The 115,343-nt window shown below is 35.4% G+C and carries 103 protein-coding genes and 2 tRNA genes (1 of these 105 cut by a window edge); 56 read left to right on the top strand and 49 right to left on the bottom strand.

Translation table 11 applies throughout. The features are described from left to right. The first annotated feature begins 148 nt into the window (after positions 1-148). The 4 genes from DR980_RS05165 to DR980_RS05150 all read left to right on the top strand — a co-directional run bounded on the left by DR980_RS05165 (position 149) and on the right by DR980_RS05150 (position 4,173). Entirely contained in the window at positions 149-961 is an 813-nt protein-coding gene (locus tag DR980_RS05165) for a LytR/AlgR family response regulator transcription factor (RefSeq protein ID WP_113634177.1), read from the top strand. A gap of 176 nt (positions 962-1,137) precedes the next feature. Then, positions 1,138-1,317, top strand: coding sequence for a hypothetical protein (locus tag DR980_RS05160; protein WP_113634176.1), 180 nt, complete (start codon positions 1,138-1,140; stop codon positions 1,315-1,317). Positions 1,318-1,541: 224 nt separating this feature from the next. Continuing rightward, positions 1,542-3,452 carry a tetratricopeptide repeat-containing sensor histidine kinase gene (locus DR980_RS05155; RefSeq protein WP_244199259.1) on the top strand — a complete coding sequence of 637 codons (1,911 nt, stop codon included), beginning with the start codon at positions 1,542-1,544 and terminating at the stop codon, positions 3,450-3,452. Between the two features lie 25 nt (positions 3,453-3,477). Next, positions 3,478-4,173, top strand: coding sequence for a response regulator (locus DR980_RS05150; protein ID WP_113634175.1), 696 nt, complete (start codon positions 3,478-3,480; stop codon positions 4,171-4,173). Positions 4,174-4,231: 58 nt separating this feature from the next. Here DR980_RS05150 and thiL read toward each other — a convergent pair whose 3' ends face one another. Continuing rightward, positions 4,232-5,278, bottom strand: coding sequence for a thiamine-phosphate kinase (gene thiL / locus DR980_RS05145; RefSeq protein ID WP_113634174.1), 1,047 nt, complete (start codon positions 5,276-5,278; stop codon positions 4,232-4,234). 105 nt (positions 5,279-5,383) lie between these two features. Here thiL and DR980_RS05140 point away from each other — a divergent pair, with 105 nt between their 5' ends. Next, complete coding sequence (locus DR980_RS05140; protein WP_113634173.1) at positions 5,384-6,316, top strand: 1-phosphofructokinase family hexose kinase; 933 nt, start codon at positions 5,384-5,386, stop codon at positions 6,314-6,316. Between the two features lie 78 nt (positions 6,317-6,394). Here DR980_RS05140 and lepA read toward each other — a convergent pair whose 3' ends face one another. Next, positions 6,395-8,191 (bottom strand): translation elongation factor 4, encoded by a 1,797-nt coding sequence (gene lepA / locus DR980_RS05135; RefSeq protein ID WP_113634172.1) that lies wholly within the window; start codon positions 8,189-8,191, stop codon positions 6,395-6,397. Between the two features lie 274 nt (positions 8,192-8,465). Between lepA and dusB the strand changes: the two genes are divergently transcribed. Further along, positions 8,466-9,458: a tRNA dihydrouridine synthase DusB gene (dusB, locus tag DR980_RS05130; protein ID WP_113634171.1), complete on the top strand. Its 993-nt coding sequence runs from the start codon at positions 8,466-8,468 to the stop codon at positions 9,456-9,458. 122 nt (positions 9,459-9,580) lie between these two features. Here the strand turns inward: dusB and DR980_RS05125 are convergent, their stop codons facing one another. Together DR980_RS05125 and rbfA are read right to left on the bottom strand one after the other, a co-directional pair. Then, positions 9,581-10,780, bottom strand: a complete 1,200-nt coding sequence (locus DR980_RS05125; RefSeq protein WP_113634170.1) for an ABC transporter permease — start codon at positions 10,778-10,780, stop codon at positions 9,581-9,583. 3 nt (positions 10,781-10,783) lie between these two features. Continuing rightward, the gene (gene rbfA, locus DR980_RS05120) at positions 10,784-11,176 is read right to left on the bottom strand and encodes a 30S ribosome-binding factor RbfA (protein ID WP_091166278.1); all 393 of its coding nucleotides are present in this window, start codon (positions 11,174-11,176) and stop codon (positions 10,784-10,786) included. Positions 11,177-11,459: 283 nt separating this feature from the next. On the opposite strand from rbfA, the gene DR980_RS05115 reads away from it, so the two are divergent. The 6 genes from DR980_RS05115 (at position 11,460) to DR980_RS05090 (ending at position 21,773) form a co-directional block, all read left to right on the top strand. Next, positions 11,460-15,155 carry a UvrD-helicase domain-containing protein gene (locus DR980_RS05115; RefSeq protein WP_113634228.1) on the top strand — a complete coding sequence of 1,232 codons (3,696 nt, stop codon included), beginning with the start codon at positions 11,460-11,462 and terminating at the stop codon, positions 15,153-15,155. Positions 15,156-15,203: 48 nt separating this feature from the next. After that, a complete protein-coding gene (kbl, locus tag DR980_RS05110) occupies positions 15,204-16,397 on the top strand; it encodes a glycine C-acetyltransferase (RefSeq protein ID WP_113634169.1) in 1,194 nt (397 codons plus the stop codon). A gap of 112 nt (positions 16,398-16,509) precedes the next feature. Next, positions 16,510-17,958 carry an OmpA family protein gene (locus DR980_RS05105; protein ID WP_113634168.1) on the top strand — a complete coding sequence of 483 codons (1,449 nt, stop codon included), beginning with the start codon at positions 16,510-16,512 and terminating at the stop codon, positions 17,956-17,958. A gap of 63 nt (positions 17,959-18,021) precedes the next feature. Next, a complete protein-coding gene (locus DR980_RS05100) occupies positions 18,022-20,799 on the top strand; it encodes a PD-(D/E)XK nuclease family protein (protein ID WP_113634167.1) in 2,778 nt (925 codons plus the stop codon). Positions 20,800-20,865: 66 nt separating this feature from the next. Further along, complete coding sequence (locus tag DR980_RS05095) at positions 20,866-21,105, top strand: hypothetical protein (RefSeq protein WP_113634166.1); 240 nt, start codon at positions 20,866-20,868, stop codon at positions 21,103-21,105. Beyond that, positions 21,102-21,773, top strand: a complete 672-nt coding sequence (locus tag DR980_RS05090) for an ATP-binding cassette domain-containing protein (protein ID WP_113634165.1) — start codon at positions 21,102-21,104, stop codon at positions 21,771-21,773. Before DR980_RS05095 ends, DR980_RS05090 begins: the two co-directional genes overlap by 4 nt. Here DR980_RS05090 and DR980_RS05085 read toward each other — a convergent pair. The 3 genes from DR980_RS05085 to DR980_RS05075 form a co-directional block, all read right to left on the bottom strand. Continuing rightward, positions 21,770-22,552 (bottom strand): alpha/beta fold hydrolase, encoded by a 783-nt coding sequence (locus DR980_RS05085; RefSeq protein ID WP_113634164.1) that lies wholly within the window; start codon positions 22,550-22,552, stop codon positions 21,770-21,772. The two genes, DR980_RS05090 and DR980_RS05085, sit on opposite strands and share 4 nt — an antisense overlap. 135 nt (positions 22,553-22,687) lie before the next feature. After that, positions 22,688-23,488, bottom strand: coding sequence for a TIGR00266 family protein (locus tag DR980_RS05080; protein WP_113634163.1), 801 nt, complete (start codon positions 23,486-23,488; stop codon positions 22,688-22,690). A gap of 397 nt (positions 23,489-23,885) precedes the next feature. Beyond that, positions 23,886-25,178 carry an aminopeptidase P family protein gene (locus DR980_RS05075; RefSeq protein WP_113634162.1) on the bottom strand — a complete coding sequence of 431 codons (1,293 nt, stop codon included), beginning with the start codon at positions 25,176-25,178 and terminating at the stop codon, positions 23,886-23,888. 125 nt (positions 25,179-25,303) lie between these two features. On the opposite strand from DR980_RS05075, the gene DR980_RS05070 reads away from it, so the two are divergent. After that, positions 25,304-28,141 (top strand): beta propeller repeat protein, encoded by a 2,838-nt coding sequence (locus DR980_RS05070; RefSeq protein ID WP_113634161.1) that lies wholly within the window; start codon positions 25,304-25,306, stop codon positions 28,139-28,141. Between the two features lie 72 nt (positions 28,142-28,213). Here DR980_RS05070 and aceA read toward each other — a convergent pair whose 3' ends face one another. Then, complete coding sequence (gene aceA / locus DR980_RS05065; protein WP_113634160.1) at positions 28,214-29,494, bottom strand: isocitrate lyase; 1,281 nt, start codon at positions 29,492-29,494, stop codon at positions 28,214-28,216. Between the two features lie 47 nt (positions 29,495-29,541). After that, the gene (gene aceB / locus DR980_RS05060) at positions 29,542-31,143 is read right to left on the bottom strand and encodes a malate synthase A (RefSeq protein ID WP_113634159.1); all 1,602 of its coding nucleotides are present in this window, start codon (positions 31,141-31,143) and stop codon (positions 29,542-29,544) included. A 117-nt stretch (positions 31,144-31,260) separates the two neighbouring features. Between aceB and DR980_RS05055 the strand changes: the two genes are divergently transcribed. From DR980_RS05055 to DR980_RS05040, 4 genes are all read left to right on the top strand, one after another. Beyond that, positions 31,261-32,742, top strand: a complete 1,482-nt coding sequence (locus DR980_RS05055) for a helix-turn-helix domain-containing protein (protein WP_113634158.1) — start codon at positions 31,261-31,263, stop codon at positions 32,740-32,742. Between the two features lie 451 nt (positions 32,743-33,193). Beyond that, positions 33,194-33,859, top strand: a complete 666-nt coding sequence (locus DR980_RS05050; RefSeq protein WP_113634157.1) for a succinate dehydrogenase cytochrome b subunit — start codon at positions 33,194-33,196, stop codon at positions 33,857-33,859. A 13-nt stretch (positions 33,860-33,872) separates the two neighbouring features. Further along, positions 33,873-35,873 (top strand): fumarate reductase/succinate dehydrogenase flavoprotein subunit, encoded by a 2,001-nt coding sequence (locus tag DR980_RS05045; protein ID WP_113634156.1) that lies wholly within the window; start codon positions 33,873-33,875, stop codon positions 35,871-35,873. A 53-nt stretch (positions 35,874-35,926) separates the two neighbouring features. Continuing rightward, on the top strand, positions 35,927-36,673 hold the full coding sequence (locus DR980_RS05040; RefSeq protein ID WP_113634155.1) for a succinate dehydrogenase/fumarate reductase iron-sulfur subunit: 747 nt from the start codon (positions 35,927-35,929) through the stop codon (positions 36,671-36,673). A gap of 79 nt (positions 36,674-36,752) precedes the next feature. On the opposite strand, the gene DR980_RS05035 is transcribed toward DR980_RS05040, so the two are convergent. Beyond that, a complete protein-coding gene (locus DR980_RS05035) occupies positions 36,753-37,316 on the bottom strand; it encodes a hypothetical protein (protein WP_113634154.1) in 564 nt (187 codons plus the stop codon). A gap of 74 nt (positions 37,317-37,390) precedes the next feature. On the opposite strand from DR980_RS05035, the gene DR980_RS05030 reads away from it, so the two are divergent. Beyond that, positions 37,391-38,161, top strand: coding sequence for an amidohydrolase (locus tag DR980_RS05030; RefSeq protein ID WP_113634153.1), 771 nt, complete (start codon positions 37,391-37,393; stop codon positions 38,159-38,161). Here the strand turns inward: DR980_RS05030 and DR980_RS05025 are convergent. Next, positions 38,158-39,816, bottom strand: coding sequence for an Ig-like domain-containing protein (locus DR980_RS05025; RefSeq protein ID WP_113634152.1), 1,659 nt, complete (start codon positions 39,814-39,816; stop codon positions 38,158-38,160). The genes DR980_RS05030 and DR980_RS05025 overlap by 4 nt on opposite strands. A 219-nt stretch (positions 39,817-40,035) precedes the next feature. Between DR980_RS05025 and mce the strand changes: the two genes are divergently transcribed. The 3 genes from mce to DR980_RS05010 all read left to right on the top strand — a co-directional run bounded on the left by mce (position 40,036) and on the right by DR980_RS05010 (position 41,066). Next, entirely contained in the window at positions 40,036-40,437 is a 402-nt protein-coding gene (gene mce, locus DR980_RS05020; protein ID WP_113634151.1) for a methylmalonyl-CoA epimerase, read from the top strand. Positions 40,438-40,579: 142 nt separating this feature from the next. Beyond that, positions 40,580-40,653, top strand: a tRNA-Ile gene (locus DR980_RS05015). Between the two features lie 203 nt (positions 40,654-40,856). Beyond that, complete coding sequence (locus DR980_RS05010) at positions 40,857-41,066, top strand: hypothetical protein (RefSeq protein ID WP_146779217.1); 210 nt, start codon at positions 40,857-40,859, stop codon at positions 41,064-41,066. Positions 41,067-41,098: 32 nt separating this feature from the next. Here DR980_RS05010 and DR980_RS05005 read toward each other — a convergent pair whose 3' ends face one another. Continuing rightward, entirely contained in the window at positions 41,099-41,686 is a 588-nt protein-coding gene (locus DR980_RS05005) for a riboflavin synthase (RefSeq protein WP_113634227.1), read from the bottom strand. Positions 41,687-41,744: 58 nt separating this feature from the next. On the opposite strand from DR980_RS05005, the gene pdxA reads away from it, so the two are divergent. The 9 genes from pdxA to DR980_RS04960 all read left to right on the top strand — a co-directional run bounded on the left by pdxA (position 41,745) and on the right by DR980_RS04960 (position 49,095). Further along, positions 41,745-42,794, top strand: coding sequence for a 4-hydroxythreonine-4-phosphate dehydrogenase PdxA (pdxA, locus tag DR980_RS05000; protein WP_113634149.1), 1,050 nt, complete (start codon positions 41,745-41,747; stop codon positions 42,792-42,794). 85 nt (positions 42,795-42,879) lie between these two features. Further along, positions 42,880-43,422: a YceD family protein gene (locus tag DR980_RS04995; protein ID WP_113634148.1), complete on the top strand. Its 543-nt coding sequence runs from the start codon at positions 42,880-42,882 to the stop codon at positions 43,420-43,422. A 9-nt stretch (positions 43,423-43,431) separates the two neighbouring features. Beyond that, a complete protein-coding gene (rpmF, locus tag DR980_RS04990) occupies positions 43,432-43,626 on the top strand; it encodes a 50S ribosomal protein L32 (RefSeq protein ID WP_007137315.1) in 195 nt (64 codons plus the stop codon). A 172-nt stretch (positions 43,627-43,798) separates the two neighbouring features. Continuing rightward, a complete protein-coding gene (locus DR980_RS04985; RefSeq protein WP_113634147.1) occupies positions 43,799-44,797 on the top strand; it encodes a beta-ketoacyl-ACP synthase III in 999 nt (332 codons plus the stop codon). Positions 44,798-44,820: 23 nt separating this feature from the next. Next, positions 44,821-45,300, top strand: a complete 480-nt coding sequence (accB, locus tag DR980_RS04980) for an acetyl-CoA carboxylase biotin carboxyl carrier protein (RefSeq protein ID WP_113634146.1) — start codon at positions 44,821-44,823, stop codon at positions 45,298-45,300. 98 nt (positions 45,301-45,398) lie between these two features. Further along, entirely contained in the window at positions 45,399-46,745 is a 1,347-nt protein-coding gene (gene accC / locus DR980_RS04975; RefSeq protein ID WP_113634145.1) for an acetyl-CoA carboxylase biotin carboxylase subunit, read from the top strand. A 267-nt stretch (positions 46,746-47,012) separates the two neighbouring features. Continuing rightward, the gene (locus DR980_RS04970) at positions 47,013-47,309 is read left to right on the top strand and encodes a hypothetical protein (RefSeq protein WP_113634144.1); all 297 of its coding nucleotides are present in this window, start codon (positions 47,013-47,015) and stop codon (positions 47,307-47,309) included. 33 nt (positions 47,310-47,342) lie between these two features. Next, positions 47,343-47,633 (top strand): hypothetical protein, encoded by a 291-nt coding sequence (locus tag DR980_RS04965; protein ID WP_113634143.1) that lies wholly within the window; start codon positions 47,343-47,345, stop codon positions 47,631-47,633. Between the two features lie 118 nt (positions 47,634-47,751). Further along, the gene (locus DR980_RS04960; RefSeq protein WP_113634142.1) at positions 47,752-49,095 is read left to right on the top strand and encodes a sigma-54-dependent transcriptional regulator; all 1,344 of its coding nucleotides are present in this window, start codon (positions 47,752-47,754) and stop codon (positions 49,093-49,095) included. Here DR980_RS04960 and DR980_RS04955 read toward each other — a convergent pair. Both DR980_RS04955 and DR980_RS04950 read right to left on the bottom strand, forming a co-directional pair. Beyond that, entirely contained in the window at positions 49,088-51,523 is a 2,436-nt protein-coding gene (locus tag DR980_RS04955) for a hybrid sensor histidine kinase/response regulator (RefSeq protein ID WP_113634141.1), read from the bottom strand. The genes DR980_RS04960 and DR980_RS04955 overlap by 8 nt on opposite strands. Positions 51,524-51,636: 113 nt before the next feature. Next, on the bottom strand, positions 51,637-53,538 hold the full coding sequence (locus DR980_RS04950) for a S9 family peptidase (protein ID WP_113634140.1): 1,902 nt from the start codon (positions 53,536-53,538) through the stop codon (positions 51,637-51,639). A gap of 237 nt (positions 53,539-53,775) precedes the next feature. On the opposite strand from DR980_RS04950, the gene DR980_RS04945 reads away from it, so the two are divergent. Together DR980_RS04945 and mtgA are read left to right on the top strand one after the other, a co-directional pair. Continuing rightward, positions 53,776-54,888 (top strand): NAD(P)/FAD-dependent oxidoreductase, encoded by a 1,113-nt coding sequence (locus DR980_RS04945; protein ID WP_113634139.1) that lies wholly within the window; start codon positions 53,776-53,778, stop codon positions 54,886-54,888. Next, positions 54,888-55,634, top strand: a complete 747-nt coding sequence (gene mtgA, locus DR980_RS04940; protein ID WP_113634138.1) for a monofunctional biosynthetic peptidoglycan transglycosylase — start codon at positions 54,888-54,890, stop codon at positions 55,632-55,634. The genes DR980_RS04945 and mtgA overlap by 1 nt, the downstream gene beginning before the upstream one ends. 67 nt (positions 55,635-55,701) lie before the next feature. Here the strand turns inward: mtgA and DR980_RS04935 are convergent. Beyond that, a tRNA-Ala gene (locus DR980_RS04935) sits at positions 55,702-55,775 on the bottom strand. A gap of 125 nt (positions 55,776-55,900) precedes the next feature. Between DR980_RS04935 and DR980_RS04930 the strand changes: the two genes are divergently transcribed. The 4 genes from DR980_RS04930 (at position 55,901) to DR980_RS04915 (ending at position 59,071) form a co-directional block, all read left to right on the top strand. Then, positions 55,901-56,668: an enoyl-CoA hydratase/isomerase family protein gene (locus tag DR980_RS04930; RefSeq protein ID WP_113634137.1), complete on the top strand. Its 768-nt coding sequence runs from the start codon at positions 55,901-55,903 to the stop codon at positions 56,666-56,668. Positions 56,669-56,968: 300 nt separating this feature from the next. Then, entirely contained in the window at positions 56,969-57,433 is a 465-nt protein-coding gene (locus tag DR980_RS04925) for a 6-pyruvoyl trahydropterin synthase family protein (protein ID WP_113634136.1), read from the top strand. Between the two features lie 4 nt (positions 57,434-57,437). After that, positions 57,438-58,190, top strand: coding sequence for a UDP-2,3-diacylglucosamine diphosphatase (locus DR980_RS04920; protein WP_113634135.1), 753 nt, complete (start codon positions 57,438-57,440; stop codon positions 58,188-58,190). Between the two features lie 179 nt (positions 58,191-58,369). Then, positions 58,370-59,071 carry a GIY-YIG nuclease family protein gene (locus DR980_RS04915; RefSeq protein ID WP_113634134.1) on the top strand — a complete coding sequence of 234 codons (702 nt, stop codon included), beginning with the start codon at positions 58,370-58,372 and terminating at the stop codon, positions 59,069-59,071. Positions 59,072-59,087: 16 nt separating this feature from the next. On the opposite strand, the gene DR980_RS04910 is transcribed toward DR980_RS04915, so the two are convergent. The 6 genes from DR980_RS04910 to DR980_RS04885 form a co-directional block, all read right to left on the bottom strand. Then, the gene (locus DR980_RS04910; protein ID WP_113634133.1) at positions 59,088-60,356 is read right to left on the bottom strand and encodes an MFS transporter; all 1,269 of its coding nucleotides are present in this window, start codon (positions 60,354-60,356) and stop codon (positions 59,088-59,090) included. Between the two features lie 10 nt (positions 60,357-60,366). Then, positions 60,367-62,067, bottom strand: coding sequence for a single-stranded-DNA-specific exonuclease RecJ (gene recJ / locus DR980_RS04905; protein WP_113634132.1), 1,701 nt, complete (start codon positions 62,065-62,067; stop codon positions 60,367-60,369). Positions 62,068-62,174: 107 nt separating this feature from the next. Then, positions 62,175-62,519 carry a HopJ type III effector protein gene (locus DR980_RS04900; RefSeq protein WP_113634226.1) on the bottom strand — a complete coding sequence of 115 codons (345 nt, stop codon included), beginning with the start codon at positions 62,517-62,519 and terminating at the stop codon, positions 62,175-62,177. Positions 62,520-62,534: 15 nt separating this feature from the next. Further along, positions 62,535-63,587, bottom strand: coding sequence for a flavin monoamine oxidase family protein (locus DR980_RS04895; protein ID WP_113634131.1), 1,053 nt, complete (start codon positions 63,585-63,587; stop codon positions 62,535-62,537). Positions 63,588-63,589: 2 nt separating this feature from the next. Next, positions 63,590-64,303, bottom strand: coding sequence for a 16S rRNA (cytidine(1402)-2'-O)-methyltransferase (gene rsmI / locus DR980_RS04890; protein WP_113634130.1), 714 nt, complete (start codon positions 64,301-64,303; stop codon positions 63,590-63,592). Positions 64,304-64,380: 77 nt separating this feature from the next. Continuing rightward, positions 64,381-65,460: a hypothetical protein gene (locus DR980_RS04885; protein ID WP_113634129.1), complete on the bottom strand. Its 1,080-nt coding sequence runs from the start codon at positions 65,458-65,460 to the stop codon at positions 64,381-64,383. A 248-nt stretch (positions 65,461-65,708) separates the two neighbouring features. Between DR980_RS04885 and DR980_RS04880 the strand changes: the two genes are divergently transcribed. After that, complete coding sequence (locus DR980_RS04880; RefSeq protein ID WP_113634128.1) at positions 65,709-66,299, top strand: thymidine kinase; 591 nt, start codon at positions 65,709-65,711, stop codon at positions 66,297-66,299. 145 nt (positions 66,300-66,444) lie between these two features. Here DR980_RS04880 and DR980_RS04875 read toward each other — a convergent pair whose 3' ends face one another. The 4 genes from DR980_RS04875 to asnS all read right to left on the bottom strand — a co-directional run bounded on the left by DR980_RS04875 (position 66,445) and on the right by asnS (position 70,301). Next, positions 66,445-66,735 (bottom strand): helix-turn-helix domain-containing protein, encoded by a 291-nt coding sequence (locus tag DR980_RS04875; protein ID WP_113634225.1) that lies wholly within the window; start codon positions 66,733-66,735, stop codon positions 66,445-66,447. Then, positions 66,725-67,078, bottom strand: a complete 354-nt coding sequence (locus DR980_RS04870; RefSeq protein WP_113634127.1) for a type II toxin-antitoxin system RelE/ParE family toxin — start codon at positions 67,076-67,078, stop codon at positions 66,725-66,727. Before DR980_RS04870 ends, DR980_RS04875 begins: the two co-directional genes overlap by 11 nt. Positions 67,079-67,314: 236 nt before the next feature. Then, positions 67,315-68,781, bottom strand: coding sequence for an RNA polymerase factor sigma-54 (gene rpoN, locus DR980_RS04865; protein ID WP_113634126.1), 1,467 nt, complete (start codon positions 68,779-68,781; stop codon positions 67,315-67,317). An 83-nt stretch (positions 68,782-68,864) separates the two neighbouring features. Continuing rightward, positions 68,865-70,301, bottom strand: a complete 1,437-nt coding sequence (gene asnS / locus DR980_RS04860; protein ID WP_113634125.1) for an asparagine--tRNA ligase — start codon at positions 70,299-70,301, stop codon at positions 68,865-68,867. A gap of 309 nt (positions 70,302-70,610) precedes the next feature. On the opposite strand from asnS, the gene DR980_RS04855 reads away from it, so the two are divergent. Then, positions 70,611-71,069 carry an RNA methyltransferase gene (locus DR980_RS04855; protein WP_113634124.1) on the top strand — a complete coding sequence of 153 codons (459 nt, stop codon included), beginning with the start codon at positions 70,611-70,613 and terminating at the stop codon, positions 71,067-71,069. Between the two features lie 88 nt (positions 71,070-71,157). On the opposite strand, the gene DR980_RS04850 is transcribed toward DR980_RS04855, so the two are convergent. Next, positions 71,158-73,584 carry an efflux RND transporter permease subunit gene (locus DR980_RS04850; RefSeq protein WP_113634123.1) on the bottom strand — a complete coding sequence of 809 codons (2,427 nt, stop codon included), beginning with the start codon at positions 73,582-73,584 and terminating at the stop codon, positions 71,158-71,160. 197 nt (positions 73,585-73,781) lie between these two features. On the opposite strand from DR980_RS04850, the gene DR980_RS04845 reads away from it, so the two are divergent. From DR980_RS04845 to DR980_RS04835, 3 genes are all read left to right on the top strand, one after another. Continuing rightward, on the top strand, positions 73,782-76,052 hold the full coding sequence (locus DR980_RS04845) for a cation:proton antiporter (RefSeq protein ID WP_113634122.1): 2,271 nt from the start codon (positions 73,782-73,784) through the stop codon (positions 76,050-76,052). Between the two features lies 1 nt (position 76,053). Continuing rightward, complete coding sequence (locus DR980_RS04840) at positions 76,054-76,383, top strand: DMT family transporter (RefSeq protein WP_113634121.1); 330 nt, start codon at positions 76,054-76,056, stop codon at positions 76,381-76,383. A 118-nt stretch (positions 76,384-76,501) separates the two neighbouring features. Beyond that, a complete protein-coding gene (locus DR980_RS04835; RefSeq protein ID WP_113634120.1) occupies positions 76,502-76,807 on the top strand; it encodes a heavy metal-binding domain-containing protein in 306 nt (101 codons plus the stop codon). A 140-nt stretch (positions 76,808-76,947) separates the two neighbouring features. Here DR980_RS04835 and frr read toward each other — a convergent pair whose 3' ends face one another. The 3 genes from frr to DR980_RS04820 form a co-directional block, all read right to left on the bottom strand. Then, positions 76,948-77,511, bottom strand: a complete 564-nt coding sequence (gene frr / locus DR980_RS04830; protein WP_113634119.1) for a ribosome recycling factor — start codon at positions 77,509-77,511, stop codon at positions 76,948-76,950. 120 nt (positions 77,512-77,631) lie between these two features. Next, on the bottom strand, positions 77,632-78,339 hold the full coding sequence (gene pyrH / locus DR980_RS04825; RefSeq protein WP_113634118.1) for a UMP kinase: 708 nt from the start codon (positions 78,337-78,339) through the stop codon (positions 77,632-77,634). A gap of 68 nt (positions 78,340-78,407) precedes the next feature. Further along, positions 78,408-79,187 (bottom strand): patatin-like phospholipase family protein, encoded by a 780-nt coding sequence (locus tag DR980_RS04820; RefSeq protein ID WP_113634117.1) that lies wholly within the window; start codon positions 79,185-79,187, stop codon positions 78,408-78,410. A gap of 105 nt (positions 79,188-79,292) precedes the next feature. On the opposite strand from DR980_RS04820, the gene DR980_RS04815 reads away from it, so the two are divergent. Beyond that, on the top strand, positions 79,293-79,898 hold the full coding sequence (locus tag DR980_RS04815) for a thioredoxin family protein (protein ID WP_113634116.1): 606 nt from the start codon (positions 79,293-79,295) through the stop codon (positions 79,896-79,898). Here the strand turns inward: DR980_RS04815 and truB are convergent. Genes truB through DR980_RS04795 form a run of 4 tightly spaced genes read right to left on the bottom strand, consistent with a single transcriptional unit; the run spans position 79,895 to position 82,580 of the window. Next, complete coding sequence (truB, locus tag DR980_RS04810) at positions 79,895-80,599, bottom strand: tRNA pseudouridine(55) synthase TruB (protein WP_113634115.1); 705 nt, start codon at positions 80,597-80,599, stop codon at positions 79,895-79,897. The genes DR980_RS04815 and truB overlap by 4 nt on opposite strands. A 6-nt stretch (positions 80,600-80,605) precedes the next feature. Continuing rightward, the gene (locus DR980_RS04805) at positions 80,606-81,415 is read right to left on the bottom strand and encodes an undecaprenyl-diphosphate phosphatase (protein WP_113634114.1); all 810 of its coding nucleotides are present in this window, start codon (positions 81,413-81,415) and stop codon (positions 80,606-80,608) included. Beyond that, positions 81,416-81,658 (bottom strand): DUF3098 domain-containing protein, encoded by a 243-nt coding sequence (locus DR980_RS04800; RefSeq protein WP_091166136.1) that lies wholly within the window; start codon positions 81,656-81,658, stop codon positions 81,416-81,418. Between the two features lie 46 nt (positions 81,659-81,704). Next, the gene (locus DR980_RS04795; protein ID WP_113634113.1) at positions 81,705-82,580 is read right to left on the bottom strand and encodes a cell division protein FtsX; all 876 of its coding nucleotides are present in this window, start codon (positions 82,578-82,580) and stop codon (positions 81,705-81,707) included. A gap of 169 nt (positions 82,581-82,749) precedes the next feature. Here DR980_RS04795 and DR980_RS04790 point away from each other — a divergent pair, with 169 nt between their 5' ends. Then, the gene (locus DR980_RS04790; RefSeq protein ID WP_113634224.1) at positions 82,750-85,899 is read left to right on the top strand and encodes a leucine--tRNA ligase; all 3,150 of its coding nucleotides are present in this window, start codon (positions 82,750-82,752) and stop codon (positions 85,897-85,899) included. Positions 85,900-86,142: 243 nt separating this feature from the next. Next, complete coding sequence (locus DR980_RS04785; protein ID WP_113634112.1) at positions 86,143-86,832, top strand: zinc metallopeptidase; 690 nt, start codon at positions 86,143-86,145, stop codon at positions 86,830-86,832. Between the two features lie 100 nt (positions 86,833-86,932). Here DR980_RS04785 and DR980_RS04780 read toward each other — a convergent pair whose 3' ends face one another. The 3 genes from DR980_RS04780 to DR980_RS04770 form a co-directional block, all read right to left on the bottom strand. Next, on the bottom strand, positions 86,933-87,403 hold the full coding sequence (locus tag DR980_RS04780; RefSeq protein ID WP_113634111.1) for an Lrp/AsnC ligand binding domain-containing protein: 471 nt from the start codon (positions 87,401-87,403) through the stop codon (positions 86,933-86,935). Between the two features lie 291 nt (positions 87,404-87,694). Continuing rightward, the gene (locus DR980_RS04775; RefSeq protein ID WP_113634110.1) at positions 87,695-88,444 is read right to left on the bottom strand and encodes a uroporphyrinogen-III synthase; all 750 of its coding nucleotides are present in this window, start codon (positions 88,442-88,444) and stop codon (positions 87,695-87,697) included. A 12-nt stretch (positions 88,445-88,456) separates the two neighbouring features. Continuing rightward, positions 88,457-89,128, bottom strand: coding sequence for a DUF4271 domain-containing protein (locus DR980_RS04770; RefSeq protein WP_113634109.1), 672 nt, complete (start codon positions 89,126-89,128; stop codon positions 88,457-88,459). 103 nt (positions 89,129-89,231) lie between these two features. Between DR980_RS04770 and DR980_RS04765 the strand changes: the two genes are divergently transcribed. The 3 genes from DR980_RS04765 to DR980_RS04755 are packed head-to-tail and all read left to right on the top strand — an operon-like array spanning position 89,232 to position 91,746. Further along, positions 89,232-89,957 (top strand): polyprenol monophosphomannose synthase, encoded by a 726-nt coding sequence (locus DR980_RS04765; protein WP_113634108.1) that lies wholly within the window; start codon positions 89,232-89,234, stop codon positions 89,955-89,957. Between the two features lie 12 nt (positions 89,958-89,969). Continuing rightward, positions 89,970-91,310 (top strand): dihydroorotase, encoded by a 1,341-nt coding sequence (locus tag DR980_RS04760; protein ID WP_113634107.1) that lies wholly within the window; start codon positions 89,970-89,972, stop codon positions 91,308-91,310. Between the two features lie 10 nt (positions 91,311-91,320). Continuing rightward, a complete protein-coding gene (locus DR980_RS04755) occupies positions 91,321-91,746 on the top strand; it encodes a DUF4296 domain-containing protein (protein ID WP_113634223.1) in 426 nt (141 codons plus the stop codon). Positions 91,747-91,761: 15 nt separating this feature from the next. Here the strand turns inward: DR980_RS04755 and DR980_RS04750 are convergent, their stop codons facing one another. After that, positions 91,762-92,751 carry an NAD-dependent epimerase/dehydratase family protein gene (locus DR980_RS04750; protein ID WP_113634106.1) on the bottom strand — a complete coding sequence of 330 codons (990 nt, stop codon included), beginning with the start codon at positions 92,749-92,751 and terminating at the stop codon, positions 91,762-91,764. Between the two features lie 127 nt (positions 92,752-92,878). On the opposite strand from DR980_RS04750, the gene tyrS reads away from it, so the two are divergent. After that, positions 92,879-94,171, top strand: coding sequence for a tyrosine--tRNA ligase (gene tyrS / locus DR980_RS04745; RefSeq protein WP_113634105.1), 1,293 nt, complete (start codon positions 92,879-92,881; stop codon positions 94,169-94,171). Here tyrS and DR980_RS04740 read toward each other — a convergent pair. From DR980_RS04740 to DR980_RS04725, 4 genes are all read right to left on the bottom strand, one after another. After that, positions 94,168-95,148 carry a LuxE/PaaK family acyltransferase gene (locus DR980_RS04740; RefSeq protein ID WP_167400538.1) on the bottom strand — a complete coding sequence of 327 codons (981 nt, stop codon included), beginning with the start codon at positions 95,146-95,148 and terminating at the stop codon, positions 94,168-94,170. The genes tyrS and DR980_RS04740 overlap by 4 nt on opposite strands. A 145-nt stretch (positions 95,149-95,293) precedes the next feature. Continuing rightward, positions 95,294-95,632, bottom strand: a complete 339-nt coding sequence (locus DR980_RS04735; RefSeq protein WP_113634104.1) for a T9SS type A sorting domain-containing protein — start codon at positions 95,630-95,632, stop codon at positions 95,294-95,296. A 105-nt stretch (positions 95,633-95,737) separates the two neighbouring features. Beyond that, positions 95,738-96,928, bottom strand: a complete 1,191-nt coding sequence (locus DR980_RS04730) for a hypothetical protein (RefSeq protein WP_113634103.1) — start codon at positions 96,926-96,928, stop codon at positions 95,738-95,740. 191 nt (positions 96,929-97,119) lie between these two features. Next, positions 97,120-99,900 carry a TonB-dependent receptor gene (locus DR980_RS04725; RefSeq protein WP_113634102.1) on the bottom strand — a complete coding sequence of 927 codons (2,781 nt, stop codon included), beginning with the start codon at positions 99,898-99,900 and terminating at the stop codon, positions 97,120-97,122. A 176-nt stretch (positions 99,901-100,076) separates the two neighbouring features. Here DR980_RS04725 and DR980_RS04720 point away from each other — a divergent pair, with 176 nt between their 5' ends. Then, positions 100,077-100,760 (top strand): response regulator transcription factor, encoded by a 684-nt coding sequence (locus DR980_RS04720; RefSeq protein ID WP_113634101.1) that lies wholly within the window; start codon positions 100,077-100,079, stop codon positions 100,758-100,760. Then, positions 100,761-101,816, top strand: coding sequence for a sensor histidine kinase (locus tag DR980_RS04715; RefSeq protein WP_113634100.1), 1,056 nt, complete (start codon positions 100,761-100,763; stop codon positions 101,814-101,816). 70 nt (positions 101,817-101,886) lie between these two features. Here DR980_RS04715 and DR980_RS04710 read toward each other — a convergent pair whose 3' ends face one another. The 4 genes from DR980_RS04710 to DR980_RS04695 all read right to left on the bottom strand — a co-directional run bounded on the left by DR980_RS04710 (position 101,887) and on the right by DR980_RS04695 (position 108,478). Beyond that, positions 101,887-102,942, bottom strand: a complete 1,056-nt coding sequence (locus tag DR980_RS04710) for a glycosyltransferase (protein WP_244199258.1) — start codon at positions 102,940-102,942, stop codon at positions 101,887-101,889. A 108-nt stretch (positions 102,943-103,050) separates the two neighbouring features. Continuing rightward, on the bottom strand, positions 103,051-106,494 hold the full coding sequence (locus DR980_RS04705; protein ID WP_113634098.1) for a hypothetical protein: 3,444 nt from the start codon (positions 106,492-106,494) through the stop codon (positions 103,051-103,053). A 192-nt stretch (positions 106,495-106,686) separates the two neighbouring features. Further along, positions 106,687-107,943, bottom strand: a complete 1,257-nt coding sequence (locus DR980_RS04700) for an aspartate kinase (protein WP_113634097.1) — start codon at positions 107,941-107,943, stop codon at positions 106,687-106,689. 28 nt (positions 107,944-107,971) lie between these two features. Next, a complete protein-coding gene (locus DR980_RS04695; protein WP_113634096.1) occupies positions 107,972-108,478 on the bottom strand; it encodes a GNAT family N-acetyltransferase in 507 nt (168 codons plus the stop codon). Between the two features lie 170 nt (positions 108,479-108,648). Here DR980_RS04695 and fbp point away from each other — a divergent pair, with 170 nt between their 5' ends. Beyond that, a complete protein-coding gene (fbp, locus tag DR980_RS04690; protein WP_113634095.1) occupies positions 108,649-109,668 on the top strand; it encodes a class 1 fructose-bisphosphatase in 1,020 nt (339 codons plus the stop codon). 51 nt (positions 109,669-109,719) lie between these two features. On the opposite strand, the gene DR980_RS04685 is transcribed toward fbp, so the two are convergent. Further along, the gene (locus DR980_RS04685; protein WP_113634094.1) at positions 109,720-110,151 is read right to left on the bottom strand and encodes a tellurite resistance TerB family protein; all 432 of its coding nucleotides are present in this window, start codon (positions 110,149-110,151) and stop codon (positions 109,720-109,722) included. A 179-nt stretch (positions 110,152-110,330) separates the two neighbouring features. On the opposite strand from DR980_RS04685, the gene DR980_RS04680 reads away from it, so the two are divergent. Genes DR980_RS04680 through DR980_RS04665 form a run of 4 tightly spaced genes read left to right on the top strand, consistent with a single transcriptional unit; the run spans position 110,331 to position 113,133 of the window. Then, a complete protein-coding gene (locus DR980_RS04680; protein ID WP_113634093.1) occupies positions 110,331-110,924 on the top strand; it encodes a HupE/UreJ family protein in 594 nt (197 codons plus the stop codon). A gap of 1 nt (position 110,925) precedes the next feature. Continuing rightward, positions 110,926-111,357 carry a deoxycytidylate deaminase gene (locus DR980_RS04675; RefSeq protein ID WP_113634092.1) on the top strand — a complete coding sequence of 144 codons (432 nt, stop codon included), beginning with the start codon at positions 110,926-110,928 and terminating at the stop codon, positions 111,355-111,357. Next, positions 111,358-112,932, top strand: coding sequence for a S41 family peptidase (locus tag DR980_RS04670; RefSeq protein WP_113634091.1), 1,575 nt, complete (start codon positions 111,358-111,360; stop codon positions 112,930-112,932). Positions 112,933-112,950: 18 nt separating this feature from the next. After that, entirely contained in the window at positions 112,951-113,133 is a 183-nt protein-coding gene (locus tag DR980_RS04665) for a hypothetical protein (RefSeq protein ID WP_113634090.1), read from the top strand. 16 nt (positions 113,134-113,149) lie between these two features. Here DR980_RS04665 and DR980_RS04660 read toward each other — a convergent pair whose 3' ends face one another. The 3 genes from DR980_RS04660 to DR980_RS04650 all read right to left on the bottom strand — a co-directional run bounded on the left by DR980_RS04660 (position 113,150) and on the right by DR980_RS04650 (position 114,666). Then, on the bottom strand, positions 113,150-113,755 hold the full coding sequence (locus DR980_RS04660) for an FAD-dependent oxidoreductase (RefSeq protein ID WP_113634089.1): 606 nt from the start codon (positions 113,753-113,755) through the stop codon (positions 113,150-113,152). A 5-nt stretch (positions 113,756-113,760) separates the two neighbouring features. After that, complete coding sequence (locus DR980_RS04655) at positions 113,761-113,961, bottom strand: hypothetical protein (RefSeq protein ID WP_113634088.1); 201 nt, start codon at positions 113,959-113,961, stop codon at positions 113,761-113,763. 129 nt (positions 113,962-114,090) lie between these two features. After that, on the bottom strand, positions 114,091-114,666 hold the full coding sequence (locus DR980_RS04650) for a MarC family protein (protein ID WP_394335933.1): 576 nt from the start codon (positions 114,664-114,666) through the stop codon (positions 114,091-114,093). 185 nt (positions 114,667-114,851) lie between these two features. On the opposite strand from DR980_RS04650, the gene DR980_RS04645 reads away from it, so the two are divergent. Continuing rightward, positions 114,852-115,343, top strand: the 5' portion of a protein-coding gene (locus tag DR980_RS04645; protein ID WP_146779216.1) for a hypothetical protein. It continues 327 nt past the right edge of the window; the window shows 492 of its 819 coding nt (coding positions 1-492); its start codon is at positions 114,852-114,854; its stop codon lies off the right edge, out of view.

Here is a 115,343-nt window from a genome sequence, read left to right as displayed (position 1 = left end):
ATTGTTAAATGCTTATTTTTAGAATGTTAAATAATAGTTTTTTGTTTAATTAGTTTCCCAAAATCACCAATATTACTTAATAGTTTAAAGTGAATTTATACTTTAGATGTATTGCGTAATGCCTTAAAATTCCAGGAAAAAACCATTGATGAAGTATTCGTACATTATTATTGACGACAATCAAGAAAGTGTTTTGAAAACTAAAGCAGTAGCTGATTGTTTTTCAGAACTTGATTTCGTAGCATCGGCAAATAATTACGAGGAAGGTATAAATCTTATATTAGAACAGAATCCGCAATTAATTTTTCTCGAAATCGATCCTTTAGATACAGCCAGTAATTTGTCTTTGTCTTTGATCAATGAACTACACAGGTATTTAAAGGTCATCCCTAAAATTATCATTACAACGAGGAAAAAAGATTTAGCTTTTGAAGCTATAAAATATGAAGTAACGGATTATTTGATAAAACCATTGGTTAGAATCGATTTGGTAAAACTGATTTTGAAATTAAATAAATCACAAACCGAAAATGTTGTCGATTCGGAGGAATCTGTAATTCAGGAAGAGAAACCAATTTTTATCGCCCAACCCGAAAGCATAAATCAAGGCCAATCGTTGACATTGTGTATTAAGTCCTATGGAGATCATCGTTATATTGCGGCAAAAGACATTTGTTATCTTCGAGCAGATAATAATTCAACGGATATTTATTTAAATAATGGCGAAATGATTACCGCATTCAAAACATTAAAGCATTTTGAAGGCGTTTTGTCCTATCCTTTCATCAGAATTCATAACAGTTATATTGTCAATAGGAGTTATATCTCCAGAATTCACAGTGGGAACTCTGTGTGTTATATTAAAAACAGTCCTGTCAAACTTCCTTTTTCTAAGTCTTATAAGAAAAATATAGACCTAATTATCTCCGAATTTGCCAACGGAAATTATTTAGAAATCTAAAATAATCCATTCACCCAGATTTGACATTCATTCACTCTCATTCGGGAGTATTCTACCATATCTGCTGTTTTTTGTAAGAAAAAGTGAAGTTGTCTGTGTAGTTTTACAAAAGAATTCAACGCTAATGCGATTCTAAAACAAACAAAATCAAACAACAACATAAAAATCCCCAAATTATGAAAAAAGCAATTTTAACAATCGGATTATTCTCTTTAGTAATGGTATTAACTTCATTTACTTCAAATGAAGAAGTTACTTCAACAAACGACAATAAATCAGAAGTTTTCAAAATCGAAAATGTGAAACTAGATCTTGCTGGAAATGGTGGAACAGGTGGAAATAAGAAAATGGACTAATTAATTTAGAATAATCCTATTAGCAAAAAAAAGCTGTCAAAATATTTTGACAGCTTTTTTTATGTCAAGAAGTTTATTTTCTTATTTTTGATGGTAAAACATTTCTACTATTGAAACATCCATTATATATAATACTTTTTTTTATTTCTTTATTTTTTGGGTGTACTAAAAAAAGTACTCAATCCGAAACATCAATAGATTCTAGAGACAGTCTCTCTAAGTATTTGTCATTAGCGAACAATTTTGATTTACCATCTGAACAACGAGAAAAATACATACAAAAGGCCTTTAAAATTATTAGACCTCAAGAAAATGATTCTTTACATCGTGTAAACCTCTTCAAGGTAGCAAATCGATATTATAACTTAGAAAACTGGAAGGAGTATAAAAGAATGGTGCGATTAGTGCTAGAAAAATCTGCAATGAAGCAAGATGCTTTTAGTATGGCAAAAGGTAATAATTATTTAGGAGATTATTATGATTCTCAGGGGATACCGGATAGTTCATTTTTATACTATGACAAAGCAGAGAAAATGTATGTTGAGTTAAATGATGATTATAATTTGGCAAAAACAATTATAAAAAAGGCAAACATACAATTTAATCAAAGCGACTTTTTAGGATCTGAAAAAGCTGCTTCAAAAGCATTAAAAATTATAAAAAATACCAACCAAAGTGACGTATTGTATGATGCATATAATTTATTAGGATTAATTTATAATGAACTGGAAGATTATGACAATGCAATGGTTTATCACAAAAGAGCTTTAGCAAGTATAGATGATGAGTTAATGGCCTCTTTTTATCAGCCAAAAGCAACTTCTTACAATAATATAGGTTATCTATACCTTAAAAGAGAAAAATACCAACAAGCCAAAAGCTACTTCCAAAAAGGATTAGTCCAAAAAAACATATCGAGAGATAAGCCATATATTTATGCCATGTTGTTAAATAATTTAGCGTATTCTAAATTCAAGCTTCACGAAAAGGAAAAGTTACCAGACTTGTTTTTTAAATCATTGAAAATCAGGGATAGTTTACAACTTACTGCCGGTATCATAGCAAGTAAAATAAATTTATCTGAGTATTTTATTTCAAAGAAAGATACTGCACAAGCAAGTCAATATGCAAAACAAGCGCTTGAATTGTCTCAAAAGACAGACAATTACCGAAACGTTTTAAATTCTTTAAAACAATTATCGGTTATTGAACCACAAAATGCTGCGGTTTATGCAAATGATTATATTAAGGTCAGCGAGAAACTCCAAAAATCAGAACGTAAGATGGGTAATAAATTCACCCGAATAGAATACGAAACGGAGGAAATCAAAAGTGAAAATACCGACTTAGTGCAACAAAATAGAAACTTACTATATTTTTTCACTGGTTTAGCGATGCTCGGTTTGTTTTCGTTTGTCATTAAAACACAAAAAGCAAAAAATAGAGAACTGTTATTCAAGCAACAGCAGCAAATGGCAAATGAAGAAATCTATAATTTGATGATTTCACAACAAAATTCAATTGAAATAAATAGAATTAAGGAGAAAAAAAGGGTAGCTCGCGAGCTGCATGATGGAGTATTGGGTAGGATGTTTGGTGTGCGAATTAATTTAGATAGTTTGAATAAAATTCTAGATGAGACCGCCGTTGAGAAAAGAAACAACTATTTAACAGAATTAAAGAATATTGAACAGGATATCCGTGAGATTTCTCATGATCTGAATAGAGAAAAATCAGAATTAATTAATAACTTCGTCGCCATAGTTGATAATTTATTCGAAGAACAGAAAAAGACACATAAATCTAAATTTGTTTCCAGTATTGATCCAGCTATAAAATGGGAATTGGTGAGTAACTCCTTGAAAATTAATTTTTATCGTATTCTGCAGGAGGCACTTCAAAATATTAATAAATATGCTAATGCGAATATCATCAAAATTGAACTAAAAAAAGTAGAGGATCACTTGATTTTGAAGATCACCGATGACGGTATTGGTTTCAATGTTAAAACAGCTAGAAAAGGGATTGGCCTCCAAAATATACTTTTTAGAGCTAAAGAATGTGATGGCGTTTTTGACATAAAATCATCAAAAGGCGAAGGTACAATCATTACAGTTACAGCTCCAATAGAATAAAAAATAAACCTACAATTTATAAAAAATGACGATTGATTCAGTTGATACATTAACAACAAAGAACAAAATAATAATAGTTGACGATCATCCTTTTATCATAGAAGGATATAAAAATGCAATTACGAGATATAATCCTGATGAGTTTGAGTTTTCTATAACAAAGGCTAAAGATTGTGAATCAGCATATAATATTATTACAAATCCGGATGTAGAAGCATTTGACATCGCTTTCTTGGATATTAGTATGCCTCCTTACGAAGAAAAAGGAATTTACAACGGAGAGGATTTGGCTAAATTGATTTCTGAATACATGCCAAACTGCAAAATTATTTTGCTGACGATGTATACCGAATTGTTAAAGATTAAAACCATTATCAAAACAATTAACCCTAGCGGTCTGGTGATAAAAAATGATTTAACTTTTGATGAATTACTTTTTGCCTTTGATAAAGTTATAAAAGATGAAACGTATTATAGTGAATCAGTTGTGAAAATGCTGAATTTATCTGAGGAAAATACGATAGAAATTGACCAAATAGACAAACAGATTTTGTTTCATATATCCAAAGGAACTAAACTTAATGATATACCACAATATATTCCAATTTCGTTGGGTGCCATCGAAAGAAGAAAAATAAATTTGAAAGAGCTTTTGAAAGTCGAGGAAGGCAGCGATATTGACTTGGTCCGAGAAGCTAAAAATAAAGGGCTACTTTTTTAGATAATCATAAACAAAAAACGACACTTAATAGGTGTCGTTTTTTGTTTAGGAAGAAAATTTATTGGGTCAAAGCATCCCAACCACGTGCTTTTAAAGCAATTTTTGTATTGGCACGAGTAACTAAATGTATGCCTTCACTTTCTTGTGTCATGTGTCCAATAATAGTGAAATTTGGATTTCCTTTTATTTTTTCAAAATCTTCCATAGCAATGGTGAAAAGCAATTCGTAATCTTCACCGCCATTTATGGCAACTGTTGTACTGTCAATATTGAATTCTTCGCATACATTAATAAATGTTGGATCTATAGGTAATTTGTCCTCATATAAATTACAACCCACTTTGGATTGTTTGCACAAATGCATAATCTCCGATGATAATCCATCAGAAATATCAATCATTGAAGTTGGTTTTATTTCTAAAGCATGCAATAAAGTGCGAACATCTTTACGTGCTTCCGGTTTCAATTGACGTTCTATAAGATATGTATATGCATCTAAATCAGGCTGTGAATTTGGATTCACCTGAAAAACTTGCTTTTCTCTTTCTAAAACTTGCAATCCCATGTAAGCAGCACCAATATCACCAGTAACTACTAATAAATCAGTTTGCTTTGCGCCATTTCTATAAACAATCTCCTCTGCATCAGCTTCGCCAATGGCAGTAATGCTGATAATTAATCCTTTTTGTGATGAGGTTGTATCTCCACCTATAACATCAACATTATATTCACGTGCTGCATGCGTAATTCCTGCAAATAATTCATCTAATGCTTCCAAAGGAAAACGATTGGAAACCGCAACAGAAACCGTGATTTGTGTTGGCTTAGCATTCATCGCGCAAATGTCAGAAACATTGACAACAACAGCTTTGTAGCCTAAATGTTTTAAGGGCATGTAAGTCAAATCAAAATGCACACCTTCAATCAGTAAATCTGTAGAGATAACGACCTTTTTATCTTTGAAGTCCAAAACGGCAGCATCATCGCCAATACCTTTTAGAGTAGTAGGCTGGTTGATTTCAAAGTTTTTTGTCAAATGGTCTATCAATCCAAATTCTCCTAATTGGGCAATACTTGTACGTTGTGGGCTTTTATCTTCGATCATTATTTTTATTGTTTTGAAGTTGCAAATATACAAAGAAATATTCGCCTTGAATTGCATCAATTTTCGCCATTTTTTCGCATCTTTAAGTAATTAAAATCATCAACAATGGAATCATTTGATATCATTACTATAACAGTTAACTCGGCTTTGGATAAAAGCACCCATTTTAAAGGCTTGGTTCCAGAACAGAAAATTAGATGTGAGGAACCGAGGTTTGATGCTGGTGGAGGCGGAATCAACGTATCTAAAGCAATTTCCCGTTTGGGCGGAGCTTCATTGGCAGTTTTTACTTCTGGTGGACCTACAGGTAAAATGCTGGAAGAATTGGTTACTAAAGAAGGAATTGCCTATGAAGGAATTGCCGTTGAAAGTTGGACCAGAGAAAGTTTTGTTGCCGTGGATGACAATACGAATTCTCAATACCGTTTTGGATTTACCGGTGGAAAAATTTCCGAAGAAGAAAGCGAAAGAATTTTAGAAGCCATAGCAGCTTTAAAACCAAAATTCCTAGTAGCCAGCGGCAGTTTGAATGAAGGTTTGTCTGATGATTTTTATCGAAAAATTGCAGAAATCGCAAAAAAATCAAATGCTAAATTAATTGTGGATACCTCGGGCGAAGCATTGAAAAAAGCGTTAGAAGTGGGTGTTTATATGATCAAACCTAATGTTGGTGAACTTGCAAAACTGATTGGCGTAGAGCGATTGGAACTGGAGGAAGTAAATGAAGCCGCAAAACAAATCATAGCTAAAGGTGGCGCCGAAATCGTAGTTGTTTCTCTCGGTCCCCAAGGTGCGGTGTTGGTTACAAAAGATGTTTACGAGTTTGTTCCAGCTCCCAACGTGGCCAAAAAAAGTACAGTAGGTGCCGGAGACAGTATGGTGGGTGGAATGGTTTGGGCGCTTTCGCAAAATAAAAGCCTGAAAGAAGTCATCCGTTGGGGGGTTGCTTGCGGTTCAGCAACAACTATGAATGAAGGAACCCAATTGTTCAAAGGTGAAGATGCAAAACGATTGTTTGAATGGTTGAAGAATAAATAAAAACAAAAAAACCTGACAATTTTCACATCGTCAGGTTTCTATATATCCTATTCTCTTTCTTCTTTACTCTAAAATAAATTAGTCATTCAACTTCAAAACAGCCATAAACGCTTCTTGAGGAATTTCAACATTCCCTACCAATCTCATACGTTTTTTACCTTTTTTCTGTTTTTCCAATAATTTACGTTTACGAGAAATATCTCCACCATAACATTTGGCGGTAACGTCTTTACGCAATGCTTTAATGGTTTCACGTGAAATTACTTTTACTCCAATTGCAGCTTGAACAGGAATATCAAATTGTTGACGTGGAATTAATTCTTTCAATTTTTCACACATTTTTTTTCCAATAGAATACGCATTATCGGCATGCATCAAAGAGGATAAAGCATCAACAATAGTAGCATTCAATAAGATATCCACTTTAACCAAATTAGAAGTTCTCATCCCAATTGGCGTGTAATCAAAAGAAGCATATCCTTTAGAAACGGTTTTCAAACGGTCGTAAAAGTCAAATACAATCTCTGCCAATGGCATGTCAAAAGTTAATTCCACACGCTCCGTAGTCAAATACGTTTGGTTAGTAATCAAGCCTCGTTTTTCGATACACAAACTCATTACATTTCCAACATAATCGGATTTGGTGATGATGGTTGCTTTTATAAAAGGCTCTTCTACATGATCCAAACGAGAAGGCTCCGGTAAGTCCGAAGGATTATTTACTATAAGTGGCGTTTCTGGATGTTTCTTGGTATATGCTAAATACGAAACGTTGGGAACTGTAGTAATCACGGTCATGTTAAACTCACGCTCCAAACGTTCTTGGATAATTTCCATGTGCAACATTCCCAAGAATCCACAACGGAAACCAAAACCTAATGCTGCCGAACTTTCTGGTAAAAACACCAACGAAGCATCGTTCAACTGCAATTTTTCCATCGAGTTTCTCAACTCTTCGTAATCTTCGGTGTCTACAGGATAAATTCCCGCAAAAACCATTGGTTTTACATCTTCAAAACCGTGTATGATGTTTGTTGTTGGATTTTTAGCATCCGTCAACGTATCTCCCACTTTTACTTCTTTGGCTTCCTTAATTCCGGAAATCAAATACCCAACATCACCTGCAGAAATCACTTGTTTCGGAACTTGGTTCAATTTCAAAGTGCCAATTTCATCAGCAAAATATTCATTGCCAGTTGCCATGAACTTAATCTTTTGCCCTTTCTTGATCTGACCATTTTTCACACGGAAAATCACCTCGATTCCACGAAACGGATTGTAATGCGAATCGAAAATCAATGCTTGTAAAGGTTCGTCAACGTTCCCTTTTGGTGGTGGAATTTTTTCGATAATGGCCGCCAAAATATTTTCTACACCAAAACCCGTTTTTCCGGAAGCGTGAATAATATCTTCCAATTTACAACCCAATAAGTCAACAATATCGTCGCTCACTTCTTCTGGGTTAGCGCTAGGCAAATCAACTTTATTCAAAACCGGGATAATTTCCAAGTCATTTTCTAAAGCCAAATACAAATTTGAAATCGTTTGTGCCTGAATACTTTGTGCCGCATCTACAATCAAAAGCGCGCCTTCGCAAGCCGCAATCGAACGGGAAACTTCATACGAAAAATCTACGTGACCCGGTGTGTCAATCAAATTCAGGATATATTCTTCCCCTTTATAGGTGTATTCCATCTGGATGGCGTGACTTTTTATGGTAATGCCACGTTCGCGCTCCAAGTCCATATTGTCCAGCAATTGCGCCTTTTCTTCCCGAGCGGTAACGGTTTGCGTAGCACCAAGTAATCGGTCAGCAAGCGTACTTTTTCCGTGATCAATATGTGCAATAATGCAAAAATTCCTAATATGTTTCATGTTCTAAATAATATCAAATTTATTTCAGGGCGTGACCACAAGGGTCGGGCTATCCGCTACAATCTTTTCCTTTTTAAAGAAAAAAGGAAAAGGATTTTCACTACTATCCCTCACGCAAGCGCCAAACAGCGACAATTAATCTGCAAATATAAGCTAAAATCAATAGCTTCAAAGCCTAGAATTAGTAAACTAATGGGTTAAGTAAGAACTCTTTTCGGCAACTGCTTTCTGCTATTCATCTAAATGTTGTAATTTTGCACCAAATTAAATGAAGATGATTAAGATTGGCAACATAGAATTACCTGATTTCCCTTTACTTCTTGCACCCATGGAAGACGTGAGTGATCCGCCGTTTCGTAGATTGTGCAAAATGCATGGTGCCGATATGATGTATTCTGAATTTATTTCATCCGAAGGTTTAATTCGTGACGCCATCAAAAGCCGAATGAAATTAGATATTTTCGATTACGAACGACCTGTAGGAATCCAGATTTTTGGCGGCGACGAAGAAGCTATGGCATTGTCCTCCAAAATTGTTTCAACTGTAAATCCGGATTTAATAGACATCAATTTTGGTTGCCCTGTCAAAAAAGTGGTTTGCAAAGGTGCCGGAGCCGGAGTTCTTAAGGATGTAGATTTGATGATTCGCTTAACACAAGCCGTTATTGATAGTACGCATTTACCTGTAACCGTAAAAACCCGTTTGGGTTGGGATGATAATTCGATTAATATTGATGAGGTTGCGGAACGTTTGCAAGATATTGGGGTAGCCGCTTTGAGCATACATGCTAGAACACGCGCCCAAATGTATAAAGGTCATTCTGACTGGTCGCACATTGCCCGCGTCAAAAACAATCCTAGAATCACAATGCCTATTTTCGGTAACGGAGATATCGATTCGCCGGAAAAAGCATTACAATATAAAAATGAGTACGGCATCGACGGAATCATGATTGGTCGCGCTGCCATTGGTTATCCTTGGATTTTTGACGAAATCAAACATTACTTCAAAACGGGAGAACATTTAGCAAAACCAACTGTTATAGACAGAGTAGAAGCCGTTAGAAATCACCTCACTTGGGCCATGGAATGGAAAGGCGAACGATTAGGAATTGTGGAAACGCGTCCTCATTACACCAATTATTTCAAAGGAATTCATTCTTTTAAAACGCACAAACAAAAATTAGTAACGCTAGATAGACCTGAAGAATTATTCGCAGCTTTAAATGAAATCGAAGAAGCATATGCAGGATATGAAGTTGTTTAACTAAATATTTTAAACACAAATTCCACTTATTTGCACAAATGATTTCGTGTAAATAAGTGGAATTTGTATTTAATTTTTTTTTAAATCTGAAATCAAAAATCGTTAATCATCAATCAAAAATCTTATTCAAGCAACTTCTTGCTCACGCGGCTACTTGCAATTAAGGAAGCAACAAAGCCAAGCGTGACTATAGTTCCCATAACAATAAGAACATTTTCGAGAGAGAAAATCACAGGATAAGCCAGTGTAGGAGTAATCATAACTAACTGAAAATATTCTTGTAACAATACGATTATAATTCCTAGAGCCAAGCCAATAATTCCGCCAAAAACACTCAATAAAGTGCCTTGAAGCAGGAATATTTTTCGTAAATCCTTGATTTCAGTTCCAAGATTAAAAAGGGTTTTTAGGTTTCCTTTTTTGTCTAAAATCATCATAATTAACGCGCCAATCAAGTTGAATAGCGCCACGACAATCACCAAAGTAAAGATTAAATAAACCGCAATATTCTCCGTATTCAACATTTTATAGAGCGATTCGTTGAGTTGCGCCCTGTTTTTTACGGTGATTTTATTGTCGAAAATGGTTTGAAGCTGCTCTGTAATGGCACTTTCATCAGCATCCGTTTTCGTCTTGATTTCAATCCCGGAAACCTGATTGGTTTTGTATTCCAGTAATTCTTGGGCCAAACCTAAATCGGCAAAAACATATTTTGAATCAAGGTCGTCGCTAATAGCGTAAATCCCAACAGGAATTACATCTGTTTTATTAAAAGCTTGTTCTGGATTTTCAATAGCGCCTTTTCCTGGCTTTGGAACCAAAACTTCCAACTGATTATTAAAATCCAATAATCCCATCGAGAATTTTTGAGAAATTCCATAACCTACCACTACTTGATACGTATCCGGTTTCAGCCACTGCCCGTTGAAAAGTTTTTTCTCGATAGCATTAACTTTGCTGAAATTAGCATCAACACCTTTCAGGTAAGTAACTTCTTGCTTTCCATTAAAAGTGAATAAAACTCGCTCTTCAATAATTTTAGTATACGAAACCAAGCCGTCAATTTTCTTGATTTGGCTTTCCTGACTTGGGGAAATCAAAAAGGATTTTCCTAAAGTGCTGCTTATTTTTAAATCGGGATCAATGTCATTAGTAAATGAAAGACTAAAAACCTTCAACCCGCTAAAAACGGACAAAACCACAAACAAAGCCATAGCACCAACAATAATTCCCAAACTGGCAATACGATTGATGATGTTTATAGCATTATTTTTACTATTGCTAAGAATGTAGCGTTTGGCTATGTAAAGGGGGAAATTCAAATTTTATTGAAATCTGCGTTTGTCCAAAAGATCTCTGTTTTCAATAGGATTATCTCTATTGGCTAGCGCATTGTCAATTTTTTCAATGTAATCTAAAGAGTCATCAATAAAGAAAACCAAATTTGGAACTTTTCTCAATTGCAAACGAACACGTTGTGATAAATCATGCTTAATATTTTTAGCATTGGACTTAACCGCCTCTAAAATCTCTTTTGCTTTTTCCTGAGGAAAAACACTTAAATGTACCGTCGCTACTGATAAATCTGTAGTCACAGTAACCTTGGATACCGAAATGATTAAATTAGCCAGTCCGTTTTTTCTCACTTCACCTTGCAGAATATCAACCAAATCTTTTTGGATAACCCCACCTATTTTTTTCTGTCTATTTGTTTCCATGCTGCAAAAATACTACTTTTAAGTTTTATCCCGAAGTTTCGGGGCAAATTTTAAAAGTAACCTATTAATACGTGTATTTTTAGAAGCTATTTCCTGCTGTACACTATATCTTTCCTGCCATCCCGAAGCTTCGGGACGGCAGGAAAGGATGCCGCTACCATCAGGGCTAGGGATTTGGGAAATTAGAACGCTAATTCTAAATCAGAAATCATAATTTATAAATAACATCAATTTGGAACATAAAATAAATCCAGTTTCGGCTTCCTCTCCTTCGGGGAATGTTATGGAGGGGAGACCTTCATTCTCCATATACGACGCATCCGCCGGCTCCGGAAAAACCTATGCGCTTGTCAAAGAATACCTCAAAATTATACTTGTCGCGCCAAAAAATGATGCCTACCGCAATATTCTCGCCATTACGTTTACTAATAAGGCGGTACACGAAATGAAATCCCGAATCGTAGGCAGTTTGTCCGAATTTGCCAAGGATGAACCAAGTGCAAAAGCGCAGGATTTAATGCAGGATTTGGTGAACGGAAAACGAAATGAAAATAATCCTGAAGAATGGAGCGAAGAACCAATAGGACTTTCGATTATCCAAATCAAAACTAAATCACAGCAAATCATCAAGCATATTATTCATAATTATGCTGCTTTTGATATTTCTACAATTGATAAATTCACACATAAAGTTATTCGTGCTTTTGCACACGATTTGAATTTACCTATGACTTTTGAAGTCACTTTGGATACTGAAAATTTGTTGGTAGAAGCCGTCGATGCCATCATCGCGCAAGCCGGAGAAGATGAAACATTAACAAAATTGCTTATCGATTTCACGATGGAAAAAACCGATGATGATAAATCTTGGGATATTTCGCGTGAAATTCTTGAAACCGGTCGTTTGGTTTTAAACGAAAATAATAGAAACGAAATCACGCATTTTCAAGATAAATCTATCGCTGAGTTTGTCGAAATCAAAACCAAACTTTCCGAAGCCTGCAAAGACTTAGAAAAGCAAACTATTGTTTTTGCAGAAGAAATGTTGACCTTAATTGATAAAAACGGAATTGATGTAAAATCCTTTTCCAGGGGTACTTTTCCAAATCATATTAATAGTATTCAGCAAGGAAAGTTCAATCCCAAGAATAAAACTTTTCATGAGTTTGATGATATAGCAATCAATAAAACTGCAAAAGACCGTGCGATTATTGAGAATTTGATTCCTGAATTTTTGCAAATACTGACTAAAGTTTATACCGCTTTTGAAAAGATAAATTTCTACAAAGCTTTTCTAAAAAATATTACGCCGCTATCATTATTAAATACCGTCAGCAATGAATTGGCCAAGATTCAGGAAGAACAAAATGTACTTTCCATCTCGGAATTCAATGCCATTATCCATCGGGAAATCCAAAATCAGCCGGCACCTTTTATATATGAACGATTAGGCGAACGCTACCGTCATTTTTTTATTGATGAATTTCAGGATACTTCAGAAATGCAATGGCAAAATCTAATTCCGCTGATTGATAATGCACTTTCGGGTCAGGATGATTTTGGAGTAAAAGGAACTTTGATGATTGTGGGCGATCCAAAACAATCGATTTACAGATGGCGTGGCGGAAAAGCGGAACAATTTATTGAATTGAGTAAAGACCAAAATCCGTTCAATAATCCCGATAAAAGACTTGAACATTTAGATAAAAATTACCGCTCTTATTCGCAGATAATCGAATTCAATAATGATTTTTTCAAATTGTTATCGAATGAATTCGAGCATTTGGATTATAAAGATTTGTATGAAAATCATAGTCATCAAAAAACGAATGATAAAACGGGTGGTTATGTAAATATTTCTTTTATTCCAAAAGTAGAAACTTCGGAAGATGACGAAGAAACTTTGGATAAAACCGATTTGTATGTTTTGGCAACCTTAAATACGATTCAAAAAACTTTAAAAGAAGGTTTTGAATACAAAGACATTGTGATTCTGACTCGAAAAAGAAGTCAAGGAATTGCGATTGCGAATTATTTGACAGAACAAGGAATTCCGCTTTTGTCATCAGAAACCTTGATGATTCAAAATGCAACCGAAGTTCGATTGATTATTCATTTATTAAAGTACTTGAAAAACAGTTCTGATCTGGAATCCAAAGCAAATTTTCTTCAATATTTAGCGCAAAACAGTCATCATAAATTACCTATTCATGATTTTATCGCTCAAGGAATGGCATTATTTCAGGAAGCTGATTTCGAAGAGTGGTTGATGAGTTTTGATGTTTCACTTTCGTTTCAAAACATTAGAAAAAAATCATTGTATGAAGCGGTGGAGACAATAATAACAAAGTTCCTCACCCCAGCCCTCTCCAAAGGAAAGGGTGACGGAGTGGTTAATCGTGTGGATAAAAATAGTCTTATTGAATCAAATAAATTAGGGTACATGACGGGTGGTAATTATTCTCATCTTTTGATAGAAAAAGCAAAAGAAATGCGAAAGCAGCCCACGCATGCTGAGAAAGTTCTTTGGATGGAGCTTAAATCTAAATCACTGGAAGATTATAAATTTAGGCAACAACATTTGATAAATGATTTTATTGTTGATTTTGTTTGCTTGTCCAAAAAACTGGTTGTTGAAGTAGATGGTGAATACCATTTTACTGAAGAACAAGTTCAGTTGGATAATTATAGAACAATTACTTTAAATAAATTAGGCTATAAAGTCATTCGATTTACCAATGAGCAAGTAGTAAAGAGTATTTCAGAAGTTTTAAAAGAGATAAAAAAGGAGTTAGTCAGTCAAGAAATTTTACTAGATTCTATTGCTCCAGTTTCGGCTCCTTCCCCTTCGGGGAGGGTTGGGGAGGGGAATGCCTACGTTCAATATTTCCTAGACATTGTTCTGGAGCGAGATATTCGCAACCAAGCAGGAATTTCAGATTTCTTGAATTTCTGGGATAAAAATGCGGAGAAATTTAGTATTCCTTCTCCGGAAGGGACTAATGCCGTTCGGATTATGACGATTCATAAATCGAAAGGATTGGAATTCCCGGTTGTTATTTTCCCTTTTGCTGAAGAAGATTACAATAGAAAGCCAAAAGATAAGTTATGGCTAAATGCTACAGAACAAGATTTTGGTTTACCAAAAGTGTTGATTGATAACAGCAGTGCGGTTGAAGGGTTTGGTGAAGAGGCTGCTGAGGTTTACAATCAAAAAAAGCAGGAAGAATTATTGGATAATATCAATGTTTTGTATGTGGCTTTAACCCGAGCCGAAGAACAATTATATGTTATTTCGAATATGAATTTATCCAGTAAAGGGGAATTGCCAAAGAATAATATGTGTTCATTTTTTATTAATTATTTGGGTAATAAAGGCGAATTTGCCGAAGATAAATTAGAATATGAATTTGGAAATTCGATAAAATTGTCTGCGGGAAAAGAGCATGTCGATACTTCAAAAACGATTCCTTTGGTTTCTGAAATTCTAAATCCAAAGAATATAAAAATTGCGCAGCGTGAAGCATTAATGTGGGGAACGCATCAGCAGGAAGCTATAGAATATGGGAATGTTATTCATGAAATTTTGTCCTTTGTAAAAACTAAAAACGATGTTGATTTGGCAATTACAAAGTCTATTGAAAACGGATTGATAACTTTTGCTCAAAAAGAAATAGTTTTTAAAACGATTCAGGAAATTGTTAATCACAGTGAATTAGAAATTTGTTTTGCCGAAGGGAATGACGTTTTGAATGAGCAAACTATTATTCAAAAAGAAGGTAAAACCATTAAACCGGACCGAATGGTTTTGACAAAAAACAAAGAAGTGTTGTTGCTGGATTATAAAACAGGAACACATAATGTGAAATACCAACAGCAATTGGAAAATTATCAAACAGCAATTGAGTTAATGGGTTATAAAGTGACAAAAAAAGCACTTATTTACATCGGAAAAGAAATCGATGTAGTAAATTTGTAGCCTAAAAAGTGAATAATTCGCAAAACTGAACTTTAAAAAACATAAAAAATGTACGGAAAAATAAAAGAACATCTTCAAGCAGAATTACAAACTATTGAAGATAATGGAATTTTCAAAAAAGAAAGAATTATAACTTCGCCTCAAGGAGCAGAAATCACTATTTCTACAGGAGAAACTGTTCTGAATTTTTGTGCCAATAATTATCTTGGATTATCATCGCACCCAGAAGTGATTCAGGCTGCTAAAGATGCTTTGGATACCCATGGTTTCGGAATGTCATCAGTTCGTTTTATATGCGGAACTCAGGATATTCATAAAACATTGGAAAGAAAAATTTCTGAATTTTATAGTACTGAAGATACCATTCTTTACGCGGCAGCTTTTGATGCTAACGGCGGTGTTTTCGAACCTTTGTTAGGAGAAAACGATGCTATAATTTCAGACAGTTTAAATCATGCTTCTATTATAGATGGTGTTCGTTTGTGTAAGGCGGCTCGTTATCGTTATGAAAATAGCAATATGGAAGATTTAGAACAACAATTAATCAAAGCTACTGAAGCAGGAACTCGTTTCAAATTAATTGTTACAGATGGTGTTTTCTCTATGGATGGTGTTGTGGCTCCTTTGGATAAAATTTGTGATTTAGCTGATAAGTATGATGCGATGGTTATGGTTGATGAATGCCATGCTGCCGGATTTATTGGAGCAACCGGAAAAGGGACGCTTGAAGCAAAAGGTGTAATGGGAAGAGTTGACATTATTACTGGAACATTAGGAAAAGCACTTGGAGGTGCAATGGGAGGTTATACGACTGCCAAAAAAGAAATTATCGAAATATTGCGTCAAAGATCCAGACCGTATTTGTTTTCTAATTCTTTAGCGCCAGCTATTGTCGGGGCTTCTATAAAAGTTTTTGAATTATTAGAAAAGGATACTACTTTACGTGATAAACTGGAATGGAACACTAATTATTTCAAAGCAGGAATGAAAAAAGCTGGTTTTGATATCATTGATGGCGATTCAGCTATTGTTCCTGTTATGCTTTATGATGCAAAATTGTCCCAAACTATGGCTGATGAACTGTTAAAAAAAGGTATTTATGTTATTGGATTCTTTTTTCCAGTAGTGCCTAAAGATAAAGCAAGAATTAGAGTACAACTATCTGCAGCTCACACTACAGCACATATTGACAAGGCGATTAATGCATTTGTCGAGGTTGGAAAAATGTTAAATGTTGTATAATTCCCACATTTATTCATGTTTGGAGGTTTTATTTAACATTTCATTTTGTAGTTTAAAATTTACGTGCTACTTTTGCATATAATTAACTAAATTGTAATTAAAAAAATTAAGTATGAAACATCTTAACAAAATTTTAGTTGCTGTGATGATGGTGATGGGTTTAAGCTCGCACGCACAAGACAGTAACAATCCTTGGGCTATCTCTTTTGGAGTTAATGCCGTTGACACTAAAGCAGGTGCTGAAGGTGGACATAATTGGCTTGATCGTCATTTTTCTCAGCCTTTTGCTGTTAAAGATAACTGGAATATCCTGCCTTCTGTATCGTACCTTAGTGTATCTAGATTCGTAGGAGATAATTTCTCTTTCGGTCTTTCTGGATCTGTGAACAAAATCAATAAATTTGTAACATTTGCTCCAGAACCTGCTTCTGTAATGCATGATAGTCGTGGTTACATAGTTACTAATCCTGGAGATTTAATGTATTATGGTGTTGATGCAACTATCAAATATAGTTTCATGAACTTAATTAAATCTAAAGTTATTGATCCATCTTTATCTGTTGGTGGAGGATATACATTCTTTGGAGATAGTAGTTTTGGTACTTTAAATCCAGGTGCTGGTTTAACTTTCTGGTTTACTGACAATGTAGGTTTGGAACTTGCAACAAGATATAAAAAATCTTTTGGAGACAGAACTGAAGGGAATGTAAATTTTGCTACTCCAGATGCTCCTTCTCTTTTTCAACACACTGCTGGTCTTATATTCAAATTTGGAGGTAAAGATACAGATGGTGACGGAATTTATGATAAAGATGATGCTTGTCCTGAAGTTGCTGGTTTAAAAGAATTCAATGGTTGTCCTGATACTGATGGAGATGGAATTCAAGATAGTGCTGATGAGTGTCCAAATGATTTTGGTTTAGCTGCATTAAACGGTTGTCCTGATACTGACGGAGATGGTGTTGCTGATAAAAATGATGCATGTCCTACTGTTTTTGGTTTAGCTGCATTAAACGGTTGTCCTGATGCTGATGGAGATGGAATTGCTGACAAAGATGACAAATGTCCTAATGTTGCAGGTCCTAAAGAAAATGGTGGTTGTCCTTGGCCAGATACTGACGGAGACGGAGTATTAGACAAAGATGATGATTGTCCTACTGTAGCTGGTCCAGCTAGTAACAGAGGATGTCCAGAAGTAACTACTGAGGCTTTAGATAATCTTAAAATTCAAGCTAGAGCAATCTACTTTAATTCAGGTAAAGCTACTTTCAAAGCGGGTGATGTTCCAGCTAGATTAGATGCTATGGCAAATATTCTTAAAAATTATCCGAATGCTAAATTCAGTGTTGAAGGACATACTGATAGCGATGGTTCAGATGAATTTAACCAAAAACTTTCTGAAGACAGAGCTAACGTAGTTAGAGAAGCTTTGTTAGAAAGAGGTATTAAAGGTGAAAACTTAAATGCTGTTGGTTTTGGTGAAGGAAGTCCAGTTGAAACAAATAAAACTGCTGCTGGTAAAGCAAAAAACAGAAGAACAGAAGTTATTTTACAAAAATAATTTTTCCAAAATTTTTTTAGAAAACGCCTCGATTTATCGAGGCGTTTTTTTTATTTTTATAGAATGACAAATACTTCTTTTTTAGATAAAATAGCCGCAGTTTTAATTGAAAATTACTCAGGCAATCTTTCCAATACGATTGTAGTTTTACCAAACAAACGAGCTAAAATATTCCTGATTAAAGCGTTAAAAAATCAGGTAACAACAAATATACTTTCTCCTGAAATTATAAGTATTGAAGATTTTGTTCAAAATATTGCAGGTATTCGCACCATAGATCCCATTGAACTATTATTTGAATTCTACGAAGTCTATTTATCCATTACCGATAAAGCAAACCAACAAACGTTTGAATTGTTTGCCAATTGGGCAAAAACGCTGTTACAAGATTTTAATGAAATTGACCGCTATTTATTAGAGCCATCACATGTTCTTTCGTATTTGAAAGATATCGAGGATATTAAAAAATGGGGAATTGAAGTCGAAAATAAAACGGTATTATTAGAGAAATATATCGATTTTTGGAAATTACTACCCAATTATTATCAATCCCTTTATACTCATTTACTGAACAAAGGAATCGGATATCAAGGTTTAATTTATCGTGAAGCAGTTAATAATCTAAATCATTTTTCGAATTCTGTACAAGGGAAACAATTCCTATTTGCAGGTTTTAACGCGTTGAATGCCGCCGAAGAAAAAATAATCCAACACCTTATCGCTTCTGATCAGGCCAAAATATATTGGGATGTAGACCAAACCTTTCTCAATGATCCGTATCATGATGCAGGACTGTTTGTACACCGTTTCAAAGAAAGTTGGAAACATTATAAGCAGCATCCGTTTGAATGGATTGTGAATGACTTTTCGCAGATAAAAAACATTCAGGTGATTGGTACACCAAAAACAATTGGTCAAGCCAAAATAGCCGGAAGTATTATCGAGAATGTCATCAATGAATCCCGAAGCCTCGGGACTGAAGGCAAGTTGGATAAAGTGGCTGTGGTTCTAGGTGAGGAAAATCTTCTAGTCCCGCTTTTATATTCGTTACCGTCAAGCGTTGGAGCTTTGAATATCACGATGGGGTATTCAAGCAAGAACAATCCTGCCCAGATTTTGATAGCCAAATTATTCAAAATGCACACGAATGCGTTGTCCAGAAATGCTAAAAGTTATGTCTTATATTACAAAGATGTATTGGATATTTTGACGCATCCTTTGGTGGAGCCGTATTCGAAAACCAGCGCGCTTGTCCATACTATCAATCAAAATAATTATACTTTTATTACGCATCATAAATTGATGGAATTGAATGCAATTCCGAGTGAATTGTTTCTCTTATTATTCCAAAAATGGGAAAAGGGTTCGATTCCGGTATTAGAGACGATTTCTAAATTATTGCAAATCATAAAAGAAAATTTAAGCAACGATAACGAAGAAGAAAAAATCACTAAGGCTTTTGTTTTCGCCATTTTTAAAGTCATTAATAAACTGATTAATTATTATTCCAAACATGAACATATCGATAAAATTGAAACGCTTTATGCCATTTACAAACAAGTAATTGATTTGGCCGAAGTTTCTTTTGAGGGAGAACCGTTGAACGGTTTGCAGATTATGGGAGTTTTAGAAAGTCGTGTCTTGGATTTTGATACCGTTATTGTCACTTCGATGAATGAAGGGAAATTTCCGGCGGGAAAATCACAAAATTCGTTTATTCCGTATGATGTGAAACGCGAATTAGGTTTGCCTACATTCAAAGAAAAAGACGCTATTTATACCTATCATTTCTATCATTTGTTGCAACGCGCCAAAAACATTTACTTGCTGTATAATACCGAAAGTGAAGGTCTGGATGCGGGTGAAAAAAGCCGATTCATCACGCAATTGGAAGTTGAAAAGCAAAATAATCATATCCTTACGCACGAAATTTATAATGCGGTTTTACCCGAAACTGCGTATCAACCGATGGTCATTCCTAAATCGGAAAGTGTGATGTTACGATTGAAAGAAATTGCCGAAAAAGGGTTTTCTCCATCGGCATTGACGAGTTATATTCGGAATCCGATTCAGTTTTATTTTCAGAAGATTTTACGCATCAGCGAAGTAGAAGAAGTAGAGGAGAACATTGCCTTGAATACATTGGGAACCATTATCCACGAAACTCTAAAAGTTTTGTACGAGCCATTCATTGGTAAATTTATATCAGAAAGTAATATTTTAAATTGTTTTAAACAAATTGACGCTGAGGTTTTGAAACAGTTTAAATTGGTTTACAAAGAAGGTGAAATCAAAAAAGGTAGAAATTTATTGGCGTTTGAAGTTGCCAAGCGAAATGTTTCGAATTTCCTGAAAGTGGAATTGGAAAGTATTAAAAACGGCGATGCGATAAAAATTATAGCTTTAGAACAAACTTTTGGCAGAACTTTAAATCATCCTAATTTGCCTTTTCCTGTATTGATAAAAGGAAATGTAGATAGAATTGAAGAGCGCAACGGAGTGATTCGAATTATCGATTACAAAACTGGAAAAGTTGAAAAAGCGAGTGTCACTCTGAAATCTTGGAGCCGATTAACCGAAGATATTAAAAGCGATAAAATCATTCAGGTTCTGGCGTATGCTTTTATGTATGAGCACGAAGCAAAAGGAAAGCCAATTGAAGCCGGAATTATCTCTTTCAAGAATTTAAAAGCAGGTTTTCTTCCGTTTAGTTTTAAAGAAGACAAAGAAATAAATTCAATTATAAATGAAGAAATTTTGAGGAATTATTTAGAACAAATGGTTCTTTTATTAAGCGAAATTTTAGATGAGAGTATTCCTTTTAAAGAGAAAATAATTTAAACAAAATTCCCAATCAGAAAATTAGCCAACATCTTCGAGTTTTATAAAAGCACTTTGACGATTAATGTGTCAATAAGTGCTTTGGCATGGGTTTTTGGAGGATTTGAAACCTTCAAATATGTACTTATTATTTTTGGTTTCTTCATTAGCATTTTGATAAAAGAGGTGAATGCTAAAAATGGATACCTGTTTTATTACAACAACGGAATTTCAAAAATGCAATTGTTTGTGTATGGTTTTCTAATGAATTTTGTTTTTTCGATGCTGCTGATTTTAGTCATTAATGTAGGAATCAAACTCGTATGACAAAGAGTGTTTTAGAAGTAGATAGCGTTCAAAAACAGTATGATGGGAAAATCATAGTTTCAGATGTGTATTTGAAATGTGAAACCGCTGATATTATTGGCGTTTTAGGAAGAAATGGTTCCGGGAAATCTACTTTGTTGAAAATCATTTTCGGAATTGTAGCTGCTGATTTTAAATTTGTTCGGGTCGATGGAGTCGTGAAAGCAAAGACCAGCGATTTGCTAAACGAAATCAGTTATTTGCCTCAAGATAATTTTATTCCAAATTCATTTTCGATAAAAAAGACTATTCAATTGGCTATTGCCAAAGAGAAACTGCAGGAATTTTATGCCGATGAAATGATTCAATCAATGCTGAACAAAAAAATAAAGCATTTGTCCGGTGGAGAATTACGGTATTTAGAAATTAAATTAATCCTGAATAACGCATCAAAATTTGTTTTGCTGGACGAGCCATACAATGGTTTGTCACCCATAATGATTGAAAAAATTAATAAATTAATCACTGCAATGTCCAGTGTAAAAGGCATCATTATCACGGATCATAACTATGAAAATGTGATTAAGGTTTCCACAAAACTGGCGTTGATGAAAGAAGGAAAAATGCACCACTTGAAAGACAAAAGTGAATTGGTGGAAAAAGGATATTTGAAATCAGGAATGATTTAGATGCTTTTGAAAAAAGCGAACAATACGTTTAATAACTCGTCTTGATTCTCAATATGACTCATGTGTCCGTCCGGAAAAGTCACCAGTTTTACTGCAGTGTTTTCTATCTGTTCTTTGGTTTCTTCGTAATTTAAAACAGGATCTTTTTCGCCAAGAATTAATAATTTTGGATAAGGTGTAAGATGTAATAACACTTCCCGATCTTGTCGTATTTTCATTCCTTCCAGTGACGCAACGATTCCTTGAAGCGGTGTCTTTAAAGCTTCTTTTTTTACGCTTTCAATTTCGGATGAAAGTCGTTCTCTGTTGGCTTCGCTGAATAAGTTTGCAATAGAAAGTGAAACAAAATTCATAAAAGATTGTTTTACCGCTTTAATAGCTCGATCCCGATTTGTTTTTCGTTCCTCACTGTCGGCTCTTGCGGTCGAGTTTAATAAAACCAATCCTTTTATAGTGTCAGGATATAATTCGGCGAAAGCCAAAGCAACATAACCACCCATAGAATGCCCGACAAAAATGGCTTTCCGGATGCGTAATTCCGATAAAACAGCGTGAACAGCATCGGCATTATCTTCCATTGTTTGCACGTAACTCAAACATTCCGTTTCGCCATGTCCCAATAAATCTATAATAATGACGCGGTTTTTTTTAGCAAACTCCGGAATATAAAAATCCCACATGCCTTTGTTTTCCAAGAAACCATGAAGTAAGACAATAGCGGTTCCTTTCCCGGTATCGGAATAAGAGATGTTGGTGTTTTTAAAGAGAATTTGTTTCAAAATGGAAATTTAGTCTACAAAAATAGCATTTTATTTTTTTAACCATTTAAGTTCATGTAAGCATTACTTTCATTTGCTTAAATGCCTTATATGGTTTAAAAAAAGGCTTCCATTTCTGAAAGCCGTTTATAAAATTTAAAATCGTCTGTCTCCATCAAGCAAACTTCCTAATCCGCCCAATAAGCTGCCCTCGTCACGACTGTTTCCGCCAGCTCTTGGTGCAGATGCAATGATTCTGTCGGCGAGTCGACTGAAAGGTAAGGATTGTACATAAACTGTTCCCGGACCGCGAAGTGTAGCGTAAAACAAACCTTCACCACCAAAAATAGAATTCTTGATGCCGCCAATAAACTCAATGTCATAATCAACATCTTTGGTAAAACCAACAATACAGCCGGTGTCGACTTTTAGGATTTCGCCTGCTGCTAATTCTTTTTTGGCCAATGTTCCGCCGGTATGTACAAACGCCATTCCGTCGCCTTCTATTTTTTGCATGATGAAACCTTCACCGCCAAAAAGCCCACGACCGAGTTTCTTAGAAAATTCGATTCCCACAGAAACGCCTTTGGCAGCGCAAAGGAAAGCGTCTTTCTGGCAAATGAATTTTCCGCCAAATTGTGTTAAGTCAATTGGGATTATTTTTCCTGGATAAGGCGATGCAAATGAAACTTTGCTTTTGGTATTGTTTTGATTGATAAATGCTGTCATAAAAAGACTTTCGCCTGTTAAAACTCTTTTTCCTGCGCTTAAAAGTTTACCGAACAATCCGTTTTCTTGTTCGGAACCGTCTCCAAAAATGGTTTCCATTTGGATATTATTGTCCATCATCATAAAACTTCCCGCTTCGGCAATTACAATTTCCTGTGGGTCCAGTTCTATTTCCACATATTGCATTTCCTCGCCGTAAATGTGGTAGTCTATTTCGTGTGCTTGCATGATTTCTTTATTTTAAGTTTTTATTTAAAAGTTTTTACCATTAAGAAATATAAGTTTCATTAAGAATCAGAGCTTAATTTTTCTTAATTTCTTAATGGTTCAAATCACATATTGAATATGTTTTAAAAAATAGTTGTTGTTTTAAATAAGTCGGAAGGGTGATTATAAAGTTACAGTTTTACCATGAATTTTGGAATTCGTGTTTTGGAATTACAGATTTTCTCGTTGTAGCGCGCAAGGGATAACAGCGGAAAGCCCACAGTCTTGTGTTTTTGGACGAGACGAGGACTTATAGCGGATAGCCCGACGCAGCTGGAGTTTACGGAAGCTGGGTTGCGCCCAAAAAAAAATCGGTTCACATTGCTGTAAACCGATTTGGTTGTATGTATTTATGGAATTAACTGTTCATTAATTCTTCGATTTCATCCACTTCAATTGGGATGTTGCGCATCATGTTGAATGGTTCGCCACTTTCCTGAACGATGACGTTATCTTCCAGACGGATTCCGAAACCTTCGGCAGGAATGTAAATTCCAGGCTCTACTGTAAACACCATATTGGCTTGCATGGGTTCGGTCAAGATTCCGTAATCGTGCGTGTCCAATCCCATGTGGTGGGAAGTTCCGTGCATGAAATATTTTTTATAAGCGGGCCATTCCGGGTTTTCGTTTTGCACATCGGCTTTGTCAATAAGACCTAAACCTAACAATTCTGAAGTCATTAATTTCCCCACTTCGATATGGTATTGTTTCCAAAGTGTTCCTGTAGTCAGCATTTTGGTCGCTTCGTTTTTTACATTTAAAACGGCATTGTACACTTCTTTTTGTCTTTTGGTATATTTTCCTGAAACTGGAATGGTACGCGTCATGTCACTGGAATAATTGGCATATTCAGCCGCAACATCCAATAAAATCAAATCACCGGCTTTGCATTGTTGGTTGTTTTCGATGTAGTGCAACACATTGGCATTATTTCCGGAAGCGATAATTGGCGTGTAAGCAAAACCTCTGGAACGGTTGCGAATGAATTCGTGAATCAGCTCGGCTTCGATTTCGTATTCGGTCACGTTTGGTTTCACGAAAGGCAATAATCTTCTAAAACCAAGCTCCGTAATATTACAGGCTTTTTGGATTAAGTCCAATTCTTCGGTTTCTTTTACGGAGCGAAGACGTTGCAATATCGGATTACTTTTTGCAACAGCATGTGCCGGATATTTCTCTTTCCACCATTTCACAAAACGGGCTTCACGCGTTTCAGTTTCTACAGTGGCACGGTAATGCTCGTTTGTATTGATGTAAATGGTTTCAGCGTGCGTCATCATTTCGAATAAAACTTTTTCGAAATCCTGTAACCAATGTACGGTTCTGATTCCTGTTACTTCAAAAGCACGCTCTTTAGTCAGTTTTTCACCTTCCCAAATGGCAATGTGTTCGCTGGTTTCTTTCAAGAAAACCATTTCTCTTTGGTGCTCGTATGGCGCATCCGGGAAAAGCAATAAAATACTTTCTTCCTGATCTACTCCGCTTAAATAAAAGATATCGCGGTGTTGTGCAAATGGCAAAGTACTATCGGCAGAAACGGGATAAATATCATTAGAATTGAAGATGGCAACGCTTTTTGGCTTCATCTGAGCCATGAATTTTTCTCTATTTTTTATAAATAAATCTCGGTCAATTTGATGATATTTCATAACAATTCGTTTTTATACATTGAATATTCAAAAATACTAACTTTGAGAGAAACGGATGTTAATTACACTATAAAATTTTCAGATAACTATTTTTATGATTAATTTTCCAATTCAAATCAGTTTTTATGAAAAAAATAGTACTCTTTTCTGCCTTTATAGTCCAAAGTGTCTCTTGGGGACAAGTTTCTGCGGAAGCGATTCAGCAATCATTGGAATCCAAAAAACAAATGGAAAATCAATCGCTTTTTCAGAATGTTGCTTTTGAAAATGTAGGTCCAACGGTGATGAGCGGAAGAGTGGTGGATGTGGATGTAAATCCGGAAAATCCAATCGAGTTTTATGTAGGATATGCTTCGGGCGGACTTTGGTACACGAATAATAACGGAATGAGTTTTTCGCCGGTTATGGATGCGGCGCCAACGCAAAATGTAGGTGATATCGCGATAGATTGGAAACGAGGAACGATTTGGGTAGGAACTGGTGAAGTAAATTCGTCCCGATCATCTTATGCCGGAATTGGAGTTTTGAAATCCGAAGATAAAGGAAAGACTTGGCAAAATATGGGATTGCAAGACAGTCATCACATCAGCAGAATCCTGATAAATCCATCAAATCCTGATGAAGTTGTTGTAGGCGCAGTGGGTCATTTGTATTCTAAAAATGAAGAAAGAGGAATTTACAAAACAACAAATGGCGGAAAAACGTGGAGTAAAACCCTTTATATAGACGATGAAACCGGGATTATTGATGTGGCTGTTTCGCCAAAAAACTTCAAGGTTCAATTTGCGGCTTCTTGGAGCAAAGATAGAAAAGCGTGGGATTTTATTGGAAGCGGTGCCACTTCAGGAATTTATAAAAGTGAGGATGCGGGATTGACTTGGAAACTTTTTACGAATGCTGAAAGCGGATTTCCTGTTGGCGAAGGCGTTGGCCGTATTGGTTTAGCGGTGTATGATGATGCAAATGTATATGCCATTTTAGATAACCAATTCAAAAGACCGTTGCAATCCAAAAAAAGCAATTCGTTACCGATTGCGTTTTCAATGCCGGGAGACGAATTCTTGAAATTGCCCAATAAAAGTCTGAATTCTATTTTAAAGAATTACGGATTGACCGAAAAATACAGAGCAGAAAACATCAAGCATTGGGTTGAAAACGGGTATTTGCAACCAAACGAAGCTGCAAAAGTGGTTCTGGATGCGATAAATAGTTTAGCCGAAACAGAAGTTATCGGAGCCGAAGTTTACAAATCAAGTAACGGAGGAAAAAATTGGACGAAGACCCATCAAGATTTTATCGATGATTTCTTTTATTCGTATGGGTATTATTTCAGTGTTATTTCTGTTGATCCAAACGATGTCAATAAAATTTATTTATCGGGCGTACCCATTATAAAATCAAATGATGGCGGAAAAACATTCACCTCCATAAGCGAAGAGAATGTTCACGCGGATCATCACGTTGTTTGGGTGAACCCAAATAAATCCGGGCATTTAATTAATGGAAATGACGGTGGTTTAAATATTTCGTATGATGATGGAGCACATTGGGTGAAAAGTAATTCGCATTCCGTAAGTCAGTTTTATGCAGTGAATGTGGATGAGCAGGAACCGTATAATATCTATGGCGGCATGCAGGATAATGGTGTTTGGGTTGGACCAAGTACTTACAAATATTCATCAGAATGGTACCAAACCGGAAAATATCCGTATGAAAATTTGATGGGTGGAGACGGAATGCAAACTCAAATTGACAAAAGAAATCCAAGTATTGTTTTTACGGGATTCCAATTTGGAAATTATTACAGAATTGATCGTGCAAAAAATAAACGTGATTATATTTCTCCAAAGCCACAAAAGGACGAAAAGCCATTTCGATTCAATTGGCAAACGCCTATTTTATTGTCTTCGCACAACCAAGATATTTTATACATGGGATCTAATTTCTTGCACCGTTCGATGAATCAAGGACAAACTTGGACGGCTATTTCGCCTGATTTGACGCAAGGTGCTAAAGAAGGAAATGTAGCTTTTGGAACAATCGCTGCCATCAGCGAAAGTCAATTGCAGTTTGGTTTGCTCTACACGGGAAGTGATGATGGATTGATTCATGTTTCGAAAGACGGCGGTGCGACTTGGAATAAAATTTCGGGAAATTTACCTCAAAACCGATGGGTTTCCAGAGTCGTGGCTTCGGCACACAAGAAAGAAAGAGTGTATGCGACTTTAAACGGATATCGAAATGATGATTTCACCAGTTATGTGTATGTGTCAGATGATTTTGGTCAAACCTGGAAAAATATCGCCAATAATTTGCCTGCAAGTCCAGTGAATGTAATTGTGGAAGATAATCTCAACGAGAATGTTTTGTACGTGGGAACGGACAACGGATTGTATGTTTCGTTAAATAAGGGAATGAGCTGGGATGATTTTTCTAGCGGAATTCCAAACGTGGCCGTTCACGATGTAGTGATTCAAAAGAAAGCAAAAGATTTAGTGGTGGGAACTCACGGTCGTTCAGTGTACAAAGTTAATTTGGAACAAGTGCAACAATTGAATGATAAAGTCATAGCGGAAAATCTTCATGTTTTTGAGCTTAAAAAGATAAAAAAATCAAGAGAATGGGGCAACAGTTGGAGTTCTTGGGCTAAGGCTTCAGAACCAAAAGCAGAGGTTTGGTTTTATTCGAATGAAAATGCAGAAGTGCTTTTGCAAATTGAAAACAGCTTGAAAGAAGTGGTTTATTCTCAGAAGGTAAAAGCTGTAAAAGGATTGAACAAACACATTTATGATCTTTCAATGACTAAAACGGCAGCAGATAATTGGAAAAATAAAGACAAAAAACTAAAATTAGAAGCAGCCAAAAACGGTAAATATTACCTTCCAATTTCAATCAATAAAATAAGCATTCAAAAAGGAAAAGAGAAAGTGGTTACTGATCTTGAAATTATAGAATCAAAATAAACGGTCCTTTTATTTTAAAAACAAAAAACACGATTTCAGATGAAATCGTGTTTTTTTATGGTTGCTATTTTTCTAAAACTGTGCTACTTCTGTAGAATCTTTCATCGCAGTGGTAGAAGATTTTCCTATTGTTACGGTATTTTGTACCGCATCAAAATAGGATGTCCCTACGAAACCTTGGTGTTTTACGGCTTTGAAACCGTGTTTTTGCAAAGCAAATTCTCTTTCCTGTAATTCAGAATAACCTGCCATTCCTCTTTCTTTGTATGCTTTAGACAATTCGAACATGCTAGTGTTCAACGCGTGGAATCCTGCTAAAGTGATGAATTGGAATTTGTATCCCATTGCGGCAAGATCTTCGCGGAATGTTTCCATTTCAGCAACGGATAATTTTGCAGCCCAGTTGAAAGAAGGCGAACAATTGTAAGCCAACATTTTTCCAGGGAATTTTGCGTGAATTCCTTCGGCAAATTTTCTTGCGTAATCAAGATCTGGATTGCTGGTTTCCATCCAAATTAAATCAGCATAAGGCGCATAACTCAATCCTCTGTCAATTCCTTGCTCCACACCACAATTTACATAGAAAAAACCTTCGCCGGTTTTTTCACCCGTGATGAATTTAGCATCTCTAGGGTCAATATCGCTTGTTAGTAAATTGGCCGCATCAGCATCTGTACGGGCAACAATCAGCGTTGGTGTTCCCATTACGTCTGCTGCTAAACGTGCTGCAATCAGTTTGTTGATGGCTTCTTGTGTAGGAACCAAAACTTTCCCGCCTAAGTGACCACATTTTTTAGCAGAACTCAATTGGTCTTCAAAGTGAACTCCGGCAGCTCCCGCTTCAATCATCGATTTCATTAATTCGAAAGCATTAAGGTTTCCTCCAAAACCGGCTTCGGCATCAGCAACAATAGGAACTAAGTATTGTTTTTTATCGGTTGTTCCGTTTACTACTTGTATTTGATCTGCTCTCAAAAGGGCATTATTGATTCGTTTTACTACCAATGGAACACTGTTAGCAGGATATAAAGATTGGTCAGGATACATTTCGCCGGCTACATTTGCGTCAGCGGCAACTTGCCAACCGCTCAAATAAATAGCGTCTAATCCTGCTTCTACTTCTTGAATGGCTTGGTTTCCGGTAAGTGCGCCAAGTCCGGCTACAAAATCCTGAGAATTTAGTTTGTTCCATAAGTTATTCGCTCCAATTCTGGCTACACTGTGCTCTATTTGATAAGAACCTTGCAATTTCACCACTTCTTCAGCAGTGTAAGGTCGCTCAATGCCATTCCATCTTGTGTTCGTAATCCAGTCGGTAACTAATTCTTGAATTCTTGTTTCTGTAGTTTTCATTTTTCTTTTTTTTTGGTTGTTTGTTAATAGGTATTGCAATTGATTTTTTAAATGTATTTGTATCCGGGAATTGTCAAAAATTCGATAAAATTGTCATTCACGACCAAAATGTCTAATAATTGTTCGGCCAGTCTGTATTTATGTTTTTCATGATTTTCGTTTCCAACAAGCTTTCTTATTTTTTCAAATTCCTCCATGGCCAATCGATGATAGTATTTTTCATTCAGTACTTTTTGATTGTCTAAAACGACTTCGTTTTGTAGCCATTGCCACAATTGTGATCTCGAAATCTCAGCAGTAGCTGCATCTTCCATTAAATTATGTAACGCTGCTGCACCTTGTCCGTTGAGCCATGAAGCGATATATAAAACTGAAATACTGATGTTTTTTCGAACGCCTTCTTCGGTAATGGTTCCTTTTGGAGTTTCGAGCAAATCACCTTCGGTAACGTGTACGTCTTCTCTTTTTATATGAATCTGATTTTTGGTCGGCATGTTTTTATCGAATACCGTCATGGCGAGCGAAACCAAATCCGGATGTGCGACCCAAGTGCCGTCATGACCATTTTTAACCTCCCGTTCTTTATCGGCAATTACTTTGTCGAAAGCTGTTTTATTAGCTTCTTCGTTATTTTTTATCGGAATTTGTGCAGCCATTCCACCTATTGCATGAATGTTTCTTTTGTGGCATCTTTGAATAACCAATTGCGAGTAGGCACTCATAAATGGCGCTGTCATCGTCACTTGGTCTCTGTTTGGAACTAGGAAATTTGGATTTTTTCTTAGTTTTTTGATGTACGAAAAAATGTAATCCCATCGTCCGCAATTAAGACCAACAATATGATCTTTCAATTCAAAAATGATTTCGTCCAATTGAAAACTGGCAGTTATGGTTTCGATTAAAACCGTGGCTTTGAATGTTCCGTTTTTTACACCTAAATATTCCTGCGTAAATTCGAAAACTTCATTCCACCATCTTGCTTCCAGATAATGTTCCAGTTTTGGAATGTAAAAATACGGTGCCGTTCCATCTTCCATAAGTTGTTTGTAATTATGAAAAGCATACAAGCCGAAGTCAATTAGTGATCCTGAAGTTTGTTCTCCGTTAATCAAAATATTTTTTTCCGGCAAATGCAATCCTCTTGGACGAACTAGCAGTACTGCAGTTTTTTCGTTCAGACTGTATTTTTTATTCTTTATAGTATCTTCAAGAGCAATGGTTTTATTTACCGCATCTTTCAGGTTTTGCTGTCCCGTCATTAAGTTGCTCCAAGTAGGAGAAGTGCTGTCTTCAAAATCAGCCATGAATGTTTTTGCACCCGAATTCAATGCATTAATGACCATTTTTCTGTCGACTGGACCGGTTATTTCGACTCTACGGTCTAATAAATCGTCTGGTGTTTGCGCCGCTTTCCAATTACTTTCTCTGATGCTTTTGGTCTCAGCAGGAAAAGTGGGTAAGGCACCTTGATCAAATAAATCCTGTTGTTTTTTTCTTTCGTCTAGTAACAAAAGTCTTTTGGCATTGAATCGCTCGTGAAGTTCTGTAATAAAATTAATGGCTTCATTCGTCAAAATTTCTGGATAATGCTCTTTCGTTTCATTGGAAAACTGTAACGATTTTTCGGTTGTTTCGGTATTTGCTTTCATGGTTAATGTGTTTTACATGACAATGTTACGAAAAGTTTTTTACAAAACAAGCGAACGTACGCTAAAAATGAAAAATATTTTTTTTGACGTAAATATTTTTTAGTTTATCTTTGAGATATGAACATAGAAAAGGATTATATCAAGTTGATTTTTGGGCTAAAACTCAAGCAGGCTCGCACCAATAAGAATCTGTCACTATTTGGTTTGGCAAAAATCACAGACCTTTCAAAATCGTATTTAAACGAAATTGAAAAAGGTAAAAAGTATCCAAAAACGGATAAAATTATTCTGTTAGCCGAAAAACTCGATATTTCCTATGATAATATGGTATCGTTGAAACTGGATAATAATCTGGCGCCCATTGGAGAAATTCTAAAATCGGGTATTCTAAAAGAGATTCCTCTGGAGATTTTCGGAATTCAGGAAAACGATCTTATCGATATTATTGCTAATGCACCTGCAAAAGTGAATGCGTTTATCAGCACGATTATCGAGATTGCGCAACATTATAATTTGACAAGAGAGAGTTTCTTTTTGGCTTCGTTGCGTTCTTACCAAGAAGCGCATACGAATTATTTTGAAGATTTAGAACAGAAAGTGTTGCAGTTTTCGAAAGCGTTTCACGTGAATATTGAAGCCAAAATTTCGATTGAAGAACTCACGGCGATTTTAATTGAAGAATATGGTTATACGATAAAAGAACTCGTTTTTTCGGAGCAAGAACAATTGGGTGATTTGAGATCGATTTTTGTGCCAAAAAGCAAGACATTGTTACTTTCGTTAGACATTGACGAACCTCAAAAAGCGTTTATTCTGGCCAAAGAAATTGCGTATAATTACCTTGAAATCACCGAAAGATTGTACACGTTCAGTTGGATTAAGTTTGATAACTTCGATCAGGTTTTGAACAACTTTTATGCTTCGTATTTTGCCGGAGCGTTACTTATTCCAAGGCAGAAACTGATAGACGAACTGAATTTATTTTTGTCTAAAACAGATCCAAAACCTCAGGAAATGATTGCTTTGATGAGTGGGTTTAATGTTTCGCCAGAATCGTTTTATCAAAGATTGACTAATATTTTGCCAAAAGATTTTCAATTGAAGAATCTTTTCTTTCTGCGATTGTCGCATCAAATAGGAACAGATACTTATCAAATAAAAAAGGAATTACACATTACGAACCAGCAGGAACCGCATGCGAATGAAATGAATGAACATTACTGTAGAAGATGGGTTTCCATACGTACGATTGAGCAATCATTGAAGCAGAATAAAAATCATTTTTTTGACGCGCAAATTTCCAGTTATGAAAACAGCAAAAATGAATATCTTGTTTTTTCATCTGCAACACCGGATCCGTTTAAAGTAGATTGTATCCGCAGTATATCGGTAGGAATTTTGATTACGGCTGGAATGAAGAAAAAATTTAAGTTCATCGAGAATGATTCGCTTAAGAAACAGATTGTCGGGGTTACTTGTGAAACCTGTGCCGTTAAAAATTGTTTGGAACGTGCTTCGCCACCAATACAATTAGAGCAAAAAATGCGTAACGAAAATACAGATTTAATTGTGCAGCAATACATGGCAAAATTCAGTTAGAATCAATTCAATTTGTTGATAAAAATGCACTGGATTCTTTAGTGTCAGTCCTATGAATTTTATAGATTACAGCACTTGTTTTTATTTTTTATTTTAAAGCATAAAAATTTGAAGACGATTTGAAAGTGCTTGTTTTTTCCGCTGCCAAAAGAAAATTTTTGTTCCTTTTGCTGATTTAGAAATAAATAACACTAAAAATTAGGGAATTATTAATTTTAGACGGTTTTATATTTGGTTTTTAGTCATTTTCTTGACCGCATATTTTGTGTTATTTTCTTTTTTTGTTTAACCGTTTTCTTCCCGTTTTTGCATTTATGTTTGATATTTAAGGATTTCTTGGTATTTTGTATAAAACACTTTAAAATCATTATAAATAACAGCGAAAAGGTTGTAGTTACTGTCTAATTGCTCTATTTTTGTATAATTTTTTAAAACAAATTATATAAATCTTATGGCAAAATCTGCATTATTGAAATCGTCAATAGCAAAAAAAGTAGCTATGGCACTTTCAGGACTTTTTTTGATGTTGTTTCTAGCACAGCATTTTTTTATCAATATGACATCGGTATTTAGTGCCGACACCTTTAATTCGATTTCTCATTTCATGGGAAATAATCCATTAGTTCAATTCGTAATTCAGCCTATCTTGATTGTGGGAGTGATTTTTCACTTTGTTATGGGTTTTGTTTTGGATTTTAAAAATAGAAGTGCAAGGCCAGTTGGTTACGCAAAAAATAATGGAGCGGCAAATTCATCTTGGGCATCAAGAAACATGATTATTTCTGGATCAGTTGTTCTTGCATTCATTTTGGTGCATTTTTACGATTTTTGGGTTCCTGAAATGGTTTACAAATACGTAGATGGAAGTCCGTTAAACGAAACGAGATATTTTGAGGAGTTAACACACAAATTTGAAAGTCCGATTCGCACCGTTTTGTACAGTCTTTCTTTTTTATTATTGTCATTGCACTTATGGCACGGTTTCAATTCTTCGTTCCAATCGGTAGGATTCAATAATAAATATTCAAGATCATTACATAAATTAGGATATGCTTTTGCAATTGTAGTTCCTTTTGGTTTCATTTTCATTGCATTATTTCATCATTTTAATCATTAATATTAAATTATAAATGGCATTAGATTCAAAAATTCCAGGAGGTTCAATTTCGGACAAATGGACAAATTATAAAGATCATATTAATTTAGTAAACCCTGCTAACAAACGTAATTTAGATATAATTGTCGTTGGTACAGGTTTAGCTGGAGGTTCTGCTGCTGCAACTTTAGCAGAATTAGGATATAACGTAAAAGCTTTTTGTTTTCAAGATTCACCACGTCGTGCGCACTCTATTGCTGCACAAGGGGGAATTAACGCTGCAAAAAACTATCAAGGTGACGGGGATTCAACGTTCCGTTTGTTTTACGATACTGTAAAAGGAGGAGATTACCGCGCCCGTGAAGCAAACGTTCACCGTTTAGCTGAGGTTTCTACAAATATTATTGACCAGTGTGTGGCTCAAGGAGTTCCTTTTGCACGTGAATATGGCGGATTATTAGACAACCGTTCTTTTGGAGGTACATTAGTTTCTAGAACTTTTTATGCTAAAGGACAAACAGGACAACAATTACTGTTAGGGGCGTATTCAGCAATGAATCGCCAAATAGGTCGTGGAAAAATAAAAATGCACAACCGTCACGAGATGCTGGATTTAGTTATCGTAAACGGAAAAGCAAGAGGGATTATCGCTCGTAACTTGGTTACAGGAGAAATCGAAAGACATTCTGCTCATGCCGTAGTTATTGCTTCAGGAGGATACGGAAACGTGTTTTTCCTTTCGACTAACGCGATGGGAAGTAACGTAACTGCAGCTTGGAAAATTCACAAAAGAGGAGCTTATTTTGCAAATCCTTGTTATACGCAAATTCACCCAACTTGTATTCCAGTATCCGGAGATCATCAAGCAAAATTGACATTAATGTCAGAATCGTTGCGTAATGATGGACGTATTTGGGTTCCTGCAAAGTTAGAAGATGCTAAGGCGATTAGAGAAGGGAAATTGAAACCAACTCAAATTGCAGAAGCGGACAGAGATTATTATTTAGAAAGAAGATATCCTGCTTTCGGAAACTTAGTACCTAGAGATATTGCTTCTCGTGCTGCTAAAGAAAGATGCGATGCAGGTTTTGGTGTTAATAAAACGGGAGAAGCTGTTTACCTTGATTTTGCTGCGGCAATTGAAAGATACGGAGTGGATCAAGCCAGATTGAAGCATTTAGATGAGAACGATAAAGCTTTAGTTACTAAATTAGGAACAGAAGTTGTGGCTAATAAGTATGGTAACTTATTCCAAATGTATGAGAAAATTGTGGATGAAAATCCATATTCAACTCCCATGATGATTTACCCAGCCGTGCATTACACAATGGGAGGAACTTGGGTTGATTATAACTTACAAACTACAATTCCGGGTTGTTTCTCTATTGGAGAATCTAACTTTTCAGATCACGGAGCAAATAGATTAGGTGCTTCTGCATTGATGCAAGGTTTGGCAGATGGATATTTTGTACTTCCTTATACCATCGGAGATTATTTGGCACCAGATATTAAAATGGGTACTATCTCTACTGATTCTCCAGAATTTGAACAAGCGGAAAACAACGTTAAGCAACAGATTGAAGCTTTAATGAATAACGGAGGTTCTAAACCAGCGGATTATTTCCATAAGAAATTAGGAAAAATCATGTGGGATAAAGTTGGGATGGCTCGTAATGCTAAAGGTTTAGCCGAAGCACAAAGTGAAATTGCAGCAATTAGAGAAGAATTTTACAAAGAAGTGAAAATTCCTGGAACAGCTAATAGTTTCAATACTGAACTGGCTAAAGCACTTCGTATTGCAGATTTCCTTGAATTGGGAGAGTTGTTTGCTAAAGATGCTTTGCATAGAAACGAATCTTGTGGAGGTCACTTCCGTGAAGAGTATCAAACACCAGAGGGAGAAGCACAACGTGACGATGAAAACTTTGCATATGTTGCAGCATGGGAATATAAAGGTAATCCAAGCGATGCAGTATTACATAAAGAAGAGTTGAAATTCGAAAATGTTAAACTAGTTCAAAGAAGTTATAAATAGTATTTAGAAAAGTCTCGATACTTAATTCTTAATACTTAATACTTACAAAAAAAATGAAACTTACATTAAAAATATGGCGTCAGAAAAATGCCGCTGCAGAAGGAAAAATAGTTGAATATCCAATTGACGGAATTGAACCAGATATGTCTTTTCTTGAAATGCTTGACATTTTGAACGATGAGTTAATCGTAAAGGGAGAAGATACCGTTGCATTTGACCATGATTGTCGCGAAGGAATTTGCGGAATGTGTTCCTTGTATATCAATGGTGAAGCGCACGGTCCTGACCGTTTGGTTACGACTTGTCAGTTGCACATGCGTAAATTTAAAGATGGAGACACTATTTTTATCGAGCCGTTTAGAGCAAAAGCTTTCCCGGTAATTAAAGATTTAGTGGTTGATAGAGGTGCATTCGACAGAATCCAGCAATCTGGCGGATTTATTTCTGTAAACACATCTGGAAATACTATCGATGCCAATACAATTCCTATTCCTAAACACGATGCTGACAGAGCTTTTGATGCAGCTACATGTATTGGCTGTGGAGCTTGTGTGGCGAGTTGTAAAAACTCATCTGCAATGTTATTTGTCTCTGCAAAAGTGTCTCAGTTTGCTTTATTGCCACAAGGTAAAATTGAAGCTGCTGACCGTGTAATGAACATGGTAAACCAAATGGATGCAGAAGGTTTTGGTAACTGTACTAATACTGGAGCATGTGAAGTAGAATGTCCAAAAGGAATTTCTCTTGAAAACATTGCCAGAATGAATAGAGAATATTTATCTGCAAGTTTAAAAGGATAAAAATTCAAAGTACATAATTAAAAAACGCATTCAATGTCAAAGTTGAATGCGTTTTTTATGCAAAATAATCATTCTTAAATTAATCTTTCCAGCCCCAAGGTGCGGAAGGTGTTGCTACTGTTTTTGTCAAGTCAAATTTCACGGTAAACAGTCGGTCTGAACCGATACGTCTTAAGTTGTAAGTAAAAGAAGTTTCGTCTAAAGTCATCCACCAAACATTTGCGGAAGCATTTGGAATCAAATCAGAGGTTTGTTGATCTGCCGGAAAAAACTGAAGCGTCGATGAGCCAGAATTTGAGGCTATTCCGCCGTATTGGGTCACCTTATCTTCGGAACCGTCTTCGTGACGGTGATCGTGTTTCAATTGGATTCGGTCATTTTTATAGGTTAACACCCAAGTTCTTGATTTGTCCTCTCCTACAAAAAACGGAATCCGAATCGTATTTTCGTCACAGTTGCGAACGTGCATCACTAGTTTTTTATCTCGAAATGTGTCATTGGCAGCGCCCTCTTTGACCTCTCCTTCAAAGGATTTTCCGCATTGTTTTTGTAAGTTTTTCCAAAATTGTTTCGCACCTGATTTTTCTTGTCCAAAAATCAAAATAGAGAATAACATGGTGTATACAAGAAGTATCTTTTTCATAAAGTTATTTTTTTTAGCTAATATAATGAACTTATGGTATTGTGATATTTCCTATTTTTATAAAAAATAAAATCATGCAAGTTACCCTGATCCAATCTCCTTTAATTTGGGAAAATCCAAAGCTAAATCGCGATTATTTTGAGACCAAAATAAATGAAATTACTTCGGCAGTTGATTTAATTGTATTGCCTGAAATGTTTACATCAGGCTTTACAATGAATCCAGATAACGTAGCTGAAACCATGGAAGGTGAAACAATAACTTGGCTTAAAGTGTTGGCGAAAGCCAGAAAATGCGCCATTACGGGAAGTTTAGTTATTGCAGAAAATGGAAATTTCTACAATCGATTAGTGTTTGTATTTCCCTCTGGAGAAATTCAGTTTTATGATAAAAGGCATTTGTTTACTTTGGCTGGAGAAGACAAAGTTTATACGAGTGGTAACCAAAAAATAGTGGTGGATTATTTAGGATGGAAAATTTGCCCGTTGATTTGTTATGATTTGCGATTTCCTGCTTTTTCAAGAAATTCAGAAGATTATGACTTATTGATTTATGTGGCAAGTTGGCCAAAAATAAGAACGAATGCTTGGGATGCTTTATTGAAAGCCAGAGCGATAGAGAATATGAGTTATGCGATTGGCGTCAATAGAATAGGTGCAGATGCTAATGGTTACGAATACATTGGTCATTCGCAAGCGGTCGATTTTCTTGGGAATTATGTATTGGAACCAGAAGAATCTGAAGGTTTTTTTACTGTAAAATTAGACCAAGAAAAAATGTTGGAAACCCGACAAAAATTAGGTTTTTTGAACGACAGAGATTCTTTTGAAATAAAAAATATTTAGTTCTGATTTTTCTTGTCAGTTTTCACTTTAGGTTTAGGAATGTAGGGAAGACTCAAATCAAAGGCTTGGGTGACGTCCCAATTTGTCCGAACAGGAATTTCTTCGGAAAAGTAAATCACTTCTTCTGCCTGAAGTTTTTCTAAATAATTTCCTGGATCCCACTCTTTATTTTTGTTGGTGTCATAAATAGCGCGCAAGGTATAAATAGCGGGTTCGATTAAATTAAATGCTATTGTGGTATTGTTTTCTGTGTATTCAGTTGCCAAAACATCACCTTTTAGATTCGTTAGTTCTATAATTACAGGAAATTGTTTTACATTTTCTAATGTTACTGTAAGATTCCCGTAATCATCAGTACTTCTTGTCGTTACCTTGTAAGTTAGTGAGTCATTGGATTGTTCGAAAAAATCAGTTAATGCGCCGGGTAAAATTTTAAAAGTATAGCTTTCTGAGGGCTCTTTTTTGAAATCAAAATACAATTTCTGATTGAAATCATCGTATTCTGTTGTAAAAGGAACTGTTTTTTTTGCGTTATTAGTTAATTCTATTTTTGAATTTTCGATGTTAATCAAGGGAGTTTTACTCTCTAATGTAAAACGTTCTCTGAATTTCAAATCGTTAGTTTGTATAGCAGAGATATTCAGGGTGTCCCTTTTTTGGTCTTTTATTTTAAAGGAGAAATTAGCTTTGTATTGGTCTTTGGCTACAGCCATATTTAGCGAATCTGCCTTTAATGGTTTATACCATACTTGTAGCGAATCCTTTTTTGGGAACTTGGTAATGACAGTAGTTAAGATGTCATTGTTGTTTTTTAATATTATTTTTGGGCTTGTTGCCACAGAGTTGATATTTCCTTCATATCCCAAAAAGAGTCTATTTCCGGAAGCTTGGGTTGGTTTAAAAGTTTTAAAAGGCAGTGTTTCCTTGAATAATTCCAACTCGTAAATGGTGTCGTTAGGAATGGTAATAAAATCTTTACTGAATCCTATTTTATCGTTTTTTGGATTGTATTTATTATTGCTGTTGTAATCTTTCATGGCTACAAGAAGATATTTTCCGGCTTTTAAATTCTCAAAACGAAAAGTCTTCAAACTATCTAATGTGTTAGTCACATATCTTGGGTTCTCATTATAGACTACAGAATCCTTAAAAGTGTTATTCACGTCATATAACATAACTGAAACGAATGATTCAACTTCTTTGTCATAAGCGCTTTTTACAGTTCCGCCAAGGCTTAAAGAATCGATATAATCACCAGTTGAAAACACGTATTTGAATTGATTTAATGGATTTCCTTCATTATTATCAGCGATACTTTGGCCAAAATTAAAGCTGTAAGTGGTGTTGGGTTGTAGCGTGTCTTTTATTTTTATTGTAATCGTTTTGCTCGCCGTTGTTGGTAAAATCAACGGTTCGTTTTTCATTGGGGGTGAAATGATTAATTGTTTGTTCAAATTTTTCAATTTGATATTCTCGTCAAAGACCAACTTAATTTCATTTCCTTTGAAGTTGGTATTAAAATTTTCAGGGAAACTCATTTTCAAAATAGGCGCTATGGTGTCTTTTAAACCACCAGTTATGGAGCCTCTTTTGGCACAGCCAACAGTAATTAAAAGCAATAGAAAGAAGGTATATTTTAAATTGTTTTTCAACATATCAAATCATAATTAGAATCTACAAAATAACAATTATAATTCATGCAATCGAAATTTTTTATAGAATTATTATGAGCGATTTAATTCAGCTTACTTTTTAGATTGCTTCCCTTTTTTTGTTTTTAATGTTTAATTTTACATCAGTAAATAGTACAGTAATAACTAGTAGCGGTATTTGAATTTTCAAACGAAAATAACGTTGCCTTCAAATAATATATAATGAGAAAAATAGAACATATAGGAATCGCTGTTAAAGACTTGGAAGTATCAAATTTAGTTTTCGAAAAACTCTTTGGTGCTCCCGCTTATAAATTTGAAGCGGTAGAAAGTGAAGGAGTAACAACTTCTTTTTTTATGAATGGCCCCAATAAAATTGAACTACTTGCAGCAACTAATCCGGATAGTCCAATTGCCAAGTTTCTGGAAAAAAAGGGAGAGGGAATTCATCATATCGCTTTTGATGTAGAAGATATTGTTGCGGAAATAGCACGTCTAAAAATGGAAGGATTTGTGGTCTTGAATGAAATTCCAAAAAAAGGCGCTGATAATAAGCTTGTTGCGTTTTTGCATCCAAAAAGCACGAATGGTGTTTTGATTGAATTGTGTCAGGAAATAAAATAATTTCATTATAGATAAATGGGTAGTATTCTAATATTCAGTTGGTTTCTGTTCGAAAAAAACTAATAATGAAACTATATTTAAATCTAAGTCAAAAATATTTGGAGCAAATGAAAAATAGTGGTAATATTGCACACTCTAAACCGGTCCTATAGCTCAGCTGGTTAGAGCACCTGACTCATAATCAGGTGGTCCCTGGTTCGAGCCCAGGTGGGACCACAAAAAAAGCCCTCAAAATAAATTTTTTGAGGGCTTTTGTTTTGAGGGTATCTTAAAATAAGAATTCATTAAAATTTAAATCTTCGTGTTGTAAGAGGTGTTTTTGATTTTTTTTTTTTTTGTTAAATTCAATAAAGATTGTTAATAAATTAGCTTAATTTGTTTTTTAAATAATAGATTCACTATTTTTGGATATTATGAAAATGGTGTTAAATAAATTTTACCTTTTAATAGCTTTCCTTTTTGGGACGTGTTTAGCTATTGCTCAGCCTCCGGCACCGCCTGGTCCTACATTGCCTCCGCCTCCTGGATTGCCTATTGATGAAAATATATTGACAATGATGTTAGTTGCTTTACTATTTGGAATTTACATCATTTATAATTTTAAAATAAAACAAAAAACTCCAATGTAAATTGGAGTTTTTTGTTTTATAAAGTGTAATTGTTATTTGTTTGCGTACAATCGGGAAACGTACTTGCCAATCACATCAAATTCAAGATTTATTCTTGTGCCTACTTCAAAAGTATTGAAATTGGTGTGTTCGTGTGTATAAGGGATAATAGCCACGCTAAACTGATTTTTCTTTGAGTCTACAACTGTCAAACTTACTCCATTTACTGTAATGGAGCCTTTCTCGATGGTGATGTTGTTTAGGTTCTCGTCGTATTCAAAAGTGTAAAGCCAGCTTCCGTCAGTTTCTTCGGCGGTAATGCAGGTTCCTGTTTGGTCTACATGTCCTTGTACGATGTGTCCGTCAAGTCTGTCGCCTAGTTTCATTGCTCTTTCCAGATTGACGCTGTCACCAACTTTCCAATCGGCTAGGTTTGTTTTTTTTATGGTTTCGTCTATCGCTGTTACAGTGTATGAAGTGTCGTTTATGGCAACAACCGTAAGGCATATTCCGTTATGAGCAACGCTTTGGTCTATTTGAAGTTCGCTGGTAATCGATGAATTCATCGTGATATGCACGTTAGTGTTCTCTTTTTTTATTTCTTGGATGATGCCAAGGGTTTCTATGATTCCTGTAAACATTTCTTGTTTTATTTTACTAAATTTGCACTTCAAAATTAGCAATAAATAACGGTATGTCATGATGAAAAAAGCAGAAAATATAATCGTAGGAATTTCTATCGGAGATTTAAACGGTATTGGAAGCGAAGTTGTTTTAAAAACATTCGAGGATTCTCGTATGTTAGAGTTGTGTACTCCTGTTATCTTTGCGAATGTTAAGTTGTTGTCTTTTGTGAAAAAAAGTTTTCAATCTACTTCTCTGTTGCATGGTATTGATAAACTAGATCAAATCGTTCCTGGTAAAATTAATGTTTTGAATCTTTGGAGAGAAGGTGTGGACTTGAATCTGGGTGTAAATGATCCAAAAGCAGGAGAGTATGCGATAAAATCATTTGTTGCTGCTACCAAAGCGTTGAAAGAAGGACTTGTTGATGTGTTGGTAACGGCGCCTATTAATAAATATAATATCCAGTCTGAGGAGTTTAAGTTTCCGGGTCATACGGATTATTTAGACCAGGAATTAGAAGGCAATGCACTTATGTTGATGGTTCAGGATAATTTAAGAGTGGGATTGTTGACGGATCATATTCCTTTAAGTGAAGTGGCATCTCATCTTACGGAGGAACTAATCAAGAAAAAAATTGAAACCGTAAAACAGTCTTTGATTCAAGATTTCAGTATCAATAAGCCTAAAATTGCAGTTTTGGGATTGAATCCACATTGTGGTGACGGTGGGGTTATTGGTAATGAGGATGACTTGATACTAAAACCAGCACTAAAAAAAATATTTGACAAAGGAACTTTGGTTTTTGGACCCTTTGCTGCCGATGGTTTTTTTGGTAGTAACCAATACGAGAAATACGATGCGGTTATAGCCACTTATCACGATCAGGGATTGATTCCTTTTAAAACATTATCTTTTGGCAAAGGAGTTAATTATACTGCGGGTTTAAATAAGATAAGAACTTCGCCGGATCATGGTACGGCTTATGACATAGCAGGAAAGGGAATAGCGGATTTCAACTCTTTTAAAGAGGCGGTATATCTGGCTTTAGACATTTATCACTCAAGAAATCAACATGCCGAAATCAGTGAGAAACCATTGAAAACAAAAGAAAAGCAGTTGTGAACAAAAAAAAGTGAATAACATTATTAGATTTGCAATAATTTTATATCTTTGCACTCCCGAAGTTTAGGGGCAAATTGTTGTTGAAATGAAGAACACAAAAGAATATTTAATTCCTTTTATAGGATTAAAGCTAGGGAAACATCATTTTGAGTATCAAATCAGTAATGCGTTCTTTGAAATCTTTGATTATAATGAATATCAAAATTCAAATATCAAAGTAAATGTAGTTTTAGAGAAGAAAAGTACGCTGTTAGAGTTGAGTTTTAAGCATAAAGGTGTTGTAAATGTACCTTGTGATCTTACCAGCGAAGATTTTGATATGCCAATCAAAGGCAAGATGAAATTAATAGTTCGTTTTGGTGAAGAATTTAATAATGACAATGAGGAATTGTTAATTTTACCTCACGGAGAATTTGAGATAGATATTGCACAATATATTTATGAAATGATTGTGTTGTCAGTGCCTCTAAGACGTGTTCATCCAGGCATAAAAGACGGAAGTTTACAAACGGAAGCTTTGACTAAGCTGAATGAACTTGCAGTAAAAGAAATAAAAGAAGAAAATAAAGAAGAAGAAAATATTGACCCGCGATGGGACAAATTAAAGCAACTATTAACGGATAAATAATATAGTAAAATGGCGCATCCTAAGAGAAAAATCTCCAAAACAAGAAGAGATAAAAGAAGAACACATTACAAAGCTACTGTAGCACAAATCGCTACTTGTCCTATCACTGGAGAAGCACACTTATACCACAGAGCTTACTGGCATGAAGGTAAAATGTACTACAGAGGGCAAGTTGTTATAGATAAATCTGTAGCTGTTGCTTAATACATTTTTGTAAATGATATTCGAACTCTCACATCGTGAGAGTTTTTTTGTTGTCTATAATTTTAATTAAATAAGAAGTTCCAAATCAATGAGAGTGGAATTTTTTTTGTAAATTTCGAGTCTTTTAAAAAATTTTCAAATGGCAACATTTGGCTAGAAATAAACGCATACGATGAATACAATTACAGCCGCAATTACCGCTGTTGGAGCCTATGTTCCAGACTTTGTACTAACGAACAAAGCTCTTGAAGCTATGGTAGATACCAATGACGAGTGGATAACCTCTCGTACAGGAATAAAAGAAAGAAGAATCCTAAAAGACGATGAAAAAGGAACTTCTTTTTTGGCCATAAAAGCGGCACAAGATTTATTGGCCAAGGCTAATATTGATCCGCTGGAAATAGATTTGCTGATTATGGCAACCGCTACACCGGATATGCCAGTAGCTGCAACAGGTGTATATGTTGCTACTCAAATTGGAGCAACAAATGCTTTTTCTTATGATTTGCAGGCTGCTTGTTCCAGTTTCTTATTTGGAATGTCAACCGCAGCTGCTTACATACAATCCGGTAGATATAAAAAAGTACTTTTAATAGGTGCTGATAAAATGTCCTCTATTGTTGATTATACTGATCGATCAACTTGTATTATTTTTGGAGATGGTGCTGGTGCAGTATTATTCGAACCTAATTATGAAGGATTAGGATTGCAAGACGAATACTTGCGTAGTGACGGAATTGGCAGGGATTTTTTAAAAATTGATGCTGGAGGTTCACTTCACCCAACTTCTATTGATACAATAAAAGAAAAAAGGCATAATATTATACAAGATGGGAAAACAGTATTTAAATATGCTGTGACAAATATGGCTGATTCAAGCGAATTAATTTTGAAAAGAAATAATTTGACAAATGAAGATGTAGATTGGTTAGTTCCTCATCAAGCCAATAAACGTATCATCGATGCAACAGCAAATAGAATGAATTTAGAAGATTCTAAAGTGCTGATGAATATCGAAAAATATGGAAATACCACTTCTGCTACTTTACCATTAGTACTTAGCGATTTTGAACATTTATTCAAAAAAGGAGACACTATAATTTTAGCCGCTTTTGGTGGAGGATTCACATGGGGTTCTATTTATCTAAAATGGGCGTACGACAAAAAATAAATTTAAACTAAAAACAAATAATTATGGATTTAAAAGAAATTCAAAATCTTATCAAGTTTGTAGCAAATTCAGGAGTTGCAGAAGTTAAGTTGGAGATGGATGATGTGAAAATCACTATCAGAACAACTTTAGAAGGAAATGTAACAGAAACCACGTATGTTCAGCAAATGCCTGCTCAAGCACCACTTCAGCAAGCGGCAGTTCCTCAGCAAATTGCTCCAGTAGCAGCTGCTCCAGAAGTTCCTGTAGTAGAAAATGCTCATTATATCACTATAAAATCACCAATCATTGGAACTTTTTATAGAAAACCATCTCCAGATAAACCAATGTTTGTTGAAGTAGGTAAAACAATTTCTAAAGGCGACGTTCTTTGTGTAATCGAAGCAATGAAATTATTTAATGAAATTGAATCTGAAATTTCTGGTAAAATCGTAAAAATATTGGTTGACGATATGTCACCAGTTGAATTTGACCAACCTTTATTCTTAGTAGATCCATCATAAGAAATTATAAATTATAAATTATAAATTTTGAATGATGAGTTTTCGTTATTTGAAATAATTTAAAATTTAAAATTCAACATTTAAAATTTCAAAAAAAGATGTTTAAAAAAATATTAATTGCAAATAGAGGGGAAATTGCGTTACGCGTAATTAGAACGTGCAAGGAAATGGGTATTAAAACAGTAGCCGTTTATTCTACTGCTGATGCCGAAAGTCTACACGTTAAGTTTGCTGATGAAGCGGTTTGTATAGGACCACCTCCAAGCAACTTGTCCTATTTGAAGATGTCGAATATAATTGCCGCTGCCGAGATTACAAATGCAGATGCGATACATCCAGGATATGGATTTCTTTCTGAAAATTCTAAATTTTCTAAAATTTGTCAAGAACATGGTATCAAATTCATTGGAGCATCTCCTGAAATGATTGATAGAATGGGAGACAAAGCTTCCGCTAAAGCAACTATGATTGAAGCAGGCGTTCCTTGTGTTCCCGGTTCAGTAGGAATTTTAGAATCGTATGACCAAGCCCTACAATTATCAAGAGATTTTGGTTTTCCAGTAATGCTTAAAGCAACTGCTGGTGGTGGTGGAAAAGGAATGCGTGCGGTTTGGAAAGAAGATGAATTATTAAAAGCATGGGAAGGTGCCCGTCAGGAATCTGCTGCAGCTTTTGGGAATGACGGAATGTATCTGGAGAAATTAATTGAAGAGCCTCGTCATATCGAAATTCAAGTTGTGGGTGATGCCTACGGAAAAGCATGTCACCTTTCTGAAAGAGACTGCTCTGTACAAAGACGTCATCAGAAATTAACTGAAGAAACTCCATCTCCGTTTATGACCGAAGAATTGCGTCATAAAATGGGAGAAGCAGCGGTTAAAGCTGCCGAATATATTAAGTATGAAGGAGCCGGAACGGTAGAATTCTTAGTGGATAAACACCGTAATTTCTACTTTATGGAAATGAATACGCGTATCCAAGTAGAGCATCCTATCACGGAACAGGTTATTGATTATGATTTAATTCGTGAGCAAATTCTTGTTGCAGCTGGAGTAGCGATTTCAGGTAGAAATTATTTACCGCAATTACACGCTATTGAATGTCGTATCAACGCGGAAGATCCTTACAATGATTTCCGTCCTTCTCCAGGAAAAATCACTACGTTGCACATGCCAGGAGGACACGGTGTACGTTTAGATACGCATGTGTATTCCGGGTATACTATTCCGCCAAATTATGATTCAATGATTGCAAAACTTATTACTACAGCTCAATCTCGCGAGGAAGCAATTAGTAAGATGAGAAGAGCCTTAGATGAATTTGTTATCGAAGGTATAAAAACAACCATTCCTTTTCACAGACAGTTAATGGATGACCCTCGTTACATATCAGGAGATTATACAACTGCATTTATGGATACTTTCAAAATGAACGATCCAGAATAGAAATTATACAATTACGTTAAAGAACCTTGCAGTGATGCAAGGTTTTTTTTGTTTAAAACAGTTTCTGATTCGACCTGTTCTTGAGTAAAAATTATACACGTTACTCAGTTGATTACCCACTTTTCCCAAATATATAAAATTATTAAATTTTAAAAAACGTTGTTTTTAAAGGGTTTACGGTGCTTTTGTGTAGCGTTTAAAGAATGGTATGATTATTCTATTATACTAAACAACAATAACAAATAAATAATTTAAAAAACAGATATCATGAAAAAATTAATCTTATCCGTAGCAATTGTTTTAGGAAGTTTATCAACTTATGCAGCTTCAGTTCCAAATACCAATGAGGTTACAAAAACGGTAACGGTTCAAGAAGAATATATCGAAGTGAAACTTGAAGAAGTTCCAGTTGCTATAACTGAGGCTTTGAAGGCGACTTACCCTAGTGCGATTTTAGACAAAGCATATATTAATGCCAAAAAAGAGTACAAATTAGATGTAACTCTTGGAGACAAAAAAGGAAATCTGTTTGCAGATGAAACAGGAAAATGGATTCAGAAATAAAAGATTAAATAATAGCAATTAAAATAAAATAGTATGAAAAAGTTACTCTTATCAGCAGCAATCGTTTTAGGAAGTTTATCAAGTTATGCGGGAGAAGTTCCAACAGAGCAGGTACAAAATCAACTTTCAGTTTTTCAAGAAGGATATATTGAAGTTGAAACAGTTCCTGATGCCGTAAAAAAAGCTTTGGAAACTGCCTATCCTGGAGCAGTTCTAGGAAAAGCATACATCAATGAAAAAAAAGAATACAAACTAGAAATCACAGTTAAAGACCAAAAAGCTACTGTTTACGCGGATGCTGCTGGGAACTGGATAAATAAATAATTTGGGGAAATTTTTATTTTTAAAAAGAGAGATTGTTTTAACAGTCTCTCTTTTTTTTGCAAAAAATTATGAGAATACAATTTAAATAACTTTATTTTAGCATTAAAGTTAAAATGTAATGACTAAAATTTTATTGATTGAAGATGATGTAGCTTTTTGTAAATTATTAGAAAAATTTCTGATAAAAAAATCCTTTGAGGTAACGATAGCATTTTCAGCTGCGGAAGCGAAATCTAAAATAAAAAATACTGAATTTGATCTAATTATCACGGATTTAAGACTTCCTGATTATGATGGAATTCTACTTATGACTGAAATAAAAGCTACTCATCCTGCTGTTCCAGTGTTATTAATGACTGGATATTCGGATGTGAGTACTGCTGTAAAAGCGATAAAAAATGGCGCAGCAGATTATATCTCTAAGCCTTTCAATCCAGAAGAAGTGCTTTTGGTTATCAATAATGCCCTTCATTACGAGAATAAAGAACCTAATAATGTTGCTTCAATTTCTAAAAGTAAAAAGCAAGCAACAAAAATAGCAGAAAATAAATTTGTCAAGGGAATTTCTAAAGCTTCCCAAAAACTTGCTGAGTACATCCAGTTGGTGAGTCCAACAAATATGTCGGTTTTAATTATCGGCGAAAGCGGAACAGGAAAAGAAGTAATTGCCAAAAGTATTCATGAAAATAGCTCGAGAAAAAACACTAATTTCATTGCGGTTGATTGTGGTTCCATTCCAAAAGAGTTGGCTGCGAGTGAATTTTTTGGACATGTAAAAGGATCTTTTACGGGTGCAATTCAGGATAAAATAGGTTTTTTTGAAGCAGCAAATGGAGGGACTATATTCTTGGATGAAATAGGAAATCTTTCTTATGAAAACCAAATACAATTGTTGCGCGCTTTACAGGAAAGAAAAATTAAACCCGTGGGTAGTAATAAAGAAATCGACGTCGATATCAGAATTATTACCGCAACAAATGAAGATTTGCGAGAAGCAGTAAAAAAAGGTGATTTCCGCGAAGATTTGTATCACAGAATCAACGAATTCTCTATTCATTCGCCCTCATTAAAAGAAAGGAATGAAGATTTAATGCTCTTTTCAGATTTTTTTCTGGAAAAATCAAATCAGGAATTAAACAAAAATGTCCTCGGATTTTCATCTGAAGTGATGACTATTTTTCAAAATTATAGATGGCCTGGAAATCTTAGGGAACTTCAAAACTGTATCAAAAGAGCAACACTTTTAACACAAGGATATTTTGTTGAAAAAGCGGCGCTTCCGGCTGAATTTTTTCAAAATGAAGAAAAAGTAACCACTGATTTTTCTTTGTCAGAAAATGAAAAAGAAACTATCATGGAAGCTTTAAATAAAACGAATAATAATAAAACGGAGGCGGCAAAATTGCTTAAAATTAACAGGAAAACATTGTACAATAAATTAAAATTGTACAATATTAATTAATTTTTTCCTTTTCCAGATGTACAAAAAGAGCTGTTATTTTACTTTTTAAATCGGAAACAGCTTTTTTAATTTCATCCGAGGAAAGATCCTCAAGTTCCAGTTGGTCTAAAATTGTACTAATATCCAATGCTTTTATCTGCTTAAACATTGGATTCATTTTATGGGCTATATTTTTTATTTCCTCAAAATTGCTTTCAGTCGCAGCTTGTTCTAATTCATTTAAACTTTCTATTGTATTCGTTATAAACGATTCTAAAATTTCTTTCAAAGCTTCTTTATCATCAGATAAGAATGATTTGAGCGATTTTAATGTGTACTTTTTTGCTGTTTTTTTAGGATGATTCATCGCAGGTAAAACAACTGGAATTTCACTATTATCTAGAATAGCTTTGATGGTTGCCAAAACAGTTTTTGGGGTATAAGGTTTTCTGATAACAGTTGTAAATCCAGAATTTTGGTAGTGTTCTAAATCGATGTCATTTCTTCCGGTTACAGCGATGACAGGTTGATTTTCATAATTAGAGATGGTTTTGTTTTGTAATTCTTTCAAAAATGAAAAACCATCCATAACTGGCATCTGAATATCAGTAATGATAAAGTCGAAAGCATTGTTTTTTATCCATGAAAGCGCATCCTGTGCCTTGTCAAAAGGGAAAACATCATATTGCTGCTGCCGCAAAACCTCTGTAGTCAACTGCAATAAACTTTGATCGTCATCAATAATAATCGCGGTGTATTGCTTTTTTGAAATTTCGATTGGTGTTTCACTACGAGATAATTGAGGATCAAAAATTAACGGAATTTGGATTTCAAAAATACTTCCTATTCCCAGTTTACTTTTCAAACTCAATTCACCGCCTAAAATAGCGACCATTTTTCTGGAAATCGTAAGACCCAAACCTGTTCCACCATATTTTTTTTCTATTTTTTCATCAGCTTGTGTAAATTCTTCGAAAATTAATTGTTGGTTCTTATCTGCAATTCCAATACCGGAATCTTCGATTAGTATGACCATTGTATCGGCTTCTGAATGAACGTTAGCTTCAATTTTTATAAATCCTTCTTCGGTAAATTTGAAAGCATTCCCTATGATATTAGACAATACTTGTCTTAAGCGAAACGGATCGCCAATTATTTTTTGGCGAAGTTTAGGATCAATTTCAATGATGAGTTGTATCGGTTTTTGAATGTAAACGGATTGAACACTGTTGCTTACTTCGGTGATGATATCGGGTAAAGAGAACGCGATTTTTTCAATAGAAATTTTTCCAGCCTCGATTTGCGTGAAATCCAATAAGTCCTGAACCAGTTTTGAAATATAGTCGGAGGAACCCTTGATGTTCTTGGTAAAGTGCAATTGTTTGGTGTTTAAATCTGAATTACCAAGTAGTTCAGTATACCCAATAATAGTACTTAATGGTGTTTTTAAATCATGGCTTACCGTTGAAATAAGTTGCTCTCTGCTGGTTAGTAATTTTTTAGCCTTAAGATTAGCGGCCTCCAATTGTTTCTTGTATGATTGTGTCTTTGAAAAATCATTCAGTATTAAAATCAGAAAAAATAATGTCAGCAGTAACCCAATTATCGCTGCGGTAGTAACAATTTGATTGGTTTTCTTTAAAGATTTTTCTCTTCCTAAATAGCTTTTGGTAGTGTTAAGAATAATTTCTCGTTCTATAATTCCCAGAACTTTTCTCAATTGGTCCGAGATTGAAAGTTCGTTTTGAAGCAATTTATTTTCCTCAAGACTCAGTAGTTTTTTCTTATTTGCAGTCTCTTTTTGTACTTCATTCAGCAACATTTTTGAAACAGATAAAATAGAATCAGAGGCCTTTTTACTTAATGTATTGGTGCTGTCATCAGGGATATTTTGATTGAGATAGGCAACATATTTCTTGAGTACATTACGTTCATAGTCGCCCATCATTGCAGGGTTTTTTACAAAATCTTCTAATTGAAGTTTCCGCATCGAAGACTCCATTTTTGTCAAATCAGAGATGGCATTACTGACTGCGATTTCATCCTCGGTTTTGTTTTTTATAGCTTTTAATTGCTGAATGTTCTGGATTTTTTTGGACAATAAAACCTGTACACTGTCCAGTAATGTGATTTGATATGGAGTAGAAACCGCCGCTTTCAAGGAATCAATGTCAACTTTCAGCGCTCTAGTTTTTGCAACATAATTTTTGAAATCTTTTTCGGATTCCGACTGAATAGCGATTCTGGCCAGACTTTCTGTTTTGTACAAATCGGACAAGACATTGCTTACTTTCAAAATAGACCCGTTTTTCTCCGTAAAACTTCTTTCAGTTGAAGAAAAACTCTTGTTTTCAGAATATAGAAACCAGCCGACGCTTCCAAAAAGCAACACTAAAACTAGGTAACTGATGAAAACTTTTATCGGAATGTAGCTTTTTTTATTGTCCATTTTTCAAAGATAAAAATTAGAAAAGGCTTTAAAGTTAAGATATTCAGAATATTTTGAAGGGAACAAAAAACCTCACCGGTGAGTGAGGTTTAATTTCTTTTATAAGTTCTAATCTACAACGTCTCTTTCAGCCATTTAAAAAATTCACCTTGCCAAACCTGAGCATTTTGAGGTTTCAACACCCAATGGTTTTCTTCCGGAAAATACAAGAATCTACTTTTTATGCCACGTAATTGTGCTGCTTGGAACGCTTCTTGACCTTGTCCAATTGGTACACGAAAATCTTTTCCGCCCTGAATAATTAAAATAGGTTTGTTCCATTTTTCTACCAAAGTCATTGGATTAAAAGTCGTGTAGGCTTTTTGAGCTACAACATTGTCTTTCTCCCAATATGCACCACCAAAATCCCAGTTGCTAAAGAAAACTTCCTCAGTAGTTCCAAACATACTTTGGGTATTAAAAACGCCATCGTGGGCAATAAATGTTTTAAATCGGTTGTTGTGTATTCCCGCTAAATAGAAAACGGAATATCCGCCGTAACTGGCGCCAACGCATCCTAAACGGCTTGCATCAACATATTTTTCCTTCGCCACATCATCAATCGCCGATAAGTAATCGTTAATCACTTGTCCGCCCCAGTCTTTGCTGATTTGCTCATTCCATTCTACACCGTGACCCGGCATTCCGCGACGGTTTGGAGCCACAACAATATAGCCGTTGGCAGCCATCAGCTGTAGATTCCATCGGTAGGAATAAAATTGTGTCAATGCAGATTGCGGTCCACCCTGACAATACAAAAGAGTTGGGTATTTTTTTGTGGCATCAAAATTAGGCGGAAGAACGACCCAAACCAACATTTTTTTGCCATCCGTCGTCGTTACATATCGCCTTTCGGTTTTGCTTAACGCCAAAGAATTATAGGTTGCCGTATTGACATTGGAAATTTGTTTCCAAGTATTTTTGTTTAAATTATATGAAAAAATTTCCGCCGCATGATTCATGTCGGTTTTCGTTACGATGATTTTATCGCCTGAGAAACCAACTAAATCATTGACATCAAAATCGCCAGTTGTGATTTGGCGAACGCTGATTGCTATTTTGGTCAGACCTGGAAAATTAACTTCAAACAATTGTTTTGTTCCGTCTATCGGCGCCACAAAATAGATTTTTTTTCCGTCAGGACTCCAAATAAAATGATCAACTGTTCCGTCCCAATTCGCCGTTAAGTTCATTTTCATTCCTTTGAAACTCACCATCAGGTCGTTTTTATCGGCTTCATAACCGTCGCGTTTCATTTGCAACCAAGTCAAATTTCCTGTTGGAGAAAATTGTGGAGCCGTATCATATCCTAGGTTTTCCTCAGTTCTATTGCTGGTTTTTCCTGTTTCCAGATTGTATTCGAAAATATTGGTGTTGGTAGAAACAGCATAATCGGTTCCTGCTTTTTTCTTGCTAACGTACAAGATACTTTTGCTGTCTGGCGACCAAGTGTAATCTTCGTCTCCACCAAAAGGTTTTTGTGGACTGTCAAAATTTTCGCCTTTCAGAATGTCAATTCCCGCTGAGCCTTCTTTGTTTTCTTTGTAAAAAACATGGTTGTATTTACCTTCGTTCCAAGTGTCCCAATGGCGGTAATTCAACCCGTCATAGATTTGAACGTCTGATTTTTCCAGTTCTGGATAAAAATCTTTTCCGTGGACTTTTTCGATTTTTACTTCTTCATTGTAAACGATATATTTCCCATCTGGAGAAGTATTTTTGTCTTTTAATAGGTTTTTGGTATCTTTTACTTCAGTTGGATTTCCTCCATTTACAGGTAAAATGTAGAATTTAGAGTCCGATTTGTTTTCTTGGACCGAAGGAGTGGTCACTTTATAAACTATATTTTTTCCATCTTTGGAAATGCCTAAAGGAGTTACTCTTCCTAATTTCCAGAGCAGTTCCGAAGTCATTACATTTTGTGCCATAGCAGTTAAACTCATCATTAATAAGGGTATAAACAGTATTTTTTTCATTGTATTAATTGATTTTTTCGAATGCTAAAATTAGCCAATTTAAATTGATGTTTTTTCGTTTTTAACACTTGCTTTTTAGCCCCGATAAAAGTGGAAATCCTTTCTAGTCCTGAACTTGTTTCAGGATTCTGAAACAAGTTCAGGACTAGAAAGATTGAAACGGATAGCGGGATTAGCTCCTGAAATAAATTGAGAATAAATCCAAAAAATTATTAATTTTATGAAAAATATTTAAACATGGATTTGAGCTATTGGGAATTAAAAAACTGGTTTACTGATGTCGATTATACCATCGTAGGAAGCGGTATTGTTGGCTTGCACGCTGCATTGCGCTTACGAGAAAGATTCCCGGAAAGCAAAATTCTAGCCCTGGAAAAAGGAATGTTGCCGCAAGGCGCAAGTACTAAAAATGCTGGTTTTGCGTGTTTCGGAAGTCTTTCAGAAATTATAGACGATCTGAAATCCCACTCGGAAGAAGAAGTGATTCATCTTATCCAAAAACGTTGGAAAGGATTGCAATTGTTGCGAAAAAGACTCGGTGATGACACGATAGATTTCAAACCGTATGGCGGATATGAGTTGTTTTTAAAAGACGATGAAAGTTGTTACAGTGAATGTGTCGGGAAATTACCGTTCATCAATGAAATTTTAAGACCACTTTTCAAAGCGGATGTTTTTGCCAAAGAAGTAGATCGTTTTGGATTTGGCGGGATACAGGAATATTTAGTTTTTAATCCATTTGAAGCACAGATTGATACCGGAAATATGATGCAGGCGTTATTGAAAGAAGCGTTTTCTAAAAATATTTTAATTTTAAACCAACAAACTGTCACCTCTTATTTGGACAAAGGAAATGGAGTGGAAGTGGCGCTTGGCGATTTCAGTTTCAGTACCAAAAAAATATTGTTTGCTACGAACGGTTTTGCCCATACATTGAAAAATGGAGCTGTTAAACCAGCCAGAGCACAGGTTTTAATTACAGAACCCATTAAAAATTTAGACATAAAAGGCACTTTTCATTTGGATAGAGGGTATTATTATTTCAGGAATATTGGCGACAGAATACTATTAGGCGGAGGAAGAAACCTGGATTTTGAGACGGAAAACACAACCGAATTTGGACAAACAGAAATCGTCCAAAAAAAATTGGAACAATTATTAAAAGAAGTAATTTTGCCTCAGCAGGATTTTCAAATTGCACACCGTTGGAGCGGGATTATGGGTATTGGCAATAGCAAGAATCCAATCGTTACACAACTGTCCGATAATGTCTACTGTGGCGTGCGATTGGGTGGAATGGGAGTGGCAATAGGAAGTTTAATTGGAACAGAATTAGCAGATTTAGTATAATGGCAACGAAAATAACACCAAGAAAATCAAGACAACCCGTTAAAAAAGAACCGAACTCTTTTATGAGCAAACTAACCCGTTTTTTATTCAAAGTATTGTTATGGTTCTTCGGACTTTCTTTATTTTTTGTGGTTTTTTTTAAATTTGTCCCCGTTCCGTTTACGCCTTTAATGGTGATTCGGGCGATTGAAAACAAAACAGCCGGGAAAGAGGTTTTTTTCAGCCACGACTGGGAACCAATTGAAAATATCTCCATGAATCTTCAAAAAGCAGTTATAGCTAGTGAAGATGGAACGTTCTTGAAACACAATGGTTTTGATTTTGTCGCGATGCAAAAAGCATATAAAAGCAATGAAAGAGGCCGAAGAATAAAAGGAGGAAGCACCATATCGCAACAAACAGCCAAAAATGTATTTCTTTGGCAAGGGCGAAGTTATTTGAGAAAAGGACTTGAAGCGTATTTCACCGTTCTGATTGAAATTATTTGGGGAAAAGAACGCATCATGGAAGTGTACTTGAATAGTATCGAAATGGGGAATGGTGTCTATGGAGCACAAGCGGCTGCAGAGCATTGGTACAGAAAAGATGCATCGAGTCTCACACCGATGCAAGCAGCAGGAATCGCAGCGATTTTGCCCAATCCTAGAAAATATTCGGCTACCAGTTCTTCTTCATATATTAACAGACGAAAAGCTAAAATTGTCCGTGTGATGCGAACTGTTGGTAAAATAGATTATTCGAAATAGTTGTCTTTTATTATAAAAATAAAAAAACCGTAAACTCTTATTTAAAAGATTTTACGGTTTTTGTTTGTGGAGAATACCGGATTCGAACCGGTCACCCCTTGCCTGCCAGGCAAGTACTCTAGCCAAATGAGCTAATCCCCCAAACGTGTTCGCAAATATAACATATAAATTTTCCAAAAAGCAAATTTCAAATTACAAATCTATTCTATTTGAAAAAAAGCCAAATCCTACTTTACTTTTTTTAACTTTACATCAAAATCCCCGCTATGGTATCAGAAAACCCAACAGGTTCGCTCTTCACAACAATCGAAAACAAAATCGCAACCCTTTCATTTGGTCATCCTTCGAGCAATTCTTTTCCCAGAGAATTGTTAGATCGTTTAACGAATGAGTTCGCTGTTTTGAGTTCAAATCCAGCTGTTTCGGTGATTGTTATTCAAAGTGAAGGCTCGGGAGCTTTTTGTGCAGGCGCTTCTTTTGATGAACTTTTGGCCGTTTCGGATGAAGCCGCAGGAGCCCATTTTTTCTCTGGATTTGCACATTTAATCAATGCCATGCGTTCGTGTTCCAAGCTTATTGTGGGCCGGGTTCATGGAAAAGCAGTTGGCGGCGGCGTAGGAATTGCATCCGCTTGTGATTACACCTTGGCTACAAAAAACGCATCAATAAAACTATCAGAATTGGCCATCGGAATTGGTCCCTTTGTGATTGAACCCGTTGTTTCTAAAAAAATCGGAAAGACGGCAATGGCAGAAATGACGCTCGCAGCTCACGAATGGAAAACTGCTGATTGGGCCGCAGCCAAAGGATTGTACGCCAATACTTTCGAAACAGTCGAAGAACTGGATGCCGCAATAGCTGATTTCAGCGCTAAATTATCCAGTTATAATCCTGAAGCTTTACTGGAAATGAAAAAAGTTTTGTGGGAAGGAACGCAACATTGGGACACATTGCTGTTGGAACGTGCCGCGATTTCGGGTAAATTGGTGCTGTCAGATTTTACCAGAAAAGCGTTGTCTCAATTCAAAAAGTAATTTTTTCAGGAGCTATTTCCTGCTGTTCACTATATCTTTTTATAAGGTGAAGAAAAATCACCTTATAAAAAGGATGTCGTTCCCATCAGGGCTAGACCTCAGTGCAATCCAAATTATTTTTTTACCATTATGAAATTAAGGTTCATTAAAACCTTAACTTAATTTTTCTTCATTTCTTAATGGTTTAACTATTACATTTTTTATGCTTACTCGGGTTTTAATTCCTTAAAATCGTTTGCCCCACATTTACATCTCATTTCTCATATCAATTTGCTAAATTTGCATCAAAATTAAACTCCGATGAGCAATATCAGAATTACAAAACAATTTAGTTTCGAAACCGGACACGCTTTATACGGTTATGACGGGAAATGTAAAAATGTTCACGGACATAGTTATAAATTGTCAGTAACGGTAATTGGAACTCCAATTACGGATCGTTCCAATGTAAAATTTGGAATGGTGATTGACTTCACGGATTTAAAGAAAATTGTAAAAGAAGAAATTGTAGATCAATTTGACCATGCGACAGTTTTTAACGGAACAACGCCGCATATCGAATTGGCAAATGAATTAATGACCCGCGGACATCATGTTATATTGGTTGATTACCAACCAACGAGTGAAAACATGGTAGTTGATTTTTCTCAAAGAATCATCAATAGATTACCACAAGGAATCACTCTTTTTTCCTTAAAACTGCAAGAAACCGAATCTTCTTTTGCAGAATGGTTTGCCAGTGATAATATGAAATCCATACTGTAACTTCATGCAATTACCCAATAACAAAAAAATATATTTCGCCTCCGATCAGCATTTTGGCGCACCAACACCTGAATTGAGTTTTCCTAGAGAACAAAAATTCGTGGCTTGGCTCGACGAGGTAAAAGGCGATGCAGAAGCTATTTTTCTGTTGGGCGATTTATTTGATTTTTGGTTCGAATACAAAACCGTAGTCCCAAAAGGATTTATTCGTGTTTTAGGCAAACTCGCCGAAATCCGTGACAGCGGAATCCCTATTTATTTCTTTGTGGGAAACCATGATTTATGGATGGAGGATTATTTCCAGAAAGAACTGAATATTCCTGTGTTTCATGACAATCAAGAATACACTTTTGGAGATAAAACATTCCTTATTGGCCACGGAGACGGAAAAGGTCCAGGCGATCTAGGGTACAAACGCATGAAAAAAATATTTACAAATCCGTTTTTTAAATGGCTTTTTAGATGGATTCATCCGGATATTGGTGTGAAACTGGCGCAATACCTTTCTGTAAAAAACAAACTCATTTCTGGCGATGAAGATGTGACTTTTCTTGGCGAAGACAACGAATGGCTGATTCTTTATTCCAAAAGAAAACTGGAAACCAAACACTATAATTACCTTATTTTCGGACACCGTCATTTGCCTATGAAAGTAACTGTAGGAGAAAATGCCGAGTATGTGAATCTAGGCGACTGGATTACATATTTTACTTATGGTGTATTTGATGGCGAGAATTTCGAAATCAAAAAGTATTAGTAAAATATCAAGATTGTTTTCGATTTCCTGTTTTTTGATGGCTTAAAAACTTACAATTATGCTAATGGTTCTCCATTAGTGTTTTCTTTTGTATGTATTTGATTTAGTTAATATATGATAATTTTCAATAATAAATAAGTTAGCAGTAGTTTAAAAAACATTGGAGTTAAAGGATATAAATGAAAAATTACACTAAAAATTTTTATTGGGTAAAGTCAGATGACAATCACGAAAATTGGTTTGTTATTGCCCATGACGAATATTTAGCTGAAAGATTTTTTGTTGAAATTGAAGGTTATGATTTAGAGGATGTTCAAGCAACTGAAATTTGTAACGTTATTTTTGAAGATGATGATGCCGACGAATATTTTCCATCGAACGAAATGTTTATTAAAAATGGATTTGAAATTATTAAGTCCGATGTACCAATGATAGTTTGGAAAAACGGGAAAAAATATTGTCAAGGTGATATTATTCATTGCATAAAAATAGAAAAAAGTAAAACTAAATTTGGACTATATATAATTCATACAGACAATTCTGATTTATTCAAAATTGGAATTACAAAAAATATAAATCAAAGAATAAAACAGTTTGAAACTGGTAATCCTTTCGAATTTACTTTATATGAATTCTTTGAGACGGAAAACTGTCGAGAATTAGAAAGTTTACTACATAAAAAATTAAAAGGCAACAGATATAGAAAAGAATGGTTTAGGCTGAATGCAGAAGAATTAACCCAAGCTTGTAATTTTGCTAGAAATTTTATTGGACTTCCACCATATCTTAATGAAATTCCTGATCTTCTTTCCGGCTTACTAACTGAAGAAGAACAAAATGATAAGAACAAAATTAAAAATGAGGATGATCTTCCATTTTAAAAAGAACTAAAACTACTTATTCACCTTTTTCATGTTCCTCAACATCTTTTTGCAAGTCCAGTTTTCTAAAAGTAGGCGATACAGCACCAGTGAGAAATACGGTAATCAATGTCATGCTTCCGCCAAAGACCACAGCGCTAACAGTTCCCATCAGTTTTGCGGTTAGTCCACTTTCAAAAGCTCCCAATTCATTAGAGGAACCCACAAAAATAGAATTTACTGCCGCAACACGGCCTCGCATGTGATCCGGAGTTTTCAATTGCAAAATAGTTTGGCGTATCACCACCGAAATCCCATCAAAAACACCACTAAAAAATAAAGCTGCAACGGATAACCAAAAAATAGACGAAAGTCCAAAAACGATAATGCAAATCCCAAACGCAAAAATAGCCGACAACAATTTCATACCCGCATTTTTAGTAAAAGGAATATAAGCTGAGATTATTAACATCAAAAAAGCGCCAACAGCCGGTGCAGCTCTTAAAACGCCAAATCCCTGCGGACCTACTTTCAAAATATCTTGTGCAAAAATGGGTAATAAAGCAACGGCTCCACCAAAAAGAACGGCAATCATATCCAGTGATAAAGCACCTAAAATAGTCTTATTGTTGAAAACAAATTTTACGCCTTCTTTCAAACTTTCCATAATAGGTTCCCCAATTTTTGGATTCAAAATTGGCTTCGTTGCAATTTGGGTTAAAGCGATTAATGCAGAAAGTGAACATCCCAAAACGATGGACATGGACCAGTGAACACCAATCCAATTAATAGAAAAACCAGCTAAGGCAGGCCCTAAAACCGAACTTATTTGCCATACGGAACTGCTCCATGTGGCAGCATTTGGATATATTTTTTTAGGAACAATCAATGCCAAAAGAGAAAATATCGTCGGGCCAAGAAAAGCGCGGACTAATCCTCCCAAAAACACGAAAAAGTAAATGGAATATAAAATAGTTTGGGTAGAAAAATCTTTTATAAACGGTGGCCACGTAAATAAAAACAAGCCCAAACTGATGATTGAAAACCCTAAAATACATTTGAAAAGCAATCCTTTTTTCTCTTTTTGATCCACAATGTGTCCGGCAAACAAAGCCATCGAAATTGCTGGAATGACTTCCATTAATCCGATGATTCCTAACGATAATGGATTTTTGGTCAAACTGTATACTTCCCATTCAATGACGATAAACTGCATGGACCAGCCAAAAACCATGGCAAAACGCAATAACAAAAAAATATTGAATTCTTTATACCGCAGCGCAGAGTAAGGGTCTTTTTTTTTCATAGCAACAGAATCATTGTTTAATATCTCGCAATCGCAATTGCAAACTTAATTTACCTTTCCATTCGTTTTCATCGATGCAATACACCGCTTGAAAAGGTTTTTGATGTGTAGTCAGTTCGATTTTGTTTCCCAAATTAAAACCAATAGCAGCAAGACCTTCGGTCCCGAGGCTTCGGGATTGTTTGACAAAAAGTTTTAAGTGTTCGTCTTCTTGTCCAAGCGGTTTTCCATGACCGGTGTCTTTGATGTTTCTGGTCAGGAAAATTGGCGTCATATTTTGCGGTCCGTACGGTTCAAATTGTTTCAGGATTCGAATTAATTTTGGAGTAATATCCGCAAAATCAATCTCGGCATCAACTGCAATTTCAGGTGTCAACATATCGGGATGAATGGTTTTTTCGACTTCTTTTTCGAAAGCATCTTTGAAGATTTGATAGTTTTCTTCCTTTAAAGTCATTCCCGCAGCATACATGTGACCACCAAATTGTTCCAAATGTTCTGTACACGCTTCGAGTGCATTATACACATCAAATCCTTTTACGGAACGTGCCGAAGCTGCATATTTATCGCCACTTTTGGTAAAAACAAGTGTCGGTCGATAATAGGTTTCAATCAATCGGGAAGCTACAATTCCAATCACACCTTTGTGCCAATCTTCTTGAAAAACGACGGAGGTAAAACGTTCTTTTTCGTTGTTTTCCTCAATCTGTTTTAATGCTTCTTTGGTGATTAATTTGTCTAAATCTTTTCGCTCTGAATTATAAGCCTCGATTTCAGAAGCAAATTGTTGGGCTTGCTCAAAATCAAATTCGGTTAGTAATTCCACCGCATGATTCCCGTGTTTAATGCGTCCGGCGGCGTTTATTCTGGGTGCGATGATGAAAACAACATCGGTAATATCTAAAGTTTGTTTTTTTATTTGGTGAATGATGGCTTTGATTCCTGGTCTCGGGTCAGAATTGATGACTTGCAATCCAAAGTAAGCCAGCACCCGATTTTCTCCAGTCATCGGAACGATATCAGCAGCAATGGCAGCTGAAACTAAATCCAGATACGGAATCAAATCATCGATAGTTTCATTTCGGTTTTGGCCCAAAGCCTGAATCAATTTGAAACCTATTCCGCAACCGCACAATTCATCATAAGGATATGTACAATCGTCTCGTTTAGGGTCGAGAACGGCAATGGCTTCGGGTAAAAAATCTCCCGGTCTATGGTGGTCACAAATGATGAAGTCAATGTTTTTTGCTTTGGCGTACCCCACATGATCGATAGATTTTATACCACAATCCAAAGCAATAATAAGCGAAAATCCATTGTCATCAGCAAAGTCAATTCCCTTAAATGAAATTCCATAGCCTTCGTCATAACGATCCGGAATGTAGGTCGCCACGTTTGGATAATAGGTTTTTAAATAGGAAGAAACGAGTGAAACGGCGGTGGTTCCATCGACATCATAATCGCCAAAAACAAGAATATTTTCCTCATTTTCAATCGCTTTTTCAATTCGGGCGACTGCTTTTTCCATATCTTTCATCAAATATGGATCGTGCAAATCCTCTAAACTGGGGCGAAAAAACCGTCTGGCATCTTCAAATGTTTCAATACCGCGTTGCACTAATAAAGTGGCCACAAAATCTTCTACATTTAACGCTTTCGCCAAATGTTGTACAGTCTCCTCGGAAGGTTTTGGTTTTAAGGTCCAACGCATAGTGATTTGGTATTATAGAATTGTGTTTGGAATTTTGTCGGATCTAGCGCAGCAGAGAGTAACCGATGTGTCTCGACTGCGCTCTACCTGACAGCGAATTTTAATTTTTATTTCAACACTAAAGCACCTCCGTAAAAGGCAATTCCATCCCAACCGGTTTTCATGAAATTGCGGATGTTTTGATGATCAGTTCCGTTCGGATTTTGTAAAACATCTTCGTAATAATAGGCCCCAAAACAAGCTAGTGTTTCTGCTTCTGATAAGTTTTGAATTTCGGCGAACGAAAATAATTTGCATGATCCTGAATTTTCTCCTGCTGCATTGTGTTGCAAACCATTCTCAAATGCTGTGGGTGTAAAGTCGTAGTTTTCATCGATAGTAGCAATGGTTTCCGAAAATACTATTGCTTCAGGCGTTTGTTTTAATTTCTCTAAGAAAGCGGCTATAGTCATATTGATTTTCATTGTTTAGAATTGTGAGGCAATTGTTTTCGCGGCAAAAATAGCGCCATCCATATAACCAGGGTTTTGATTGGCTGTTTCAGCTCCGGAAACATATAATTTTTCGTTTAGTAATGGTGTTTTGAAAAGGGAATGTCCGTTGTTTTGGTGCGCTAATACGAGTTGTTCATACGGCTGAAATGTAAGTGGTTCTTCCCTCCAAACGTTCTCATAATAGGCTACATAGTCCGTAGCTTCTGACCCAAAGAAAGCCGTTAGTTGCGCTATTACTTTTTTTTTGCGCTCTTCAAAAGGCAGGACTGCGGTTCCACCATTTAGGAAACCTTTCAATGCAAAACCGGAATTATCTGCGCTGCTGTGGTCATACATTTCCTGAATAATACTGGCTTGGCTGAATAAGGTTCCAGAATAATTATTCTGTTTCCAAAAAGGAGTTTTATACTCTACAGCGAATTTTATGGATTCGCCCATCCAAGTATGCGTTTTCTTGGCTAGTTGTGTGAAATTGTCGGGTAATTTGGGTTCAAAAATCACCGAGTTTACAAACAAATTAGGTGGAATAGTGCTGATTACTTTATCGGCTGAATAACTGCTTCCGCTTGAATCCTTTACTATTAATTGATTGTTTAGCTCTTTTATTGCGACAATTTGGGTTTGTGATTTAATATGTTGAATCCCAATTTCCGATACTAATTTTTCAATTAGAGTTGCTGTTCCACCCACGATACGAAAAGAAGGTTCTTCGGAATCTGAGATTTCAAATTTTTGCGGCGGCACAAAAGACATCGTTTCAAATAATGAAATGCCTTTTGTGTGTTGTCTAAAATAAGGGAGTTCAAAAGTGTGAAGTACTTCCAGAAGATGTCGGTGTTGATTTCCAAACCAAGTCGCACCCATTTCCATCGTGACTGCTGTTGTCCCGGTTATGGTTTTTATGCGGCCTCCAATTCTGGTATTAGCTTCCAATATCAGAACTTCTATTCCCTTTTTTTGAAGTAAAAAAGCAGTGTAGAGTCCACAAAGTCCCGCACCGATTACAATAACTTTTTCCTTTTTCATGATTATTCTTCAGCTGAGAATTTAGATTTTTTAGGTTCTTTTGTTATTGGTTTTCCACCTACAACCACAACAATTTCTCCTCTGGGAGCTATTTTTTCAAAATGAGTCAAAACTTCTCGTACCGTTCCTCTAACATTTTCTTCATGTAGTTTTGATAATTCTCTGCACACACAAATCGGTCTGTCTTCACCAAAATAAGTAATGAATTCCGCTAAAGTTTTTAGTAATTTATGCGGTGAAACATATAAAATCATCGTTCTGGTTTCTTCGGCTAAAGCCAAATAACGGGTTTGTTTCCCTTTTTTGTCAGGCAAAAAGCCTTCGAATACAAATTTATCATTGGGCAAGCCACTGTTCACTAATGCAGGAACAAATGCTGTTGCTCCAGGCAAACATTCTACTTCAACTCCATTTTCAACACAAGCGCGGGTTAATAAAAAGCCTGGGTCCGAAATAGCAGGTGTCCCTGCATCCGAGATTAATGCGATATTTTCTCCAGCTTTTAAACGAGAAATTAAATTCTCGACTGTTTTGTGTTCGTTGTGCATGTGATGGCTGTACATGTGGGTGCCAATCTCGAAATGCTTTAACAATTTTCCGCTCGTGCGCGTATCTTCGGCGAGAATCAAATCGACTTCCTTAAGAATCCGAATGGCTCGAAAAGTCATGTCTTCAAGATTGCCAATAGGCGTAGGAACGATGTATAATTTTGACATAGATAAAGTAATTAAATACAAATTTTATTGAAATCTGTATTTGTTCAAATGTATATTCAGAAAAAGTTACAGGATAATTACAAGAATTTTTTCTCTATAATATCCATGAAACGATCTTCGTAATCTTGTTTTCCTTCCCAATTGTTGTAATCTGGTTTTACCATTTCCTGAACAAAATCTCGGGTTTCGTAGAAAGTGTCAAACGTGATAAGTTGGCTTAAAACGCGGTTGTAATCCTCACTGCTGTTACCAAAAAGATGTTTTATAAACGCCAGACGATCATTCAAATCGATGTTGATTCCTTTGGCTAATTTATCGTTCAAAGAAACTATTTTTGGTTCCGTTTTTTCAGCAGATTCTGCTGGAACATTTTCTAATTTTGGCTCTTCAGTTGGTAACACTTCTTTTGGGGTTTCAATAACTATTGCAGTGGGAATATTGTCAACTTGCTGTTTTTTTACAAAAAGCGTATCATGGTAATTGCCACCTAATAAATCTTCAAAAGAGATTTGGACAGCTTCTGTTTTCTTTGGTATTTCCAACTCGGTCTGCACTTCTTTTTCCTGTGATAATTCAAAAGCAGGTTCAAAAGGCGCTTCAGGTTCCGCTGTTTCTTCTTCTATTTCCATTTCCGTGGCTGCAACTATTTCTCGCTCTACCACAGTTTCTTCGTCTTTCTCACTCGCATCAATTACTTCTTCTATTTGTTCCAAAGGCATTTCATCTGCATCTTCAGCAACAGTTTCTTCAATGCTAATTTCTTCCTCTTGGATTTCCTCAGTTGCCGTTTCCTCTTCTTCGACAGCACTCTCTTCCTCTATGGTAACAGTTTCTTGTTCCTCTGAAGGAGTTGTTTCTTCTGTTTGTTCTAAAGTAGTTTCAGCAACTTCTTCTACAACAGTTTCTTCAATTAAAGCTTCTGCTTCCTGTTGAGCCGACTCAGTTGTGTCAAAAATAGTTTCTATTTCTTTCCTAATTTCGGTAATGCCAATAGTTGGTTTTGCTTCACTAAAATGTTCGTCCACAAATCGTAAGACAGAAAGTTTTTCATATAACTTCTGTGTTTCCAGATATAATTGATTGATATCAGATTTATTTTTTAGCTGTAATATTCTGTGTGCAATGCTGATTAAATCGGCTTCCAATTTTTTTTTCATAACTGTTGAAATTATAGGGTGTTAGGCGGGGCTTTTTTGATGCGTTTTTGTATTACCTTTTATATCGCCCCCAGAAAAGGGATTCTTTGTGTACGCGATTTTTATTTTTTTAAATAAGTGCTCGCAAATCTCCGATTTGATATAAATTTTATACTTTTGAAACGACGTAAAAGTATAAAATTTTTAAGTCGGTTTGTCTATTACAAAGTAATAAAAACTATTCATTTTTTAAGTCAGAAAAATACAAAATGTTTCTCGAAAATACAGTAAATCATAAAGAACAATTTGGTTGGATCGAAGTCATTTGTGGCTCCATGTTTTCGGGTAAAACCGAAGAATTGATCCGTCGTTTGAAAAGAGCGCAGTTTGCCAAGCAAAAAGTCGAAATTTTTAAACCGGCAATCGATACGCGCTATGATGATGAAATGGTAGTGTCACATGATGCTAGCGAAATTCGTTCCACACCTGTTCCTGCTGCCGCAAATATTGCTATTTTGGCGCAAGGTTGTGATGTTGTAGGCATTGACGAAGCGCAGTTTTTTGATGACGAAATTGTCAAAATTTGCAACGATTTGGCCAATCAGGGAATTCGGGTAATTGTTGCCGGATTAGATATGGATTTCAAGGGAAATCCTTTTGGTCCCATGCCCGCATTAATGGCAACTGCCGAATATGTGACTAAAGTGCACGCTGTATGTACCCGCACCGGCAATCTCGCTAATTATAGCTTCCGAAAAACCGACAATGACAAACTCGTTATGTTAGGAGAAACAGAAGAATACGAACCGTTGAGTCGTGCGGCATATTATCATGCGATGCGGAAAGATCAGGAGAAGTAAATCCTCTTCCCTCCCGACGCTTCGGGACTTTCCGAAGGAAAGGGAGCTGGAACTGGATTGAAATATAAAAGTATTGAAAATTTTAAAAAAAAAACTTTCAGAGTTTAGAACTCCAAAAGGTTTTTTTAATTTTTTAGTAAAATGGTTAGAGTTCAATTTGAATTTTTACTTTTCCACCAAAACCCTTTTCTACAATATCATACAAGGTTTTGAGGGTAAGATTACTTCCGTTATTCTCGATTTTTGAAATGTATTCTCTTTTTTTATCAACAAGTTCTGCAAGTTCATTTTGCGTTAAGTTTTTTTCTAAACGTGCTTTCTTTAATTGCAACCCAATTTTAAATCCTTCAAAGTCTCTTTCTAATTCATCACGTCTCTCTGTTCCTTTTTCTCCGTAAACACTATCTTTAATTTCTTTCCAGCTTTTAGTTTCCATTTCCATTTGATTTTTCTTGATAATATTGTTTCATTAAACGCAAGGCTTTATCAATCTCATTTTTAGGCGTTTTTTGCGTTTTCTTTTGAAAGCCGTTCAGTAAAATAACAAGTTTGCCATGGTCAAAGAAACAGAAAACCCTCCAAATGTTTGAAGCCAATTGTATTCTTGCTTCATAAAGTCCATTTGTTCCTTCCATTGATTTTAAATAATTGGATGGAACTCTTTCAAGGGTTTCTATGGCTTCAATAATCTTAAAGATTTTATCCTGAACTTTTTTTGGTTGTTCAAGAAGAAAATCTTCAAAGTAATTTTTATACGCAATGACTTCCCTTATATTCATTTCAAAGGTAATTTAAAAGTTACTAAAAACCAATTTTTCAATGTGATTTAGTTCTTATTACGTTAATGACTTGTTTTTTTTATAACTTCTAATCTGCAAGGTCAATCTATTTAACTCCTTACACAATACCCACATTTAGTGATATTTAATTTTATATAAGAATAAAATTTGCTCCATAAAAAAGGGGAAATTTGTTTCAAACAAATTTCCCCTTTTAATATTTTAAATGAATAATCTTACATCTTCTTTCTCATTCTCGCTACCGGAATATCGAGTTGTTCTCTGTATTTTGCAATCGTTCTTCTTGCGATTGGATAGCCTTTTTCTTTAAGGATTTCGGCCAGTTGATCGTCCGGAAGTGGTTTTTTCTTGTCTTCTTCCTCAATGGTGTTCTGAAGGATTTTTTTAATTTCCAGTGTAGAAACATCTTCGCCTTGGTCATTTTTCATCGACTCCGAGAAGAATTCTTTAATCAGTTTTGTACCATAAGGCGTTTCCACATACTTGCTGTTCGCAACACGTGAAATTGTAGAAATATCAAGACCCACCATATCGGCAATGTCTTTCAGAATCATCGGTTTTAACTTGGTTTCATCACCGTCCAGAAAATATTCTTCTTGATAATGCATAATCGCATTCATGGTTACAAAAAGCGTTTCCTGACGTTGGCGAATAGCGTCAATAAACCATTTAGCCGAATCCAGTTTTTGTTTGATAAACTGCACCGCATCTTTTTGCTGCGCTGATTTATCACGGGAATCTTTGTAGGTTTGCATCATTTCCTGATAATCTTTGGAAACGTGTAGGGAAGGAGCATTTCGTCCGTTTAAGGTCAGTTCCAGCTCACCATCAACAATTCTGATGGCGAAATCAGGAACTACATTTTCCGTAACTTTATTGTTTCCGGTAAATGATCCGCCTGGTTTTGGATTCAGTTTTTCTATTTCGTGAATGGCTTTTTTAAGTTGCTCATTCGAAACATTGTATTTTTGTAACAGTTTATCGTAATGTTTTTTGGTAAAAGCATCAAACTGATTTTCGATAATATCAGTAGCTAATTCCACGTATTCCGTTGGAGTTTTGTGTTTTAATTGCAACAACAAGCATTCCTGCAAATCACGTGCTCCTACGCCGGATGGTTCGAGTTCATGAATCACCTGCAGCATTTTCTCCACCATCTTTTCATCAGTGTAAATACCTTGTGTAAACGCCATGTCGTCTACCATATCAGGAACGCTGCGACGAATATAACCCATGTCATCAATGCTTCCCACAAGAAATTCTGCAATTTCACGCTCCTCATCATTCAGAATAAAAGTATTCAACTGATTGATTAAATCCTGATGAAAACTAACCGGCGCTGCAAAAGGCGTTTCGCGATCATCGTCATCATCGCTGTAATTGTTAGCCTGTGTTTTATAATCTGGCGTTTCGTCGTTGCTTAAATATTCGTCAATGTTGATGTCTTCGGCGTCAATACGCTCTGATTCGGCATCGTCATAATCGTCATAATCTTCGTTTTCGAACTCATCCTTTTCGTATTCATCTTCTTCTTTTCCAGCTTCCAAAGCTGGATTTTCGTTCATTTCTTCCAATAAACGTTGTTCGAAAGCTTGCGTAGGCAATTGAATTAACTTCATCAGCTGAATTTGCTGTGGAGATAATTTCTGTGATAATTTTAAATTTAGAAATTGCTTTAGCATTTTTATTGTTTAAAAGTTTAAGGTTTAAAGTTTAAAGTTGCTGAACTTTCAACAACCTTAAACTTTAAACTTGAAACAAATTTTTAGAATTCTGCATTCATTGGCGTTCTTGGGAAAGGAATTACGTCACGAATGTTTGTCATTCCTGTTACAAATAACACCAATCTTTCGAACCCAAGTCCAAAACCAGAGTGAACCGCTGAACCAAATCTTCGGGTATCAAGATACCACCATAATTCTTCTTCATCAATTCCTAAGGCTTTCATTTTTTCAACCAAAACATCAAAACGTTCCTCTCTTTGAGAACCACCTACGATTTCTCCAATCCCAGGGAAAAGGATATCCATTGCGCGAACTGTTTTTCCGTCTTCGTTCAAACGCATGTAAAATGCTTTGATATTTGCTGGATAATCAAACAAGATTACCGGACATTTAAAGTGTTTTTCCACCAAATAACGCTCATGCTCTGATTGTAAATCAGCACCCCATTCGTTGATGATATAGTTGAATTTTTTCTTTTTATTTGGCGTACATTCTCTTAAAATGTCAATTGCTTCTGTGTACGAAACACGTTTGAAATTGTTTTCTAAAACAAAGTTTAATTTGTCAAGCAAAGCCATTTCACTTCTTTCTGCAACTGGTTTTGATTTCTCTTCGTCCAATAATCGCGTTTCTAAGAATTTCAAATCTTCCGGACATTTGTCCATTGTGTATTTGATTACATACTGAATAAAATCTTCAGCCAAATCCATGTTGTCATTCAAATCATTGAACGCCACTTCCGGCTCAATCATCCAAAATTCCGCAAGGTGACGAGAAGTATTCGAGTTCTCAGCTCTAAAGGTTGGTCCAAAAGTATAAATCTGACCCAAAGCCATTGCAAAAGTCTCTCCTTCCAATTGTCCCGAAACCGTAAGATTCGTTTCTTTCCCGAAGAAATCTTCTTTGTAATTCACTTTTCCGTCTTCGGTTCTTGGCGTTCCGTCAAATGGCAAAGCGGTAACTTTGAACATTTCACCGGCACCTTCAGCATCCGAACCCGTTATGATTGGCGTATTCACATACACAAAACCTTTCTCTTGAAAATAACTGTGAACCGCATACGACAATACCGAACGCACTCTCATAATCGCTCCAAACATATTGGTACGAACTCTTAAATGCGCATTTTCACGCAAGAAATCCAAGCTCGGTTTATTTTTAGGTTGTATCGGGAACTTCTCCGCATCCGAATCTCCAAGGATTTCTAGTTTAGCTACCTGAATTTCAAATTTCTGTCCGGCACCTTTACTTTCTACCAAAGTTCCTGTCACAGATATGGCTGCTCCAGTCGTAATTCTCTTCAAAGTCTCGTCTGGCGTGTTCTCAAAATCGACAACACATTGTATATTATCAATGGTCGAGCCATCGTTTAAGGCAATAAATTGATTGTTTCTAAAAGTTCTCACCCATCCTTTTGCATTTACTTCATGAAGCGTTGTTGTGCTGTTTAGTAAGTCTTTAACTTTTGTATGTCTCATTTTATGTATATAATTGATATTAAAAATTGTCTTGTAACTGAACTGCAAATATAAATGATTTGTTTGAAAAGTCATTGTAAGAAATAGGGTAATCAGGAGCTATTTCCCGCTATTCGCTATATCTTTTACTTTTTAAAGAAAAAAGTAAAAGGAAGCCGCTGCTATCGGGGCTAGGTTATGGTGGAATTTTAGGTTTTCAAGCAAAAGTAGGTGCTGTCTCAATGAAATAATAAATAATTACAAAAAGACAAGATATTTTAAACACATTAAAAACTTGACAAAACTATTAACAGTTTGTATTTTTGCCACATGAACGACAATTTTGTAACAGAGTATTTTGGTATTGGAATTCAAAACGGTAAAACTCCTGAGAACTTGGGTGTATTATGGCGCACAGCACAAAATCTTGGCGCAAGTTATATTTTTACAATTGGTAATCGCTATGCTAAGCAGGCTTGCGATACGCATAATGCCGTAAAGTCCATCCCTTATTTTCATTATGAAACTTTTGAGGATTTCTATAAAAACTTGCCTAAAGGCGCGCGGTTAGTAGGTGTCGAATTAGATGAAAACGCAACTGATTTAGAAACTTTTGAACATCCAAGACGATGTGTATATCTGTTGGGTGCCGAGGATAACGGGTTGTCAAAAGCAGCCATTGCCAAATGTCATTACCTCGTAAAATTCAAATCCGAAAAAAGTTTAAATGTATCTGTTGCAGGAAGCATTGTCCTTTACGATCGAGGACTTAATAAACCCAGATCATAAAAAAAGCTGTTTTATTTTAAAGCTAATCCTTTCAGGGTACAAAAACCTGACAGGATTGGAAAGAATATATTTTAAAAGGAAATAGTTCTTAATTATCCAATTTTTTCTTTTCTAAATCATCAATTTCGGCATCACTTGGTTCGATGATGTCAATTTTCGGTTCTATAAAATCTTGTTCGTTGGCTAGTGTTTTATTCAATGTCAGTACCAAAGCTGGCAGCAACATCAAATTTGATAGCATTCCGAACAATAATGTCAACGAAATTAATCCACCAAGCGCTATTGTACCTCCAAAACTGGACAACATAAATACAGAAAAACCAAAGAACAATACGATAGAAGTATAGAACATGCTCAAACCGGCATCCGTAAATGTGGCGTAAACCGATTTGCGGATTTTCCAGTTGTTTTTCTTTAATTCCTCACGGTATTGAGACAAGAATCTCACAGTGTCATCCACCGAAAGTCCAAACGCAATTCCGAAAACCAATATTGTCGACGGTTTCAGGGGAATGTCCAGAAAGCCCATAATTCCTGCAGTTAACATTAACGGCAGTAAATTTGGAATGATGGAAACCAAAACCATTTTGAACGAACGGAACATAAAACCAATCAAAAGTGCAGTCAGGAAAAAAGCAAATGCCAGCGACGAAAGTAAGTTGTCCAGCAAGTAACCAGTTCCTTTCTGGAAAACCAAAGCTTTTCCGGTGATAGTGACTTTATATTGATCTGGAGGGAAAATTTTATCGGCTTTCTTGCGAATCTCAGCTTCAATTTTGGCAATATTATCGCCGTTTTCGTCGCGCATGAAAGTCGTGATTCGGGCAAATTGTCCCGTGGAATCCACGTAACTTTTCATTAGATTGTCCTTCGAGTTTTTCGTCGCATTTTTAGCATACGACAAAATAAACGACTGTTCTTGTGAACTTGGTAAATCGTAATAATCGGGGTTTCCGTTGTAATACGCCTGTTTGGAATATTTTACCAGATTCACAATGGAAATAGGTTTTGATAATTCCGGAATTTCGTCAATGGTTTCCTCCAGTTCGTCCATTCGCCTCAGCGTAGACAATTTCATGACTCCTTTTTTGCGTTTGGTGTCAATCATAATTTCCAGTGGCATCACACCATCAAATTCTTTTTCGAAGAAAACAATGTCCTCAAAAAACGCTTCTTTTTTCGGCATGTCTTCAATCAAACTACCGGAAATACGCATTTCATAGATTCCTACAATGCTTATGACAAGTAAAACAATGGAAACAACATAAATTGAAAATCGATTGTATTTTACGTTTCTCAGAATCCAATCCATGAAAACCTTCACATAATTGCGGTCTAAATGCTCAATGTGACGCTCTTTTGGTGCGGGAATATAACTATGAAAAATAGGGATGACAATGATACACAAAAAGAAAAGTGCCATGATATTGATGGAAGTCACTACTCCAAATTCCAATAACAATTGGTTGTTTGAAGCGACAAACGTAGCAAAACCAATGGCTGTAGTAAGATTCGTCATTAAGGTTGCCATTCCCACTTTGGTAGTAACACGCTGTAAGGCTTTGGCTTTATTGTGGTGAATTTTGTATTCCTGATGGTATTTATTGGTCAGGAAAATACAATTCGGAATCCCGATTACGATGATTAAAGATGGAACTAAAGCCGTTAAAACCGTGATTTCGTAATTCAATAATCCTAAAAATCCAAACGACCACATCACGCCAATAATAACAATAATCATTGATATTAATGTCGCTCTAAAACTTCTAAAAAAGAAGAAGAAAAGCAGCGAAGTGACTAATAATGAAGCTCCAATGAAAATGCTGATTTCATCGGTGATGGTTTTTGCATTAAGCGTTCGGATGTAAGGCATTCCTGAAACACGCAGGTCGATTCCAGTTTCTTTTTCGAATGTTTCGACTGCTGGAACCAATTTATCAAGGACAAAATCTTTTCGGGCTGCCGTGTTTACAATTTTCTTATCCATGTAAACGGCCGAACGTATGCTTCCGGATCTTTTGTTGAAAAGCAATCCTTCGTAAAATGGCAAATCATTGAATAATTCTTTTTTTATTTTTTGAAGATAAGCTGGGTCAACAGTTTTGCTTTGATCCACAAAAGGAACCAGTTCAAAGGTTTCCAGCGAATCATTTTTTTGTAATTTCTTTAAATCATTTAACGAAACAACTAAATCAACCGCTTTGTCACCTTTCAGCGTATTCATCATTTTACTCCAGGAAGCATAGGCTTTTGGCGTAAATATGGCGTTGTCTTTTACACCGATAATGACCAGATTTCCTTCTTCACCAAATTTATTCAAAAAGGCGTTGTACTCAATATTTACAATATTATCATCCGGTAATAAATTGGCTTCAGTAAATGTAAAATGTATATTTTTCCATTGAAGAGCTAAAAGCGCTGTTATCACAACAATAATGGATAACATTAAAATTCTATTTCTAAGGACAATTCGGGCTATTAACTCCCAAAATCCTAAACTGAACCACTTGATCATATTTCCTATTTAACGGCGGTAAAGGTAGTTAAAACCGCTATAAATCATTTGTTTTAACGGAAACTTTTTAGATGTGAATGCCAATATTAACGCAACTTTATTTTATTTGCAATTAAATATTTTTTTGAGATATAATTGATACATTTGAATTCTCATCGTCATGGTTCGCAGTTGAGACTGAGGATATAAAATAGTATATGAAGAATTATAAAAACACAGTTTTTTATTTGGTGATAACGGGCGGTTTTACTGCTTTAATGTATTGGATTATAACAAAAGGAAAACATTTAGAAGTGGCAGAAACGATAGTGACACCTGAAAGTGGAAGAGGTTCATGGGGCGATTTTCTAGCTTCGATGCAACATAATTTTCAGGATCCTTTGGCTATTCTTTTGGCACAAATCATAACTATAATACTTGTCGCCCGCGTTTTTGGTTGGATTTTCAAGAAAATAGGACAGCCCTCCGTAATTGGAGAAATTATCGCGGGAATTGTGCTCGGGCCGTCTTTATTGGGACTGTATTTTCCGGAATTTTCTCTAGCTTTATTTCCCGTTGAGTCCTTAGGGAATTTAAAATTTTTAAGTCAGATAGGATTAATCCTTTTTATGTTCGTCATCGGAATGGAACTTGATTTGAAAGTGCTGAAAAATAAAGCCAACGAGGCGGTAGTCATCAGTCATGCGAGTATTGTAATTCCGTTTGCTCTTGGAATAGGACTGGCATATTTTGTGTACAATCGATTTGCTCCTGAAGGTGTAAAGTTTCTTTCATTTAGTTTGTTTATGGGAATTGCGTTGAGTATCACCGCATTTCCGGTTTTGGCCAGAATCGTGCAGGAACGAGGTATTCATAAAACGAAACTTGGTGCGATTGTCATTACTTGTGCTGCTGCCGATGATATTACGGCTTGGTGTATTCTGGCGGTGGTAATTGCCATTGTCAAAGCGGGAACTTTCGTTAGTTCTTTATACATCATTATGTTGGCAGTACTTTATGTTATCGCCATGATTTATATTGTAAAGCCATTTCTAAAGCGAATTGGAGATTTATATGGTTCAAAAGATACTATTATCAAACCGGTTGTGGCAATCTTTTTTCTGGTGCTTATTATTTCATCGTATGCTACCGAAGTGATTGGGATTCATGCCTTATTTGGAGCGTTTATGGCGGGAGCAATTATGCCTGATGTTCCAAAATTCAGAACCATATTCATAGAAAAAGTAGAGGATGTGGCGTTGATTCTTTTACTGCCATTATTCTTCGTATTCACGGGTTTAAAAACAGAAATCGGTCTTCTTAATGACCCGTATTTATGGAAAGTTACCGGTTTTATTATTTTGGTGGCTGTAGTTGGAAAATTTTTAGGAAGCGCCTTGGCAGCCAAATTTGTGGGGCAAAGTTGGCGTGACAGTTTAACAATTGGCGCTTTGATGAATACTAGAGGTTTGATGGAATTAATTGTTTTAAATATTGGATTAGAGCTTAAAGTTTTGACTCCCGAAGTGTTTACAATGATGGTGATTATGGCGTTGGTCACTACTTTTATGACGGGACCTGCTTTAGATTTAATCAATTACATCTTCAAAACGAAAGATGGAGTCGAAGTTTTGGAACCAACAAACCATAATAAATACCGAATTTTAATTTCATTTGGAAATAATGAAAAAGGAAAATCGTTATTGCGATTGGCCAATAGTTTGATAAAAAAACAGAAAAGTACCTCTAGTATTACCGTGATGCATTTGTCTTTGAGTGATGAGGTGCATACTTTTAATTTGGAAGACAAAGAAAAAAATAGTTTTTATCCCATTGTTGAAGAATCCCAACTGCTGAAACAGGACATCACTACCATTTTTAAAGCAACAATGGATATTGAAACGGAGATTGCTGATGTAGCCAATCAAGGCGATTATGATTTGTTATTGATAGGTCTGGGGAAATCAATATTTGAAGGTACCATTCTTGGAAAAGTAATTGGTTTTACAACCAGAATAATTAATCCAGATCGTTTAATCGATAAATTTACCGGGAAAGAAGGCTTGTTCGAAAACTCTCCTTTTGATGAAAGAACCAGACAGATTATTTCTAAAACCAAAATGCCAATCGGAATTTTGATTGATAAAGATTTGCAGCATGTAAACCATGTTTTTATTCCAATTTTCAGTCCAGAAGATTCTTTTGTAATCGATTATATTCAGAAATTAGTGTACAATAATAACGCTAAAATTGTTATTTTGGATGTGAATGGACATCTTACAACTAATTTTGTAATGAACAGCGCTATTGATTCTTTGGAACAAAAATACCCAAATAATATAAGTCTGATAACCGATAAAATAATTAAAGAGGAATTTTTGGCGCAACAGGATTTAATGCTGATCAGTCTCGAAAGTTGGAAAGCGCTTGTAGATTCAAGAAGTGATTGGTTGAGCGGCGTTCCGTCGGTATTAATTTTAAAACAATAAGATGAACTGGTTATTATTGATTATCGGAGGCCTTTTTGAAGTGGGTTTTGCTACTTGTTTAGGCAAAGCCAAAGAAAGTACCGGAATGACAGCAACATTATGGTTGAGCGGATTTTTGGTTTGTTTGACAATAAGTATGGTGTTGCTTTATAAAGCTACACAAACACTACCCATAGGAACGGCTTACGCTGTTTGGACAGGAATTGGAGCAGTGGGAACGGTTCTTGTTGGAATTTTTGTGTTTAAAGAACCGGCTGATTTCTGGAGAATATTTTTCATCACCACATTAATCAGTTCTATTATTGGACTGAAATTTGTTTCGAGCCATTAGCGAGATTTGATACCTTTTTCAGGTACACTTTTTTATTTTTGAAAAACCGCGCAAAATTAGTGTTAATGTTTAGAATACCCTGACTCATAACCATTAAATCAATAACAATATAAAAATTATGATTTTAACCACAACTAACTCAGTCGAAGATTATAAAATACTAGAGTACAACGGCATTGTTTCAGGAACTGCAATTAACATGCAAAAAATGGGATTGACTTTTAGTATGCAAAAATACTATGATGATATTAGTGAAAGTATCTCAGAAGTACGAGAAAAGGCATTTGCTAATTTAAAATTAAATGCTGAGAAAATGAACGCCAATGCAGTTGTAGGAATTCAAGTAGATGTTGAACTTAAAAGTGGCGAAGGTTTAATCACAGTAATGATAACAGGAACAGCAGTAAGTATTGTCAAACGGTAGGTTGCTTTTGATGCGAGTTCTTTTTTTTAAAAGAATTAGTTTAGAAATAAACAAATCGAGCTACCAAGTCCTGACAAAAACCATAAAAAAAACCGCCTTGTTTCATAACAAGACGGTTTTAAAGTATTTACAAATCAGGTTTACACCTTCATGATTTCAGCTTCTTTAACTACTAAAAGTTCATCAATTTTACGAATAAACGTATTGGTTAAGTTTTGCACCTCTTCTTCGGCACTTTTACAAATGTCTTCGGAAGTTCCTTCTTTTTCTAATTTTTTGATATCTGTATTCGCATCTTTTCTTGCATTTCTGATACCTACTTTAGCGTCTTCGGCTTCAACTTTGGCTTGTTTTGCAAGATCGCGTCTTCTTTCCTCTGTCAATGCTGGAACACTAATAATAATTACATCACCGTTGTTCATTGGATTAAAACCAATATTTGCCACCATGATTGCTTTTTCAATTACTTGTAGCATATTTTTTTCAAAAGGTTGCAATGTAATAGTTCTTGCATCCGGAACACTGATTTTTGATACTTGAGAAAGTGGCGTTGCAGATCCGTAATAATCTACAAATACACTTCCCAGCATGGCCGGAGAAGCTTTTCCTGCACGAATATTCAAAAATTCTTTTTCTAAATGCGCAATAGAACCCGTCATGGATTCTTTGGTACTATCTAATATAAATTCAATTTCTTCAGTCATAATTTAGATTTTTAGATTTTTAGACTTCTTAGATTTATTACGTTTTTAGATTTTTTAGATTTTTAGTTTTACTAATCATCGTGTGTATCTATCTAACAATCTAAGTAATCTAATAGTCTATTATATATTTACTACAGTTCCTATATTTTCTCCTTCGCAGATTTTCAATAAGTTTCCTACTTTATTCATATCGAAAACAACGATTGGTAATTTATTTTCCTGGCTTAATGTAAATGCAGTCGTATCCATTACATTCAATCCTTTTTTAAGGACATCTTCAAAGGAAATAAAATCGAATTTCACGGCCGATGCATTTTTTTCCGGATCACAATCATATACACCATCTACACGAGTTCCTTTAAGAATCACATTGGCATTTATTTCAATACCACGTAAAACTGCTGCAGTATCCGTTGTGAAATATGGATTTCCGGTTCCAGCTCCAAAGATTACAATTCTTCCTTTCTCAAGGTGACGATCTGCTCTTCTTTTAATATAAGGTTCTGCTATGGATTCCATTTTCAACGCCGTTTGCAAGCGGGTTTTCATACCTTTTTCTTCAAGTGCACCTTGTAATGCCATTCCGTTAATCACCGTGGCCAGCATTCCCATATAATCTCCTTGAACTCTGTCCATTCCTGCGCTCGCTCCAGCAACTCCTCTAAAAATATTTCCACCACCTATTACAATGGCTATTTCTACTCCTTTATCATGAATTTGCTTGATTTCATCGGCATATTCAGCAAGTCTTTTTGGGTCAATTCCATATTGTAAGTCGCCCATTAAAGCTTCGCCACTTAGTTTCAGAAGAATTCTTTTGTATTTCATGTGTGTGTTGAGTTGATTGGTGCAAATATAGAATATTCTTTTTTTTTTAATATAATGTTGCTTAAATTTTATAAACTAAGTTTTTCGTACGATTTTTTAGCGGCTTCATACCCAATGTTAAAAACTGCATTCATCTTTACTTTGCTGGTTTCAAAGGTACTAAAGAGACACAAATCCTTTGGTTCTATAACCCAATCACAAATATTAAATTTATGCATATTTGAATTTGCCGAAAGAATATCAAAAGCCCGTGTCGTCACTGCCTTGATAGAACGCAAATCTTTGGCTTCAATTTTCTGAATCGGACTTACATAAACTCCTATTACTGTTTCGCATTGTCCTTGTAAAATATCGGTTGGAAAATGATTCAATATTCCGCCATCACTGTAAATGTTTCCATCTATTTCATACGGTGACAAAATCCCGGGAAAGGCTGAAGAAGCCAAAATGGCATCAACGATTTTAGTATTGGGGGCAAATATTTTTAATTTTCCCCGAACCATATCAGTTGCTGTAATTTGAATTGGAATTTTCAAATCGCTTAAAACGGCATCGCCAAAAATACTGTGAAAATAACTGCGGAAGGATTCGGAATCAATTAATCCCGCTTTTTTGAAAGTCAGATGTTTCCAATGAAAAAGATAAATGGATTTGAAAAATTCCAAAATTTCTTCGGGTGTTTTTCCCCAAGCATACAATGCGCCTACAATTGATCCGGCGCTAGTTCCCGCAATTTGACACGGTTTGATGTCCTGTTCTTCCAGGAATTTTATAACGCCCGCATGTGCTAAGCCTTTAGATCCGCCACCGGAAAGAACCAGTCCTATCGATTTTGTTTTTAAATCCATCTTTATTATTTGTTATAAAATTACTCTTTTTGCGGAATTGAAAGTGATAGATATCATATTTATGCTCCATTTTTGTGGTAACTTTGTGAAAACAAATAATTAATTATGAAAATTCCAGTAGCCAAAGCATTGTTTAATAGCCATTCGTATCCAGAATACAGAAAATTAATAACAGATTTATTACTTGAAAAAAAATCGACTGGGAACGAACAATCCGAAGACTTAACGCATTATAGTGAATTGAATGAAACCAGAATGAATCGTCTGGATAAAACAATCAAAATCACTGAGGAAAATAGTATTGCATTACAATCTTTAAAGAGCGAATATATTTGGTTAGTAATTTCGGAAGGTTGGTGCGGTGATGCTGCGCAACTATTGCCAATTATCAATAAAATGGCTGTGGAATCCGGTAAAATTGATTTGAGAATTGTGTTACGTGATGAAAATGAAGAATTGATGAAGTTGTTTTTGACCAATAAAAAGCAAGCGATTCCAATACTAATTGTCGTAGATAAGGAAACGGGAAGTGTACTGGGAAATTGGGGTCCAAGACCTAAAGCTGCCGCTGATTTGGTTGCTGATTACAAAAAAGAATTTGGCGTTATTGATGAAACCTTAAAAACTAATTTGCAGCTTTGGTATTTGCATGACAAAGGAATCACGACACAAAACGAATTAGTTGGTTTGATGCTTGGATTGGAACGTTAATTTTCAATTGGAGAAATAGAATCTTCAAATGTTTCAAGAACGATAGCTTCATTAACGTCATAATCACCAATTTTTGTTCGGCGCAAAGCCGTTAAATGCGAACCGGAATTCATCGCTTGTCCAAAATCAAACGCCAGAGAACGAATATAGGTTCCTTTGCTGCAAACTACTCTGAAATCAATTTCAGGAAGTGCAATTCTGGTAATTTCAAATTCGTGAATGGTTGTTTTTCGCGTCGCAATTTCAATGGTTTCCCCTGCTCTGGCATGCTCATACAAGCGAACACCATCTTTTTTTATTGCCGAATAAATAGGTGGTTTTTGATCGATTTCGCCTAGAAATTGTTTTACAGTTTCATGAATTAAAGCTTCGTCAATATGTTCCGTTGGGAAAGTTTGGTCGATTTCCGTTTCTAAATCATACGAAGGCGTTGTGGCTCCAATATAAAAAGTTCCGGTGTATTCTTTGGCTTGACCCTGAAGTTCGGTGATTCTTTTGGTGAATTTTCCGGTACAAACTAATAACAATCCAGTTGCCAAAGGATCTAAAGTTCCGGCGTGACCAATCTTGAATTTTTTTGGCAGATTCAGTTTGGTGATTAATGCCCATTTCAATTTATTCACCGCCTGAAATGAAGTCCAATTCAAGGGTTTGTCAATGAGTAAAATTTGTCCGTTTTGGTAATCTTCGGCTGTCTTCAAAGGAATTTATTTAAAGTATGAAAAGTAAATCAATAAAAAGATTCCTACGATTATTCGGTACCAACCCCAAGGTTTGAAACCGTATTTTTTGATGATTTCAATGAAGAATTTAATTGCTATAATGGCAACGATAAAAGCAACCACGTTTCCTATCAAGAACAATTGTATATTTTCGTTTGATTTTAAAATCAATTCGTAGCCTTTCATTTGTGAAGTCTCATAGGTTTTTAAGAATACAGAATAACAGGTAACCGCCATCATGGTGGGAACTGCTAAGAAGAAAGAGAATTCCGCCGCTGCGTGACGCGTTAATCCTTGTTGCATTCCTCCAATGATTGAGGCAGCAGAACGACTTGTTCCTGGCATCATTGCTAAACATTGCCAAAAACCAATGATTACGGCTTTCTTTACCGTTATATCTTCTTCTTTGATTACGGTTGGACTTTGAAAACGACTGTCGATAAAAAGTAAAATTACGCCACCTAAAATTAATACAATCGCAATGGGAATAGGATCTCCAAGAATTGCTTCAATCTTGTCGTCGAATAATTTTCCTAAAACCAATGCTGGAATTACGGCACAAATCAGTTTAATGTAAAAGTTGAATTTGGAGAAATCGAAAAATTTCTTCCAATATAAAGCGACAACCGCCAAAATAGCTCCAAACTGAATAGAAACCTGAAAAAGCTTCACGAAATCATCCTCTTGAATTCCAAAATAAGAACTTAGAAAAACCATGTGAGCAGTCGAGGAAACAGGAAGATATTCGGTTAGTCCTTCTATAACAGCAATTAAAAATGCTTGTAATGTATTCATTTATGCGTTTTTGGGATTCTTAAGAATGGCATAAATAGTAATTCCAAAACCGATTAAAACGGTTGTTGGCGCCAATCGAATTCTTCTGAAATTGAAGATGTCTTCACTAAACACATTTGGATCGTCACTTCCACCACCTGACATTAGAATAAATCCCAAGGCAATAACTCCAATCCCAATTAATAAGATTTTGTAATTTATTTTATCAAAAAGAAATTCTGGTTTCTGTTCGTTGTTTTTCATAAAGTCATTGCGAGGAACGAAGCAATCTTATTCCTCATTATTAAAATTAATAAAGATCGTCTGTTCTCAAGTTCAAGAAACGTTGTGTGGCAAAGTACGTGCTTAACCAAGTAATTAAAACGCCAATTCCTAAAACGGCTAATAGCACCAAGCCAATCATAGCTTTGTCCTCTAAAATACCAAGATTTGGAAAACTGGTTTCAACATAAATTAAAACGCCAATTAATGCTAAAACGGCCAAAACTGCTCCAATCATTCCCAGTTTTATACTTCGCATTACAAATGGTTTTCTGATAAAGGCTTTTGTTGCACCTACCATTTGCATGGTTTTGATGATAAATCGGTTCGAATGTATCGATAAACGTAATGAACTATTGATTAGTAATACGGCAATAACAGCAAGGAATCCGCTGATTATTAAAATCCACATACTCACTTTTTTGATGTTGTCGTTCACTAAATTCACTAATTGTTTGTCATAAACAATGTCAGAAATCATAGTATTTTTGCGCAAGCCAGCTTCAATTTTGGTGATGCTGTCTTTTACTACATAATCTCCTTTCAAGTGAATATCGTAGGAGTTTTGCAATGGATTTTCACCTAGAAATTCCATAAAATCCTCACCAATAATATCAGTATGTTCTTTAGCGGCAGCTTCTTTGGTGACGTAAGTGTATGATTTGACGAATGGACTAGTTTTTATTTGGGTTCCAAAAGCTTTTACAATACTGTCATTGGCTTCGTTCTTAAAAAAAACCGTCATGGCAATATTTTCTTTGAAATCGTTGGCTAATTTTTTAGAATTTATAATGAAAAGTCCCAATATTCCCAATAGAAACAAAACTAAGAATACACTTAGCACTACTGAAAAATAAGAGGAAATTAACCGGCGTTTTTGAAAATTATCAAAGGAAGAACTCATAGTTTACTAAAATTATTGGGTAAAAATAATAAAGAATTTCTTTATTTAAAGTTAATAACGCTCAAAGTTTCAACTTTCGTACAATAAACGTAAATTTGGCACCTGAAAATAATCATTGCCAGAAAAAATGAAAGGAACTGACTTAGCCAGTTTCTCTGAAGCTTATACTATGAAATACAATCCAAACGAAATTGAAGCCAAGTGGCAAAAATATTGGTTAGAAAACCAAACATTTAAAGCCGAAAACAATTCAGAAAAACCTAAATATTACGTACTTGATATGTTTCCTTATCCATCTGGAGCGGGATTACACGTAGGGCATCCACTGGGATATATCGCCTCTGATGTGTATTCCAGATACAAAAGACACCAAGGTTTTAATGTGTTGCACCCCATGGGCTACGACAGTTTCGGATTGCCAGCGGAGCAATATGCGATACAAACGGGTCAGCGTCCAGAAGATACGACTTCGGTAAATATTGACGGTGGAACAGATAAAGAAGGAAATAAAATTGCGGGATATAGAAAGCAATTGGACAAAATTGGATTTTCGTTCGATTGGAGCAGAGAAGTGCGCACTTCAAATCCGGATTATTATAAGCATACACAATGGATTTTTATCCAATTATTCAATTCTTGGTACAATAAAAACAGCGATAAAGCCGAAGATATCTCGACTTTGGTTTCCATTTTTGTAATAGAAGGAAATGCAAATGTCAATGCGGTTTGCGATGAAAATATAGAAGCTTTTTCGGCAAATGAATGGAACGCTTTCGCAAAAGAACAGCAGGAGAAAATTTTGCTACAATACAGATTGACTTATTTAGCCGAGACTGAGGTGAACTGGTGTCCGGGATTAGGAACGGTTTTGGCAAATGATGAAATCGTAAATGGTGTTTCGGAGCGAGGTGGCTTTACGGTTGTTCGTAAAAAAATGACGCAATGGAGCATGAGGATTTCGGCTTATGCAGAACGTTTATTACAAGGTTTAAATGATATTGATTGGAGCGAAAGCATCAAGGAAAGCCAAAGAAACTGGATTGGAAAATCGGTTGGTGCTACTGTGGAATTCAATGTTCAGAATTCAGAAGCTAAAATTGCGGTTTTCACAACGCGTCCCGATACTATTTTTGGAGTTACGTTCATGACATTGGCTCCGGAACACGAATTAGTTTCTCAAATTACAACTGCAGAACAAATAGCGGAAGTGGATGCCTATATAGAAAAAACGTCAAAACGTTCCGAAAGAGAACGTATGGCCGATGTAAAAACTATTTCTGGAGTATTTACAGGTGCGTATGCGGAACATCCGTTTACCAAAGAACCAATTCCGGTTTGGATTGGCGATTATGTTTTGGCAGGTTACGGAACAGGCGCGGTTATGGCGGTTCCTTGTGGCGATGAAAGAGATTATGCTTTTGCGAATTTCTTCAAAGGTCAAAATGGAATGCAGGAAATCAAGAATATTTTTGACAAAGACATATCTGAAGCTGCTTTTGGAGCCAAAGAAGGTTTTCAATTGGTAGATTCTGATTTTCTAAATGGATTAGATTATAAAAAAGGAACTCAAAAAGTAATTGCCGAATTAGAGAAATTAAATCAAGGAAAAGGAAAAACGAATTACCGTTTGCGTGATGCCGTTTTCTCTCGCCAGCGTTATTGGGGAGAGCCGTTTCCTGTATATTATGTGAATGGCTTGCCGCAAATGATTGATGCCCAATATTTGCCAATTATTTTGCCGGAAGTAGAGAAATATTTACCAACCGAGGACGGTTTGCCGCCTTTAGGAAACGCTACGGTTTGGGCTTGGAATACCGAAACGAATGAAGTAGTTAATACGGATTTAGTCGACAACAAAACAATATTTCCTTTAGAATTGAACACGATGCCAGGTTGGGCAGGAAGTTCTTGGTATTGGATGCGTTATATGGATGCGCACAATGAAAATGAATTTGCAAGCAAAGACGCATTGGCGTATTGGGAAAGTGTGGATTTATACATTGGCGGAAGCGAACACGCAACCGGACATTTATTGTATTCTCGTTTTTGGAACAAATTCCTAAAAGACAAAGGTTTTGCGCCAACCGAAGAACCATTCAAAAAACTGATCAATCAGGGAATGATTTTGGGAATGAGTGCGTTTGTTTCTAAGATAGGATTTAAAATTATTGCTTTTAAAAAGCCACAAGAACTACAAGAAGGAGAAAAAAGAACTTTAGCTCATCAAATAAATACTCAATTAGCAGCAGGTGATGAAGACTTTGAAAAATTTAATCAAATAGTAGAGAAAGTTGAAGTTATTAATGATACTTATTTGTCTACTGATGTTATTGAATATTTCAATCTAACTTCTGAAAATGAAAAAGATAAAGACTTTATGGAAATGCATCATAAACTCCTTCATCATTTTTTAGATAGTGTTTATAAAGAATTGAATGAGAATGGTTTTGATAAAAAGTATGAGATTAAATTAAGTCCATTGAATGGGGTTAAGTTTTATAGATTACATGTTCCAGTTAGTTTTGTCAGTGGAAATGATGAATTAGATTTTGAAAATTTAAAAAAATCAGATTTTCAATATAAAGAGGCTAAATTTTTGATGAAAAACGACAAATTTTTTGTTTCTCGCGAAATCGAAAAAATGTCGAAATCCAAATATAATGTGGTAACTCCAGATGATATTTGTAATGAATATGGAGCGGATACGTTGCGTTTGTATGAAATGTTCTTAGGACCATTGGAACAAGCAAAACCTTGGAACACAGCAGGAATTTCTGGAGTTTTTGGTTTCTTGAAAAAATTGTGTCGTTTGTATTTTGATGAAAATGGTTTGATTGTTACCAATGACGCACCAACCAAAGACAACTTAAAATCATTACACAAAACGATTAAAAAAGTAGCGGAAGATATTGAAGGTTTCTCTTTCAACACTTCGGTTTCTCAGTTTATGATTTGTGTAAATGAATTGTCCACTCAAAACTGTCATTCACGTGCAATCTTGGAGCCATTAGCCATTGTGATTTCGCCGTATGCACCACACATCGCAGAAGAATTATGGTCGTTGTTAGGAAATGCAGGTTCTATTGCAACGGTTGATTTCCCAATATTCGACGCACAGCATTTGGTAGAAAGCAGCAAAGAATATCCGGTTTCTTTCAATGGAAAAATGCGTTTCACCATGGTTTTACCTTTGGATTTAACCAAAGAACAAATCGAGGAAATCGTAATGAAAGACGAAAGAACCATCAAACAATTAGAAGGAAGAACGCCAAATAAAGTGATTATTGTTCCTGGAAAAATTATCAATTTGGTGGGGTAAATACAAAACGTCATATTATAGAGACGCACTGCAGTGCGTCTCTACAAAATATATTAAAATCCAAATTCCAAAATCATTTTTGGGATTTGGATTTTTTTTAAAAATTTATTAAAATCCGTGCCAATCAGTTTAATCGGCGTAATCCGTGTTCCATTTCAAGAATGCCAAATTGACATTGTAAAAAATTGGTTCAGATTTTGATGATTCTTTATTAAATTTAATGAAAATCTAAAAAATAAAAACATGGGAATGGGTTATTTGATTCTTGCCGGAGCAATTATGCTTTTCAGCTGGTTAGTTAGTTCAAGACTAAAAAGCAAATTTGAACATTATTCTAAATTACAATTACAAAACGGAATGTCAGGCGCAGAAATCGCCGAAAAAATGCTTGCCGATAACGGAATTCGCGATGTAAGAGTGATTTCTACACCGGGACGTTTGACGGATCATTATAATCCAGCAGATAAAACCGTGAATTTAAGTGAGGCGGTTTACAACCAGCGCAATGCTGCTGCGGCTGCTGTTGCGGCGCACGAATGTGGTCACGCCGTGCAACACGCTGTGGGATATCAATGGCTGACGATGCGTTCTAAATTAGTGCCGGTTGTAAATGTGGCATCAACGTATATGCAATGGATTTTGCTAGCCGGAATCTTGATGATGAAGACTTTCCCATCATTATTGTTGATTGGAATCATCATTTTTGCAGCAACCACTTTGTTTTCGATAGTTACATTACCGGTCGAGTATGACGCGAGTAATCGTGCATTGGCTTGGTTAGAAAATAAAAGAATGCTGACGCAACAAGAACAGGCAGGAGCGAAAGATTCGCTTAAATGGGCTGCCAGAACGTATGTGGTAGCTGCTTTGGGATCTATCGCAACGTTATTATATTACGTTTCCATTTATATGGGAGGAAGCAGAAGAGATTAGACTGCTTAGATAATTAGAAAAGCCGTTTGTTTGTAAGCAAACGGCTTTTTATTTGTGTTTATGATCATCTAACAATCTAAAAATCCAATTATCTAAAAATCTAAAGTTGAATCTGTCTGTCGATTTGTTGGTCTAAGGAAATGAAGGTTTCTGTTCTGGAAACACCTTCTATCGCTTGGATTTTGGTGTTGAGCAACTGCATTAAATGTTCATTATCGCGACAAATAATTTTTATCAAAATCGACCAGTTACCCGTAGTGTAATGGCATTCCAAAACTTCGGGGATTTTCTTTAAATCACGAACTGCTTCTGGATTTCGGGCGGCTTTGTCCAAATAAATCCCAACAAAAGCCATTGTGTTATAGCCCAGAATTTTATTATTTACCGTGAATTTTGATCCCGAAATAACGCCGGACTGCTCCAGTTTTCGCAACCGTTGATGAATTGCCGCTCCTGAAATCCCTATTTTATTGGCGATTTGAAGAATTGGTTTTCGGGCATCTTCCATCAGGTCGCGTAAAATCTCTTTATCGATACCGTCAATTTCTACTACTAGGGAATTGATTTTCATGAGTTATTATTTTAAACTAAAATATTAAATTTAGTTTGAATTGGAAATCAAATTTACGATAAAAACGATTAAATTTAATATGTACTACGTTTAGTTGCAAGTTTTTTGTCACATCGAGCGCAGTCGAGATGCTAAAATTATTCTCGACTGCGCTCGAACTGACAGCAGGACTAATTTATAATTATCATTGCTACAAGATAAAGAACCACAACGCAATTTTTACATGTAGCCCATAAAAAAAAAGCCATTCGGATTGCGAATGGCTTTAATTGTATCTGAAAAGTAATTTTTTTATTTTCCTTTATTGGCTTCAATAATGTATTTTTCCAAAGCCATTGTCATCGAAGGTGTTGCTGGTGTTGGTGCAAGAATATCCACTCTTAAACCGTGATCCAAAGCTTCTTTTTGAGTTGTACTTCCAAAAACGGCAATTCGAGTGTTGTTTTGTTCGAAGTCCGGAAAGTTTTTGAACAATGATTTTATTCCGGTTGGGCTAAAGAAAGCCAAAACATCGTAATATACATCGGCTAAATCTGATAAATCACTCATTACGGTTCTGTAAAAAACAGCCGGAGTCCAATCTACTTTTAGTGCGTTGAGCGTTATTGGCGCATCGGCATTCAATTGATCTGAAGCAGGTAATAAGAATTTTTCGTCTTTGTATTTTTTTATCAGCGGAGATAAATCAGCAAAATCTTTTGGTCCAACGTAAATTTTACGTTTTCTGTATACAACGTATTTTTGCAGGTAAAAAGCAATAGCTTCTGATTGGCAGAAGTATTTTAATCCTTCAGGAACTTTGTATCGCATTTCATCAGCCACTCTAAAAAAGTGATCGACAGCATTTTTACTCGTTAAAATAATCGCGGTGTAATGGTTAAGATCGATTTTTTGAAGTCTAATCTCTTTTGCATTAACTCCTTCTACGTGAATAAAAGGTCTGAAATCAATTTTTACTTTATGCTTTTGTTGAAGTTCAAAGTAAGGGGAATTCTCCACTTTAGGCTCAGGCTGTGACACCAAAATTGTTTTCACTTTCATATTTAACGTTTTCTAAGCACTCCCTTTGGTAAACCAATAATACATAAAATAATAGGGTGCTATTTCAAGAGCGCAAAGATATAAAATAAAATAAAACAACTTACCGAATATTAAATTTTGATAATTTTTTATTGAAATCAAATATGTTAATATGTTGATTACTATGATTATAGCGATAATTACTAACGGAATATTTCTTGAAAAGGAGTCGTAATAAAACAAAATAATATTCAACGGCAGTATGATTAGTCCAATATAAGTTCTATACGTTACCTTTTGAAGGTTAAACTGCTCCATAAATTCTTCAATATTGAAGGAAGTGGCAATTATTTTTTCAATCAAATATTTCGATAAAATGAAGAAAACAAGAAACGTAAATATCTGGATGTAAAGCAACCAATCAGTTTTTGAGGCACTGCCAAAATAACTCAGCGAAATTTGAATAAAAAACGCAAGAGAAATCACTTGGACAAAAAATAAAGCGACGGTAAATCCACTTTTTAGATGACTGCTGTCTCTGTATACTTTGGTGTATTTATTAGAAAAAATCAGGTTTGCAAAATCACCAAATCGATTTTCGAAAACAGATTTAGTAATCGCAATAATAGCAAATGACAGAACGAAAAGCACGGTTGCCCAGTCTTTGTTCTCAGTTATTCTTGGATGAAGTATAGTTTCGATCATAACGCTACAAAATTACTAATTTTTCTATCATTCTTTTTATTATAATTTTATTAAGGCTGAAATGGCATAAAAAGTTTACTTTTGCGGGGAAATTAGTCGAAATATGAATGATTGTATTGTTATAATTCCTACCTATAACGAAATTGAAAATATTGAAAGCATTATTCGATCGGTGCTTTCGCAACACAAACCCTTTCATGTTCTGATTATTGATGATAATTCGCCAGATCACACTGCTGATAAGGTTGTTTTACTTCAGAAAGAATTTGCAGGACGTTTGTTTTTGGAAAAAAGAGAAAAAAAATCAGGTTTAGGAACAGCTTACGTTCATGGATTCAGATGGGCGTTGCAACATAAATATGATTTCATTTTTGAAATGGATGCTGATTTTTCCCATAACCCCAACGATTTAGAAAAATTATACACCGCCTGTCATTTTGGTGATGCTGATTTAGCGATTGGCTCCCGTTATGTCACTGGTGTAAATGTGGTAAACTGGCCGTTGAGCCGCGTATTGATGTCGTATTTTGCATCGGTTTATGTGCGAATGATTACAGGAATGAAAATTCATGATGCCACAGCGGGATTCGTTTGTTACAAGAGAAAAGTTTTAGAAGAGATCAATTTAGATAAAATAAAATTCGTTGGTTACGCTTTCCAAATTGAAATGAAATACAGAACTTATTGTAAAAAGTTTCAAATTACGGAGGTTCCAATTATTTTTACCGACCGGACAAAAGGGCAATCCAAGATGAGTAATTCAATAATTGTTGAAGCCGTTTTTGGAGTTATTGCGCTTAGATTAAAAAGATTATTCAACACATTATAAGAAAAAGATACGATGAACAGGGTTTTAATTAAGAATGCCAAAATAGTAAATGAAGGGGTGATTTTTGAAGGCGATGTATTAATTGAGAATGACTTAATTGTTGAAATTTCAGAAAGTATCAGTGCCAAATTCTCAGATTGTAAAATTATTGATGCCGAAGGGAATTATCTGATTCCTGGAGCTATTGATGATCAGGTGCATTTTAGAGAGCCGGGACTTACGCATAAAGGGGATATTGAATCCGAATCCAGAGCTGCAGTTGCAGGCGGAATCACTTCGTATATCGAACAACCTAACACGGTTCCAAATGCGGTTACCCAAGAAATATTAGAGCAAAAATATGAATTGGCTGCACAGAAATCGTACGCGAATTATTCGTTTATGATGGGCGCAACCAATGATAACTTGGAGGAAGTTTTAAAAACAAATCCGAAGAATGTGGCCGGAATCAAAATATTTTTAGGTTCCTCAACCGGAAATATGTTGGTGGATAATGAAGCAACACTAGAAAAAATATTTTCCAGTACACCCATGCTTATTGCGGTGCATTGCGAGGATGAAACTACAATACAAAACAATTTAGCGAAATACAAAGAAGAGTACGGAGAGGATGTTCCCGTTACGGTGCATCACCTGATCCGAAGCGAGGAAGCGTGTTATATTTCGTCTTCCAAAGCCGTTGCTTTAGCTAAGAGAACTGGTGCTCGCTTGCATATTTTTCACCTTTCGACCGCCAAAGAAATGGATTTGTTTACCAACAAAATCCCTTTGGAAGAAAAGAAAATCACTGCCGAAGTTTGCGTGCATCATTTATGGTTTACCAATGATGATTATGCCACAAAGGGCAATCTGATTAAATGGAATCCTGCGGTAAAAACGGCAAATGATAGAAAAGTGCTTTGGGAAGCTTTGCTGGATGACCGTATTGATGTGATTGCTACAGATCACGCGCCACACACTTTAGAAGAGAAAAAACAATCCTATTTGAATGCGCCTTCCGGTGGTCCACTCGTTCAACATGCTGTTGTAGCAATGTTTGAAGCGCACCATCAAGGAAAAATTAGCGTGGAGAAAATTGTTGAAAAGATGTGCCACAATCCGGCTAAAATTTTCAAAATAGAAAAGCGTGGTTTTATCAAAGAAGGCTATTATGCGGATTTAGTTATTGTAAATGCAGGTTTGCCTTGGAGCGTAAAAAAAGAAAATATTTTGGCTAAATGTGGTTGGTCTCCATTTGAGGGCTTTACTTTCAAATCCAGAATTACCCATACTTTTGTCAACGGACAATTAGTGTACACCGCTTTTAAAGTGAAAGATATTCGTGCAGGAAAACGTTTATTATTCGAAAGATAAAATTTATCAGATGAAAAAAATCATACTAATTTTAGCAGTATTGGCGGTCTTTGTAAGTTGTAAAGAGGAAGTAGTACAAAAACCGGAACGTCTTATCGAGAAAGACGTGATGCTTGATGTGATGTATGATTTAGCTGTTTTGGAAGCAATAAAATATCAAAATCCAGTCTCTTTGGATACTTTTAAAATAAATCCAAGAGACTTTATTCTAAAAAAATATAAGATTGACAGTCTTCAGTTTGCTAAAAGTAATGTGTATTACGCATCAGATTATGAAGATTACAAATTGATGTTTGAACAAATTACAAAGCGATTGGATGCTAGTAAAAAAAGCGCCGATTCATTAGTGAATTTGGAAAAAAAGAAAAAGAAACCGGTTCTTCAAAACAATAAAAAACCTGCGCCAATTGCTGGTGACACTACAAAATTGAAATAGAAAAATTGCAGATTTTTACAATTTCGAAATGTCTTTTATGTAGTGGTGAATGTCGATAAAATCAGTTTTCAAGAAATCTTTAATCTTCTGATTTGAATAGGTGTTTTCCGAATAGGAAGCTCTTGCAGTGGCTTGCGATAATTTTCTCTTTTGCTGAAAAACATTTGAAACAAACCAATCTAATCTCCAGAGTATTTCCATAAAAAAAGGTTTTGCATGAATTTCAGGTCGTTTCACGTCGAGTGCATCAGCCATAGCATTCAAAATGTCACGAAAAACACTGTTTTCTGCAATCAAAGTAAAGCGTTCGTTTTTGATTTCGCTTAGCATCAATTGATGCGCCATTCGGACAACATCAGTAACAGCAACAAATCCTGTGGAACCCATCGTGTAAAATTTTAATCCATTTTTTACTTTTGTAAAAAGTTGTCCGCTTCCTTGCTCTCTAAAACCTGGACCAAGAATAACGCCCGGATTTACAATTATTACCTCTAAACCTTCTTGTTGTCCACGCCAAATTTCCATTTCGGCGCCATATTTAGAAATGGCATAATCATTATGGTACTTTTCCGGATTCCATTCGGTTTCTTCGGTAATGAATTTTTCATGAGGCAGTAAATCGCCCAAAGTGGCAATGGAACTTATAAAACACAGTTTTTTTATTTGATAGGCGATACTGAAATTCACAATATTTGCTGTGCCTTCAATATTTGTTTTTCGCAATATATCTTCATCCTTTGGATCAAAAGAAATTAAAGCGGCGCAATGATACACAGTGTCAATATTTTGAAAGGCGATTTCTAATGAAGGGACTTCAGTAATGTCTGCTTGAATCCATTCGATTTGCTCGAATAATGATTCCTTTTTGTACATGGAGAACAGCGACTTGGTTTTGTCTATCGAAGCTACATTTCGATAAATGGCGCGTACTTTTTCACCATTATCAATTAAATGAAGCAATAAATGTGCGCCTACTAAACCGGTTCCTCCTGTGACTAAAATCATGCTACGAAAATACGAATAATTTTTTTCGAATAACCTATTAAACAAATAACCTAATCCGCAATAAATTTTATCTTTGTGCACACGAAGCCTAAAAGGCTGAATTGACGAAAGTAAATTGATTAAAAAGATGAAGAATTTTATTGAAGAAGTAACTTGGAGAGGAATGCTCCACGATGTTATGCCCGGCACAGAAGAACATTTGATGGAACAAATGCGTGTGGCGTATGTGGGAATTGACCCAACTGCCGATTCATTGCATATAGGACACTTAGTTGGCGTGATGTTGTTGAAACATTTTCAGCTAGCGGGACACAAGCCATTAGCGTTAGTGGGTGGTGCAACAGGAATGATTGGTGATCCGTCAGGAAAATCGAATGAAAGAAATTTATTAGACGAAGCGACTTTGCGTCACAATCAAGAAGCTATAAAAGGACAATTGGCTCGTTTCCTGGATTTTACTTCTAATTCGGATAATGCAGCAGAATTAGTGAATAATTACGACTGGATGAAGAACTTTTCTTTTCTGGATTTTATTCGTGATGTAGGAAAACATATCACGGTAAATTATATGATGGCGAAAGATTCTGTGAAGAAACGTTTGTCTTCTGAAGCTGCCGAAGGAATGTCATTTACAGAGTTCACCTACCAATTGGTTCAAGGATATGACTTTTTGCATTTGTACAGAGAAAAGAATTGTACGTTGCAAATGGGTGGAAGTGACCAATGGGGAAATATCACCACCGGAACCGAATTAGTGCGTAGAATTGCCAGTGGAAAAGCATATGCGTTGACTTGTCCGTTGATTACAAAAGCGGATGGAACCAAATTTGGAAAATCAGAGGGCGGAAATATTTGGTTGGATTCAGCCAGAACTTCTCCATATAAATTTTACCAATATTGGTTGAACACTTCGGATGTCGATGCGGAAAAATATATTAAGATTTTTACTTTTTTATCCAAAGAAGAAATCGAAGTTTTAACTGAAAAACATAGAGAAGCACCACATTTACGTTTATTGCAAAAACGTTTAGCCGAAGAAACTACGGTAATGGTACATTCAGCTGAAGATTTAGAAAATGCGATAAAAGCATCGAATATTTTGTTCGGAAATTCAACTTCAGATGATTTGAAACAATTGGACGAAGCGACTTTTTTAGATGTTTTTGATGGCGTTCCTCAAGCGGAAATCAGCAGAAATGAAATCGAAGCGGGAATCAATATTGTTGACGTTCTAAACGAAAAAACTGGATTTCTGAAATCAAATGGTGAAGCAAGACGTGCTTTGACGGCTAATTCTATTTCAGTTAATAAAGAAAAAGTGGCCGAAGATTTTGTGCTTTCGAACAAAGATTTAATCAACAATCAGTTTGTACTGTTACAAAGCGGAAAGAAAAACTATTTTGTGGTGAGAGTGGTTTAAAGAACCATCAAATTACAACCTCTAATATCAGAATTATCAAAACGTCCCAATACCTCGAAAGAGTTGTTGGGATTTTTTTTGCCCAAATCTTGCGTGGCAATAAACGAACAGGAATTGATATTGGCCAAATCGATTACGTTGATTCCGCCCGTTTTTCCGTCTTGAATATAGGTTAAAGCATCTTCGGTGTCGCGAACGAGGATTTGTATCCAAGATGGGCATTCAAATACGCCGTTTCCTAAAGAATACGCTTGCGAAAGCAATTCAGTCATTCCGTATTCAGAATGTATGGCCGAAACGCCAAAACCTTTACACAATTGTTCGTGTAATTCTTCCCGAATCATTTCTTTGCGTTTGCCTTTCATGCCGCCCGTTTCCATAATAATGGTATGCTGCAATTGAAACTGGTGTTTTTCAATTAAGTCCAATAAAGCAAAAGTTACACCAATCAAAATGACATTCTGACCCGCTTCATCTAAAGCAATAAGCTTGGCAATCAGTTCGTCGTGATTGTGTAGGTAAAAACCACTTTCGGGATGATTGGAAAGTTCAATTAAATCCTTGACCATGTAAATTAAGGAAGAGCCTTCTCTTTCCAGATAGGAGGGAAGTAAAGCTAAAACAACATAATCTTCGATATTGCCATAAAATTCAGAAAATCCTTTTCGGTAGCTTTCTTCATATAAAGTAACATCGGTAACCAGATGTTTGCTGGTTATCATTCCGGTTGTACCGCTGCTGGTGAAAGTTTCCTGAATGGGATTAGTATTCGAAACCACCTGATGACTCTTAAAAAACTGAATGGGTAAAAACGGAATCTGTTGTAGCGATTTTACTTTGTGAGGATCTGTTTTTAAAAAATCGCAAAATTCCTTGTAGACCAAGTTGTTTTCGTATTGAAAACGAAACACTTTCAAAGCAATTTTTTCAAAGTGTTTTTGACTGGAAATAGCAAATATATCGGAGGCTGTGATCAAGATTTTTTTTGCAAAAGTAATCAAAATTTTAAAGGCAAACCAAGAACAGAATTGGATTAATAGGAAGCCCGCTAGTGGTTCAATTGCAAGAAGTCACAAAAAAAGCCCCAATTGCAATTGGAGCTTTTATGATGTATTTTTGAAATTATCGGATGATTAATTTTCTGGTCGCTGATGCTTCTTTTTCATTAATTTTTATGATGTAAACACCAGAAGACAGATTAGAAACATTTAATTCTCTTGAGCTTATCGTGGTTTGAAGTACTTTTTTTCCTAAAACATCAAAGATAATTATTTCTTTATCCAAGTCGTTTTTCGTAGAAATGTAAACTTTGCCATTACTCACAGGGTTCGGGTACAAGCTTAAACCTTCTATAGTAGCGGTTTCTTGTGTTCTTGGCTGCGGTTTAGTTTCCTGAGCACTAACGTTCAGAGAAAAGAAAAGAACCAATAAAGTAATAATATAAAAGTAGTTTTTTGCCATCAGATTATTTTGAATAGTAAATATACAAAATATATTTCAAAAAGCATACCAAAAAAAACATCCTGATTGCTCAGGATGTTTACTATAAATGAATTGGATTGTTTATTACAAATTTGATAATAAATTAACGCCATCAACAATTGCCCAAGCTCCAGGAGTCAATGCAGCTCCAGTTGCTGTTGTGCTAGTTGTAAAGTTACCCGTTGGAAAAGCTACTGAAAATGAGCTTGCTCCTGCACCACTCAAAGGTGTGCTATCAGCGATTTTAACATTTAACAATTTTATTTTTCCAGTAAGCACTTGGTTTGTGTTTGTAGCGGCATCTTGTATTCTAATTAAAGTAGCATTAGTAGTTGTAAATCCTGAAATTACAATGTTAGAATATTCTCCGTTACCTTCTTTTTTGAATTGAATTGCGTCGTATTCAGCTGCTGAAGATCCTCCTTCAGTTACTGTTCCTGCAGCTCTTCTTAAAGTAATATTAGAAACTTTAGGGAAAAATGCATTGTTTACACTTTTAGCTTCGATTTCCATTCCAAAATTTCCTGCTCCAGTTTGATAAGCATACCAGTTGGTGTTTGCTTGACCTTGCCATCCATCTTGCCAGTCAAAAGAATCATCTGTGTTTCCGTAAGAAATTAGGTTTTTTGCACTTACAGTTCCTCCGTAAAATTCAAATCCATCATCAGCACCTTTGTAAGCAACAAGATTTTCTAAAACAGTTCCAGAACCTACTGAATAGAATGAGAAACCATTCATCTCAGAATTTCCGTCAAGGATTTTTTTACCTGCATATTCTACTCTTACATATTTTAATGAACCACCATTATGTGCTGCATTCGTTCCACCGTAAACGATATTTGTTCCATCTTCAGAAGTTGCGCTTGTAATAGGCGTTCCGTCAGCAGTTTTTCCTGAAACAATTGGAGCATCACCAAACATGATTATACCACCCCAAGAACCTGCTGTTTTAGATTTTTCAGTGAATACTACTGGTTCAGCAGCTGTTCCAGCAATATTTAATTTCCCGCCATTTTCTACTAATAAAGCATCTGGACCATTTGATGCATCAGCAGTAATAACTGAACCAGCTTCAAAAGTTAGTGTAACGCCAGTTTTTACTCTAACGGTACCGCTTAATGCATAAGTACCTTTTATGTACGTTTTTGATGCTGTAATTTCACCTGTGATATCACCTGTTGCAGTTGGAGGAGTAGTCACTACATCGTCGTCACTTGAAGTACAACTTGTAAAAACTAAGCTTAATAAGGCAAGGCTGAATACTAATTTTTTCATTTTTAATGATTTTAAAATTATAGTTTTTTTTGTTATTTATTATATTCAAAAGTACATCGAGTCTCCTTTAATTTGGTTACGTAATTGTTACTAAAGTATTATATAACAATCAATTTGATGTAAATTTTGTGTTACTTATGTAAACAAAAAAAGAGCTGTGTCAGCTCCTTTTTTATCAATAATCTTATTATTTAAAATGTGTATCCTATGTTAACAGAGAAACCAACACCTTTTTTGAATTCTCTTAAAACTAGCGAGTCTTCAGTAATATTTATTGTGCTTTTGCTTCCTAACTCTTTTTTATAACTTGGATTCAAAATGTTATCTACTCCAAATTTAAGTTCAATACTTTTCGAAATAGAGTTGGTCCAGATGAAATCTAATTTACTGAATGATTTTTCATAAATGTGATCAATTCCTGATGAACCCACTGCGAAAATTCGGTCTCCATAAACGTTATATACTAATGTCATCGAGTTTTTCCAATCTTTTCTCAAAACGAAATCGTATTTTAAATCGGAATTAATCAACCAGCTTGATGCGCCTTGTAATTTACGGTTGGTGCCATTCTCTAATTCGTTTCCTTGTTTAGTAGGATCTACTTTTACATCCGTGCTCATCAATGAAGTATTAAGACCAAAAGAGAAATTAGAAAGCGATTCACTGATTCTGCTCAATTGCAAAAGCATTTCTATTTCGGCTCCAAAAATGACTGCTTGTTCTGAGTTTTTGAACGTTGTAATTTGACCACCGCTATTTGCAGTTGGTTTAAAAACTCTTTCAATTGGATTGTTAATTACTTTTCCAAACACTCCTACAGCAAACATTTCTTTACTGTTTGGAAACAATTCATATTTGAAATCAGCATTGTAATTCTCGCTGTCCTTCAAATCTGGATTTCCACTTTCTGAAGTTCCATCTGGATTGATGTAGTTTATTGGTAACAACTCCATTGCAACTGGTCGTGTGATAGTTTTTGCCAATGAAAGTCTTAAATTGCTATTTTCATTTAAAATGCGTTTTGCATTTACAGATGGTAAAATATCCAATTTGTCATCTGTTTTTTTGCGGAATGCACTTCCAAAGATATCACCTTGGTTTCTGTATTTTATAATACGAGCAGAACTTTCGGCTCTAATTCCTGCATTCAAATCCCATTTTTCACCAAATTTCATGAACAAATTGAAATATCCAGCATTAATAAACTGATTCAGTTTGAATTTGTAATCTCCGTTAGATTCTTCCTGAACATAAACAATTCCGTTATTGATATCTTCGTTGATGTTTTGGCTAATAGTATTTAAATCGGCAGTATAGTTTTTCTCAATATTTCTTCTTCCAGAGAAAAAACGGTATGAAGATTCCATATCATTCAGCGAACTGTTGTAACCAATAGACAATACATTAGGTTTTTCGCTGTCTCCAAATTTCAAATTATACTCTAAAAGTGAAGAGAAATAAAAGTTTCCATTTACATCCAGGAACTGACGGTTTAAATTATTACCACCGTACGTCATGTTGATGTCGTTTTCGTTTTCTTTAACACCAGTGATAAATTTTCTGTCCGGTTGCTGAAACGAAGTTTTTACATAAGAACCTCCTGCTTTTAAACTATGTTTTCCATCTTCAGTTAATTTGTAATCCCCGTACAATTGTGTGTTCCAATACGTAGATTCTTCATATTGATTTAATCGGATAAGGTTATTTGTTTGATTTGCCAAACTATTTGTGTACCCTAACTGATCTTGAATTCGGCTTTCAGTCGCTTTGATTAAAAACGTATTGAAGTTTAAATTGAAACGGTTTGTTTTGTATTTCATTCCGGCTAAACCTGAAAATGTAGTGAAATAACTGTATTGAGTATTGTACAAATTATTATCGTAATTTCCTTGACCAAGATTGAAAGTTCGGTCTACACCTTCTCTAAAAGTGTATTTGTTGTCAAAATTGAATGACATGATATAACTGATATTATCTTCATTCTTAAGAGTGAATTTTTGTGCGTGTAAAAATCCAATGCTGGAATTCAAAGGACTTTGTGTGCTATTTACATCCCATGATTTGTTACCAAAACCATTCTCGTATTCAGCTGGAGAAAGTTTTTGACCACTTGGAACGGTTCCAAAAATACTTGGAAGAGCTCTGTCATTTCCTGTAAGTCCTAAAGTTCCTTTAGTTGAATTTACTTCATCTGAAAGAAGGAAATCCTTAAGATTATTGTTAGTGGTGTACCCAAAGCCAATATTCAACTTCGTGATGTTTTTTGGTTGAGGTGTTTCAATGTTAACGGTTGCTCCGGCAAAATCCCCTGAAATATTAGGATTGAAAGTTTTATAAATATTCAAAACCCCAACAACATCAGTAGGAAATAAGTCTAATGGAATAATTTTTTTGAAAGGACTGTTAGATGGTGATTGCAAATCGTTAATCAATAAATTATTATAACGGTCTTCTAATCCTCTAATGAATAAACCTCTACCATCAACTTTAGTAATTCCGGTAACTTTAGTCAAACCTTCCTCAACATCACTAACTCCTTTACGAGCCATTTCTTGTGAGCCAATACTTTGCTTGATAACCACCGCTTGTTTTTGGTCTAATAATAATGCGGTTTCCTTTTCTCTGCTAAAAGTAGATCTCACCACAACATCTTCTAACTTGTATCCAGCAGAACCTAATGCTTGATTTATAGTTACCGTTTCATTTGCAATTACCGTTACGGGAACCTCTACAGATTCGTAACCTACAAAACTAAACTGTATTGTGTAGTTTCCAGGAGCTGCAGTAATAGAGTATTTTCCATCGATATCTGTGTTGGTTCCAATGCTAGTTCCTTTAATAAGAATGTTTGCAAATGGCAAAGATTGATTGTTAGCATTTTTATCTGTTAAGATTCCTGCTATGGTTCCTTTATTCTGTGCGAAAGAAACAGCGGTTATAAATAACGTTAAAAATATTAATTTGAATTTCATTTGGTTTAATTTTTTTGCAAAGTAACGCCTGAAATGTAAAATGTAAGTTACTGGCTTGTTACGGTTATGTTTTGTTTTAGGCACTAAAACGAACCTAATATTAAATTACCGTTAACAGCTTTTCAATACCCCATTTATTGTTACATTTACAATTCAAAAACAATTTTTGGCGCTTTATGAAGAAAAAACACACGAAGATTCTATTAGTAGACGACGAACCGGATATCTTAGAAATTGTAGGGTACAACCTCTCTCAGGAAGGATATCAAATCTTTACAGCGGCCAACGGGAAAGAAGCTGTAGCTAAGGCTAAAAAGGAAATTCCAGACCTTATTATAATGGATGTTATGATGCCAGAAATGGATGGAATGGAAGCTTGTGAAAACATTCGAAAAATTCCAGAACTCAGCAATGTCCTAATCACGTTCTTGACTGCCAGAAGTGAAGATTACTCCCAAGTTGCAGGTTTTGACGCTGGTGCCGATGATTACATCACAAAGCCCATCAAGCCTAAATTATTAGTCAGTAAAGTAAAAGCCCTGTTGCGCCGATTAAAAGAAAAGGAGCAAAACAGCGAGACATTAAACGTAGGCGGAATCGAAATCAATCGCGAAGAATACAAAATTGTAAAAGATAATGTTGAAATTGCTTTGCCAAGAAAAGAATTTGAACTGTTTTATTTATTAGCTTCAAAACCAGGAAAAGTATTCAAACGCGATGAAATTCTGGATAAAGTTTGGGGTAATGAAGTGGTTGTGGGCGGTAGAACAATTGATGTTCATATCCGTAAACTACGGGAAAAAATTGGAGAAGATTTTTTCAAAACAATAAAAGGTGTTGGGTATAAGTTTGAAGTATAAATGACAATAAATTTTAAAAAAACATATCGCTTTGCCGTAAAGTCGGCGCTATATATCACCCTTTTTTCTACCGGATTAGTTGGTTTTCTTACCCATTTGTTTTTTACCTTTTCCTACCAGTTTTGCTTATTTTTCGCCTTTTCAATTGCTACTTTCTCCTTTGTTGTGATTCAATATCGGGTGGAACGTTTCATTTATAAAAAGGTAAAAAAAATATATGATGACGTTTCTTTATTAGAATCAAGCACTTTTAGAAACCAGCCGATAACAACGGATATGGCGACACTTACTCGTGAAGTCAAGAAGTTTGCAACCGATAAAAAGCTGGAAATTGAAACATTAAAAGTCCGTGAAGAATATAGAAGAGAGTTTCTTGGAAACGTTTCTCACGAACTCAAAACCCCACTTTTTATGGTTCAAGGGTATTTGTCAACTTTGATTGACGGAGCCATGAGCGATAAAACAATCCGAAAAAAATACTTGGAACGTGCCGAAAAAGGTGTGGAAAGACTCATCTATATTGTCCAAGATTTAGATATGATTTCCAAACTGGAAATTGGCGATTTGAATTTAGAAATAGCTGAATTTGATATTGTTAAACTCGTTCAAAATGTCTTTGATTTGCTCGAAATGAAAGCTTCCAAGAAAGATATTTTGTTGATGTTTGACATGAAATACAACAAGCCGATTATGGTAGTTGGCGATCAGGAAAAAATCCAGCAAGTAGTGATGAACTTGATTGTAAACTCCATTAAATATGGAAAATTAAAAGGTTCAACCGAAGTGAGCATCGAAGATTTAACAGATGAAAAAGTAATCGTTCGTGTCACGGATAACGGAGAGGGGATAGAGAAAAAGAATATTCCCAGACTTTTTGAGCGTTTTTACAGAGTAGATAAAAGTGGAGCAAGAACCGAAGGAGGTTCTGGATTGGGATTGTCAATTGTAAAGCATATTATCGAAGCTCATGACGAGAAAATTTACGTCGACAGTACATTTGGCGTAGGTTCTGAATTTTCTTTTACACTCGAAAAAGCCAAAACGACTAAAAAATAACTTGAAAAAATACAATTTAATGCCATAAAACCGATTTATCTGAATCGGTTTTTTTTGTAATAATTATAAACTATTTTTCAAAAACCTCAAATAAATTAGTCCAGTCAATTTTAGAATCCAAGCGCGGTAGCCCTTTGTAATCCTGAATTTCTTCAATGTTTTCCATTCTAAAATCACTTTGATTGGCATAAGGAACTAAGCCTTCTTTTTTTAATTTTTTAGCTAAATATTCCTGTTCGTATTGTCCTGGTGTTGGAATGAAAAATGCTTTTTTTCGCAATTGTGCAAGATCCATTATTGTAGTGTAACCGGAACGGCAAAGGACCATTTCACTTTCGTTAAAAGCCTGTTCGAGTTCGCTAGAATTCATGAAATTGTAATAGGTTACATTTTGTTTCACAACAATTTTCTGTTCTGATTCTACATTTCCTTCAATAAAAATAGCATTTCCTTTGAATCGCATGATTTCGTTTTTCAAATGGTTTTCCAGTATTCCTCGTTGAGGTTCAGGACCGGAGAGAATCACCAGTAAATCATATTTTTTGGGTAATAGTTTCTTTTGGAGTCGGCTCAAAGGTCCAATATATTTAGTTTTGAGACTCAGGCTTTCAATATGACCTAATTTTCCGGTCAAATTTATGGAGCCTTCAAGATCCGGCACCCAGCATTCTGTATACTTTTTTATAATATATTGATGTACTTTACTCGTTATCCAGGTCGTGTTTCCAGTCATGACATTCAACTGATGGGTGATAAACACGGATGGGATTTTCTTGCTGTAAACTCCCAATCTGTTATCCGAAATAATACCGTCTATTGCATATTGTTCAATCCAGTTTTCAATTATTTTTTTTTCTTCTAAAATTGCTCGGACCATTTTGGGACCATTCTGTATCAATTTCCATTTAAAATTGGCGCCATTTTTAGCATATTCTATTTGGTAAGAGGGAAGTTCGAGTGTTTGCACAACGGGGAATTCTTTTTTTAGTAACGCCAATGCAATTCCATCGGATGCAATTATAGGAGTGTAATTATTTTCTAATAACGCTTTAATGATGGGAATACAACGAGTAGCGTGACCTAAACCCCAATTTAATGGTGCAATTAAGATAGTCTTTTGTTTCAATTTCAAATCCATGTGCGATAAAAAGGTTCGTTGTTTATAATTTGAAAGTTAGGAAATGAACCCGTTTCGCATATTTCTAAGGCATTACCAAACCATTAAGTTATTTCATTAAAAATAAGCTCTCAATTGCATGCTTCCGGTATGAATGGCTTGACTTGTTTCGCTTTTCCGACCCTGATAATTAAAGTTTATGTCTAAAAATTGTGTTATGTTTTTTTGCAAAAGTAATCTCCAAGTCAAATTTTGCCCCGTTTGTAATCCCTCCAACATTTGAAATCCTACCGAAGAGAATTCATTTCCTTCGAACTTATTTTGGTAAAAAGAAACCTCTCCATTCATCGTGAATTTTTTTGTACCCGAATAGGAAAAGGCAGTTCCAAAACGGTTTTGCAGCAGCGTTTCCGAAACTCCAATCTGATTTTCTTTCTTTTGCAATTCATAAAAGAGATCCCAACTAGTATTCTTGGAAAATAAATAACTGATTTTTGGTGCCAATTGATAACCGCTGATGTCGTAGTTTTTCTCCGGGAAATTCTCCGATTGAATGGCGGTTTGGATCGTTTTGGCAAAAAAACCAAACAGCCAGCTTTTCTGGTACAAATGGTTGTACTGCAATTGATGGGAACTATTGGTAGCTTCCTGCGAACCGATGGATAACAAGTTTTTCGTTTTATTTTCTAAATAGGAATACGTTGTAGAATGGTTTTGTTTTCCTCGATTGTAAAATAAACTGTTTCTTAAACTGGAATTCAATCCCAGCACATTTTCATTGGAACCGCTGAACGGATTTAATTCAAAATTGTCTCCATCACTTCTCGTTTTTCGGTCGATTATAAAGGCGGTTTGATTGTAGAAATAGGAAAGTAATTTCTTGATTCCTGTTTCATTTTGCCATTGATTTGGGTTTAAAGTCACGGATTGGGAAAACTTATTTTGATGTGTTTTTATATAAATCCGATTGGGTAAAAATATCCGGATGAATGTCGCTTGGTCGATAAACGGAGCAACTTCAAACTCCTGTAATTCCTGAATCCCATTATCATTATAATCATTCCAAGTGTAAACGCCTTGTCCGGCGGGCACTTCCAGATACGTAAATTCCTGTTGCGGAATGGTTCCTGAATTTGTCTCGTAAACCGTGGTGCTTAAGATTAATTGATTAAAAAAACGATCCGTGTACACAATTCTGGAATTGAATGTGGGTTCTTTTTTTCGTCTGGCATCCACGAATTCTAAGACTCTGTAATTGGCAAAGATGGACAAATCACTTTTATTGGTTTGAATCAATTTTGATTTCAGCATAAAAGTCTGGGACGAATTTACACGCTGAATTAAACTCCCAATACTTCGGTTTTGCAAGCTGTCATTGGTTCTTCTTAAATAACCTAATTCTACAAAAACCTTGGTACTGTCACCTCTTCCAGCGAATAAACCATACTCTGTAAATTTTTGGCTTAAAGCCGTAAACTGATTTGTTGTTTTATTTTTTTCCTGATTGTCCTCTAAGCGCAAGCTGGAACCAACCCAATTTTTATCAAAATGGAAACGCATCTGAGATTGGTTTCTTAAAAATTTGGAAGATAAAATAGGTGCGTCACTTTTTAGGAAACTTCCTTGATTTTGAAAACTCCAATTTTTTACTCGAAATAATCCATTTAAAATATGCCTGCTACCCGAAAAATTTTCAGAGAAATCCAATTTTTCAAATTGGTACAATAGTAATCCTTTGTTGGTGGATTTTGGTTTTGGATTCAAATCCAATTGTAGTCCGGAAACTAATAGACTTTGATTTCCAATGCCAGCAGTTCCTAAGTTCCAGTCCCTGTCAAATTCGATGTTATAAAGCCGCTCCACTGATCTGAAATTGTTCTGAATAAATTGATAATTGGCGAAAGCATCCATCTGCCATTTTTTTGAAAAAATACGCTGCTTGGCATTTATTTTTCCAGCCAGACCTTTATTATTTGCATCATCAATATTTGAAAATAAATTTTTATCATTATTGCTAATACCAATTTCAAAATCAACAGCTGTTTTTTCATCAGGGTTGTATTTTCCTAAAAAAGTGGCTACTTGTACTTTTGTAGGTGCAATAAGTTGAATTATGGGTTGATAATTTCCTTGCGGAATCCCGTTTACTGGAGCAGTATATTGATAAACTCGGGTGATTGTTGCTGAATTTGTCACAATATAATTTCCGTTATTGGCTCCTACCAAAGTGAATCGAACATTGAATAATTCCTGTTGTGCGTCATTTGAATATTCGAAAATTTCAACGGCATCAGCAGTCGTTTTTCGATACAGTACTTTGTTCTCGGAGTAGGAATCTGAATATGCAGAAGGCGCAGTCATTAAACTAGAATTATCTCCGGCATTGACTAATATTTGGGCTTGTTCTTGTGACAAATTCTGTTGTAAAGGCTGGTTTTTCAAGTCATTTTCCGAATATAAGTAGCCACCAAAACTCCATTTCTTGTTGTCATGCGTGGCTCCGGCGTAGGTTACAAAACGCGTGTAATTCCTGTCAGAATATTGGTATTCTATAGCAATTCGCATTTCGGAAGTGATCGTAAATAACGGTGTAAATACAATTTCACCCGCATTGTAATCTATCGTATAGTCATTATTTTCGCCTCGTTTCAGTAAAATCCCATTGACATAAACCCGCTCTGAACCTGAAACCACCAGAACATATAATTCACCATTTTGCCCTTTTAATTTGTACGGACCTTGATTGCCCTCTTGTCCCACAATATCACTTTTGGCATATTGTCCCCGGACTAATGCCGCAGATGCAAATACATTCGTTTTGTTTTCTTCGGTTCCAAAGTTGAAATTTGTTGCCAGTCCCTGTACTTTTTTATTGAAATTTAGGAATTGGGTATTCCTATTTTCCAGAAAAATATCACCCGCACGGATATTCCATTCATCGCTGAATAATTCCATGAAAACATTGTCAAACTGATCTAGTTTTTGAGAATATCCGCCATCTTGCAACGGAATATTACTGTCTTGAATGGAGGCTCTTAAACTTACTTTTTCGGATATTTTTCCGGTGATTTGCAAGTCTAAATTGGAGTTCAAAACAGCATTTTGATTATTTCCTATAGTCACGCCACGCGTAATGCTTCCGGAAGTGTTCAAACCGTCAAAAGGTACGTTTTTATTGGTGTTTTTATTTCCAATAGCGTACAAATCGCCTAATCCAGCTTCATTACTCACCACTTTGCTGGGTTCGTAGATTCGGTATTCTTTAATCAATAACTCTGGAAATTTTAAATACTGTAATGTGAGGGAATCCGAGCTGAAAATGCTGTTTTCTTTTAAAAGTAAAGTTCCTTTAGCAAAATTTACTATAAATAAAGTACTGTCAATGCGTTTGCCATTGGCGTCAAGCAAATTGAAAAAACTAGAATTAATACTTTCTTTTTCAATGTAAATCGTATCGCGCGAAGGAAGAATTTTTTTGGTTTTGTACAGCGAATTTATTTGCTGTGCATGAAGCCCAGAAAAACAACAGAGTAGAATCCAAAAAAGTAATTTTTTCAACATAGATACTATAACTCGAAAGTATCAAAAGTAGTATTTATAATTTGATAATCAGAACTTGCGTAAGGCAGAAAATATCGGAAAAAATAAATAGTAATTGTGTCAATTCTAGCTCTTGTTTTTTACTTAAAATAATGAAAAATGGGAATCAAATTTAATTTCGATTCCCATTTTTTTATACTTGATAAAAAGTGTTTACACTTCTTTTGTCACGACTTGCATGGTTTCACGACTGACTTGTTTCAATAGAACTATTTTGTTTTCTTCGACAGTTTGTGCTGCTTTGTCATCAAAATGTCTAATGGTATACAAAGTTACATTTTCATTAAATTCAACTTTGAATTTTTTCGATAAAATGGCATTTAACGCTTTAAAATTATCGAATTTGTCCTCCACACATACCGAAAAACTAATCGCTGAATTCTGGATTAAATTCACCTTTATTTTGAACTGGTGAAACAAAGCGAAAATTTCGCTGATGTTTTCTTCCATGATAAAAGAGAAATCTATGGAAGAAAGCGAAATCAAAAGTTGGTTTCTTTTGACAATAAAGCAAGGTAAATAAGGTTCTAAATCCACTCCTTTAGAAACGCTTGTCCCTTTTAATAATGGATTTATAAACGATTTTACATATAAAGGAATTTCCTTTTTTTGCAAAGGCTGTAATGTCTTTGGGTGAATAACCGTTGCGCCGTAAAAAGCTAATTCAATGGCTTCGCGATACGAAATTTGATTTAACAAACTTGCGTTTTCAAAATATCTTGGGTCTGCATTCATAACTCCGGGAACATCTTTCCAGATGGTTACACTTTCGGCATTTAAGCAATACGCAAAAATTGCAGCGGTATAATCAGAACCTTCTCGGCCTAAAGTCGTTGTGAAATTATTCTCATCTGAACCCAAGAAACCTTGTGTAATATTTAGGATTTTTCGTTTTACGTTTTTTGCGATATTCTTTTGTGTTAACTCCCAATCTACTTCCGCATCCCTATAATTTGCATCTGTTTTCACAAAATTACGCACATCCAGCCATTGTGTTTTTATGCCCATGAAATTCATGAAATGACTTAAAATAGTCGTCGATATCAATTCCCCGTAACTTACAATTTGGTCGTAAACAAAATTATAGTTTGGTGATTTATTGTGTGCTAAAAAATATTCTAAATCAGCAAATTGTGTGTTGACAGCAGCAAAAACTCCATTTTTTTCATCGTCAAACAAATCCATCAATATTTGATTGTGGTATTTTTTTACTTCTTGAACGGAAGAATTTAGCTCAGCTGATTTGTCGAAATAGTTTTTGATTACAATTTCCAGTGCATTTGTCGTTTTTCCCATTGCAGAAACTACCAGCAATACATCTTCGTAACCCACTTTTTGTAAAACGTCGTACACGTTTTTTATTCCTGCGGCATCTTTTACAGAAGCTCCTCCAAATTTGAATACTCTCATATCTTAAACAAAAATTATTCTTTCTACTTTATTTCAATTTATTCTCCACGAAATTGGTAATTCCAAGTTCGTCCATTTGCACGACATGCCAGTCACGTAATACTTTTGCACCTGATTTCTCGTAAAATTCAATTGCTGGAGTATTCCAGTCGAGCACATTCCATTCCACTCTTCGAACTTGGTCTTTTTTACCCTGTTTTAAAATTTCAGAGTACAAAGCATATCCTAATCCTGTTCCTCGCATGCTTTCTTTTACCACTAAATCTTCTAAGTGGATTGTTTTTCCTTTCCAAGTAGAATAGCGATAATAGTACAATGCGATGCCCACAATTTGTTTAGACTTTTCGTTATCGTTCGAATCGTCTTCTATTTCGGCAACAAAAACATGAAAAAGAGGAACAGGACCAAAACCATCTCGAATTAAATCGTCAACAGTTACAAGAACAGCATTTGGCTCTTTTTCGAATTCGGCCAACTCTTTAATCAGACCTAAAACAGCTTGCATATCTTGCGGATTTCCTCTTCTAATATTCATAAATTTTTATTTTAATGATTTAAAAACGCAATAAAACAGCCTTTTTATGTACTTTTTTTGTGTTTTATTCAGCAAATATACAATACTGTCAAACTAAATAAATAGTATTGAATTTGTTTTCACAAAAAAAACGATATTTGTGATGTCAAATTAACTACATCGATTTCGTAATGGAAGAACGCAACAAAACACTAGGAGAATTTATTATTGAAAACCAAAATGCCTTTCAATATTCGTCAGGCGAATTATCCCGAATCATCAACTCCATTCGATTGGCTGCGAAAGTGGTCAATTATAAAGTAAACAAAGCTGGATTAGTTGATATTGTTGGTGCTGCCGGAGAACAAAACATACAAGGCGAAGACCAGCAAAAACTAGATGTTTATGCGAATGAGGTTTTTATTCAAACTTTGATTAATCGCGAAATTGTTTGTGGTATTGCCTCCGAAGAAAATGATGATTTTATCACAGTGGAAGGAAGCGATAACAGCCATAATAATAAGTACGTGGTTTTAATGGATCCGCTGGACGGTTCATCAAATATTGATGTCAATGTTTCGGTTGGAACAATATTTTCGGTTTATAGAAGATTGACTCCAATAGGAACTCCAGTTACTTTGGAAGATTTTTTACAGCCGGGAATCAATCAGGTTGCTGCAGGATATGTGATTTACGGAACGTCGACAATGTTAGTTTATACAACAGGACATGGCGTGAACGGATTTACATTGAATCCGGCAATTGGAACCTTTTATTTATCACATCCAAAAATGAAATTCCCAACGGATGGCCACATTTATTCTATTAACGAAGGGAATTATGTTCATTTTCCGCAAGGAGTAAAAAATTATATCAAATATTGTCAGTTAGAAGAAGGAGACCGACCATATACTTCAAGATATATTGGAAGTTTAGTTTCAGATATTCACAGGAATATGATTAAAGGCGGAATTTATTTATATCCTACTAGTTCTAAAGCTCCAAAAGGGAAATTACGATTGTTATATGAATGCAATCCGTTAGCTTTTATTGCGGAACAAGCCGGAGGAAAAGCGTCTAACGGATTTAATAGAATCATGGAAATTGAACCAACAGAATTACATGAAAGAGTGCCGTTCTTTTGCGGAAGCTACAACATGGTAGAAAAAGCCGAAGAATTTATGCATAAAGCAGAATTAAGTAAGTACTAAAAACAAAAAAAGCTTCCGTTTTTGGCGGAAGCTTTTCTAAAAATTTTTGTACTACTTATTCATGTTTTTCATTTCGAAAATAAAAGTGTCTAAATCCACTTCTTTATCCACTAATTTAAGTGCTTTGTCAACGATGTAATCTACGTTTTCAGTATTAAAGCCTAAGCCTACACCAATTTTTCTAAGCATCACTTCTTGTTTGTCTCCTAAATGATGATCAACATGTACAATACGGGCTAGATCATACAAACGCTCCATTCTTTGTTCGTATAAATAAGGAGGATTGATTGGGTAATTTAAAGGATTCTCTAAAATTTCCTCATATTCTGCTTGAGAAATTTCTAATCGAACTGCCAGTTTGTCTAAAAATGCTTTTTCTTCAGGAGAAAACTTCCCGTCAGTAAGCGCTACGCGGACAATTGATGCAAAATGACCTTTATTTCTTTGTTTGAATTCGCTATCAAATAAATCTGAAAATGACATAATTATTGGTTTTATATCTTACAAAGATAAATCTATTTTTAAATTAATGATTTTATATTTTTTATATTTTTTTGTTCTATTCAATCCCTTTTGAAATGCATTTATTTAAATAATCAAATCAATCATTTTCAAAATTAATCGTAAGTTTACAAGCCCATTATCAACCTAATAAATTACCCATGTCAGAATTTTGGATTTACTTTCAAATAGGATTAAAACACGTTTTAGATATTCATGCTTATGATCATGTTTTATTTTTAATTGCGCTCGCCATTCCGTTTTCGTTCAAGGATTGGAAGCGAGTTGTACTTTTGGTTACCCTTTTTACTATTGGTCACACGATGGCTTTGATGCTTTCCGTTTTTGGTATAATTGCCATAAAAGTCAATGTAGTCGAATTATTAATTCCAATAACGATTCTAATAACGGCATTGTTTAATCTTTTTACGGCTGGAAAGTCAAGCAAGAAAGAAAGTATAAATGTGGTATTTTTTATCACGCTTTTCTTTGGAATCATTCATGGATTGGGTTTTTCAAATTATTTTAAATCAATTCTTGGCGGAGATGCAGCCTCAAAAGTTTTACCATTGTCCGAGTTTGCACTTGGAATAGAAGCGGCTCAGATTGTAGTGGTTTTTGTGGTTTTGATAGTGTCGTATATTGTTCAAACCGTTTTCAGATTCTCAAAACGCGATTGGACTTTAGTCATGTCGGCATTCATAATAGGAGTAGTGATACCATTAATTATAGAAAGTGAAATTTGGATAAGATAAAATGAACGAAAAAAAATTAAATAAATACGATAAAGCGTACCTTAGAATCGCCAAAGAATGGAGTTTACTGTCCTACTGTAAACGCAAACAAGTTGGTGCGATTATTGTGCGTGATAGAATGATAATCTCTGACGGATACAACGGAACACCAACTGGTTTTGAGAATTGCTGTGAAGATGAGGAAGGATTAACGCGTTGGGATGTTTTACATGCTGAAGCAAATGCGATTCTGAAAGTGGCGCGGTCAACGCAATCATGTGAAGGCGCTACTTTATATATTACACTTTCGCCTTGCAAGGAATGCAGCAAATTAATTCATCAATCCGGAATAAAAAGAGTGGTCTATCACAATGGATATCGGGATGATTCCGGCATTCAGTTTTTGATAAAAGCAGGAGTAGAGGTGGAACACATTGCAATTTTAGAAGAATAAATGAACTTTAATACTAAATATTTGCCCATTCTTATTTTTTCAACACTTGCTTTAGGTGTTGTCTTGGGTGGAATGTTGAATTTTCCTAACACAGCTGATTATCTTGTCAAAAACAATTCGAAAAGTAAGCTGAATAAACTCATTGATTTTATCGATAATGAATACGTGGATGATGTTAATACTGATTCTATTGTAAATCTTACCGTCGATAATATCTTGGCACAACTTGACCCGCATTCTGTATATATTGCGCCAAGTGATCAACAAGAAGTGATGGAAAGTATGAAAGGAAACTTTGTGGGAATAGGAGTAAATTTTTATATGTACAAAGATTCTGTTGCGGTAATAAAGCCTGTTGCGGATGGTCCTTCGGCAAAAGCAGGAATAAAGGCAGGCGATAGAATTTTGTATGCCGATAAAACAAAATTATTTGGGCGTAAATTACCCACTGACAGTTTGTATTCTAAACTAAAAGGAACTGTGGGTTCTGATATTGAACTAACAATTTACAGAAAATCCGAAGGCAAAAAAATAAAAGTAAAAATTAAACGGGATATAATTCCACTAAAAAGTGTTGACGTCGCTTTGCTTTTGGGTAATAAAACCGGTTATATAAAAATAAACAGATTTGCCGAAACTACTTATACAGAGTTTATGGAAGGTTTGTCTAAAATCAAGCAACAAGGAGCTAAATCACTCATTATCGATGTTCGGGATAACGGTGGCGGATATATGGAAGAAGCGATTGCAATTGCCGATGAATTGTTAAGTGATAAACAGCTGATTGTTTTTACCAAGAATAAAAACGGAAATATCGATAAAACATTTGCTACCGCTAAAGGGAATTTTGAAAAAGGAAATGTTTTTGTCCTAATCAATGAAAACAGTGCTTCAGCAAGTGAGATTCTTGCCGGAGCAGTTCAGGATAATGACAGAGGGACCATTGTAGGCCGCCGCTCTTTCGGTAAAGGATTGGTGCAGCGCGAAATGGATTTTGCAGATGGTTCAGCCGTTCGACTTACAATTGCCAGATATTATACACCAACAGGTCGTTCAATTCAAAAGCCATATTCTAAAGGAAATGAAGCGTATTTCAAAGAATCAGAAGCGCGTTATGGAAATGGAGAATTGTATGAAAAAGACAGTATCAAAGTCATTGACACGATAAAATTCAAAACTAAAAAGGGGAAAATTGTATATGGCGGCGGTGGAATTGTTCCGGATGTTTTTGTGCCACTCGAAGTGGAACACGGAAATGAAAGTACCGTTTATTTATTGCAATCGGGAATCGTGGGTAATTTTGTTTTTGAGCAATTGGATAAGAACAGAAGCGTTTTCAAAGGACTGTCTTTTGAACAGTTTCAAACTAAAATGAATACCACTGATTTGTATTTCAATGCGTTTCAAAAATTTATTCTGGGAAATGGTTTGGAGCTCAATTTTGATAAAAGTAAAGCTTTGGTAAAACGCTATTTAACGGCAGAGTTTGCCCGACAAATATATGGTGAAAGCTATTATTATGAAATTGTATTGCCCGAAGACGCTATGGTGAAAAGAGTTTTGAATCAGAAATAAAACTGAATAATACTAAGTATGAAAAATGTTTATTTTGGAATGACTGTAAACGAACGCTTGTATGTTAGTGAACTTTCTAATGATTTTGATACTTGTGTAAAAATGAAAGATGTTGAAGGAGTTAAAGCTATTTTAAAAAAAGTTGAATTGGATCAATATTCTATTATCGAAATAATAAAAAGTTTAGAATTGAACGATTAAGTCCTATTCATTTTTTTTACCGAATGCTGTCGTGGGCGTGAGTCTGAATTCCATCATTCCATAAAGTAAGAATGTCTGTAGCAACTGCGGCGCCACTTCCAGATGCAATCGCCAATTGGCTTCTCCAGCCTGCTAAAGTCCCCATCACATAAATCCCATCAGTAACTTTGTGGTCGTTGTTTTTGAGTTGTATTCGTTGTTTTTCGGGAAGTGATTTTTGATGTGGTTCTAGATATTCCATTAAACCTTCAATCGCAAAAGTATTCGCTGAACCAATTCCAATAGCAATTATACTCGTTTGGTAGCTTGTTTTATTAGTAGTCACTGTAAATTCAGGATAACTGCCTTCTATTTTAAGTACTTTTTCGTTGGGGATTTGCACAATGTGCGGATACGTTTCTGAAAGATGCGTGATGCTCTCTTTCATCAAGTCAGCGCCTAATGTTCCTGGAGGAATTCCGTACGCATTGTTAAATAATGCGTCTTGAAGAGAAGATGATTTCTGATGGGTAAAAACGCCTATTTTTTTATTGGCAACAAAAGATTTGTTTTTGGCAGAACCTAAAACAAGTGAACATGACATTCCTGAAACGCCACCACCTAAAATAAGTACATCAAACAAAACGATTACTTTTCGTTAGTTTTTTCCTCAATTCTTTTTGAAATTCTAAAGATTAACAGAATCATTACAGCACAAAAAGAAGCTGCGATTCCAATAAAAGCAACGACACTTTCTCCTTGAAATGGATTTCTAAAATCCAGCAAAGTAACATTAAAAAGGATTAGAGCGATTGCTAAAAATACCAGTATGTTAGTGAAAATTTTCATAGTACGTTATTGTTTTTGTTTTGAAATAAAAAGATAATTGGGTCAGCTTTTAAACTGGAATTATATTCCCAAAAAAATCTAATTAATTTTGTAGCATTGAATTAGGGGGTAAATTTATGAAAATTTATTTTAGACAAACAAACCTTTAACATTCGCAGCGAATAATTTAACAGCAATTGCAAGCAGTACAACTCCAAAAGTCTTGCGGATGACTCCAAGTCCATTCTCGCCTAGCATTTTTTCAATTTTAGAAGAAGATTTCAAAACGATATATACCAGAATAATATTCAAAATTATGGCAATTACAATATTAATAGTGTAAAATTGAGAACGTAAAGAAAGCAAAGTCGTCATGGTTCCTGCGCCGGCAATCAAAGGAAATGCCAACGGAACAATAGAGGCGGAGCTAGCTTCTTCATCACGATAGATTCTGATTCCTAAAATCATTTCCAACGCCAAAAAGAATAAGACAAAAGATCCGGCAACCGCAAATGAATTGACGTCGATACCAATTAATTTTAAAAGTTCTTCACCTGCAAAAAGGAAAACAATCATGATTACAGCGGCGACAATAGATGCTTTTTCAGATTCAATGTGTCCGTGTTTTGTTCTTAAATCAACAATTATCGGGATCGATCCCACAATATCAATTACGGCAAAAAGCACCATTCCTACTGTGATTATTTCTCTAATGTCGAATTCCATAATTTGCTTGTTTGTTTACTGCAAAAGTATAGAATTTAGTTTGGTTATCGACTACGTTGATTTTTTATTTATGGACATAATTCATTCTTTATTTTTATTAATAATTAGTATTTTTTATTTTTTAATAAAGTGTAAGTATCTGATAATCAATTTGTAAATTTGTTATTAATTTAAAATTTACAGCTATGCAAACGATACGATGGGTTTTTAGTGTAGTGCTGATGTTTCTTTTTGTAAATACTACAGAAGCGCAAATTTTGAAAAAAATTCAGAAAAAAATTCAAGATAATGTAACGCAAAAAGCAGTTGAAAAAAGTATTGACACAACTGATGAAGAGAAGCAGAAAGTAATGGACAAGACATTGAATGCTGATGCGATGGTAATGGCGTTTGGGAAAAATAAAGTTGATCCTTCGATGGTTCCAGATTCGTATTCGTTCAGCTGGAAATATTCTTTGGAGATTCAGAGTGAAAATGAAAAGGCGATGATTATGGATTATTTTTTAGAGCCTAATGCGGAATATTTTGGTTTCAAAATGGGGGGATCCGGTGAGATGTTTATGGTAATTGACAGCAGAAATAAGTTGATGATTACTGCTTTTGATCAAGAAAAAGAAAAGGTTGCCATGGCTTCTAAAATGCCTGATTACTCCGAAATGTCATCAAAAGAAAATGAA

This window comes from Flavobacterium psychrolimnae (assembly GCF_003312425.1).
Lineage (GTDB): Bacteria > Bacteroidota > Bacteroidia > Flavobacteriales > Flavobacteriaceae > Flavobacterium > Flavobacterium psychrolimnae.
This window is presented reverse-complemented; position numbering and strand designations above follow the sequence as displayed.

What these genes read in the sequence shown, in the direction of transcription:
- DR980_RS04840 (WP_113634121.1), top strand. Translation starts at nt 76,054, where the DNA reads ATGAACTGGTTATTATTGATTATCGGAGGCCTTTTTGAAGTGGGTTTT.
- DR980_RS04895 (WP_113634131.1), bottom strand. Translation starts at nt 63,587, where the DNA reads ATGAAAAAGGAAAAAGTTATTGTAATCGGTGCGGGACTTTGTGGACTC.
- DR980_RS05005 (WP_113634227.1), bottom strand. Translation starts at nt 41,686, where the DNA reads ATGTTTACAGGAATCATAGAAACCCTTGGCATCATCCAAGAAATAAAA.
- DR980_RS04965 (WP_113634143.1), top strand. Translation starts at nt 47,343, where the DNA reads ATGAAAAAGTTACTCTTATCAGCAGCAATCGTTTTAGGAAGTTTATCA.
- DR980_RS04910 (WP_113634133.1), bottom strand. Translation starts at nt 60,356, where the DNA reads ATGAAAAAAAAAGACCCTTACTCTGCGCTGCGGTATAAAGAATTCAAT.
- DR980_RS05140 (WP_113634173.1), top strand. Translation starts at nt 5,384, where the DNA reads ATGGAATCATTTGATATCATTACTATAACAGTTAACTCGGCTTTGGAT.
- DR980_RS04725 (WP_113634102.1), bottom strand. Translation starts at nt 99,900, where the DNA reads ATGAAATTCAAATTAATATTTTTAACGTTATTTATAACCGCTGTTTCT.
- asnS (WP_113634125.1), bottom strand. Translation starts at nt 70,301, where the DNA reads ATGAGACATACAAAAGTTAAAGACTTACTAAACAGCACAACAACGCTT.
- DR980_RS05075 (WP_113634162.1), bottom strand. Translation starts at nt 25,178, where the DNA reads ATGAAATATCATCAAATTGACCGAGATTTATTTATAAAAAATAGAGAA.
- DR980_RS04875 (WP_113634225.1), bottom strand. Translation starts at nt 66,735, where the DNA reads ATGGAAACTAAAAGCTGGAAAGAAATTAAAGATAGTGTTTACGGAGAA.
- DR980_RS04730 (WP_113634103.1), bottom strand. Translation starts at nt 96,928, where the DNA reads ATGAAAAAATTAGTATTCAGCCTTGCCTTATTAAGCTTAGTTTTTACA.
- DR980_RS04845 (WP_113634122.1), top strand. Translation starts at nt 73,782, where the DNA reads ATGAAGAATTATAAAAACACAGTTTTTTATTTGGTGATAACGGGCGGT.
- kbl (WP_113634169.1), top strand. Translation starts at nt 15,204, where the DNA reads ATGTACGGAAAAATAAAAGAACATCTTCAAGCAGAATTACAAACTATT.
- DR980_RS05070 (WP_113634161.1), top strand. Translation starts at nt 25,304, where the DNA reads ATGAAAAAAATAGTACTCTTTTCTGCCTTTATAGTCCAAAGTGTCTCT.
- aceB (WP_113634159.1), bottom strand. Translation starts at nt 31,143, where the DNA reads ATGAAAGCAAATACCGAAACAACCGAAAAATCGTTACAGTTTTCCAAT.
- DR980_RS04650 (WP_394335933.1), bottom strand. Translation starts at nt 114,666, where the DNA reads ATGGAATTCGACATTAGAGAAATAATCACAGTAGGAATGGTGCTTTTT.
- DR980_RS04955 (WP_113634141.1), bottom strand. Translation starts at nt 51,523, where the DNA reads ATGGACAATAAAAAAAGCTACATTCCGATAAAAGTTTTCATCAGTTAC.
- mce (WP_113634151.1), top strand. Translation starts at nt 40,036, where the DNA reads ATGAGAAAAATAGAACATATAGGAATCGCTGTTAAAGACTTGGAAGTA.
- pdxA (WP_113634149.1), top strand. Translation starts at nt 41,745, where the DNA reads ATGATGAAAAAAGCAGAAAATATAATCGTAGGAATTTCTATCGGAGAT.
- DR980_RS04835 (WP_113634120.1), top strand. Translation starts at nt 76,502, where the DNA reads ATGATTTTAACCACAACTAACTCAGTCGAAGATTATAAAATACTAGAG.
- DR980_RS04885 (WP_113634129.1), bottom strand. Translation starts at nt 65,460, where the DNA reads ATGAAAAAAAAATTGGAAGCCGATTTAATCAGCATTGCACACAGAATA.
- DR980_RS04855 (WP_113634124.1), top strand. Translation starts at nt 70,611, where the DNA reads ATGAACGACAATTTTGTAACAGAGTATTTTGGTATTGGAATTCAAAAC.
- DR980_RS04750 (WP_113634106.1), bottom strand. Translation starts at nt 92,751, where the DNA reads ATGATTTTAGTCACAGGAGGAACCGGTTTAGTAGGCGCACATTTATTG.
- DR980_RS04705 (WP_113634098.1), bottom strand. Translation starts at nt 106,494, where the DNA reads ATGTTGAAAAAATTACTTTTTTGGATTCTACTCTGTTGTTTTTCTGGG.
- lepA (WP_113634172.1), bottom strand. Translation starts at nt 8,191, where the DNA reads ATGAAACATATTAGGAATTTTTGCATTATTGCACATATTGATCACGGA.
- DR980_RS04665 (WP_113634090.1), top strand. Translation starts at nt 112,951, where the DNA reads ATGAAAAATGTTTATTTTGGAATGACTGTAAACGAACGCTTGTATGTT.
- DR980_RS04820 (WP_113634117.1), bottom strand. Translation starts at nt 79,187, where the DNA reads ATGGATTTAAAAACAAAATCGATAGGACTGGTTCTTTCCGGTGGCGGA.
- DR980_RS05150 (WP_113634175.1), top strand. Translation starts at nt 3,478, where the DNA reads ATGACGATTGATTCAGTTGATACATTAACAACAAAGAACAAAATAATA.
- dusB (WP_113634171.1), top strand. Translation starts at nt 8,466, where the DNA reads ATGATTAAGATTGGCAACATAGAATTACCTGATTTCCCTTTACTTCTT.
- DR980_RS05090 (WP_113634165.1), top strand. Translation starts at nt 21,102, where the DNA reads ATGACAAAGAGTGTTTTAGAAGTAGATAGCGTTCAAAAACAGTATGAT.
- DR980_RS04685 (WP_113634094.1), bottom strand. Translation starts at nt 110,151, where the DNA reads ATGTCATTTTCAGATTTATTTGATAGCGAATTCAAACAAAGAAATAAA.
- rbfA (WP_091166278.1), bottom strand. Translation starts at nt 11,176, where the DNA reads ATGGAAACAAATAGACAGAAAAAAATAGGTGGGGTTATCCAAAAAGAT.
- DR980_RS04795 (WP_113634113.1), bottom strand. Translation starts at nt 82,580, where the DNA reads ATGAGTTCTTCCTTTGATAATTTTCAAAAACGCCGGTTAATTTCCTCT.
- DR980_RS04700 (WP_113634097.1), bottom strand. Translation starts at nt 107,943, where the DNA reads ATGAGAGTATTCAAATTTGGAGGAGCTTCTGTAAAAGATGCCGCAGGA.
- DR980_RS04915 (WP_113634134.1), top strand. Translation starts at nt 58,370, where the DNA reads ATGAAAAATTACACTAAAAATTTTTATTGGGTAAAGTCAGATGACAAT.
- DR980_RS04945 (WP_113634139.1), top strand. Translation starts at nt 53,776, where the DNA reads ATGGATTTGAGCTATTGGGAATTAAAAAACTGGTTTACTGATGTCGAT.
- mtgA (WP_113634138.1), top strand. Translation starts at nt 54,888, where the DNA reads ATGGCAACGAAAATAACACCAAGAAAATCAAGACAACCCGTTAAAAAA.
- DR980_RS05080 (WP_113634163.1), bottom strand. Translation starts at nt 23,488, where the DNA reads ATGCAAGCACACGAAATAGACTACCACATTTACGGCGAGGAAATGCAA.
- DR980_RS05030 (WP_113634153.1), top strand. Translation starts at nt 37,391, where the DNA reads ATGCAAGTTACCCTGATCCAATCTCCTTTAATTTGGGAAAATCCAAAG.
- DR980_RS05010 (WP_146779217.1), top strand. Translation starts at nt 40,857, where the DNA reads ATGGTGTTAAATAAATTTTACCTTTTAATAGCTTTCCTTTTTGGGACG.
- rsmI (WP_113634130.1), bottom strand. Translation starts at nt 64,303, where the DNA reads ATGTCAAAATTATACATCGTTCCTACGCCTATTGGCAATCTTGAAGAC.
- DR980_RS05165 (WP_113634177.1), top strand. Translation starts at nt 149, where the DNA reads ATGAAGTATTCGTACATTATTATTGACGACAATCAAGAAAGTGTTTTG.
- DR980_RS05100 (WP_113634167.1), top strand. Translation starts at nt 18,022, where the DNA reads ATGACAAATACTTCTTTTTTAGATAAAATAGCCGCAGTTTTAATTGAA.
- DR980_RS04870 (WP_113634127.1), bottom strand. Translation starts at nt 67,078, where the DNA reads ATGAATATAAGGGAAGTCATTGCGTATAAAAATTACTTTGAAGATTTT.
- rpoN (WP_113634126.1), bottom strand. Translation starts at nt 68,781, where the DNA reads ATGCTAAAGCAATTTCTAAATTTAAAATTATCACAGAAATTATCTCCA.
- DR980_RS05105 (WP_113634168.1), top strand. Translation starts at nt 16,510, where the DNA reads ATGAAACATCTTAACAAAATTTTAGTTGCTGTGATGATGGTGATGGGT.
- fbp (WP_113634095.1), top strand. Translation starts at nt 108,649, where the DNA reads ATGGAAGAACGCAACAAAACACTAGGAGAATTTATTATTGAAAACCAA.
- DR980_RS04920 (WP_113634135.1), top strand. Translation starts at nt 57,438, where the DNA reads ATGCAATTACCCAATAACAAAAAAATATATTTCGCCTCCGATCAGCAT.
- DR980_RS04800 (WP_091166136.1), bottom strand. Translation starts at nt 81,658, where the DNA reads ATGAAAAACAACGAACAGAAACCAGAATTTCTTTTTGATAAAATAAAT.
- tyrS (WP_113634105.1), top strand. Translation starts at nt 92,879, where the DNA reads ATGAAGAATTTTATTGAAGAAGTAACTTGGAGAGGAATGCTCCACGAT.
- recJ (WP_113634132.1), bottom strand. Translation starts at nt 62,067, where the DNA reads ATGCGTTGGACCTTAAAACCAAAACCTTCCGAGGAGACTGTACAACAT.
- DR980_RS04755 (WP_113634223.1), top strand. Translation starts at nt 91,321, where the DNA reads ATGAAAAAAATCATACTAATTTTAGCAGTATTGGCGGTCTTTGTAAGT.
- DR980_RS04670 (WP_113634091.1), top strand. Translation starts at nt 111,358, where the DNA reads ATGAACTTTAATACTAAATATTTGCCCATTCTTATTTTTTCAACACTT.
- DR980_RS04760 (WP_113634107.1), top strand. Translation starts at nt 89,970, where the DNA reads ATGAACAGGGTTTTAATTAAGAATGCCAAAATAGTAAATGAAGGGGTG.
- DR980_RS04765 (WP_113634108.1), top strand. Translation starts at nt 89,232, where the DNA reads ATGAATGATTGTATTGTTATAATTCCTACCTATAACGAAATTGAAAAT.
- accC (WP_113634145.1), top strand. Translation starts at nt 45,399, where the DNA reads ATGTTTAAAAAAATATTAATTGCAAATAGAGGGGAAATTGCGTTACGC.
- DR980_RS04925 (WP_113634136.1), top strand. Translation starts at nt 56,969, where the DNA reads ATGAGCAATATCAGAATTACAAAACAATTTAGTTTCGAAACCGGACAC.
- DR980_RS04815 (WP_113634116.1), top strand. Translation starts at nt 79,293, where the DNA reads ATGAAAATTCCAGTAGCCAAAGCATTGTTTAATAGCCATTCGTATCCA.
- DR980_RS04970 (WP_113634144.1), top strand. Translation starts at nt 47,013, where the DNA reads ATGAAAAAATTAATCTTATCCGTAGCAATTGTTTTAGGAAGTTTATCA.
- DR980_RS04930 (WP_113634137.1), top strand. Translation starts at nt 55,901, where the DNA reads ATGGTATCAGAAAACCCAACAGGTTCGCTCTTCACAACAATCGAAAAC.
- pyrH (WP_113634118.1), bottom strand. Translation starts at nt 78,339, where the DNA reads ATGAAATACAAAAGAATTCTTCTGAAACTAAGTGGCGAAGCTTTAATG.
- DR980_RS04655 (WP_113634088.1), bottom strand. Translation starts at nt 113,961, where the DNA reads ATGAAAATTTTCACTAACATACTGGTATTTTTAGCAATCGCTCTAATC.
- DR980_RS05050 (WP_113634157.1), top strand. Translation starts at nt 33,194, where the DNA reads ATGGCAAAATCTGCATTATTGAAATCGTCAATAGCAAAAAAAGTAGCT.
- thiL (WP_113634174.1), bottom strand. Translation starts at nt 5,278, where the DNA reads ATGATCGAAGATAAAAGCCCACAACGTACAAGTATTGCCCAATTAGGA.
- DR980_RS04985 (WP_113634147.1), top strand. Translation starts at nt 43,799, where the DNA reads ATGAATACAATTACAGCCGCAATTACCGCTGTTGGAGCCTATGTTCCA.
- DR980_RS04680 (WP_113634093.1), top strand. Translation starts at nt 110,331, where the DNA reads ATGTCAGAATTTTGGATTTACTTTCAAATAGGATTAAAACACGTTTTA.
- DR980_RS04720 (WP_113634101.1), top strand. Translation starts at nt 100,077, where the DNA reads ATGAAGAAAAAACACACGAAGATTCTATTAGTAGACGACGAACCGGAT.
- DR980_RS04770 (WP_113634109.1), bottom strand. Translation starts at nt 89,128, where the DNA reads ATGATCGAAACTATACTTCATCCAAGAATAACTGAGAACAAAGACTGG.
- DR980_RS04880 (WP_113634128.1), top strand. Translation starts at nt 65,709, where the DNA reads ATGTTTCTCGAAAATACAGTAAATCATAAAGAACAATTTGGTTGGATC.
- aceA (WP_113634160.1), bottom strand. Translation starts at nt 29,494, where the DNA reads ATGAAAACTACAGAAACAAGAATTCAAGAATTAGTTACCGACTGGATT.
- DR980_RS05055 (WP_113634158.1), top strand. Translation starts at nt 31,261, where the DNA reads ATGAACATAGAAAAGGATTATATCAAGTTGATTTTTGGGCTAAAACTC.
- accB (WP_113634146.1), top strand. Translation starts at nt 44,821, where the DNA reads ATGGATTTAAAAGAAATTCAAAATCTTATCAAGTTTGTAGCAAATTCA.
- DR980_RS05040 (WP_113634155.1), top strand. Translation starts at nt 35,927, where the DNA reads ATGAAACTTACATTAAAAATATGGCGTCAGAAAAATGCCGCTGCAGAA.
- DR980_RS05025 (WP_113634152.1), bottom strand. Translation starts at nt 39,816, where the DNA reads ATGTTGAAAAACAATTTAAAATATACCTTCTTTCTATTGCTTTTAATT.
- rpmF (WP_007137315.1), top strand. Translation starts at nt 43,432, where the DNA reads ATGGCGCATCCTAAGAGAAAAATCTCCAAAACAAGAAGAGATAAAAGA.
- DR980_RS04785 (WP_113634112.1), top strand. Translation starts at nt 86,143, where the DNA reads ATGGGAATGGGTTATTTGATTCTTGCCGGAGCAATTATGCTTTTCAGC.
- DR980_RS05035 (WP_113634154.1), bottom strand. Translation starts at nt 37,316, where the DNA reads ATGAAAAAGATACTTCTTGTATACACCATGTTATTCTCTATTTTGATT.
- DR980_RS04805 (WP_113634114.1), bottom strand. Translation starts at nt 81,415, where the DNA reads ATGAATACATTACAAGCATTTTTAATTGCTGTTATAGAAGGACTAACC.
- DR980_RS04780 (WP_113634111.1), bottom strand. Translation starts at nt 87,403, where the DNA reads ATGAAAATCAATTCCCTAGTAGTAGAAATTGACGGTATCGATAAAGAG.
- DR980_RS04995 (WP_113634148.1), top strand. Translation starts at nt 42,880, where the DNA reads ATGAAGAACACAAAAGAATATTTAATTCCTTTTATAGGATTAAAGCTA.
- DR980_RS04695 (WP_113634096.1), bottom strand. Translation starts at nt 108,478, where the DNA reads ATGAATATTAGAAGAGGAAATCCGCAAGATATGCAAGCTGTTTTAGGT.
- DR980_RS04715 (WP_113634100.1), top strand. Translation starts at nt 100,761, where the DNA reads ATGACAATAAATTTTAAAAAAACATATCGCTTTGCCGTAAAGTCGGCG.
- DR980_RS05115 (WP_113634228.1), top strand. Translation starts at nt 11,460, where the DNA reads ATGGAGGGGAGACCTTCATTCTCCATATACGACGCATCCGCCGGCTCC.
- DR980_RS04960 (WP_113634142.1), top strand. Translation starts at nt 47,752, where the DNA reads ATGACTAAAATTTTATTGATTGAAGATGATGTAGCTTTTTGTAAATTA.
- DR980_RS04775 (WP_113634110.1), bottom strand. Translation starts at nt 88,444, where the DNA reads ATGAAAGTGAAAACAATTTTGGTGTCACAGCCTGAGCCTAAAGTGGAG.
- frr (WP_113634119.1), bottom strand. Translation starts at nt 77,511, where the DNA reads ATGACTGAAGAAATTGAATTTATATTAGATAGTACCAAAGAATCCATG.
- DR980_RS04950 (WP_113634140.1), bottom strand. Translation starts at nt 53,538, where the DNA reads ATGAAAAAAATACTGTTTATACCCTTATTAATGATGAGTTTAACTGCT.
- DR980_RS04850 (WP_113634123.1), bottom strand. Translation starts at nt 73,584, where the DNA reads ATGATCAAGTGGTTCAGTTTAGGATTTTGGGAGTTAATAGCCCGAATT.
- DR980_RS04790 (WP_113634224.1), top strand. Translation starts at nt 82,750, where the DNA reads ATGAAATACAATCCAAACGAAATTGAAGCCAAGTGGCAAAAATATTGG.
- DR980_RS05045 (WP_113634156.1), top strand. Translation starts at nt 33,873, where the DNA reads ATGGCATTAGATTCAAAAATTCCAGGAGGTTCAATTTCGGACAAATGG.
- DR980_RS04675 (WP_113634092.1), top strand. Translation starts at nt 110,926, where the DNA reads ATGAACGAAAAAAAATTAAATAAATACGATAAAGCGTACCTTAGAATC.
- DR980_RS04900 (WP_113634226.1), bottom strand. Translation starts at nt 62,519, where the DNA reads ATGACTATAGCCGCTTTCTTAGAGAAATTAAAACAAACGCCTGAAGCA.
- DR980_RS05160 (WP_113634176.1), top strand. Translation starts at nt 1,138, where the DNA reads ATGAAAAAAGCAATTTTAACAATCGGATTATTCTCTTTAGTAATGGTA.
- DR980_RS04735 (WP_113634104.1), bottom strand. Translation starts at nt 95,632, where the DNA reads ATGGCAAAAAACTACTTTTATATTATTACTTTATTGGTTCTTTTCTTT.